The sequence below is a fragment of the Candidatus Krumholzibacteriia bacterium genome (genome assembly GCA_029865265.1).
GTDB lineage: Bacteria > Krumholzibacteriota > Krumholzibacteriia > WVZY01 > JAKEHA01 > JAKEHA01.
In genome coordinates this window covers 57,672-163,357 of the sequence record JAOUHG010000004.1, presented here as the reverse complement: position 1 = coordinate 163,357, position 105,686 = coordinate 57,672, and the positions used below count along the sequence as shown (strand labels likewise).

At 66.7% G+C, this 105,686-nt stretch carries 71 protein-coding genes (1 of these 71 only partly in view); 5 read left to right on the top strand and 66 right to left on the bottom strand.

Going from position 1 to position 105,686, the window contains the following annotated elements; translation table 11 throughout:
• The 8 genes from OEX18_03620 to uvrA all read right to left on the bottom strand — a co-directional run.
• Positions 1 to 450 (bottom strand): hypothetical protein (locus OEX18_03620; protein MDH4336349.1); only part of this gene is annotated, 450 nt, incomplete at its 3' end.
• Between the two features lie 118 nt (positions 451 to 568).
• Positions 569 to 3,328, bottom strand: a complete 2,760-nt coding sequence (locus tag OEX18_03615; protein ID MDH4336348.1) for a cytochrome c3 family protein — start codon at positions 3,326 to 3,328, stop codon at positions 569 to 571.
• Positions 3,329 to 3,362: 34 nt separating this feature from the next.
• A complete protein-coding gene (locus OEX18_03610) occupies positions 3,363 to 4,871 on the bottom strand; it encodes a NapC/NirT family cytochrome c (GenBank protein MDH4336347.1) in 1,509 nt (502 codons plus the stop codon).
• A 191-nt stretch (positions 4,872 to 5,062) separates the two neighbouring features.
• The gene (locus tag OEX18_03605; GenBank protein MDH4336346.1) at positions 5,063 to 5,461 is read right to left on the bottom strand and encodes a response regulator; all 399 of its coding nucleotides are present in this window, start codon (positions 5,459 to 5,461) and stop codon (positions 5,063 to 5,065) included.
• A gap of 2 nt (positions 5,462 to 5,463) precedes the next feature.
• Positions 5,464 to 7,023 carry a PAS domain-containing sensor histidine kinase gene (locus OEX18_03600; GenBank protein MDH4336345.1) on the bottom strand — a complete coding sequence of 520 codons (1,560 nt, stop codon included), beginning with the start codon at positions 7,021 to 7,023 and terminating at the stop codon, positions 5,464 to 5,466.
• A gap of 163 nt (positions 7,024 to 7,186) precedes the next feature.
• Complete coding sequence (locus tag OEX18_03595) at positions 7,187 to 9,058, bottom strand: GAF domain-containing protein (GenBank protein MDH4336344.1); 1,872 nt, start codon at positions 9,056 to 9,058, stop codon at positions 7,187 to 7,189.
• Between the two features lie 67 nt (positions 9,059 to 9,125).
• The gene (galE, locus tag OEX18_03590; protein ID MDH4336343.1) at positions 9,126 to 10,103 is read right to left on the bottom strand and encodes a UDP-glucose 4-epimerase GalE; all 978 of its coding nucleotides are present in this window, start codon (positions 10,101 to 10,103) and stop codon (positions 9,126 to 9,128) included.
• Positions 10,100 to 12,856, bottom strand: coding sequence for an excinuclease ABC subunit UvrA (gene uvrA / locus OEX18_03585; GenBank protein MDH4336342.1), 2,757 nt, complete (start codon positions 12,854 to 12,856; stop codon positions 10,100 to 10,102). The genes galE and uvrA overlap by 4 nt, the downstream gene beginning before the upstream one ends.
• A gap of 123 nt (positions 12,857 to 12,979) precedes the next feature.
• On the opposite strand from uvrA, the gene mazG reads away from it, so the two are divergent.
• Positions 12,980 to 13,765 carry a nucleoside triphosphate pyrophosphohydrolase gene (gene mazG, locus OEX18_03580; GenBank protein ID MDH4336341.1) on the top strand — a complete coding sequence of 262 codons (786 nt, stop codon included), beginning with the start codon at positions 12,980 to 12,982 and terminating at the stop codon, positions 13,763 to 13,765.
• A gap of 126 nt (positions 13,766 to 13,891) precedes the next feature.
• Here mazG and OEX18_03575 read toward each other — a convergent pair whose 3' ends face one another.
• The 4 genes from OEX18_03575 to OEX18_03560 all read right to left on the bottom strand — a co-directional run bounded on the left by OEX18_03575 (position 13,892) and on the right by OEX18_03560 (position 17,378).
• A complete protein-coding gene (locus OEX18_03575; protein ID MDH4336340.1) occupies positions 13,892 to 15,769 on the bottom strand; it encodes an OmpA family protein in 1,878 nt (625 codons plus the stop codon).
• A gap of 83 nt (positions 15,770 to 15,852) precedes the next feature.
• The gene (locus OEX18_03570; protein MDH4336339.1) at positions 15,853 to 16,161 is read right to left on the bottom strand and encodes a DUF1844 domain-containing protein; all 309 of its coding nucleotides are present in this window, start codon (positions 16,159 to 16,161) and stop codon (positions 15,853 to 15,855) included.
• A 90-nt stretch (positions 16,162 to 16,251) separates the two neighbouring features.
• A complete protein-coding gene (locus OEX18_03565; protein ID MDH4336338.1) occupies positions 16,252 to 16,860 on the bottom strand; it encodes a cupin domain-containing protein in 609 nt (202 codons plus the stop codon).
• Positions 16,836 to 17,378 (bottom strand): XRE family transcriptional regulator, encoded by a 543-nt coding sequence (locus tag OEX18_03560; protein ID MDH4336337.1) that lies wholly within the window; start codon positions 17,376 to 17,378, stop codon positions 16,836 to 16,838. Before OEX18_03560 ends, OEX18_03565 begins: the two co-directional genes overlap by 25 nt.
• A gap of 140 nt (positions 17,379 to 17,518) precedes the next feature.
• Between OEX18_03560 and OEX18_03555 the strand changes: the two genes are divergently transcribed.
• The 3 genes from OEX18_03555 to OEX18_03545 are packed head-to-tail and all read left to right on the top strand — an operon-like array spanning position 17,519 to position 20,712.
• Positions 17,519 to 18,526 (top strand): glycosyltransferase family 9 protein, encoded by a 1,008-nt coding sequence (locus OEX18_03555; GenBank protein MDH4336336.1) that lies wholly within the window; start codon positions 17,519 to 17,521, stop codon positions 18,524 to 18,526.
• Positions 18,527 to 18,537: 11 nt separating this feature from the next.
• Positions 18,538 to 19,815 (top strand): hypothetical protein, encoded by a 1,278-nt coding sequence (locus OEX18_03550; protein MDH4336335.1) that lies wholly within the window; start codon positions 18,538 to 18,540, stop codon positions 19,813 to 19,815.
• 33 nt (positions 19,816 to 19,848) lie between these two features.
• Complete coding sequence (locus OEX18_03545) at positions 19,849 to 20,712, top strand: radical SAM protein (protein ID MDH4336334.1); 864 nt, start codon at positions 19,849 to 19,851, stop codon at positions 20,710 to 20,712.
• Here the strand turns inward: OEX18_03545 and OEX18_03540 are convergent.
• From OEX18_03540 to OEX18_03295, 50 genes are all read right to left on the bottom strand, one after another.
• Entirely contained in the window at positions 20,673 to 21,296 is a 624-nt protein-coding gene (locus tag OEX18_03540) for an L-threonylcarbamoyladenylate synthase (protein MDH4336333.1), read from the bottom strand. The two genes, OEX18_03545 and OEX18_03540, sit on opposite strands and share 40 nt — an antisense overlap.
• Positions 21,297 to 21,299: 3 nt before the next feature.
• On the bottom strand, positions 21,300 to 21,767 hold the full coding sequence (gene purE, locus OEX18_03535; GenBank protein MDH4336332.1) for a 5-(carboxyamino)imidazole ribonucleotide mutase: 468 nt from the start codon (positions 21,765 to 21,767) through the stop codon (positions 21,300 to 21,302).
• 16 nt (positions 21,768 to 21,783) lie between these two features.
• Entirely contained in the window at positions 21,784 to 23,061 is a 1,278-nt protein-coding gene (gene purD / locus OEX18_03530; protein MDH4336331.1) for a phosphoribosylamine--glycine ligase, read from the bottom strand.
• 12 nt (positions 23,062 to 23,073) lie between these two features.
• Entirely contained in the window at positions 23,074 to 24,228 is a 1,155-nt protein-coding gene (locus tag OEX18_03525) for a pyridoxal phosphate-dependent aminotransferase (protein ID MDH4336330.1), read from the bottom strand.
• A 137-nt stretch (positions 24,229 to 24,365) separates the two neighbouring features.
• The gene (locus tag OEX18_03520) at positions 24,366 to 25,802 is read right to left on the bottom strand and encodes a hypothetical protein (protein ID MDH4336329.1); all 1,437 of its coding nucleotides are present in this window, start codon (positions 25,800 to 25,802) and stop codon (positions 24,366 to 24,368) included.
• Entirely contained in the window at positions 25,799 to 26,560 is a 762-nt protein-coding gene (locus OEX18_03515) for a hypothetical protein (protein MDH4336328.1), read from the bottom strand. Before OEX18_03515 ends, OEX18_03520 begins: the two co-directional genes overlap by 4 nt.
• On the bottom strand, positions 26,541 to 28,241 hold the full coding sequence (locus OEX18_03510) for a lamin tail domain-containing protein (protein ID MDH4336327.1): 1,701 nt from the start codon (positions 28,239 to 28,241) through the stop codon (positions 26,541 to 26,543). The genes OEX18_03515 and OEX18_03510 overlap by 20 nt, the downstream gene beginning before the upstream one ends.
• Before the next feature lie 72 nt (positions 28,242 to 28,313).
• Entirely contained in the window at positions 28,314 to 30,497 is a 2,184-nt protein-coding gene (locus OEX18_03505; GenBank protein ID MDH4336326.1) for a hypothetical protein, read from the bottom strand.
• 155 nt (positions 30,498 to 30,652) lie between these two features.
• Positions 30,653 to 31,681: a hypothetical protein gene (locus tag OEX18_03500; GenBank protein ID MDH4336325.1), complete on the bottom strand. Its 1,029-nt coding sequence runs from the start codon at positions 31,679 to 31,681 to the stop codon at positions 30,653 to 30,655.
• Positions 31,682 to 31,864: 183 nt separating this feature from the next.
• Positions 31,865 to 32,239 carry an STAS domain-containing protein gene (locus tag OEX18_03495; protein MDH4336324.1) on the bottom strand — a complete coding sequence of 125 codons (375 nt, stop codon included), beginning with the start codon at positions 32,237 to 32,239 and terminating at the stop codon, positions 31,865 to 31,867.
• A gap of 35 nt (positions 32,240 to 32,274) precedes the next feature.
• On the bottom strand, positions 32,275 to 32,673 hold the full coding sequence (locus OEX18_03490; GenBank protein ID MDH4336323.1) for an STAS domain-containing protein: 399 nt from the start codon (positions 32,671 to 32,673) through the stop codon (positions 32,275 to 32,277).
• Between the two features lie 31 nt (positions 32,674 to 32,704).
• Complete coding sequence (locus OEX18_03485) at positions 32,705 to 33,841, bottom strand: tetratricopeptide repeat protein (protein MDH4336322.1); 1,137 nt, start codon at positions 33,839 to 33,841, stop codon at positions 32,705 to 32,707.
• Positions 33,842 to 33,884: 43 nt separating this feature from the next.
• Entirely contained in the window at positions 33,885 to 34,157 is a 273-nt protein-coding gene (locus OEX18_03480) for a hypothetical protein (protein MDH4336321.1), read from the bottom strand.
• Entirely contained in the window at positions 34,150 to 34,887 is a 738-nt protein-coding gene (locus OEX18_03475) for a ParA family protein (protein MDH4336320.1), read from the bottom strand. The genes OEX18_03480 and OEX18_03475 overlap by 8 nt, the downstream gene beginning before the upstream one ends.
• Complete coding sequence (locus OEX18_03470; protein MDH4336319.1) at positions 34,884 to 39,107, bottom strand: anti-sigma factor antagonist; 4,224 nt, start codon at positions 39,105 to 39,107, stop codon at positions 34,884 to 34,886. Before OEX18_03470 ends, OEX18_03475 begins: the two co-directional genes overlap by 4 nt.
• A 1-nt stretch (position 39,108) precedes the next feature.
• A complete protein-coding gene (locus OEX18_03465; protein MDH4336318.1) occupies positions 39,109 to 40,983 on the bottom strand; it encodes a hypothetical protein in 1,875 nt (624 codons plus the stop codon).
• An 8-nt stretch (positions 40,984 to 40,991) separates the two neighbouring features.
• Positions 40,992 to 55,415, bottom strand: coding sequence for an Ig-like domain-containing protein (locus tag OEX18_03460; GenBank protein ID MDH4336317.1), 14,424 nt, complete (start codon positions 55,413 to 55,415; stop codon positions 40,992 to 40,994).
• 272 nt (positions 55,416 to 55,687) lie between these two features.
• The gene (locus tag OEX18_03455; GenBank protein MDH4336316.1) at positions 55,688 to 56,059 is read right to left on the bottom strand and encodes an isoamylase early set domain-containing protein; all 372 of its coding nucleotides are present in this window, start codon (positions 56,057 to 56,059) and stop codon (positions 55,688 to 55,690) included.
• Entirely contained in the window at positions 56,056 to 56,475 is a 420-nt protein-coding gene (locus tag OEX18_03450; protein MDH4336315.1) for a hypothetical protein, read from the bottom strand. Before OEX18_03450 ends, OEX18_03455 begins: the two co-directional genes overlap by 4 nt.
• A 10-nt stretch (positions 56,476 to 56,485) precedes the next feature.
• Positions 56,486 to 58,471, bottom strand: coding sequence for a glycogen-binding domain-containing protein (locus tag OEX18_03445; protein ID MDH4336314.1), 1,986 nt, complete (start codon positions 58,469 to 58,471; stop codon positions 56,486 to 56,488).
• Positions 58,471 to 59,946 carry a hypothetical protein gene (locus OEX18_03440; protein MDH4336313.1) on the bottom strand — a complete coding sequence of 492 codons (1,476 nt, stop codon included), beginning with the start codon at positions 59,944 to 59,946 and terminating at the stop codon, positions 58,471 to 58,473. Before OEX18_03440 ends, OEX18_03445 begins: the two co-directional genes overlap by 1 nt.
• Entirely contained in the window at positions 59,933 to 60,814 is an 882-nt protein-coding gene (locus OEX18_03435) for a hypothetical protein (GenBank protein ID MDH4336312.1), read from the bottom strand. The genes OEX18_03440 and OEX18_03435 overlap by 14 nt, the downstream gene beginning before the upstream one ends.
• Positions 60,815 to 60,816: 2 nt before the next feature.
• Complete coding sequence (locus OEX18_03430; GenBank protein MDH4336311.1) at positions 60,817 to 61,920, bottom strand: hypothetical protein; 1,104 nt, start codon at positions 61,918 to 61,920, stop codon at positions 60,817 to 60,819.
• On the bottom strand, positions 61,917 to 62,402 hold the full coding sequence (locus OEX18_03425) for a DUF4388 domain-containing protein (protein MDH4336310.1): 486 nt from the start codon (positions 62,400 to 62,402) through the stop codon (positions 61,917 to 61,919). The genes OEX18_03430 and OEX18_03425 overlap by 4 nt, the downstream gene beginning before the upstream one ends.
• Complete coding sequence (locus OEX18_03420; protein MDH4336309.1) at positions 62,386 to 63,171, bottom strand: CDP-alcohol phosphatidyltransferase family protein; 786 nt, start codon at positions 63,169 to 63,171, stop codon at positions 62,386 to 62,388. Before OEX18_03420 ends, OEX18_03425 begins: the two co-directional genes overlap by 17 nt.
• Positions 63,172 to 65,883 (bottom strand): pyruvate, phosphate dikinase, encoded by a 2,712-nt coding sequence (ppdK, locus tag OEX18_03415; GenBank protein ID MDH4336308.1) that lies wholly within the window; start codon positions 65,881 to 65,883, stop codon positions 63,172 to 63,174.
• The gene (locus OEX18_03410; protein ID MDH4336307.1) at positions 65,825 to 67,321 is read right to left on the bottom strand and encodes an aldehyde dehydrogenase family protein; all 1,497 of its coding nucleotides are present in this window, start codon (positions 67,319 to 67,321) and stop codon (positions 65,825 to 65,827) included. Before OEX18_03410 ends, ppdK begins: the two co-directional genes overlap by 59 nt.
• A 244-nt stretch (positions 67,322 to 67,565) precedes the next feature.
• Positions 67,566 to 68,867, bottom strand: a complete 1,302-nt coding sequence (locus tag OEX18_03405) for a hypothetical protein (protein ID MDH4336306.1) — start codon at positions 68,865 to 68,867, stop codon at positions 67,566 to 67,568.
• 27 nt (positions 68,868 to 68,894) lie between these two features.
• On the bottom strand, positions 68,895 to 71,198 hold the full coding sequence (locus tag OEX18_03400; protein ID MDH4336305.1) for a hypothetical protein: 2,304 nt from the start codon (positions 71,196 to 71,198) through the stop codon (positions 68,895 to 68,897).
• A gap of 15 nt (positions 71,199 to 71,213) precedes the next feature.
• The gene (locus OEX18_03395) at positions 71,214 to 73,043 is read right to left on the bottom strand and encodes a hypothetical protein (GenBank protein ID MDH4336304.1); all 1,830 of its coding nucleotides are present in this window, start codon (positions 73,041 to 73,043) and stop codon (positions 71,214 to 71,216) included.
• A gap of 361 nt (positions 73,044 to 73,404) precedes the next feature.
• A complete protein-coding gene (locus tag OEX18_03390; protein MDH4336303.1) occupies positions 73,405 to 76,503 on the bottom strand; it encodes a T9SS type A sorting domain-containing protein in 3,099 nt (1,032 codons plus the stop codon).
• Between the two features lie 428 nt (positions 76,504 to 76,931).
• Complete coding sequence (glyS, locus tag OEX18_03385; GenBank protein MDH4336302.1) at positions 76,932 to 79,100, bottom strand: glycine--tRNA ligase subunit beta; 2,169 nt, start codon at positions 79,098 to 79,100, stop codon at positions 76,932 to 76,934.
• Positions 79,097 to 80,047: a glycine--tRNA ligase subunit alpha gene (gene glyQ, locus OEX18_03380; protein ID MDH4336301.1), complete on the bottom strand. Its 951-nt coding sequence runs from the start codon at positions 80,045 to 80,047 to the stop codon at positions 79,097 to 79,099. Before glyQ ends, glyS begins: the two co-directional genes overlap by 4 nt.
• A 52-nt stretch (positions 80,048 to 80,099) precedes the next feature.
• Positions 80,100 to 80,834, bottom strand: a complete 735-nt coding sequence (recO, locus tag OEX18_03375; GenBank protein ID MDH4336300.1) for a DNA repair protein RecO — start codon at positions 80,832 to 80,834, stop codon at positions 80,100 to 80,102.
• Between the two features lie 31 nt (positions 80,835 to 80,865).
• The gene (mgtE, locus tag OEX18_03370) at positions 80,866 to 82,215 is read right to left on the bottom strand and encodes a magnesium transporter (GenBank protein MDH4336299.1); all 1,350 of its coding nucleotides are present in this window, start codon (positions 82,213 to 82,215) and stop codon (positions 80,866 to 80,868) included.
• A gap of 69 nt (positions 82,216 to 82,284) precedes the next feature.
• Positions 82,285 to 83,529: a hemolysin family protein gene (locus tag OEX18_03365; GenBank protein MDH4336298.1), complete on the bottom strand. Its 1,245-nt coding sequence runs from the start codon at positions 83,527 to 83,529 to the stop codon at positions 82,285 to 82,287.
• Between the two features lie 20 nt (positions 83,530 to 83,549).
• Positions 83,550 to 84,008 carry an rRNA maturation RNase YbeY gene (ybeY, locus tag OEX18_03360; protein MDH4336297.1) on the bottom strand — a complete coding sequence of 153 codons (459 nt, stop codon included), beginning with the start codon at positions 84,006 to 84,008 and terminating at the stop codon, positions 83,550 to 83,552.
• Positions 83,983 to 86,253, bottom strand: a complete 2,271-nt coding sequence (locus OEX18_03355; protein ID MDH4336296.1) for an HDIG domain-containing protein — start codon at positions 86,251 to 86,253, stop codon at positions 83,983 to 83,985. The genes ybeY and OEX18_03355 overlap by 26 nt, the downstream gene beginning before the upstream one ends.
• Positions 86,250 to 87,248 (bottom strand): PhoH family protein, encoded by a 999-nt coding sequence (locus OEX18_03350; protein ID MDH4336295.1) that lies wholly within the window; start codon positions 87,246 to 87,248, stop codon positions 86,250 to 86,252. Before OEX18_03350 ends, OEX18_03355 begins: the two co-directional genes overlap by 4 nt.
• A 197-nt stretch (positions 87,249 to 87,445) precedes the next feature.
• Positions 87,446 to 88,132 (bottom strand): LysM peptidoglycan-binding domain-containing protein, encoded by a 687-nt coding sequence (locus OEX18_03345; GenBank protein MDH4336294.1) that lies wholly within the window; start codon positions 88,130 to 88,132, stop codon positions 87,446 to 87,448.
• Positions 88,132 to 88,491: a hypothetical protein gene (locus OEX18_03340; protein MDH4336293.1), complete on the bottom strand. Its 360-nt coding sequence runs from the start codon at positions 88,489 to 88,491 to the stop codon at positions 88,132 to 88,134. The genes OEX18_03345 and OEX18_03340 overlap by 1 nt, the downstream gene beginning before the upstream one ends.
• Before the next feature lie 225 nt (positions 88,492 to 88,716).
• Positions 88,717 to 90,510 (bottom strand): aspartate--tRNA ligase, encoded by a 1,794-nt coding sequence (aspS, locus tag OEX18_03335; GenBank protein MDH4336292.1) that lies wholly within the window; start codon positions 90,508 to 90,510, stop codon positions 88,717 to 88,719.
• Positions 90,507 to 91,778, bottom strand: a complete 1,272-nt coding sequence (gene hisS / locus OEX18_03330; protein ID MDH4336291.1) for a histidine--tRNA ligase — start codon at positions 91,776 to 91,778, stop codon at positions 90,507 to 90,509. Before hisS ends, aspS begins: the two co-directional genes overlap by 4 nt.
• A complete protein-coding gene (locus tag OEX18_03325; protein ID MDH4336290.1) occupies positions 91,775 to 92,203 on the bottom strand; it encodes a VanZ family protein in 429 nt (142 codons plus the stop codon). The genes hisS and OEX18_03325 overlap by 4 nt, the downstream gene beginning before the upstream one ends.
• A complete protein-coding gene (locus tag OEX18_03320; protein MDH4336289.1) occupies positions 92,200 to 92,658 on the bottom strand; it encodes a PTS sugar transporter subunit IIA in 459 nt (152 codons plus the stop codon). The genes OEX18_03325 and OEX18_03320 overlap by 4 nt, the downstream gene beginning before the upstream one ends.
• A gap of 95 nt (positions 92,659 to 92,753) precedes the next feature.
• Entirely contained in the window at positions 92,754 to 93,701 is a 948-nt protein-coding gene (locus OEX18_03315) for a CdaR family protein (protein ID MDH4336288.1), read from the bottom strand.
• A gap of 27 nt (positions 93,702 to 93,728) precedes the next feature.
• Complete coding sequence (locus OEX18_03310; GenBank protein ID MDH4336287.1) at positions 93,729 to 95,036, bottom strand: N-acetylmuramoyl-L-alanine amidase; 1,308 nt, start codon at positions 95,034 to 95,036, stop codon at positions 93,729 to 93,731.
• A 104-nt stretch (positions 95,037 to 95,140) separates the two neighbouring features.
• On the bottom strand, positions 95,141 to 96,064 hold the full coding sequence (locus OEX18_03305) for a peptidoglycan DD-metalloendopeptidase family protein (GenBank protein MDH4336286.1): 924 nt from the start codon (positions 96,062 to 96,064) through the stop codon (positions 95,141 to 95,143).
• Between the two features lie 184 nt (positions 96,065 to 96,248).
• Positions 96,249 to 97,142, bottom strand: a complete 894-nt coding sequence (locus OEX18_03300; GenBank protein ID MDH4336285.1) for an RNA polymerase sigma factor RpoD/SigA — start codon at positions 97,140 to 97,142, stop codon at positions 96,249 to 96,251.
• A 31-nt stretch (positions 97,143 to 97,173) separates the two neighbouring features.
• Positions 97,174 to 98,646 (bottom strand): Do family serine endopeptidase, encoded by a 1,473-nt coding sequence (locus OEX18_03295; GenBank protein MDH4336284.1) that lies wholly within the window; start codon positions 98,644 to 98,646, stop codon positions 97,174 to 97,176.
• Between the two features lie 465 nt (positions 98,647 to 99,111).
• Between OEX18_03295 and OEX18_03290 the strand changes: the two genes are divergently transcribed.
• The gene (locus tag OEX18_03290; GenBank protein MDH4336283.1) at positions 99,112 to 99,873 is read left to right on the top strand and encodes a UDP-2,3-diacylglucosamine diphosphatase; all 762 of its coding nucleotides are present in this window, start codon (positions 99,112 to 99,114) and stop codon (positions 99,871 to 99,873) included.
• On the opposite strand, the gene OEX18_03285 is transcribed toward OEX18_03290, so the two are convergent.
• From OEX18_03285 to OEX18_03270, 4 genes are all read right to left on the bottom strand, one after another.
• Positions 99,863 to 100,774 (bottom strand): PorV/PorQ family protein, encoded by a 912-nt coding sequence (locus tag OEX18_03285; protein ID MDH4336282.1) that lies wholly within the window; start codon positions 100,772 to 100,774, stop codon positions 99,863 to 99,865. The genes OEX18_03290 and OEX18_03285 overlap by 11 nt on opposite strands.
• 32 nt (positions 100,775 to 100,806) lie before the next feature.
• Positions 100,807 to 104,160 (bottom strand): T9SS type A sorting domain-containing protein, encoded by a 3,354-nt coding sequence (locus tag OEX18_03280; GenBank protein MDH4336281.1) that lies wholly within the window; start codon positions 104,158 to 104,160, stop codon positions 100,807 to 100,809.
• Positions 104,161 to 104,381: 221 nt separating this feature from the next.
• Positions 104,382 to 105,419, bottom strand: coding sequence for a DUF4384 domain-containing protein (locus OEX18_03275; protein MDH4336280.1), 1,038 nt, complete (start codon positions 105,417 to 105,419; stop codon positions 104,382 to 104,384).
• Positions 105,416 to 105,686, bottom strand: partial view of a hypothetical protein gene (locus tag OEX18_03270; protein ID MDH4336279.1) — the 3' portion only. It continues 575 nt past the right edge of the window; only the last 271 of its 846 coding nucleotides appear in the window; the start codon falls outside the window, past its right edge — the gene reads right to left on this strand; the stop codon is at positions 105,416 to 105,418. The genes OEX18_03275 and OEX18_03270 overlap by 4 nt, the downstream gene beginning before the upstream one ends.

The following is a 105,686-nucleotide window of genomic DNA, read 5'->3' as shown; positions in this document are numbered from 1 at the left end:
CGTCATCCGCCCCTTGCGCCTCAGCGGACTGTCGGTGTGGTAGAGGAAGTACCCCGATGCAACATCGACCGCCACATTGTGGTGAAACGGAAAGTACTGGCTCCACTCGAAGGTTTCGAAGCCATCGATCGCGATCTCGCGGAGATGCTCGATGCGCGTGAGCTCGGTGGCCTGCAGCAGCATGCAATGGCGCCCCAGGCGGGCAATGTGGTGGGCAACGGTCGCGGGACTGACACCCAGCGCGCGGGCGATCTGTCGGTTGCCCATGCAGCCGACCACCATCATGACGATGCGGGCAGTGAGATCGGGACGCTTCTGCCAGTAGGTGGTCGAGAAGGTCTGGGTACTGAAATGACGCTTGCAGTAGAGACATGTAAACCGCTGGATACGGTGGGGGCACCTCTGACGCAGGTAGAAGCCCTTGCGCTTGAAGGGCCAGTCATCCGTCAAGGTGTTGAAGTATGTGCAGTTGGGGTTGGGGCAATGGGGAGGAACCCATCCCGACGATCCCGGTCCCATGTCTCGGCACAGGCACACCCCGTGCCAGGGACATTTTCGTGGCCACAACCTACTTGTAGCCGAACAGCATCGAATAGATGATCAGCGTGATCAGTATCAGGCCCACGCCGAGGAATACCCCACCCATCACGCGCACGCCAATCTCATAGCGTCGCGTGAGCGTCTTCTTGACCAGGCGCTTGCGCAGCTCTCCCGACTGCTTCATCTCGTCGTATTCCCTGGGCCGGTCGCGCATGAAGTGTTCCAGTGGCACCAGACCGGTGAATACCACCGTGTCCATCGGAAACGCTTCGGGCCGCAGATGCGTGTTGAAGAAGTGGATGGTGAAAATGAAGCCGACCGCGAGAAGCGCCTCGTCACTGTGAATGATGGTGGCAACATTGATAACGGCACCGGGCAGCAGTTTGGTGAACAACACCGGCAGCCACAGCATCAATCCGGACAGACCGATGATGGCCACGCCCCAGAACACCGCCAGGTAGTCGAACTTCTCCCAGTAGGTCCAGCGCCCGTAGCGCGGACGCGGCCCGGCGTTGAAGAACCACTTGATCGTTCCCCAGAAGTCCGACAGGTCCTTGCGGTTGAACATCAGCGAGTCCGCGCCGAAGATCAACTGCGTCAGTTTCAGCCGGCGGCTGCGCTTGTAGCGCACCAGCGCGATGATGTGGAACGCGAAGTAGCCGAAGGTGGTGACCGCGGCGATGCGATGCAGCACGCCCGCGCCCTTCACCCCACCCAGCATGTTGGCGATGAAAGCCGCCCACGGCATAGACGAGAACTTGAGCATCATGCCGGTGAGCGCGAGCAGCAGGAAGCTCGATACGACGAACAGGTGGGTGATGCGCTGGGGCCGCGTAAAGCGCCGGATGTAATAGCGCGGCTCACCCCACACCGCCTCCTTGCGGTGCGCCAGCATGTGGCGGAACGACCGCGGCAACCACAGCAACGTGTGAACACCGAAGAAGCTGAACACACCAATGAGCAGGAATGTCATGGCCCAGTACGAGTAGTAGAGGAACGGGTACTTGTCCGGGTCGTGGTGCGTCGCATGCGTAAGATAGCCGGTGAAACGCTGGTTGGCGTCGGCATGGCACTGCTGACATGTGGCCACGATGTTGCGATGTCCAACAGCCGAGGCCGGGTCGTTCACGGCCAGGATATGGTGAGCGCCGTGACAGTCGGAGCACTTGGCGGCGTCCAGGTAGCCAAGCCGGTAGGCCTTACCGTGCATCGTGTCCAGATAGGTCTCGGCCAGCTCGTCGTGGCACGAGCCGCACTGGTGCGTTACCTCCTGGACGAACGCGTCTCCGCTGACCTCGCCGATGGTGTGCGAGGAGTGACAGGTGGCGCAGGTGGGAAGCTTGTCCGCGTCCTTGCTGTCGGACGCGTAGTGCACGCTCTTGATGTAGTCCTTGTAGATGCCACGGTGGCAGGTGGCGCAGGTGGCCGGCAGGTTATCGTGCGACACCGTGGAGCGCGCGTCCGTGTGCTTGAGCACCATGTGCGACGAGTGACAGTCGATGCATATGGCACTGGGCAGCAGCCCCTTCTCCACCAGACCGCGTCCGTGCACGCTGTGCGAGTAGTCGGCGAGCGCGTCGGACTGTGATAGTTCCGTCACGCCCAGCGCCTTGCCCTCCGCTCGGTGGCAATCGCCGCACAGGGCCGGCACCGACGCGCGGTAGGTGGGCGAATCCTCGCTGCGGTGCGTCAACGCGCCGTGACCCCCGTGGCAGGTGGTGCAGTACGGGGCCTGCTCGATGCCCTCCTCGTGCGCCTGGCCGTGCCCGCTCACCACGTACTCCTCCGCGATCTTCGCGTGGCAGCTCGAACAATCCACCAGCCCCGACGGCTCACACGGCCGCTTGCGGCGGGGATCGACGTCCACGTGACATTTCACGCAGGGAATATTGGTGTGCGCCGATCCCTTCAGCAGTTCCCTGTCCACCGTCATCGAAAGCGTGTCGCCTTCCGCAACCTTGAACACGTCGTGCCGCTCGTGACACTTCATGCAATCGCGGTCGGAAATGTTCAGCGAAACCGACTCGCGGCGCGCGCGGTGCGGCACGTGACAGTCCGTACACGCGGGAATGGCGCCGGGTGCCTTCTCCCACAGCTCTCCCCGGATGACCTTGACGTGCACCTGCTCGATGCGCGCATGGCATTTGACACAGGTGGCAGTGATGTTGCGCGGCGAGATCGACGCCCGCGGTTCGGTGTGCGGCAGGATCATGTGCGCCCGGTGGCAGTCCGTGCACGCCGCGGTCACCAACAGGCCCTTCTTGAACAACCCCTCACCGTGGATGCTCTGGCTGTAGTTCTCCAGGATGTTGTGTTCCGAGATCTTGTAGGTGTTGGCCACCGGTGCGCCTTCACGGTGGCATTGCCCGCACAGATACGGAACGTTCATCTTGAAGGTCCGGGAGCTCTCGTCGGCGGGCGACAGGATGTCGTGCATCCCGTGGCATTCCGTGCAGGTGGGTGCGTACGGTTGTTTGCGGTTCAGCGCCTGGCCGTGGATGCTGGCGTCGAAGTCGAGTTGTTGGTCGTCGTGGCAGTCTCCGCAGTACACGGACTCCAGCTGCTCGTCGTGGGGCAGGTCGTCTGGATCCACGTCGTCGTGGCAGTCGGTGCAGGCAAGATCCCGGTGCACCGACCGGCCGAACACACGGCCGTCAACAAAGGGAAGGTCCGGGTCGCTGTCGTCTGAGTGGCAGTCGAAACAGGTATCGTTGGCGGGATCGGCGGCACGCGGCGCGCCGGTGAGACTCAGGATAAGGACAGGCGCAAGTGCGAATATGCGGGCCATCCCCAGGATTCGGTTGCGATGCCGGCCTCCGCGCTCAAGGTTGCGTTCCGGTGTGGCACTCATAACAACCGGTGTCCCGCCAGTCATCTCCTCCGTCGGGGTGCCTGAACTCAAGTCCATCCTCGGTGGTCGCCATCTGCATATTGTCGTCCGCGCCCTGACGCAGAATCGCGTGGCACGCGGTGCAATCACGCGTGATGGTCCATCCATCGTCGCTGACCTTGTTGCCGTCGTGACAGCGCATGCAACCCGGGAAGATGAAGTGCCCGATGTTGTCCGGGTACCCTTCCCAGCGCACCTTCATCTCCGGAAACACGTTCTGGGAGTACTGATACTGCGTGGCCAGGATCGCCGCATCGATGGCAACCCGCTTCTCCTTGAGAACCTCCGGGTAGTTGTCGCGGTAGAAGTCCGCCATCCGGGCCGCGATTCCGCGGTTGGCCTCGTCCTTGGTCTCGAACACGCTCTGCATCGCCTCCACCGCCACCCGCTTGATCTCGGGGAGCGTCGGGTCGATGGTGCCGGTGAGAATGGCACGATCGATGGCATTGTCCGGCGAGTTGAACTTGTGGCTGGGCCGGTTGTGGCAGTCGATGCAGTCCATGCGCCGGACGGTCGCCGTGGCCAGCTCCTCTTCGGAGAGCGGACTGTCCTGGTCCTGGTAGGTGGTGACGCGCTTGGTCAGGTTGTCGGTGATGCGAATCCAGGGGATGTCCTGCCGACGCTCGTCGCGCGCCACATACTCGATCGCCACACCGATGTTCATGTGCCAGTGGATACCCGCAGTCTGGCCGGTCTTGGGGTCCCCGCCACCCGTCTTGATGAGCAGGTTGATGGGCCAGTGCGTGTTGGCCTCATCGTACATGTAGTGGTTGTACTGACGCTGCTGGGCGCCGAAAAACTTCTCCGGCCAGTGGCACTGCTCGCACGTCTCCTGCGCCGGGCGCAGATTCTTGATGGGCGTGGGAATGGGCCGCGGGTACTTGTTGGATGCGGCCGCGTACACCTGGTACGCGCCGGAAAGCTTGGACTTGGCGTACCACCCCGCACCCGCGCCCACATGGCACTCCGCACAGGAAACCCGCGCGTGGGGCGAGTTGGCATACGCGGTATGCTCGGGCTCCATCACCGTGTGGCAGGTGGTGCCGCAGAACTCCACGGACTCGGTGTAGTGATAGGCCTGGTAGCCCCCCACCACGCTGACCAGGGTCAGAATCCCCATGCCGGACAGGAGGACGATGAACGCGTTGCGGTGCGCGGTGCGATTGAGGTCCACCACCGGCCACTGCACGGTGGGGGTGTCCAGATGCTTCTTGATGCGGTGGCGCCGGCGCAGCGCTCCGATGGGAATGAGAATGACACCCAGCGCCAGGATCGGGGGCAGAACCAGGTAGACGAAGACGCCGATGTACGGGTTGGCCTCACCGATGGTGGCGATCAGGACCAGAAAGAAGGCCAGCGTCACACCGGAAACGACCGCAATGGCCCCACCGGCGATGCTGAGCGAATTGTTGAGCGACCTGGGAAGCTGAATGCGTTTCATGAATGCGGCCCGGGGGTTACGCCGGTTGGCTCCGGACCATTCATTTATCCCAAGCGGGCACTGGGTGTGTCAAGAAGAATTCCGGAATGCAATGTCCGAAAAGGATCCCGCGGCGGGGACGGCGGGGTCGCCTGGCCGACGTCTGCCGGGAGGCGGCCCCACAGCCCCGCGAAAAGGGCCTCGATGCAGGTCTAGCGGGTGGGTGCTGCGAGCAGCCCGGTGAGCCGCTCGAGCAGGCCCTCGAGGTCGAAAGGTTTGTAGAGGCAGGCGTCCGCTTTGGACCACGTGGACACGAAGTCCTCCCGCACGGCGTTGTCCAGCTTGCGCGCGGTGATGAGGAGGATCTTGAGCGGCGGCACTTCCCCGCGCCCGATCTCGTCCTTCAATTGACGGGATACCTCGTAGCCGTTCTTGCCGGGCAGCATGACGTCGAGCACCATGACGGCGTAGCCCCCGGAGCGCGCCATCGTGAGCGCGGTGTTGCCATCGTAGGCGACGTCCACCTGGAAACCACGCATCTCGAGGCTGTACTTGACCGTTTCGACGATATCGTGCTCGTCATCGACGAGCAGCACACGCAGACCTTCCATGGCTATCCTCTTTCACCGTCCGGGGCCGGTTCGACCGTCCCGGGCGCGTTCACGGCGGCAGTGACCGCCTCTTCACCGCCGGCGGCTTCGTGCCGCGCGCGGATCATCTTCGTCGCGGCCCGATGAAAGGCCTGCGCGAAGCTGGGTTCCCGTTCTCCACACCAACCCGCGATGAATCCGTCCATCTCCCACGCACCGTCTTCCACCACGTGTACCGCGTCGCCAAGCGTTTCCGAAGGCTCTCCCGACGCGGCCAGCGGAACCAGCGCGACCGCCAGGTCGGCCGACAGGGCCCATACCGCGCACTCGCGCGGCGACACCGGCTCCTGCGGCTGGAGCTTCACCGTACGCGGCAACCGCGAGACCAGCTGCGACCACGAAGCGCCACCGGTGCGCTGCAGCACCGCGATGGCGGTGGACCGGTGCACGGCCCTGCGCCGCGCGATCTCGCGCTCCGCCAGGCGCACGCCGGACAGCAACGTGGCCGAGGCGGCATCCTCGGGTACGAACATGCTCACCGTGGTGCCCTCCCCCAGCCGGCTGTCTACCGATACCCAACCGTCGTGCGCATCCACCAGCGCGCGCGTGATGGACAGGCCCAGGTGGGCACCGTCGGTGCTGTTGCCGGCCGCGTGATGCCGGTCGAAGATGTGTTCCAGCGTGTCGGGCGTCATGCCCAGGCCGGTGTCTTCGACGTCGATCCGAACCAGCTGCGGATGCCCGATCACGTCCCACGGAACCAGGCGCAGGGCGTCCTCCATGGACTCCACGCCGGCGGCGGCAACGCGTACCGTCACCGTCTGGGTGCGGGGCGTGAAGCGCACCGCGTTCGACAGGAGATTCCACAGGGATTGCTCCGCGCGGTCCTCGTCTACATAGATGGTCATCCCGGGTTCGATGGGCCCCACCGTGAGGCGGTCACCGGTAGCGGGATGGAGAACGCGGAAGTCCGCCACGATGCGCTGCACGAAATCGGCGACGGACAACGGCGACCGCTGCAGATGCAGCGCGCCGGTTCGCACCCGCGACAGATCCAGCAGACCGTCCACCAGCCTCGCCAGCCGGCGCGTGCTGCGCTCGAAGGCGCCGCGCGCCATGCTGCCTCCACCGCCCACCCTCGTTCCGGCGGGTTCAGGAGCGGACAACGCACCGAGCGCGTTGAGCATGGCCGTGATCGGGTTGCGAATCTCATGGGCCACAGTGGCCACTGCGCTGTCGGACCAGAACTCGCGCTCCAGCGCATCGGCGGCGCGGATGCGCAGCATCCAGCAGCGCTGAGCGCCGGGGTCACAACCGGGCAACGCTTCGACGTCGATCACCTGGGACGCATCACCCGGGACCGGCACCGCATCCACGCGCACGCGCTCGGCGCGGCGCACCAGATCCATGATGGCGGCGCCGTCGAGCGCCGCGTGACCGTTGCCGCCGCCGTCGGCGCGCGCCAGCTCCAGCACGCGCATGGCGGCGGGGTTGGCAAGCAGCACTTCGCCACTCCCGTCGACCACCATGACGGGGTCGCGGAGCGCGTCGAGAACCAGGGCATGCAGGTTGATATCGTCCATAAACCTTCCAGGGCCCCCGGCCAGGTGGGCTCCCGCGGGCCGGAGCGCAAGCCACGTGCCACGCGGCGCCGGACCGTCTAACTTGTTATATTATAGTATGTTGCGATCTAGGCCCGGCAATCGAGGTGCCGAACGGGGATGGACGGATTCTGTTCGGACCGGATCAGCCACGCCGCTCCGGCCGGCGGCGGCGATCGCTGCGCTTGCCACGCCGTTCCGAGTTGGCCGCAATCGGAAACGACAGGGCGAGGATGGTCTTCCACGACGGAGACGACTTGACGGTAATCTCGCCCGCGTGCCGCTGCAGGATATCCCCCGCAACCGAGAGCGCCGATTCCGGGTCGCCGACGCCGGATGGGGCGAAGGGCATGAAGAGGCGCGAGAGCAGGGTCCCATCCACCTTGCCCGCCGTATCCGCCACCAGGATCACGGCACGGCCGTCGGAGGCCGAACACTCGACGAGGACACGATCGCCCTTGCCCACGTGGGGTCCCAGCACGCCGAGGATGTTGTTGAGAGCCAGCGTCACACTGCCGCGGTCCATCAGCAGCACCGGACCACGCGCGGGGATGCGCGCGGTCACCTCGACGCCGTTGAGCCGCACCGCCGGGGCCCAGGCTTCCGCCACCTCGCGCACCAGCGCAAAGAGATCCACGATCTGCAACGACGCCTTCATGGTGGCGACTTCGTCCTGGAAAGAGGCGGCCTGCTCCCCCAGCGCCGCGAGTGTCTCCCGCGCACGCGTAATCCGCTTTTCGAAGGTCTGGTGTCCGGCCACGATGCCTTCCAGTTCGCGCATCGCGTTCACCATCGTGTCGTACTGCTCCTGGGTTCGCGCGCCGACGCGTGAGCTGGCACGCTCGCGGGCGAGGTTCGACTGGACCTCTTCCAGCATCCGCTCACAGCGCTGCGCCTGCTCCGTCTTGTAGAGCGAGTCCAGGCGTTCTGCCAGCATGCCGGCGCACAGTTCCAGGAAGAGCCGGTCCCGCGCGGGAAACTCCGTCCGTTCCTCACCGCCGGGGCGGGACTCCGCGTAGACGGCAACCGCGCCCAGGCATTCACCCCCGGCCGCCAGCGGCAGCGCGAGGAAGTAGCGAACGGACTGGATCGCTTCGTCATTGAGCAGCGGGTGGCCGGCGTCGCCGCGCAACGACCGGCCCGCACCGGCAACACGGTCGAGGATGTCGTCAAAACAATTGGTGAGTGCGATGTCGCTTTCGCGGGTGTCGCGCTCCAGGTCGTCCACCGATTTGACATGTGTGGTCCGGTTGCGCACCAGGTCCTTGAGCAACACGCCGTGTCCGCCGGCGGCGCGGGACACCATGGAGAGCATGGCCGAGAGCGAATCTCCGAAACGGCGCGAATCCTCGGCGGCGGCGAGGATGTCCTGAAGCTTGCGCAGCACCCTGAACTTGCGCGCGTTGTCGCTGGTCTCATGCAGGCGTTCGATGGCGGTGGCGGCCTGCTGCGCCATGCTGTATACGAGCGAAATGTCTTCGACCGCGATGGACTGCGAAGAAGCGCCATGGTCGGCGGCGAGCACCGCGGCCACCTTGCCGCGCACGCGCAGCGGGATGGCGATGTAGGCACCGGTGTCGAAGAAGTCGAAGAACGGGTCGCTGCCGAACTCGCTCATGCGCCGGTCCGCCAGCAGCGGCACGCCGGTGACGGATGCCTTGGCGACACCGCAGCGCTGCCAGTCGAGCGGAACCGTGAAGGTGCGCGTCTTGAGGGTGAGATCACTGGTGTCGGCGTTCTGCGTGCTCTCCACCACGCGCCGGGCCAGCGCCTCGAAGGACGACGCGGCCGGCTCATCGCCGGCTGGTGTCTGCTCGGCGGCCAGGTGCCCGCGCACCATGTGGGCGGGTTCGTCCACCAGCATCAGGAAGGCGCGGCGCACGCCGATGGTCCGCCATGCCGTGCAGAAGGCCAGCAACATGCGGTGGATGCGGCCGACATTGTCGGCCTCCGGAATGACCTGGATCATGCGGAGCAGCGAGGAGAGTTCCGCGACGGTGAGCTGCGTTTTTTCCATGGCGATAGCGTTCGGCGGGGTACACCGGCCATCGCGGAGATCGCAAGCTTCGTGCCACGCAGCCCGATCAGCGCGCGTAGCCCTGCGGGTGGCCTGTGCGCCAGGCGTGGGCGCTGGCGATGATCTCGTCCAGCGCGCTGGCACGCGCCTTCCAGCCCAGCACCTCTGAGGCACGGCGCGAGGATGCCACCAGGGCGGGGGGATCGCCCGCCCGCCGCGGCCCCTTTTGCTGCGCAACCGGGCGGCCGGTGACCCGCTCGCAGGCGGCAATCACTTCCAACACCGTGAAGCCGGTCTCGCTGCCGAGATTGAGCGCGCCGCTGAATCCATGGGCCATCGCTTCGAGCGCACGCGCGTGGGCGTCCGCCAGGTCGACCACGTGGATATAGTCGCGCAGGCAGGTTCCATCGCGGGTCGGGTAGTCGCCGCCGAACACCGTGACCCCCTTGCGCGCACCGGTTGCGGCCTCGAGCACGATGGGAATGAGGTGGGATTCCGGGCGGTGATCTTCGCCCAGCGCCGCGCTTGCGCCGGCAGCGTTGAAGTAGCGCAACGCCACGTACTGCAGCCCGGCGGAGACGCGCGCGGCTTCCAGCACCTTCTCGACCGCCAGCTTGGACCAGCCGTAGGGATTCTCGGGCACGCACGGTGCGGCCTCCTCGATGGGCAACGACGCGGGCGATCCATACACGGCCGCCGTGGACGAGAATACAATCCTGCCCACGCCCGCCTTTTCCATCGCGCGCAGAATCGACACCGTCCCGCCCACGTTGTTGTCGAAGTAGTCCAGCGGCCGCTGTACGGACTCCGCCACCACGCTCAGCGCCGCAAAGTGCAGCACCGCATCGGTGGATGCGCCCAGGGCGCGCGCCATTACGCGCGCATCGCGCACGTCGCCCTCGACCAAGTCGCACCCCGCCGGCACTGCGTCGCGGTGCCCGGTGGAGAGGTTGTCCACCACCGTCACGCGGTGGCCGTCGGCCAGCAACCGCTCCGCGACCACCGATCCGACATAGCCCGCGCCTCCGGTCACGCAAAGATTCACGACGCCCTCCGTCTGGTTCCGCGCAGGAAGCGTTTCAGGAACATGCCCGTGTGCGATCCGGTCGCGGCGGCAACTTCCGCCGGCGTTCCGGCCGCCACCACCCTGCCACCGCCGTCCCCTCCCTCGGGGCCCAGGTCGACCACCCAATCCGACTGCGCGATCACCTGCATGTTGTGTTCCACCACGATCACCGTGTTGCCCCGGGCGATCAACTCGCGCAACACATCGATGAGCGTCTCCACATCGTCCACGTGGAGTCCGGTGGTGGGCTCGTCGAGTATGTAGACGAATCCGCCTTCGGTATTGTCGGACAGTTCGCGCGCGATCTTGATGCGCTGCGATTCGCCCCCCGACAGCGTCGTCGAAGGCTGCCCCAGCCGCAGGTAACCCAGCCCCACCTTGTGCAGCACACGCAGGCGTCCCACCAGAGCGGGGTAATCCGAGAAGTGCTCGATGGCCTCGTCCACCGTCAGATCCAGGACGTCGGCCAGGTCGAGGCCCTTGTAGTGTATCTCGAGCGTCTCCTGGTTGAAGCGCTTTCCGTCGCACTCGCTGCAACGCACGAACATGTCCGCCATGAAGTGCATCTCCACACGCTCCCAGCCCATGCCCTGGCAGCGCGCGCAGCGGCCCCCGGCCACGTTGAAGCTGAAGCGCCCGGACTTGTAGCCGCGCTTGAGCGCTTTCTTCTGCGCCGCGAACACCTCGCGGATGTCGGCGAAGGCCTTGACGTACGTCACCGGGTTGGAGCGCGGGGTCTTGCCGATGGGGGCCTGGTCCACCATGAGCACGCCGCGCACCGGCCCGGTGCCTTCGACCGAGCGCCACGCGCGCGCGCCGGCGTCACCGCGCCCGCGCAGCGCGTCGTGCAGCACGTCGCAAACCAGGGTGCTCTTGCCCGATCCGGAGACGCCGGTAACGGCCGTGAACGCCCCCAGCGGAAACGACACGTCCACGCCGCGCAGGTTGTGCTCACGCACGCCGCGCAGGGTGAGGAAGTTCTCCGGTTTCGAACCGTCCCCGTTGGCGATGCGCAGCGGCGGGCCCTCCTTGAGGTACTTGAGGGTGCGCGACGTCCCGCCCGCCAGCGCCGGCCCCTGGTAGACGATGCTCCCGCCGGCCTCGCCCGCACCGGGCCCGAGGTCGATCACGTGGTCGGCGCTGCGAATGATGTCGAGGTCGTGTTCCACCACCACCACCGTGTTGCCGCGCGAGCGCAGGTCCACCAGCACGGCCACCAGCTGGTCCGTGTCGCGCGGGTGCAGGCCGATGCTGGGCTCGTCGAGCACGTACAGGACGTCGAGCAGGTTCGACCCGAGCGAGTTGGCGAGCGAAATGCGCTGCGACTCGCCGCCTGAGAGCGTGCGCGCCAGACGGTCGAGGGTGAGGTAGTGCAACCCCACCGCCAGCAGGAAGCCCAGGCGCGACTCGAGCTCGATGAGCACGTCGCGAACCACGGTGCGCCCGCGCTCCGAGAACTCCAGCCCGCGCACGAATTTCAGCGCGTCGCCCGGCGTCATCGACGCGACCTCGCGGATGGTGCGCCCGTCCAGCAGGACGAAGTAAGCCTCCGGGCGCAGGCGCCCGCCGTTGCACATGCGGCACTCGCGGTAGGCGAGATAACGGCGCGTGAAGAAGCGCGCGTACTTCTTGTACGTCTTCTCGCGCATGTTCTCCAGGAACGGCAACACGCCGGTGTATTCGCCCGAGCCCTGCATGACCGCTCGCCGCGACGCCTCGGGAAGTTTATCCCACGGCTTGTCCATGGGGATCTTCTTGCGGCGGCAGAAACGCACCAGCTGGTCGTAGAAGTATTCGAACTTCTCGCTTCCCCACGGCTCGATGGCGTGCTGCCGCAGCGTGCGCGACCCGTCGGGCACGATGAGGTTCTCGTCGAATTCCATGCGGTTGCCAAACCCGCGGCACTGGGGGCACGCGCCAAACGGGGTGTTGAACGAGAACAGGATGGGGCGCGGCTCCTCGAACTCGCGTCGGCACGCGGTGCACACCAGGTGACTGGTGAACTCCACCTTTTCGCCCGAATCCGCGTCGTCGAAGCGCACGTGACCGTCGCTCATCCGGTACGCGGTCTCCACCGCCTCCAGCAGGCGCGCGCGCCGCTCCTCGCCGACGGTCACCCGGTCCAGCACCAGGTCCAGCGCCGTTGCGCGCCCGATGCCCTTCGGGGGTGCCTCGAGCTTCACCACGTCCCCGCGGATGAGGAAGCGCGTGAAGCCCTCGCGCACCAGTTCCTCCACGTGCTTCGCGGCCCCGCCCTTCTCCACCTTGCGGGTGGCGATGACGTTGAAGGTACGCCCCGCGTGCCCGTCCAGCAACGCCTGCACCACCTCGTCCGCTGTGTGACGGCGCACCTCGACGCCGTCGGTGGGGCAGTGGGTGCGCCCCGCGCGCGCGAACAGCAGGCGCAGGTAGTCGTAGATCTCGGTGGCGGTACCCACGGTGGAACGCGAGCTGCGGGTCGTGTTGCGCTGCTCGATGGCGATAGCGGGGCTCAAGCCGGTGACATCGTCCACGTCGGGGCGGCCGATACGCTCCAGGAACTGCTTGGCGTAGGTGGACAGCGACTCGATGTAGCGGCGCTGCCCCTCCGCGTACAGGGTGTCGAAGGCGAGGGAAGACTTGCCGGATCCGGAGACGCCGGTGATGACGGTGAGACTCCCGCGCGGGATCTCGACGTCGAGGTTCTTGAGGTTGTGCTGCCGCGCGCCGCGCACGGTGATCATATCGGTCATCTTGCCGGGCCGCGCTCCAGCGCGGCGAAGAAGGAGAATCTTGGAGTTTAGCCGTGCGGGACGCTTCCGGCAAGAACCAACTTGGGCTTGAAGAGAGGCCGGGAACATCCCTATGCTCGCCCAATGAGCAACGACGACGCCGGGTCCATGCAACAACTCTTCGCCCTGATCACGCGCCTGCGCGGCGAGAACGGCTGTCCGTGGGACCGCGAGCAGAAGCTCGACGACGTCCTGTCAGACCTGATCGAGGAAGCCTACGAGCTGGAGTGGGCCGGCACCCACCACGGGCCCGGCGAGTTGCTGGACGAGATGGGAGACGTGTTGTTCCTGTTGTGCTTCGCGCTGTCCATCCGCCGGGAGACCGATCCCGAGTTCACGCTGGCCCGTGTGGCCACACACGCGCACGACAAGATCAAGGGCCGCCATCCGCACGTCTTCGGCCGTGAGACGGCGTCGACTCCGGAGGAGAGCATCGTCCACTGGGAGAAGAGCAAGGCCGCGGAGCGGGCGAAGCGTGGCGAGGGCGCGCTGGAGGGCGTGGCCGGCAACCTGCCGCCGCTGCGCCACGCGGTGAAGATACTGGACCGCGCGGGCTCGACCGGATTCGACTGGGATGAGATTCCGCCCGTGATCGAGAAGCTTCGCGAGGAGATCGCCGAACTCGAACACGCACTCGCCTCCGGCGAGCGCGCGGCCATCGAAGACGAAACCGGCGACGTGTTGTTCGCGGCCGCCAACGTGGCGCGCTTTCTCAAGATCGACGCCGACGAGGCGCTGCAGCGTTCCACCTCCAAGTTCATCCGTCGCTTCGAGCTCATGGAGGGGATGATCCGCGCCGACGGCCGGCGCTTCGAAGACATGACGCTCGACGAGATGGACGTCTACTGGGAGCGCGCCAAGTCGTCCTAGCGGCGCGCAGCGCGCGCCGTCCGCCATTCGAAGACTCACTCCACCGGGTCTTCCGGGAAGGAGAAAGAAAAGGGTCCGTCGAATGACGGACCCATTCCCTTTTCAACCGGCGAACGTAAGCCGTGCCTAGTTCAAGCGGCGGAACTCGATGCGCCGGTTCTGCGAACGCCCGTCGGGCGTGGCGTTGGACGCAATCGGCTCTTCCTCGCCCACGCCCACCGAGGTGAGGCGAGACGGATCGACGCCGCCCTTGATGAGATACTGCCGCACCGATTCGGCGCGACGCTGCGAAAGCTCCAGGTTGAAGTTGGCCGGGCCCTGGCTGTCGGTGTGCCCGCGGATCTCGAGGCGCGCCTCGGGGTACGCGTTCATCGACGCGATCACCTGGTCGAGCACCGTGTACGAGTCCGGCGTGAGCGCGGCGCTGCCGCTCTCGAAGCCGATGCCGCGCAGCACGAACTGCTTGCCGATCTCCTTGGCATCCGGGCATCCGTCCTCGTCGTCGACGCCGTTGAACGTCTCCGGCTGCGTCGGACACTTGTCGACGTTGTCGGGAATACCGTCGAGGTCGTTGTCCAGGTCGGGACAGCCGTCGTCGTCCTGGTACCCGTCGAAGTCCTCCGCCTGCAGCGGGCAGCGGTCGAGATCGTCGGGGACGCCGTCGTTGTCGCTGTCCTTGACGAGGTCCGGGCAGCCGTCGTCGTCCGCCTCGCCATCGAGGTCCTCGGCCTCATCCGGACACTTGTCGCTGGCGTCGGGAATGCCGTCCTGGTCGTTGTCCAGGTCGGGACAGCCGTCGCCGTCCTGGAAGCTGTCGTAGTCCTCGGCCAGATCCGGGCACATGTCGTCCTTGTCATTCAGACCATCGCCGTCGTTGTCGAGGTCCGGGCAGCCGTCCGCGTCCTGGTACCCGTCGAAGTCCTCGGGTTGATCCGGACAACCGTCGTTGGGATCGGCGATCCCGTCTTTGTCGCTGTCGCGCGGGATGACCTCGGCAACATAGTTGAACGCCATCCACAGGCCCCAGTCGGGCGCGTTGATGACCGACGGCCTGTCCCCGGAGTTCAGGTTGATGTCGGCCCCGAGTTCGAACGACGAACCGCTGCCGCCCTTGAACTCGACACCCGGCGTCAGCGTGTAGGTGTTGGCACTGACGGACGCCCCGTCCGGGATCTCCATGTTCAGGAGATTCTGCCAGTCGAACTCGACAAAGAATGTCACCTGCGGCGCCGGGAATTCGAGCGCCGCGTTGAACAGGAAGTTGTCGTTGTACGAGTCGTTCTCGCCCGCCGGCGTCGCCGGATATCCCGGCGGGTTGAAGCCGGAGGAATCCGGAAAATCCGGGTCGAAGATGCCGTAGCCGAGAAGCTCGTTCTTGTTGAACCGGTAGCCCGCGTTCACGTGCACGCGTGTGGGAACGAAGGTATCCATGTCGGTGAGGTCGAGCGTGGCCAGACCGAGCACGGTGATGTCGTTGGAATCGGTGGTGAAGCGGCGGTCCTTGTCGCCGGTCTTGAAGTTCACGTCACCGTAGGCACCCAGCTTGAACTTGTCGCCCGGGAGCGGTATCGACAGCTTGGCGGAAACGTCGGTGTCACCCAGGCCACCGCGCGTGAAGGTCTCGAGGTCGTTATGACCATTGTCCTCCTGCACGGTACGAATCCAGCTGCGAACATCCAGGTTTCCCGCCACCTCGAAGAAATCACTCAGGGCGTAGGTTATCGACACCCGCGGGATGAACAGGTGGTAGTCGACGACCGCGGAGGTATCGCCCGGCGGGTAATACCCGCCCGGCGAGAGCAGCTGGTTGTCCAGCTTCCCGTACTGGGCCGAGAGCTGAAAACTGAGCGTACCCTTGCGGTAGGTGTCCGCGGAGCGGGTGCGCAGGAGACCCCGCGTCCCGTTGTATGCCGAGCTCGCTGCGGCCGTCAGCGGGAACCACATGGAACACGCGGCGGCGACCAGCAACGTACCGGCGCAAAGCGCACGAAAACGACCGTGCATGATCGAACCGTCTCCTTCCTGGCGTATCGCCGGGGGTAAACCGTTGCTAGGTAGCAAGAACGACTCCAAACCGGTAACCCGGACTAATTTTCCGGGTTGCCCTCGCCGGACGCCTTCTCCTCCCCCTCACCCCGGCGGGTTTCGTCGACGTAGTTCATCTGCAGCTCGAAGAGCACCTTGTCGAGAAATTCCGACTCGCGGGCGGACCGGTGGCCCTCCGTCTTGCGCTGCAGCATCTGCACGATGTCAATGGAGGTCCTGGCCTGCTCGAGGTCGCGCTCGATCTCGCCGCTCACCGGATTCGCGATCTTCCCCATCTGTTGCATGGCGGCGAACTGAAAGGTCGCCACCAGTTGCACGAACAGGATTTCGTCGCGGGAAGCATCCGGCATGGTACGTCTCACCCCTTGGGCCGCGCTGAATTGCGGGCAGGGGCGAGCATAGGAGGGCGCGGGAAAACGTGTCAAAACAAAACGGCAGGGTCAGTCGACGTCGCGGCGCGTCGCCAGCCACAGGACGACCGCCGTGGCGTCCGGCGATTCGTTGACGTACGCATGGGGACGGGCCGCATCGTAGTAGACCGCGTCGCCGGGCGCAAGGACGTGACCGCCACCGTCCACCGTCACCCTGAGGCGTCCCGACAGCACCAGGATGGCCTCGCCACCCGGGTGCGCGTGGGCAGCGGCACGGCGTCCGCTGCCCGGCGCCAGCGTTATCTGGATTGCCTGCACGCGGCCGCCGGGGATGCCCGCGGTGAGCCGCTCCAGGGTGACGCCCGTGCCGGCCGACTCGCGCACACGATCCGCGCGCGTCACCACCGACACCTCGCCCATCTCGCTCTCCTCCAGGAAGTAACCCGGGCGCTTGCCCAGCGCGCGCGCGATGCGCAGCAGCGCACCCACCGTGGGTGAAGCGGCGGCGCGTTCGATCTCGGAGACGTGCGTCGCCGACACCCCGCACGACGCCTCCACCGCCTTGAGCGTGAGTCCTCGCTCCTGGCGCGCGGTCTTGATGCGTCTGCCGATTTCCTTGTTGTCCAGGGTGACCTCTCCCTGCCCGCGGGGGGCTACAGGGTCGCAGCCGGCGAACACGCCCACAGCAGGCGCGCGCCCGTCTCGCCGCGGTTGCGCACACCGCGGCAATCCTCGGCCATGCAGTGCACGGCGTCCCCCTCACGCAGCGCCCGCGACGACGCGGGCAGCAGTATCTCCACCGCACCTTCCAGAACCAGGACGAACTGTTCGCCGGCCCCGGCCAGCCGCGGCATCGCCGCACCGGGCGGCAGCGCAACCGTCACCACCGTGAGTTCGCCCCCGCTGCTGGCCGCGGTGAGCGCCTGCACCGTGGCATCGTTCTCGGTCCATTCCCGCCGTTCACCCGCACGCGCCACCGCCACCCCGGGTGGTTGCACGTCGTCGACCAGCCGCGAGGCCTCCTCGCCCAGTGCCGCGGCGATGCGCATGAGCGCGCCCACCGTCGGCGACGTCCTTCCGCGCTCGATTTCGGAGAGGTGCGTGGCGGAAACACCCGCGCGGGCGCCAACCTCCCTGAGCGTGAGGTTACCGGCGAGCCGCAGCCGCCTGATTCTGTCACCGAGCTGGTTGGACACGACCGCGGAGCTCCTCCCTGAAACGGAGCAGATGGCAAAACAAGCGTCTGCCGGGACGCTTTTGCGCTATAGTCCGGGTCAGTGTCCCCGCGAAATTCGCGCAGTGTCAAGCGCGAAGGCGCAGGACCGGAACGGGAGCCGTGAGACTCGTCTTCATTCGATTCAGTTCGCTCGGCGATTGCGTGCTGCTCTGCCCGCTGCTGGCCCACGCGCGCCGATCCGGCGCCGAAGAGGTGGTCGTGCTGACCAAGCGCGCCTACGCGGAGTTGTTCGCCGCCGCGGAGGGCGTGGACCGCGTCATCGCCATCGAACGCGGCGCCTCGGCGGGGCAGCTGCTGGGAATTGCCAGCGCGCTGCGCGCGACGGGGCACGTGGTGGTGGACGCACACGCGAGCTGGCGCAGCCGCGTGGTGGCATGGCGCGCGGGCGGCGCGGCGGCGCGTATCGAGAAGCACACGCTGGCCCGGCTCGGGCTCATCGTGTTCAAGCGCCCCGCACCGCTGCCCACCATGCTCGAGCGCTATGCGGCTCTCGCCGGGCCCGCCGGGTTGCCGGCGGCGACGCTGCGTCCCGGCGGCATCGTCCTGCCCGCGACGGCGGCCGCCGCCGCGGATCGGGCCCTCGGCGCGCGCGACGCCATCGCGGTCGCACCCGGCAGCCGCTGGGAGGGAAAACGCTGGGCGGGTTTCGGTGAGCTGTGCGCGGCGCTCGCAGCACGCGGGCACGTCATCGTGCTGGTGGGCGACGAGCAGGACCGCGTTGTCACCGCACCCATCGCCGCCACCCTGGGAGATCGTGCGCTCGACCTGGCGGGCTCCGCCCCGCTCCTGCACACCGCGGCGCACATTGCGCGTTGCCGCCTCTTCGTCGGCAACGACTCCGGCCTCATGCACCTGGCCGAGGCGGTGGGCGTGCCGGTGGTGGCGATGTTCGGACCCACCGTGGAGAGCTTCGGCTACTTCCCCTCGCTGGACGGGAGCCGTGTGGTCGAACGCGCGCTTGCCTGCCGGCCCTGCTCGCGCAACGGCGCCGTGCCCTGCCCGCGCGGAACCGGCGAGTGCCTTGCGGCCATTCCCCACCAGCGCGTCCTGGAAGTGGTGCTGGATGCGCTGGCCGGCGCCGGGACCGCGCGCGTGGTGCTCCCCTGAAGAGCGGACGCATGAACGGCGCACGCATCGCATACAACGCGCTCGCCCCGCTGGGGGCGGCCGGCGCGCGCGCTTCGGCGCTGTTTCTCCCCAAGATGCGCGAGGCGGTGAACGGGCGGCGCGGATGGCGCGGCCGCTGGGATGCGCTGCGCGCGCTGGACGAACGGCCGGTGTGGTTCCACGTGGCCAGCGTGGGCGAGTTCGAGCAGGCGCGACCGGTGATCTCTTCTCTGGAGCGCGCGCGTCCCGAACTGCCGGTAATGATCACCTTCTCGTCGCCGTCCGGGTATCACTTTGCGCGCCGGCGGGAAACCGTGGGCGAGGGCTCCATCCGCTTCATCGACTACCTCCCCTTCGACCTGCCCGGCGCCATGCGCCACTGCGTGGCCGTGGCCCGCCCGCGCGTGCTGGTCGCGGTGAAGTTCGACCTGTGGCCCAACCACATCTGGGAGACAAACGCGCGTGACATTCCCATTGTGCTCATCGACGCCACCCTCAGCGCCGGTTCCGGACGGCTGCGCCCACCCGCCAGCTGGATCTACCGCGACGTCTACGCGCGCATCGCGCGCATCCTGGCCATAAGCGAGGCCGACGCGGCGCGCTTCGCACACGCGGCCCCGGGTCACACCGGCATCAGCGTCGCCGGCGACACCCGCTTCGACCGCGTCATGGAGCGCTGGAACCAGCGTTCCTCCACTCATATCGAGCTCCCGGACGACGGTTGTCCCACGCTCATCGCGGGCAGCACCTGGCCGGCCGACGAGTTCTACCTGCTGCCTGCGCTGGGGGTCGTGTTGCGCGAGCTGCCCGACGTGCGCGTGGTGCTGGTTCCGCACGAACCGGTGCCGTCCCATGTCACACCATTGCGCGAGTGGGCGGCGGGAACCGGGTTCTCCTGGCGCGTGATGAGCGAGCGTGGGGGGGATCGCTCCGCGCGCATCGTGATTCTCGATGCGGTGGGCGTGCTGGCGGAAGCCTACCGCCACGCGCACGTGGCTTACGTGGGCGGCGCCTTCTCCACCGGCGTGCACAGCGTCATCGAGCCCGCCATCGCCGGCATTCCAGTCGTCTTCGGCCCGCGTCACGACAACTCGTTCGAGGCGCAGCAACTGCTTGCGCGCGGCGCGGCGGGCACCGTGTCCAGCACCCCCGAGATCGTCCATGCACTGCTCCGCTACCTCACCGACAGGAATCGGCGCCTCGCGGCGGGGGACGCGGCGCGCGCGTACGTGGAATCGCAGCTCGGCGCCACCGAGAAATGCATGGCGGCGCTGCTCCCCTGGCTGTAATATTCGGGGGTCCGCGCCAGCCGCGGCCGCACCATGATCCAGCCCGCCCATCCCAGCTTCGTGCAGATCGAGACCACGCTCGCGTGCAACGCGGAGTGCCCCTTCTGCTCGCATGCCACCCTGACGCGGCGCCCGCGCCGCATGGAGGACTGGCTGTGGAAGAAGATCATCGACGAGACGCGCGGCATGGGCATCACCTACCGGCCCTTTCTCATCAACGAGCCGCTCGCCGACCACCGGCTGGGCGAGATCATGCGCTACATCCGCAAGGATGACACGGCGCAGATCGAGATCAATACCAACGGCGAGTTGATGCGCGAGGAGAAGGCGCTGGAGATCCTGGACGCGGGCATCGACATCATCCGCTTCTCCATCGACGGCTTCAGCGAAGAAACATTTTCGAGGTCCCGCGTGGGCCTCGACTACAACCTCACCGTGGAACGCACGCGCCGCTTCGTGGAGCTGGCGCGCGAGCGCGGAAACGCCGGCCATGTGGAGGTGCGCATGATCGCGATGGACTACAACACGCACGAACAGGAGGCGTTCGTCGACTTCTGGACGAATGCCGGCGCGGTCGCGGTGGTGACCGACCTCTACCTGTGGCCGTGGGAGCCCGGGGTGAAGCCGGTGCAGTTGCCGTGCAAGAAGGTGCTCAAGGAGATGTTCTTCTACGTGAACGGGAAGGCCACGCTGTGCTGCTGGGATTCACACGAGCGCGGTGTGGTGGGCGACGCCACCCACGAGCACGTCATGGACATCTGGAACGGGGAGTTGAACCGGCGCTACCGCGCCCTGCTGGCCGAGGGCCGCCGCCGGGACATTCTGCTGTGTTCAAACTGCGAGGCCTACAAGAACCACTACTTCGAAGGCTTCCCGTCCCCAGCCGCCCAGGCGTAGCTCCCGCGCCGTACCACGCGCGGCGCCTTCCCCGACAAATCCACGATGGTCGACGCGGTGCGTCCATCCATGAGTCCGCTGACGATGAGATCCACCTCACCCCCCATTTCGTGGCGTATTTCGTGCGCATCGTCAAGCGGTTCCGAGCCCGCGCGGTTGACGCTGGTGGACACGATGGGCTCGCCGACACGTTCGATCAGCGCGCGCAACGGCGCCAGCGCCGGCACGCGGATGGCCACCGTCGGCCCCACCCACGCCGGGCACGCCGGTCCCGCGGGCACGATCACCGAAAGCGGCGCGGGCCACGCCGCGGCGAGCACCTCGCGGCTGCCGCAGCCGTAGGAGCGCACGATCCCGTCCACCATGTCGATGGATGACGCCAGCAGGATGTAGCGCCGGTCGTTGGGTGCGCGCTTGATCGCCGAGATCCGGCGGACCGCATCCTCCGCCGACAGACGCGCACTCAGGCCGTACAGCGTGTCGGTGGGAAGCACCACCACACCCCCGCGCACCAGCGCGTCGCAGGCCAGCTCGGCGCTGCGGGGGTCGTCGATGGCGCCGACGATGGGTGCCCTGCCCGCCACCGGTTATCCGTTCCGCAGTTCGTCGCGGTAGGCCGCGAGCTTGTGCGCCACCGCGTCGTTGGAGAGCGCGAGAATCTGAGCGGCCAGAATGGCCGCGTTCTTGGCACCGTTGGAACCCACGCCCACCGTCGCCACCGGGATCCCGCCGGGCATCTGCACCATGGACAGCAGCGCGTCGATACCGTTGAGCGCACCGCCCGGGATGGGAAGTCCGATCACCGGACGCGAAGAGATGGAACCGATGACACCGGGCAGCGCCGCGCTCAGACCCGCCGCGGCGATGAAGAGTTTCGTGCCGCCCTTGTCCGCCGCGCGCACGTATTCGTGCAACGCCTCCGGCTGACGGTGCGCGGAGATCACGCGCAGTTCCCAGTCGATACCGAATCGGTCGAGCAGGTCGGTGGTGGGTCGAAGGTTGGTCTCGTCGTTCTTGCTCCCGAGCAGAATCGCAACGGTGGGTGACTTTGCCATCGGTGATCCTTTCCGTTCAGGTCTTGTCTGCGGCCACGTGCCGGCGCCCAATATCCGAACGCCAGAACGCGCCGTCAAATTGTACGCGCGCGACGCCGTCGTAGGCGACGCGCAGCGCCCCGCGCAGGTCGCCCGCCCATCCCGTCACCGCCAGCACCCTGCCGCCGGCGGTGACAACGGTGCCATCCGGCGCGCGCCGGGTGCCGGCATGAAACACCGCGCAATCATCCCCGCCGATCGCGTCGAGTCCCCCGATGGGCAGCCCCTTGCGGTAGTTCTCCGGGTACCCGCGCGACGCCACCACCACGGTGGCCGCGGCACCCGGCCGCGTGGGCACCTCGTCCGGCAACCGTCCCGAGGCGGCGGCGAGGAACAACGCCGCCACATCCCCGGCCAGCAACGGCATCAGCACCTCGGTTTCCGGATCGCCGAAGCGCGTGTTGAACTCCAGCACCTTCGGCCCGTCCGCCGTCCACATCAGGCCCGCGTAGAGCGTGCCCGTGAACGGCGTCCCTGCCGCGATCATGCCCTCGAGCACCGGCTCAATCACCGTACGGCGCACGAGCGCCAAGTGCTCCGGCGTCATCCACGGCACCGGTGCGATGGCACCCATGCCGCCGGTGTTGGGTCCGGCATCGCCGTCGAAGGCGCGCTTGTGGTCCTGGGAACTCGGCAGCAACACCGCGCGCGCGCCATCGCACATGGCGTGTACGGACACTTCCTCGCCCGCCAGGAATTCCTCCACCACCACACGCCCGCCCGACGCGCCGAACTGCTTCTCCACCATCATGCCGTCGATCGCACGGTCCGCTTCTTCGTGGTCCTGCGCGATGATCACGCCCTTGCCCGCGGCGAGCCCGTCCGCCTTGATGACGAGCGGCGCCGCGAGTGACCGCGCAAAGGACTTTGCGGCGGCGGGGTCGTCGAACACGGCGAAGGCGGCGGTGGGGATGCCGTGGCGGAGCATGAACTCCTTGGCGAAGGCCTTGCTTCCCTCCAGGCGCGCACCGGCGGCGGTGGGCCCGTAGCACACCAGGCCACCGGCGCGAAAGCGGTCGACGATGCCCGCGTTGAGCGGCGCCTCCGGTCCCACCACGGTGAGATCGATGCGGTGCTCGCGCGCAAACCCGTACAGCGCGTCGACGTCGGTGGCGGCGATGTCGAGATTGTGCGCGATGCCCGCCGTGCCCGCGTTACCCGGCGCGACGTACAGGGCCTCGACCGCGCCGGAACGCGCGATGGCCCACGCGAGCGCATGCTCGCGTCCGCCCGAACCGACCACCAGTACTTTCAACCAGAGACCTCACTAGAGCGATTGCTTGATGCACGCGATGGCCTTCTTGATGTTGGCCTGCGAGTTCGCGTAGGAAAGACGGATGTAGCCCTCGCCGTACTGCCCGAACGCGGTTCCCGCGAGCACGGCCACGCCCGCCTTGTTCATCAGATGGTCCTCCATCTGCTTGGAGGTCTTGCCGGTGCCCTTGATGTTGGGAAACACGTAGAACGCACCCGAGGGTTTGTGACAGCTGAACCCGGGGATGCCGTTGAGCCCGTCCACAATGAGGTCGCGCCGGGCACGGAACTCCGCCACCATGGTGTCCACACTGTCCTGGGGTCCGCGCAGCGCTTCCACACCGGCCATCTGGGTGAAGCTGCACGTGCAGCTGTTGGAGTTGGTCTGCAGCTTGGCCACCTTGACCGCCATTTCTTTGGGGAAGACGCCGTAACCGAGCCGCCAGCCGGTCATGGCGTAGGTCTTGGAGTGACCGTCAAGGATGATGGTGCGCTCCGGCATGCCCGGATACGAATATGGCGTCACGTGTTCGCCATCGTAGATCATGCGCGAGTAGATTTCGTCGGAGAGCACGTAGAAGTCGTGCTTCACCGCCAGCTCGCACAGGCGCGCAATGGTCTCGCGCGGCAGGACGCCGCCGGTGGGATTTTGCGGAGAGTTGATCACCACCAGGCGCGTCTTCTTTGTGATGAGCGACTCGATCTGGTCGGGATCGAACGCGAACTTGTTCTTCTCCAGCAGCGGAATGGGAACTCCCCGCGCGCCGATGTAGTCGATCATGCTCTCGTAGATCGGGAAGCCGGGGTTGGGATAGATGACTTCGTCGCCGGGATCGAGCAGCGCCAGCGCCGAAAAGAAGATGACGGGTTTTCCGCCCGGCGTCACCACGACCTGCGCCGGGTCCACCGCGACACCGCGGTGCCGCGAGATGTAGGCGGCGATCTCCTCGCGCAGTTCCGGCAGCCCCGCGGAGGGTCCGTAGTGCGTGTAGCCCCCGCGCAACGCCTTGACGGCCGCTTCCTTGATATTGTCGGGGGTATCGAAGTCCGGTTCGCCGATCTCCAGGTGCACGATCTCGCGCCCCTGCGCCTCGAGGGCGCGGGCGCGGGCCAGCACTTCGAACGCGGTCTCCGTCCCGAGGTGCGACATTCGTTCCGCGAATTTCATGATGTGCATCTCCATCCTGCGGTGGCTCGCGGCATCCGGGCCGCTGGGGCCCGGTTAAGCCACCAGTGATATTCCTGTAAGCCCTTGAAATAATGACACTAGCAGCCTCGCCCGCGGCTGTCAATTGAATCGTGCCGTCAGCGTGTCAGCGCGGCCTGCAGCACGAGGCGCGCGTCGCCCGCGGCGGTGCGGATCCCCTGCACACCGATGCCGGCGCCCAGCGGCAGCCGCAGGCTCAGGCTGGCCGACAGGTCGACGCCGCTGCGGGACAGTGTCGTAAACGTGGCCGCGCCGGGCAGGACCGCGCGGCCGGTGTACGCCAGTTGTCCGGGGGCAAGATCGAACGCGGAGGCGTGCACACGGCCGTCCATCGCGCGCCAGCGGACGCGCCCCGTCCAAGCCAGCACCCGCCCCGCCGGACCGGTACCCGACACAATGACGTCCACCCGGAACGACTGTTCCACACGCAACCCGTCGCCCGCGTCTTCGTGGGCACGCAGCAAGCAGCGCAGGCGCAGTTCGTCGTGCGACGTGAACGGCGCGGCGCCTTCGAGCAGGTCGGGTGCAAACGCTTCGCTCTCGCGCGTGGCACGAACGCCAACCTCCAGGCGCGCGCCCGGGGCCGCCAGCGACCCGGCGCATTCGGCGCGCTGCCGCCGCTGCACGCCGGACCCGTCGCGCCGGGTGCGCGACGACAGCATGGCGCGCCCGGACACGCCGCCCGCGTCGAAGCGCCGCTCCAGCGCACCTCCCCAGCGCGATGCCGGGGTTGCCGGGGCGGGGTCGGCGGCCGCCGACGGCGCTCCGGCGGCGAAGAGCGCGCGCCACGCGCCCCCCTCGCCCACGATGACGCGCAACACGCCGCGTGCGCCGTCCGCCGCGGCGCCCATCTCGCCCGACACGAATGCCGACCTCGACACGTGCGCCACGCACAGCGAGCCGGCTCCCGCCCCCGCGCGCGAGCGTCCCACCGCCGCGTACACGGAGGCGCGCGGTTGCACCACGCCGGCGGAGACGAACGCGCGCGCGTCGTCGGACGCGTCCCAGTCCCGCCACGCACCGGCGGCGAGGCGCACCTGCGCCAGGGTGACGCGCACACCGGCGCCGGGCGACGAACCCCAGGTGGACGACGACGGGGCAAGGCGCAGGCCGTCCGCCGATCGCGCGCCGCGCGGCTGCACGGCCGCGGCATCGCGGGCGTCGGCCAGCAGGGCGCCCTCCCCCAGTGACGCGCGCACCGCGCCCACCACCACACCCAGCCGGCGCGTGTTGAACGCCATCGCCCCCGCCCTGCCGGATGTGGAGTCGCGATAGCGCGCCGCCACCGGGCCGGCCGCGGCGGTCGCGCGCACCACCCGCCCCTCCCCCGACGCGAGTGCGTCGGCGGCAAACGCGGTGCGCGCGGCGTGAAAATCCGCATCGGTCAGGTCGGTGTCGGCCAGGAGCCCCTCGTACTCGTCGCCCCAGGTGGCCGGCGTGTCCTCGACCGTGCCCCCCAGCGGCGGGCGCGCGGCGGAACACCCCGCGAGCCACACGCACGCGAGCAGCGCGCCCCGGCGCAGCCGGCCCGTCACCACGCCACCGACAGGGACACGCCCTGCGACATCCCCAGCACCGCGTGACGGAAGGCGCCGGTGGACACCACCCAGCGCCGGGCGGTCACGGTGGCGCCGACGCGGGCGGTCTCGCTGCCGTCGTCGTAGCCCGCCAGCAGCGCCAGGGCGCGGTGGACCGGAACCACGGCCGCGACACCCGCCGCCAGCGCGCCGGGTCCGTCGTAGCGCATGCACGCGAGCACCCGCGCCCGTCCCCCGACCGGTCCGGCGAGCGCCATCGTCATGAAGACATCGCGCCCCGTGCCTCCCGCGAGGGATTCCATGTCGGCGGTGATCGTCACCCCGCCCAGCGCGACACCCGACACCAGCGCGGTAACCACTGCGGACTCCCCCGCCGCGCCGGTCAGCGCCAGCGACTCAACGCCGGCGCGGACCGCGATCCGCCAGCGCGCGGACGCCACGCCGACGCGCAGCGTCGCGCGTGTCTGCGAGCCCACCGGTGCGCCGATCCGGCACACCTCCACCCCCACCGGCAGTCCGCCCACACGCGTGCCGGCGCGCATCCCCGACAGGCGCAACCCGGCGATGCCGAACAGTTCCATATCGCCAAATTCGACACAGGTACCACCGGGTGCGGGTGCAAGCAGCGCGGATGATTCGCGAACAGCGGTGATGCGGTCGAGCACGGACGGAAACGGAACCTGCGCACGCGCACACAACGGCATCAACACGCCGGCCACCACGGCGAGCAGCGCGCTACCGTGCCGCGCCCGCACACCCCACCACCACCTTCTGCACCGTCCCCCGCGTGCCGTCGGCCAGGAGTTCTTCGCACGCCACCACGTACAGACCGGGACGAACCGTGTGTCCGCTGCGGTCGCGCCCGTCCCACAGGAACACGGCCGGCAGCGCGAACGCGCTGCCGACGTCGGCCACACGGCGCCCCGTCATATCGAATACCGAAACCACCACCCGCGCCACACCGGCCCCGGCCGCCACGGCGATGCGCAGCACGTCGCCGCGCGCGGGCGCGAACGGATTGGGTTCGACGTCGAGTTCGCCTTCCACCGGCGGGTCGTAGAGCGACGCGCCGTTGGGACGCCCGGGCGAGCAACCCTGCGCGGCGGGTGAGAGGCGCCACACCGGGGCGCGCGCGCCCGGGTAGAGGTCGACGCGCTCGATGCTCACGCCGCTGATGCCGGTGGGAAGCGGCGGATACGCGACCGCCTCCACCGGGATCCCGTGCCGGTCGGACACGACGACGCTGTCCGCAACCCCGCTGCCCGAGCGGTTGAACGACGGCCACGATCCGTCCACCCCCACCACCGAACCCGGCGGCGTCTGCGGGACGCACGCGATGAGTGCCGCCGGGCTCGCGGATACGGCGAGGAAGCCGCGCGGTGCGATGACCAGCGAGTCCGCCGCAATGGGAACCGGTTGCGCGCGCATGTCCCGCAACCGCCAACCGCCCACGTCCACCGGCGCGTCGCCGGCGTTGAATACCTCCACGAACTGCGGGCACTGCGGCGCCGGCGCGCTCCACACCTCGCTCACCAGAACCGGGACCCGCCCGACGCGCCGCAGCAACACCACGGTGTCATTGAAGCCGCGTTCGTCGGCAGGATAGCCCGCGGTGGCGGCGAGCCGGTGGAACCCGAGCGAAAGCGCCACCCGCAGCTCCACACGCTCCGCACCACCGGGTGGAATGACGGCCGCGTTGACCACCACGGCGGCTTCGACACTCCCCGCCTCCGTGGAGTCGGCAATGGCCACGCGCACCTGCCCCGCGTCGACGGCCAGCACGCCGGTGTTCACCACCTCGAGCGCAATGCGCTCCTCGCCCGGCGCGTCGCGACCCAGCAGCGCGGGCGTGGGCGGCGCGAGCGCCAGTGCGACATCGCGGCGCGGGACGTTGAAACGGCCCGGGCTGGGTGCCGCGGCCGCGAAGTCGGATGCGTTGTCGCCCGTGTCGTTGGCGTCCGGCACGCGCGCAATCGACATGCCCGCCGCGACCACCGCGGCACCGCGCGTCTCCGTGTATGCGGCATCGTCCAGTCCGCCGTAACCGACCACGTCGAGCACCGCGCCACTCGCGTCCACGATGCGCAGGGCATCCGGTCCGTTCTGCAGCGACAACGTGGTGAGAACGTCCGGGGCAGGCGACACCATCGCGTCACCCAGCAGGAACGGCTCGCCCGCACGTATCGTCACGCCGGGTTCCGCGCGCCACAACACCACCCAACCGGTTCCGGTTCCATTGTGGAACTCGAGCGTCAGACCGCCGATGTCCGCCGCAGCGCCATCGGTGTCGATCAGCTCGACAAACTCGTAGCCGGCGTCGGCGCCGGGATGATCGTAATAGACCTCGTTGATGACGACACGCGCGAACGCGCGACCGGCACCGAAACATGCACAGAGAAGAAAGAAAGGGAGGAAGAAACGAAGAACCCCGCCCATACCACACCACCACCTCGCATGGCAGTGTAGCGCGCGCGGCTCCCCGGCGCAACCGTAAAACAGCCGGGGCGGTTAGATCATCCCGCTGCGTTTGCGCAGCAGCCATTCGGCGGAGAGCAGTGCGAGCAGGATCAAGAACAGCGGCGCCTCCGCGCGCAACACCGATTCGGACACGGTGGGGACGGTGCGCGGCTCGAGGTTCATGCGCGGCGCCAGCTGTTGCGCCGTGGCCGGCGTGGCGTATCCACCCCCGCTGCGCCCGGCGATGCGCGCCAGCGCCTCGCGATCCTGCGGCGTGCGCTGGAACTCGACCGACGAGGTCGACACGCGCAGTTCCAGCGGCCGCGATTCGATGGTGCGGTCCGCGAGTTCGGCGCTGCCACGCACCACGTAGCGCCCCGACGGCATCGCGTCCAGGGTGACGGACATGCGCGAGGCGTCGGGGGATTCGCGCCGCATGGCCGCCTGGGCAAGGGGCGTCTCCACGTCCGCGGAATCGAGACGCGCAATCTCCACGTGCACCGGCGCGCCGGTGACCGGCTGCAGACGCTCGTTGAGGATCTCCGCGTACAGCACCGGCGACTCGCCCGCCTCGAACACGTTCTTGTCGGCAACCAGCACGAACCGCCCCGACTCCTCGCCGCGCGTGAGCACGTCGATCAGGCGCGCCATCAGTTCGTCGTAGACGCTGTTGCTCTCGGCAACGAACTTCCAGCGCCACAGCGGCCCCGCCGCAATGACGGCCACCCGGCCCTTGCCCGAGTTGGCGAAGGTGAGCGCCGGCACCGCGCGGCCGCGAACGCCGATGAGCACCTCCCCCGCCGCCGTCGGCGCCAGCCCGCCGTAGAATCCCAGCAGCGGCGCGCGCTCCTGCCAGTCGGTCTGCGAGAGCAGCGGCACCAGCGGCGCGGTGATGGGACTGGCCGCCGCGCGCACCCCGGGACCCACCGCCGTGTACTGCAGCGTGAAGGAAAACGGCGGGTCGCCGCGCAACGGGATCACGTCCGCCAGTGCGCGCCATACGGCGGCGTTCTCGAACGCGGAGCCCGGCCCGGGCAACACCAGCAGCCCGCCGCCGTGGTCGGTGACGAAACGCCGCAACGCGTCCGCCACCGCCGGCGTGACGAAGGTTTCGTCGACGGATGCGAGCACCACCGCGTCGGCCCCCACCAGCGCCGGCATGAACTCGGCGGGGCGCTTGAGGCGACCGTCCGGGGTCGATGGCCAGCGGCCGGACACGAACACCTCGCACTCGTAGGCCGGATCGCGCGCGATCAGCGAGGTCAGGAACGCCAGTTCCCAGGTGGGCGCAAGATCGACCACCAGCACGCGCGTCCTGGCCTTCTCCACTTCGATGACGACATCGCGGCGGTTGTTTTCCTTCTCCGTGTCCACGCCGTCACTCGAAACGGTCAGCACGAACTCACGCCGCCCCGGCTCGGTCACCCGCACCGCCACCGGCACCACAGCCTCGGCCGGGCCCGCGGCGAGGGACGTGTCCGCTTCGAACACCACGCGGCCGTTCTCGCTCAGTTGCAGGTGAACGCGCCGCACCGTCGTGCCGGTGGATGCGACGCGCGCGCGAATGGTGGCACGCGAGGGTGCGCGCACCACCGGGCTGTACTCGACGCCGGCCAGGCGCACATCCGCGGCCGCCAGCGTGTCGCCGACCCCCACCGTCCATACAGGAACATCCGGCAGCGCCGGGCGCACCAGTGCGGCGTCCGTTTCCACCCCATCGCTCACCACCACCACCGCCGCGAGGTTCTCGCCCTCGAAACGGCGCGTCACGCTCTCCAGCGCCCGGGCGATATCGGTGCCCTGCCGGTCCGGACGGGCGTCCTGCCCGCCACGGTCGTCGAGGTCGCTCGAAAAGAAGAGCGTCTCGGCCTTCGCGCCACGGCCGGAAACCGCGTCCGACATCCCCGCCGCCACGCGGCGGGCCGCATCGAACCGGCTCTCGCCCCCCTGCCAGCCTTCCGCGGGTAGCGACATGCTCGCGGAACGATCCACCAGCACCACCACGCGTGCGTCCTCCACCCGGTTTCCGCGCCAGATGGAACGGGGGTCGAAGAGCAGCAGTGCGAGCACCAGGAACGCCGCAATGCGCAGCACCGTCAGCACGAAACGCGGACGACCGGAGACATCAGGCGACGTGCGCCAGTACGCGTACAGGGCGAGCGCCACCAGCACCGCAGCCAGCGGAACGACCCAGGCGTGAAAGGAAAGACCCAGTGTGGATGAAGCGACGACCATAGGATGAACGGCGCGGCGTCCGCGCGTACCGACACTATATACGTTCACCCCTGCCGGTGATGCCCTAAAAAGGGGCGGGGCCGAAACAAATGGTTGTGACCGGGAGATTGTCCCTGCGCGGAGCGTAGTCGCGCCATCCTGCCCCGGAGCGGTCGTTAGAAGGCGTAGGTCAGTTCGTGGGCCCGGTTGACCCGCAGCGCCCGGGTTTCCACACGCCGACGATAGTACTGTTGCCAGCGTTCTGAGAGCCTCGTATTCTCAAAGAACAGCCGCTCCCTCAGCAGATCCCGAAGCCGCCACGGCCGGCTTGCCAGCCCAAGAAGCATCGCCGAGGTCACCCGGTTCCCCTTCTCCCGTCGCCGCTTCACGTAGTTGCGCCACACCTGGAAGATCGCGAGCTTCTCGATCGACGCCTGCCGCCGCTTCGCCCACGCAATCGTCTCCCGCTTGTGCGCCGCCGTGCTGTGACGGATCAAGAGGTCGAGCACGTTGATCTCAAACAATGGATTGCGCTCATCCCGCCGCTGCTTCGAGGATGTGGTCTGATGGGTCACCTCGCCACCAACGGATACGATCGCCCGCGGATAGGCCGGATGCTCGTCGCTGCGGATGGTTACCGCCTTCCCCCGGGGCAGGAGGGTTTGCAGCAACTCCCGCATGCCCGCCTCCACTGCCCGGGGATCCGCCCGCCCCAGCTCGGCCTCGAGAGCCGCGCGGCGCGCCCGCTGGTGCGCGGTCATGCGCCCCTTGCGGCGCAGCACGCTGTCGATGTGGCAGAGGAAGTAGCCCGAGGCAACGTCCACCGCCACATTGTGATGAAACGGAAAGTACTGGCTCCACTCGAACGTCTCGAAGCCGTCGATCGCAATCTCGTCAAGATCCTCAATCCGCGCAAGCTCGCTTGCCTGGAGCAGGAGACAATGCCGCCCCAGGCGGGCGACGTGGTGGGCGATGCTGGCGTGGCTGACACCCAGTGCGCGGGCCATCTGTCGGTTGCCCATGCAGCCGACCACCATCATGAAGCAACGGACGCTGAGATCGGGGCGCTTCTGCCAGTAGGAGGTCGAGAAGGTCTGGGTACTGAAGTGACGCTTGCAGGCCAGACATGTAAACCGCTGGATACGGTGGGGGTACCTCTGGCGCAGGTAGAAGCCCTTGCGCTTGAAGGGCCAGTCATCCGTCAAGGTGTTGAAGTATGTGCAGTTGGGATTGGGGCAATGGGGAGGAACCCATCCCGACGATCCCGGTCCCATGTCCCGGTACAGGCACACCCCGTGCCAGGGACAATTTCGTGGCCACAACCGAAACAAATCGGGGCCGCGCGGTCGGCGCGGCCCCGAAGGGAGCACAGATTCACAGCGCCCGGCTCAGCCGGCGCTCTTCGACTTGAATGCGTCAATCGCCTCGGCGGTGGTCCCGAAAGCCTCCAGGATGGAGTGGAATTCGAGCAGTTGGAACACCTCGTGGACGTCGCCCACCATGCCCGCCAGCTTGAGGTCGCCACCGTGGTTGCGGATGCGCTTGATCTCACCGATGAAGATGCCCCAGCCAGCGGAGCTGATGTAGTTGACGCCGGAGAGGTCCACCACGATACGGTACGACTCGCGATCGAGCAGGCCGTAAAGCGCCGTCTCGAGTTCGCTCGCGGTCGTCGTGTCCAGGTAGCCACTCACCTTGAGCACGGAGACGCCCGCGCCGTTACTGCCGGTTGTGACGCTGACTACGATTCCATCAACAGCCATGGTCTTGATCCCCCGCAATGAGACCGCCGCGCGCGCTATCGGCGACCGGCCGGTCCGCCTTGTGTTCCCGAGTCGGTCGCAACTTCGAAGTCACGAATCGCCTCAGACGTCTTCATGAACGGTTTCAGTATGTTGCCAAACTCGAGCAGATCGAATACCTCGCGCACCTCGGGCATCATGCCGGCAAGCTTGATGTCGCCGCCGTTGCGCCGGATGCGCTTGATCTCGCTGATGAAGATGCCCCACCCGGCCGAGCTGATGTAGCTGACACTGCCCAGATCGACGACGATGCGGTAGCAGCTCTCGTTGACGATCCGCTCCAGCGTCTCCTCGAGTCCCGAGGCATTGGTCGTCTCGATGGTACCGCGCAGGGTAAGCACGGAAACCGGGTTGGCAGCGTTGGTACGCTCTTCGGAGATAATCAGTTTTTCCATGAGTTTGCCTCAACCCCGGCATAAGCAAGAGCTAGTCCAATAGCGCCTTCAGCAGGAAGTGTATGCCCTGCCTATCGTTAGCTGCCAGCCGGAGGTTCTTTTCCGCCTTCTTGAAGTTGGGATTTCGCGCCAGCGCCTGTCGGAATGCCTCGTGGGCCTGGTCCACGAGGATCTTGCATTTTGCAGCATACAGGACGCCCAGATCGTTGTGGATGTCGGCGAAGCCCGGGTTTGCCTCCAGTTCCGCATTGAGACGCTCGATCAGCCCGTCGATGTCACCCTCCGTCAGCTCGTCGGCCCGGAACTTCAGGATGAGGTAGATTTCCAGGGACAGATCGTTGGCCGCGGTCGTGTCCAGCTCTTCCTTGATCTTGGCCAGGCGTTCGAACACGGTGTCATAGCGCTCGACATCGAGCGCCTTCACCGCCTCCCGGAAGTCCTCGCCCTCGAGTTGCGGCCGGAGCTGGATATTCAGGTCCAGAATTCGCCGCAGGCGTGCGCGCAGGTCACGCGACAGGTCGTAGTCCTGCTTGAGGACCACGTTACGGGCGAGCGCCAGCGCCAGGTTCATCAGCGCCTTCTGGTAATAGCGATTGATCTCGAGGGCGCGTTCGAAACACGCCGCCGCGTCGCGGCAGCGATCGGCCTTGAGGTAGGCCACGCCCAGGTCGTTGTGCAGGTCTGCGTAGGCCGGGGCCAGTTCCAGCCCCTTCTGGAAGGCGCGCACCGCCTTCTCGCTGTCGCCGACCGACAACAGGCAGTTTCCGAGGATGGAATAGCCAACCGCGTCCTCCAGCCCCAGCTTGATGGAGCGGATGACCTCCGCCATGGCCTCGCGAAACAGACGCTCCCCGTACAGGGCCTCGCCCAGCTTGAGGTGGGCGCGGCCATCCACGTCCTTCTTGAGACGGTCGCGCAGATCGAGCAGCGAGGTCAGGCGCAGCCGGTAGGTGTCGTGCGCACGGCGCACCAGGCCGCGCATGGCGTCCGGGGTCAGTTCTCCCTCGTAGCGCTCGGTGTGCCGGGAGAGCAGCGCACCCTCGAGAAACAGCGACGTCACCACGGCACGCTGCGCCGGCACCAGACTCGACTGAATCAGGTAGCGCGTTCCGCTGGACTGGATTTCGCTACGATGGTCGTAGCTCTCCATTGCCGTAACCCCTCTCATGACTCCCCTACTATACGACTTGCGCCATCCGTCCACAACATGACTAGACGACGTCCTCCGCCGACAGCAGCGAAATGGCGATTCGAATCAGTTCGTCGCGCGAAATCTTGCGTCCCCGCGCTGCGAGCTGCGCCGCCACCCGGTCGATGTGCTTCAGCGTTGCCGGTGTTAGCCGTACCACGACCTCGACCTGGCGCGCGTCGGGCGCAAGCGGCGACTTGCCCCGGATGAGCTTCTTCACCGTCTCGGTCTCGTGCGATTCCTTGCTATCTTCGAAAGGATCGCGCCCCAGGGACTTGCGCCGTCGTTCAGACACGGGTCAGCACTTCCTCGGTCAACTGATAGTAGTCGAACGCACCGCGCGACATGGGCGAGTACTCGAAAATGGTCTGGTTAAAACTCGGCGCCTCGCGCAACGACGTATTGGTGCGAATCACGCTCTTGAACACCTTCTCCTCGAAACGCTCCCGCAACGAACCGAGCACGTCGGCCGAGAGCCGTGTGCGCGAGTCGTAGAAAGTGGGCAGGATGCCCATGATCGACGTCTTGCGCACCGAGTGCTCGTTAATCTCATCGATAATCTGCATAGTTTGACGGGCTCCCGCCTGCGCCAGATAATCCATGCTCACGGGAATGATCACCTCGTCGGCGAAGACGATGGCGTTGATGTTGATCAGATTCACCGTGGGCGAACAGTCACATATGACGACGTCGCACCCGCGCAAATTCTTGAGCGCCAGATCCAGCCGGCGGTCGCGGCTCGACTGCGAGGCCAGCAGCATCTCGATCTCGGCCAGCTCGCGCCCACCCGAATCGATCACGTAGAGGTTCTTGCGCACCTCGATTACTTCCACCTCGCCGTGTTGCAGCAGGTTGCACAGGGTCTTGCCCGCCCGCACGTCAAAGGCGATGGCCACGTTGCGCTGCGGATCGCAATCGACGATCAGCACTTTTTTGCCGCACAGCGCAAGACCGTGCCCCAGATTGATGGCGGTGGTGGTCTTGCCGGTCCCGCCCTTGGAGGTGATGATCGCCAGCTTCCTCATGCGTCGCCGCCCCCGTCGGGCTCCCCGCCATCGTCCCCACCGCCGCCGTCCCCGGAACGCTTGCGCAGCCGCTCACCATAGGAGTCCCAGCCCATGGAACGCAATTTTCGGTCCTGATCCACGCGTTCGTCCGGCCGGGAGGCGTTTACGTCCAGGTCGGCCGGGGGCTTGACCACCCCATCCCACGAGCGGTGGCGCCATTCCGGCTCCTCCTCGGGGTCCGCGGGCGCCGGGGCCGGGTAGGCCTCGCCGTCGAACGGGTCCGGTGCGGGTACCCGCGACGCGGTGTCCCCCTCCAGGACGTCGTCGATCCCGTCCATGTGCGTGTCGCGCCGCACCGCCTCGGGCGCCTGCGCAGACGGAGCCCCGGGCGCCGGTGCCGGCGGGGTGGTGCCGCCGGCCAGCCCCACAATGGCCTCCGCGTCTGTGGCGTAGGCGCGAATGAAGGCCCGGAACTCGAGACACTCGTAGACCTCGTACAGGTCCGGATCCAGCCCCACCAGCGCCACCGCACCCACTCCCTCGTAGGCATGCGCAAACTGGCCCCAGCCGGCGCTGGAAACGTACTCGACGCGGCTCAGGTCGAAGATGATCGCCTCCGGTGCGGACACGACCTCGCGGGCGATCTCGTCGGCCAGCAGCGAGACCGCCGTGGTCTCGATGATGCCCGAGAGGCGCGCGATGCGGATGCCACCGGGCCCGTCCTCCCATACGATGTCCATGCCGGGGACGCTGGCCTCGACGCGTCCCCGCCCCTCGTAGTCCGTCGTATCCGCAACCGGAACCGGCGCGATATCGACGCCATCATGCTCCATGGCCGGCGCGGGCCGCTGGAAGTCCTCGATGGCGTCGACGAGGATGTCGAACGACGACAGGACGATGTTGAAACCGAGCATGGTGAACACGTAGTAGACGTCGGGGTCCATGCCGAAGAGCTTCACGTCGCCGCCCGCGCGGCGCACCTCGCGCAGGCGCTCGGTAAAGACACCCCAGCCACCGCTGGACACGTACTCGACCTGCGACATGTCCACCACGATCTTGTTGCGGCCGTTGGAGATGATCTGGTCGACGGACGCGCGCAACTTCTCCGCGCTGACCGTGTCGATGATGCCGTCGAGCGACAGAACCGCGATCTCTCCCTTTTCGCCCACCGTGGTGGCTTCCACGTGCAGGCTCTGCCATTCGCGCGGCGTGTCATCGACGTCCGTGGGCTCGACGCTGAGGCCGTGTGCCACCGCCACCTCATCGGGCGAGAGACCCGGACCCGGTGCCGGGCGCTGATCGGCGGGAAGCGACAGATACTCGCGCGCCTCCGCAATGGACTTGAATGCGCGCAACACGTCGGCGAAGCCGAGCAGTTCGTAGACATCGTAGACCTCGGGCGTCATGCCGGAGAGCACGATGTCTCCGCCACGACTGCGCAGGCCGTGCACCTCACCCACGAAGATCCCCCAGCCACCGCTGGACACGTACGACACGTCGCTCAGGTCCACCAGGATGCGGGTGGCGCCGGCGGCGATCATGTCGCGCAGGCGTTTCTCGAGACCGGCCGAGGAGGCGGAATCGAGGTGTCCGTTGAGGCGAATCTCGGTGATGCCGGCCGAGGACGACGCGGCCACCCCCATGGCATCGGGGCGGGTCCGCGCGGCATCCGCCGTCTCGGGCGCGGGCTTCGCCGCTGCTTCGCCGGCGTCCCGGGACAGCGAAACGCCGGGGATGTCGCGCAGCAGTTCGTCGATCGCCTCTGACGGGCGCCCCGCCGCCTCGGGTTCGCGCGCACCCGGCGGCAGCGGTTTGCCTTCCTCGTCGATGAGCCGGTTGCGGCGCAGGTAGTCGAGGCGCAGGTCGCGCGTGTTGAGGTTCAGGCGCTTGAGTTCCTCGTAGACCATGCGCTCGGTGATTTGCTGGTTCTCGTCGCGGCCATCGTTGTACTCGTTGGTGATGCGCTTGGCGCCGAACTCCGGATTGGCCACGATGATGCGGATGATCCGCTTGCGCGCTTCCAGGCTCACGCGCTTGAGGCTCATGTCGTCGCGCAACTGGTCGTTGCGCAGGCCACGCTCGCCCATCAGGTCCAGGCGCCGCTTGTAGCGGTAGTAGGTGGCCGGCGACACGCGCATCTGCTGGCATGCCTCCTTGACGCTCATGCCCTGCACGTCCACCAGGTCGAGGAGCTTGCGGCGGATGCCGAACAGGACGTCGTCCGCAGTCATCTTTTCCTTCACCGCCACCACGGTGATGTCGTCGCTCTGCGGGTAGTCGCCGGTGAAGCGGCGGATGTCCTCGTCCAGACGCGCAATGAACTGCTCGGGCGACATGTGTCCGTAGCTGCGCACCATGTCCACCAGGCGGTCCTCGCCGTACTGGTCGCGCCGCATGTTCATGGCCTCGGTGACGCCGTCGGTGTAGATCACCAGCATGTCGTCCTTCTTGAGGCGTATCTTCTCCAGACTGATGGAACGGCGGAACAGGGATTCGTCGGGGAGGCTGATGCCCACCGGGAATCCGCGCGGGTTGAGGAAGAAGGTCTCCTTGGTCTCGTGGCGATAGAGGATCATCGGATTGTGTCCGGCGCTGGCGTAGCTGATCACCCGATTCTTGGAGTCGAGGATGACGTAGAACATGGTGACGAACATGCCCTTCTTCATGTCGTCGGTCACGAAGGCGTTCATCTTGGCCATCACGTCGGACGCATTGCGGTTGCCGCGCGCCTCCATGCGCAGCGCGGTGCGGATCATGGTCATGACCAGCGACCCGGGAACGCCCTTGCCCGACACGTCGGCCACCACCACGCCGATGGTGTCGTCGTCCACCTGCACGAAGTCGTAGTAGTCGCCGCCCACCTCGGCCGCGGCCTGGTATAGCGGCGCAATGTCATAGCCGGAGATCTCCGGGCGATTGCGCGGCAGGAGCGACTGCTGGATCTGCTTGGCCACCTCGATTTCCTTCTGCATCTTTTCCTGCTCGAGGATCGAGGTCTGCGCCTTCTTGAACTTCTCGGTGATCTCGTTGAACACGCCGGCGATGGCACCGATCTCGGCCGGGCCGCGCACGTCGAGCTTGCCCTCGAGATTGCCGTCGCCGATGGCGCGCACGCCGTCGGTGAGAATCTGGATGGGGCGCACGAACACCTGCACCAGTCCCAGGATGAGCAGCACGCCCACGCCAAACAGCGCCACCAGCAGGAGCATGGTCTGCAGGCGCGTGTCTTCGATGGCGCCCACGACGCCGTCTTCGAATACGCCCAGGTGCAGCACGCCGATGTCGAAGGCCGCGCCACCCGGGTTCTGAACCGACACGCTCACCGCAATGTCGCGCACGCCGCGCCCGTCCATCTCCAGGCGACTCCACGTCACTCGGCCGTCGTCCAGCAGCAGCTGCGCCTGCGGGGCGCGGTAGGGCTGGAACACCTCGTCCACGGTGGCGGAGGCACGGATGTTCCCGAGGGCGTCCACGACGCGCGCGTAGGCAATCTCGTCGTTGGCCGCCACCATCTTGCTCAGTTCGGATGTGAGGTTGGTTTGCTCCAGCGAGTACTCGTTGGGGTCCATCAGGGCCGACACGCTGCGCCGCGCCAGGCTCTCGGTGAGGCGGCTCTTCTCAATCCACTGCGTGGCCTGCTGCGCCTTGATGTCCTGCGTCTGGCGCACGAACATGACCACGCCGATCACCGTGACCAGCGCCAGCAGGCCACTGCTGGCGCGCACCATGAACTTGAAGCGCAGCGTGCCGCGCGCCGGGAGTCTCCCGGGGAGCACCGAGGCCGAGAACGTCGCCTGGCTGCGCTTGGTGAGGACCAGTTCGTTGCCGGTGTCGGTGGCGTGGTACTCCACGCCGTCCATGAGGCGATTGATGAGGAACACGCCGAAGCCGCCCTTGCGGCCAGTTTCGACGTACTGGTCGAGGTCGGGATCCTTGACACCCGAAAAGTCAAAGTGCTTGCCGCGATCCTGCAGCCGGAACTTGACCTTGCCGGAGTCGATCTCGGCGATAACGGTGATGCTGCCCGGCTCCCCGGAACCGTCGTAGGCGTGCTTGATGATGTTGGTGCACGCCTCGTCGACTGCCAGCTTGGTGTTGGAAACCTCTCGCGGGCTGAATCCGGCCCCCTCGCACACTTCCACCACAAAATCCCGCACCCGCCCCAGCTGGGAGTCTTCCGCGACTACGGTGAGATCGCGAGACAACTTCTTCTCGACAGCAGCGGACGGCCGGGACACGTTACTTCCGTTCCTGGACTTTGCGCAGACGCTCGCGGGCCTCGTCGATACTGCGCTGAACGCTCTCGTTGGTGGGATCAATCTCCAGGATCTTCTGCCACTCGGTGATGGCCTGGGCGTACTCGTCCCGTGAGAAGTGCTGCATGCCGGCCAGGTAGAGTTCGCGCACGCGCGACTTCTCCTGGTCGGTCAACGGCGTGATGCGGCGCTTGGTGAGCGCCTGCAGTTTCTTCGCGTCCTCGTGGTTGGGTTGCAGGAGCAGGAGTTCGTTGAGCTTGGTCATGGCCACCTGGTAATTCCCCGCGTTGTAATCCTGCAGGGCGTCGTTGTACAGCGTCACGATGCGCAGCCGGCGCTGCGAGGTGGCGTAGTCCTGGCTGACCGACTCGATGCGCGTGCGGATGCGCGCGATGGCGGCACTCGCCTCGGCGTTCTGCGGGTCGTACTGCTGCACGTTGTTCCACTCCGCGATGGCCTCGGTGAGGCGGTTCTGCGACTCGAGCGCGTGTGCGTTGGCGATGTGTGAACCAACCGCCACGTTGATCTTGGTATTGGTCTGCGCCAGGTAGTCCTGCGCGCCCTGGTTGCCCGGGTCGATCTGCAGGACGGCGAGCCACTCGCCGCGCGCGCCCAGCAGATCGTCCTGGTTGAACAGGTCCAGCCCGCGCGCGAAGCGGGTGCGAATGGCGGCCTGCGTCTCGACGTCGCGCACCGCGGCCGCCTGTTGCGCCACCACCTGGGCTCGAGCCGCATCCGCCGCCTCGATGGCATCCTGGTCGTCGGGGACGTACTCCAGCACGATGCGCCATTCGCCCAGCGCCCCGGACCAGTCCCCCTGCGCCTCCAGCTCGCGCGCCGTCTTCTTGTGCGCCGCCACCCGCGCCTCGAAGGTGCGCCGGATGAGTTCGCTCTCCTCCCGGGCCTGTTGCTCGGCGATTTCCGCGCGCTGCTCTGCAAGCGACTTGCCAAGACGGGCGGTGAAGGTGACGCCCTGGTTGGAGCCGGCCTCGTCGCGCGAGTAGAACGAGTAGTCCAGCCCGTAGTTGAACGCGCCCACACCCAGGCCGAAGGTGACCACGTCCTTGTCGTAACCGGCGCGCAACGCGATGAATTTGGAGAACGCGTACTCCGCGCCCGCGTGGAAGCGCGCATCGGCCACCTCGGGCATGTCGTACTGCAACATCAGGCGCAGCGCGGACCCGTTGTCGAAGTTCCGGGTCCAGCCCGCGCCCATGAGGATGGTGCGGTAGACCGTGTCCTCGTTGAGATCCAGCTTGTACTGCGCGCCCACCACGTCCTGCAGGTTCACACCGATGGAGAGCGACTTGGCCGCGTCGGGAATCCAGCGCAAGCCCACGTCGACGCCGGGCGCGGTGCTCGAGTACGGATCCACGATCTGGCGGTTGATCTTGAAGCTCGCGCCCATGGCCAGCGAGCCCAGGAACCAGCCCGAGTGGCGCTCGAAGGCGTAGGAGAACAGCAGCTGGCTCTCCGAGTAGTTGCCCTCACCCAGCGGGCGGCTCTGCTCGTCGTAGGAATCGAAGGTGGTTCCCACGCGCGTGTAGCCCACGCCGAAGGCGCCCGCCGACAGCGTCGGGTAGACGAAGCCAAAGTACGTGTAGTCGGCGCCGGTGAAGTCGCCGTAGAGCGGCATGTACATGGCCATGAACTGCATGGAGCCGGCGTTCTTGAGCGCGGCGGGGTTCCAGTACACCGCGCTGGCGTCGTCGGCGAGCGAGACGAACGCGTTGCCCAGCCCGATGCCGCGCGAGCCGGCGCCGAGCGAGAAGATGCTCTGGGTGCCGGCGTCCTGGGCACGTGCCGTCCCCGGGATGCACAGGCAGGCCATTGTCACCACACAGAGTATGCGCGTCACGGGTTTCATCACTTGGCCACCGCGATTCTGAACTTCGCCGACCTGGATCCGGCGTTGAGCACGCACACGTAGACACCGTTGCGCACGACTTCCCCGCTGCCGTTGCGGCCGTCCCACTCGGCCTCCTGCGCGCCGGCTTGTCCGCCCGGATCGCTGCGAGAGATGCTCTCCTCCCACACCAGCTCGCCGGTCATCGAGTAGACCTTGATGGTCACGTCGCTGGGCTGGTCGAGTAGGTAGGTGATCCTGGTCGACTGTGTCCCGGCCCGGAACGGGTTGGGATAGTTGTGCACGTACTCCTCGAAGCTCGAGGAGAGCACGATCAAGGGATCCGACGTAATCTGCCCGTCGAGCGCATTGCCGTTGCCATCGGTGATGCTGAGGTTCTGGCCCGAGCCGGTGTCGCGCACGGTGACGCCGCCGTTGCGGATGCCCACGCTGAACTCGGTTACCTTCGGCGACGCATCGAGGTCGACGCCGACCACGGCGGTGACGAAACTGTCCGGCAATATGATGCGGTCGATGCCGCCGCCGGTGAGATCCACCATGACGGGGTTCGCGGACGGATCGACGACCTCGTAGGTTTGCGCGCCAAGGTCGACGGTGAGACGTTTGAGGGTCTGCGCGAGGGTGCTGTTGCCCAGAGGCTGGCCGTTCTTGTCCAACACGGTAACGGCGATGTTGTCGATGGCCGCGTCGGGCGCGTTGGCGTCGGAGGCGTTGTACGCCATGCGCAGGCCGAGCAGGCTGATGCCGGCGGTTCCCCCGGGCACGGGCCCGTCGTTGAGGCCAAGGCCGCTTGAGACCTCGGTGACGGCCACGGTGGCGCCTTCGGTGAGAATGGCGATGGATGCCGTGCGCGCGGTCACCTGCGCGGTCTGGCCGCTGTTCTCGTCCACCGGGATGGTCTCGATGCGGAACTGGATCTGACCGGGCGTCGGCGTGCGTATCGCTGGCGAGCGCAAGGTCCACTGCACGGGCACACCGACGGTGAAGTTTTCGATGGCGCTTCCCGCGTCGAGGGTGTAGCCGGCGGGCGGCGTGATGCTGATGGTCGCGAGTCCGCTGACGCCGGCGGTACCCGCAAGGCTGTCCACCGTCGCTTCGACCACGAATGGCGTCGACACCCCCACGCTTCCATCGGTGGCCTCGGGCGGGCCGGTGATGCCCGCGCTGACGGAGAGCGACGCAACCGGCACCACGGTCACCCGGAGGGTGTCAACCGCGGACACCGGATCGCCCGAGTTTGCGTCCGTGCCAACGAAGGTGACATAGATATCCGCGCCGCCGGGTACTGCCGGCGCGGTGACGGTGTACTTGGGGTTGATGGAAACCGCGGCGCCGGTTCCGTTGCCCATGGCGCGGTCCGGGCTGCCCGACACGGAGAAGCCCGGTGGGTACGCAATCGTCGCCACGATATTCTCCGTGTCCAGCGTCGCAACCACCGACGCGTCCACGGTGAATGTTTGCCCGGCGCTGATGGTGCCATCGATTGCCCCGGTGGGGCCGATGATGCTCACCGTCGGCGACGTCATGCCGCCGCCGCTGCCGACGGTCACCAGGAGAACAGAGCTCGGGACGGACGCGGACGCCACCTGCCCCGTATTCACATCGATCGGCCGCGTCGTGATCGCGCACAGGAACGTGTCGGCCGGCTGTTCCGCACCGGGTGCCGTGATGCTCCACACCACCGGCTGGTTGGCGACAAACGGGCGTGTCGTGTTGTCGGTCGTCGTGAACCCGGTCGGGAGCGTCAACTCGACTTCGGCGGCGCCGCCGACCAGCGCCTGGCCGGTGTTGTTGACCCGCGCCGTCACCTGGAACTGCTGGCCGGGGCTCACGGTACCGCCAACGGCCGTCGGCGGCGACGTGATGGCCAGGGTCGTCACCAGGTTCGCCGGCCGCTGCGCCACCACCACCTGTGTCGCATCGATGGGCGGCTGGGGCGTCACCGGCTGGCCGGAGTTGCGCGATACCACACCCGCTGCGATGGTGGCGGTGAAGGTCTCGAGCGGCGTCGACACACTCGGCGAGGTGACATTAAACACGAACGTCTTCAGCGAATCGGCGTCGATCTGCTGACGGATGGAACTCGCCGCCTGGATATCCGACATATTCAACGCCAGGTCGGTGCTCAGGTTGACCAGCACGCTGTCCACCGCCTCGCCCAGATTCTGCACGGTCACGTGAATCTCGTATGCAAAGTTCGTGTTGACCGTGTCGCGGTTGGCGGTCGCGTGGTTGACGGTCCCCACGGTCGCGGTCGAGAGGATCGACAGCCCGGCCGCGGGCTGCACCGTCACCTGCGCGGTACCGCTCGCGGCCGGTTTGTTGGCGGGCTGGTTGCGGTCCGTCCCCGCCACCGGAGCGGTGATGTCGACCAGGCCAACCTGCGCGCCGGTCGACACGACCTCATAGACGAGCGAGTCCCTCGCGCCGCCGGCGAGGCGCCAGGCCGGGTTGCCGGAGGCGAATGCCGTCGGCGGGACCACCGAGTAGTCGTTCTGAATCGCGCCACGGCGGAAAACCAGGTCGTCATTGGTGGGCGCCGTGAGATCGAGGTCCGCGCCGCCGCCGTTCTCCACGGTGACGATCACATTCCACGGGTTCGACTGGCCCTGCGTAACCGAGGCCTGCGACGTGCTCACAAGGACGACGGTGAGCTGCGCCGGTGTCTGCACATTGACCGCCTCGGTGGTATCACCATCGATCACGACGGGTGCCGCTTCGCCCGAGTTGTCATCCAGCGCCGAAACGATCCGTGCGGTCAGGAGATCCAGGCCGGCAGTATCCGCCGTGGCCGGTATCGGCACCAGCACCGTCTGGCCGGCCCCGCCCACCAGTGGGATGGGCGCCACACCGGTGATGGTGCTCCAGCCGTTGCCCGACTCCACTTCGAGCTGCACGTCGCGCGCTGCCGCACCGCCGCTGTTTTCCACGTTCACCGCCACACTGTAGCCCTGCCCGACATTCACGTTGGGCGCGTTGGGTGCGAGGAGGTTGGTGGTAAGGATGTGCAACGACGGCGGCGTCTCGACAACCACGGGCTGGTAGCCCCCGGAAAGGAGCGTGTCCGCCTGCTGCGTGTTCACCTCTATGTATGGAATCTCCACGCCGACCGCCGGCGTACCTGCGGGGCCGGTGACTTCCACCGTGAACACCAGGCTGTCCACCGAACCACCCGCAAGCGTAGAGCCGCCTGAGAGGAGTGCGGTCGGCGGGGTCACGCCCCAGCCCGCGGTGGGAGGATCGGCGCCATCGAAGGTAATGGCCAGCCCCGGGAAGTCCAGGTCCACGGCGGAACTACCGGAGTTGGCAAGGATCACGCGGATGCCCCAGACCGCCGACTGCCCGGCGGTCACCCGGGGCTGGGTGGCGCGAATGGCGGTGATCGCCGCCGCCGCGGCGCTCTGCACGTTGACATTCCCGCGGCCGCCGTCGAACGTGTCGTCGAGGACTTCGGTGACGCCGCCCACCAGCCCGCGCACGCGTCCGTTGATGGTCACCGGCCCGGTGAGACTGCCGGTCTGGTCGATGGTGAACAGCAGGACGTCCGTGAGGCCGGCGCCAAGCACCACGCCGCCGGCGTTCTGGAGTCCCGGCGGGGGGATAACCAGATAGCCACCATCCACCTGCGCGCCCGGTGCAACAAATGTGAGGTACGTGGCCGCCGGCGCGAGATCGAGCGTTATCGGCTGCGTGCCGCTGTTGCGGAGCGTCATGGTGACGGTCCAGTCCGCCTGCTGCCCGGCCGTCACCGTTGTCCGCGAGGCCTCGATCTGGTCGATGGAAAGCGTTGGTGCCGCCTGCACGCTGAGCGTATCCAGCAGTGAGGGTGCAAACGTGACCGGAACCCCGTTGGCGCTGTAAGCCAGGTTGGCGTTGAAGTCGTACTTGCCCAGCGGGATGGACGAGACCACGGTCTTGTCTTCGAAGACGAGGGTGGTGTCTTCCCCGCCGGGTATGGCCACCGGGCTGTTCAGGTCGAGGAACGCGCTGTAGGCCCCCGCGGCGAAATGGACGCGCGTGTTGCCGCGGTCGAACGTAACCGTGGCGGCGTCCGCATCCGGGTTGGAAACACGCACATTGAAGCGGGCGTTGGCCCCGCTTGTCACCGTGAACGGGTCGAACCCGGCCAGTTGCAGGACCGGTGCCTTCTGCACCAGGATGCTCGCCGAGTTACTGGCGGCGTTGAGCGGGTCGCCGCTGTTGGTGTCGGAACCGTTCACATCGATGGTGATGATCTTGGCGCCGTAGCTGGTGAACGCGCCGTTCGCCGTGGCCTGGAAGACAAGCCTGCCCGTTTGTCCCGGCGCGAGCGAGCTGCCACCGCCCTGCAGGGTGACCACGGGCGCAAAGGAAACTGCCCCGTCCTGCACGCTGGCCGAGACACCGCCGGGCAGGTTGAGCTGTGCGATCGCGCCGCCGGTATTCCGAACATCCACGTCGATCGTCCACGGCACGCCGGTGTTTTCGGTGATGCTCGCCCGCGACCCCGCAACATTAATGATGCTGAGCGCGGCCGCACCCTGCAGCGTGATGCTCCCGGTGCCGCCGGACGTGGTGTCAGCGAACTTCGGTGCGGCCGTGTTCGTCTCCTCGCCGGCAACGACACCACTGATCGTGACCACCCCGGCCGGCCCGCCGGTGGTATCAACCGTGAATGTCACCGTATCGACCTCTCCACCGGAGAGCGTCACGCCGCCACCGGCGAGATTCCCATCCAGTGTCGTGAGCCACCCGGAGTTGCTGAAGCCGAGGTCCGTGTTCGGCTTGGTCAAATCGAGATCGATCGCCGCGCCACCCGTATTCTCCACCGCCATGCGGATCCGGTAGGTCGACGTCTGCCCCACTGTCGCCGTGGTCCTGGCGGGCGTGATGCTGCGGATTGCCAGCTCACCCCGCGCCTGCAGTTCGAAGCTGCCCGTACCGCCGGCGTCGGTGTTACCCATGACCACTGTCGAGTTCTCGTGCCCGGTGACCAGCCCGGAGATGATCACGATTCCCTCGGTGAGGCCCGCCTGCTGAACGGTGAACCGCAGCGTGTCGGTGAGGCTCGGGCCGAGCAGCGTGCCTCCCGCGGATTCGAGCTTGGTGGGCTGGGCGATGGTGTACTCGTCGGAGACATCCAGCCCTCCCTGCAGGAGATTCATGACCAGGTAGGTGGAGTCCGCGGCCAGATCGATGTCCACCGGGAGCCCGCCCAGGTTGCGCACCACCATGTCGACGGTCCACGTGGGGGATGTCTGGCCGGCGGTTACGGTGGCACGGCTCGCAATCAGGCTCACGATGCCCAGTTCGGGCGCCTCCTGAACCTCGATGTCGCCGTCGGTGATCTCGACCGTGTTGGAACCGGAGCGTCCGTTCTCCGTCCAATTCAAGATCAGCTCGGCGTCGTCCTGCGACACCGACTGGATGCCGCCCGGCACCACCGTGCTGTTGAACAGCAGCGTCTTCTGCTCGAGCGCCGCCAGCGTCACCGGCCCTCCCGCCAGCCCCGCGTCGAAGGCGCCACCCGCAAACTGCAGACGGGTGGTGACAGGGTCGAGCGTGAGTGTGGCGCCGTTCGCAACCGGATTACGAACGGTGACAGCGAATGGCACCGAAACACCCTTGGCGACCGGCGACGGCGTGAGCGATATGTACGCGACGTCCGGCGCGGCCTGCACGATGACCGACGCCGCATCACTATCAAACTTGTCGACAGTCGAGTTGAGTTCGGTCCCGGTGACGAGCACCTGCATGTTCTGCGGCCCGAGCGTTCCATAGACACCCGCCACCGGCACGCCGATCACAAACTGATCGGTCTCGCCCCCCGAAAGCAGCGTTCCGCCACCCGCCAGCACCGGGGGAACCGACGGAACCGGCGGGGTTGTGGCGTCGCCGAAGCTCACCAGAACCGCGGCGCCGAGATCGAGATTGACGTCCGCCCCGCCCGTGTTCTGTACCGTCACCGAGAGCGTCCAGGGAACGCTGGCGCCGCTGGTAATGGTCGCCCGTGACGACACGACGCTGACCACGATGTTCCCCGCCGTCTGCACCACAATCGAGCCCGCACCGGACGACGCGTTGCTGAACGTGCGGGCGCTGTTGCTCTCGGTGCCACCCACGGTGGCATCAATGCCGACCATACCGGTCACGCTGCCGCTGGTGGTCACGTCGAAGATGAGCGTGTCGACCTCGCCGCCCTGCAGCAGGTTGCTGCCGCTGCCGAGCGTCGCGCGGGGTGTCCTCACCCAGCCACCCGGCGGGGTGAACTGCAGGGTTGCCGCGGCGGCGTTGACATTCACGTCGCTCTGGCCGCCATTGCGGATCAGCGCGCGAATGGTGAAATCCCGGTCCATTCCCGCGGTCACCGTGGGCAACGAGGGCGTGACCGCTAGGATGTTGATCGTGGCCGGTGTCTGCACGCTGAGCGCGCCCTTGCCGCCGTTGCTGGTGTTGGTGGTGATCGGCTGGCTGGTGGCGGTGTCCTCCACGTTCAGCAGCCCCTCGATGGTCAGCGGGCCGGCCGACATGGGGCCGGCGACGTCGGTCACCTGGAACAGCAGTGTGTCCACCGACGCGGGCGCCAGGTTGCCACCACCCTGGAAGGCGGAGGGGGGCGCGATACCGAACTGCGCGGTGCGCTCAACCGCACCGCTGAACATGCGGATCGAAGCCGACGTGAATGAGACCGTCGCACCACCACTGTTCTGCACCACCATGCGCACCTGGATGCGCCGCGCCTGATCGGTGGTGATGGTGGTCTGCGAGGGCAGGATGGCCGCAATCAGGATGTCGGGTGCCGCCTGGACATTCACGCTGCTGGGAGACGCGAACGACGCACCGTAGTCGAGCCCGTTCTCGGTGCCGTCCACGTCGATCTGCGGGAAGTAATTCCCCGGAGGCGTGCTGCCCGCGCTGACCGGAGTGCCGATGAAGCGCAACGTCGTGTTTCCCAGCGGCCCGATTGAGGTCGGTCCGGTCGGGTCGAGGCTGGCGTTGAATCCCGTGAAGGACAGCGTCGTCGTCGCCGGGAACAGGTCCACCGTCGCCCCGCCCGTGTTGTTGACCGCAACCTGGAAAGTGGCCGTGGCACCCTGTGTCGTGAGCACCGGCGACAACGTTCCCGCAACGGCACTGAGCACCGCCGGTGTCACGATGTTCAACTGGTCGCCGGAGCCCGCTGTCGAGACCAACTGGGTGAAGGGGGCGCCATTGTCCGTGCCCTGCGCGTCGAGAACCACGTCGACGGGCCCGGCGGCGAATCCGCCGGGTATCGCCGTGTCGACGAAAGTCAGCACCTGGGTCGCGCCCCCGGGGATGGCGTAAGCCTGCACGGGCGCTGCTGAGAAATTGAGCGAGCCATCGGTGAAGGTAAGCCGGGTAAGGGCGGGGCTCAACGAGACAACGCCGCTGCCCGTGTTTTGAATCGCCATCTGGAACCCGTAGGACTTGCCGCGCGACGCCGCCGGCGGCGTGAGCGACCCCGGCGCATACACGAGGCTGGCCTGCGCAACGATCTGCCAGGATCCCAACGGATGCGGATCCGCCGAATCGTCGGTGACGGGTTGTCCGCCCACCGTGGCCTCGGCAAACGCGTCGATCTGATCGGTGCCGAGGCCCGAGGCGGTTTCAATGGTGACCGGAATGACAACCGTCGCGGTATTCCCCGCCGCGATCTGGACGGGAAGCGCCGGGGAAGGCGTTCCCGGCGTGTACACGCCCACACCGGGCGAGAACGACAGGGTCAGGTTGTTGAGACTTGCCGGCGTGGCGCCGTTGTTGCGTACGCTCACGCTCACGTTGCGGGTTTGGCCGCGGCTCACCGGGGAAGGCGCGCTGATAAGCGTGATCTCGATGCTTGTAACCTGCACGGCATTGAGCGGCAGCGGGCTCGAGACGTTGAACGCCGAACCGTACTGGTCGTTTCCGATCAGCGTGACGACCGGGGTGTAGGCGCCCGACGCAAACGCCGCGTCCAGCGTGGTATTGTTGAACACCAGCGTCGCGGTATCGGCGGCGGCGACCGTCTTCGGCGCCGCCAGGAACGCAGTGAAGGTGTGAACGCCGTCGGCAAACGCAAACCGGGTGGCCGTCGTGAGGTTGGCGGCCGTGCTCGAGGTGTTGGCGACGACGACGCGGAAGCGCAGATTGTCCCCGGGCTTCACGATGGACGGCACCGGCCCCTGACTGGTGTTGAACGCCACCGGTTGCGCAAACTGGATGACCTTCTGCCCGAACGCGGTTCCGGCCACGCTGGTCATTGAAACCGTCACCGGACCGGGCGTGGTCGACGAGCGCAGGTCGAAGGAGACGCGTCCGTTGGCGCCGATGATCTTGGGCTGTGTGCCCAGAATCACGCCACCGCTCGTCGTCACGGTAACCCCGCCGCCGGCCGGCACCTGGTTGAGGAACGCATCCCTTATGACGCTGCTGGTGAGTGTCGTTACTGAGCTCCCGTTGGCGGTGATGACGTCCGCGGTCGCCGTGGCGGTTATGACGCCCGCGGGCGCGGCCGGCGACACGACCACGGAAGCACCCTGGCCGGACACCGCGGGCTGCAGCACCGAACTCGCTTTAATGGCGTACGTTTGCACGAGGCTGGCCGTCACCGTGGTCGATGCCGTGCCGCCACTCAGCGTAAGCGGGTTTGCCGCGAAAATCAGCCCGGCGCCGGGATTCCCCGCCAGATCGACCTGCGTCCCGTTGTCGGCCACCGGGTTGTCGTTCGCATCGAGGGCCTGAACACTCACCGAAACCGCGGTTCCCGCCGTGGCGCTGGTTGCGCCCATCGTCACCTGGTACTTCGCGATTCCACCTGCCACGGTGTTGACGTCGTACGTCACGCGTTCGAGCCCCGACGGGCTCCCATCGAGAATGGTGGCCGACACGCGGTTCAAACCGGCCGTGTTGGCCGGTCCCAGTAGAGCCGTCGCCCGCCCATTGGCCGCCGTCGTGGTAATGCCGTCGGTGGTGTCGCCCACCGCGTCACGCAGATAGGCACTTGGATCGGGCGCCTGAACTATCAGATGGGTGACGCTGACACCCGCGCCGACGGCGTTGTTCCACTCATCGCGCACCTCGGACACAAGAGGCTGCTGCAATCCGACCGGCAGTCCATTCACCGGATCGGCCGTGACTTTGACGATACGGTACGGCGGGCCAGGCGACACCGTGAAGGGGTTGCTGGTTCCCGAATCGAGGCCCGTTTCAGCCGTCACGGTGAACGTCTCCGCCACATCGTCGCGGACCGTGGTGGTAAACGCGCCGTTCACCAGGGTTCCCCCCGCGGAACCCAGTACGGCGCTCCCGGTGGCTGTCAGGCCCACAACGGTGGTATTGTCCTGGATGCGGTAGTTGTTGTACTGGTCGCGCGCGCGGGCGATCACACTGGTGGTTTCGTTGGCGACGAGATTGATCTTGAGCGGATCGACCGGTACCACTTCGTAGTTGTCGAGCGCCCCCGCCTTGGTGCTCACGGTGAAGTCCGTCGTCTCCACGCCGATGGGATTCCCGTCCAGAATCGACGCGCGGGCCACGTTGATGCCAACGACATTCCCGGTATTGAAGCCCTTGACCACCGTGCCGTTGATATCGCTTTGAGCCGTAGTGCCACCGGCGAAGTCACCACCACCCGACACGGCGGTGAACGACACGGTCTGGTTCTGCACGGGATTGTTATAACTGTCGACCACTCTGCCTGTCAGGGTTCGAGTGGTGCCCGCCACGATGTCGATGCCGTCGCCCGAGACATTGACCACCTGGTAGGCAATCGCCGCACCGATCTGCACCGTCCCGCTGAAGCCCTCCTTGCTGCCCGCGTCGCGCACGCGCACGCGGATTCCCTGCGCACGTGTGTAGAACTCGTTGACGACCACCGAGCCGCCCGTCAGGGTTGCCTGTCCCACCGACAGCGAGGAGCTGGCGAGACTGGTGCTGTCCGACGCGAGCACCGCGGCGAGGTTCACCAGGTTGCTGGCGCCCGTCACCTTGTTGTCGTACACGTCCCGCGCTTCGACAAGAACGTTCCAGGTGGCACCCGCCACGGCGTTGGACGGCGCCGTGACCACGTAGTGGTCCACCACGCCGGCGTCGTTGACGGTAATGCCCTTGGTATCGCTCGCGAGGCCACCCGGACCGTCATCCACGGTGATGTTCCAGGAGCCGGTCTTCGTCCCCTGCACATAGATCGTGCGCGTGCCACCCACCAGATTGAACTGGGTGAGACCCCCGGCGAAATCAGACAGGCTGAAGTCGAGGTTGCTCCCGGTCTGCGGCGTCAGCGTGATCAGACTGGTGTTCGAGGTGTCCAGGTTCTGACCGGCATCAAGTGCCTCCACCTTGAACGACGACGTCTGCCCGGCCGCCACCGTCGTGGGACCGAGGAAGGTGATGCGCAGCGTCGTAGCCGAATTGGGACTCGTGTCCACGGTGAACGGCACGAGGTGGTCGGGCGGCAGCCCGTCCAGAATGCGCGCATTGACCTGGTTCGTGCCGGAAACAGCCGAGGTGTTCAACGTGGCCTGCGCGAGACCGGCGGCATTTGTGGTGGTGATGCCGTCGTTGGGATCGCCCACCGCGTCGGTGATGGTGGCGCCCCCCGGCGAGCTGGCCACGGCGAACGTCACCGGCTGACCCGGCACCGGGTTGGTATACGCGTCGCGCACGCGCACCTGCAGCACCTGCTGCGAGCCGGCGGCAACACCGCTCGCGTTACCACTCACATAAACGACTGCAAAAGCCGGGGCATGCCCCACGGTAACCGGCGCGCTTGTCCCAGTTGGCACTCCGCCACCGAAGAGCTCCGCCGTCACCGTGTACTGCTCCGCGATGTTGTCCGTTACCGTCGTCGAGAAGACCCCGGCCGCCAGCGTGCCCGTGGCCACGCCGAACTGGACGGTTCCACTTCCCGACGAGAGTTGAATCTGGGTGGTGTTGTCGTCCGAGACAACGTTGTCCTCGGCATCAAACGCGGTCACGGTGAGATTGACAGCCTCGCCCGCAATCGGATTGAACTTGGCGGGCACCACCGTGAAGTACGCAACCCCGCCCGGCACGGTCTCCACCAGATAGTCGACGCGCTCCAGGCTGGCCGGGTTCTCATCGAGAATCGTCGCCTTGACCAGGTTGTTGCCCGGCGTGCTCCCCGTCGTAAGTGTGGTCTGGGCGGTGCCGGCCGCACCAGTGCTGGGTGCTCCCGGCAACACGCTGCCCCCACCACCGATCACCACGAAGGTCACCGACTGGCCGGCCACCGGGTTGTCGAACGCGTCCAGCACCTGCGCTTCGAGCAACTGCGGGGCACTAACAGCGACGCCTGTATTGTCGCCCGAGATCTTCGCGATGCGGTAGGCCGGCGCAGCCGCCACATTGACAACGCCGCTGATTCCCTCTTTGCCGGAAGCGCTCGCACGCACCCGCATCAACTCAGCCCTGGTGTAAGTCTCCGCCTGGGTGGCGAGGCCACCGGACAGCGTGGTCTGGGCGACTAGCAGCGTTGAGAGCGCAGGGTTGGTGGTAACATCGTCGATGGCTACGAGGTTCACGACGTTGTTGGCACCGACCACGAGGTTGTCGTAGACGTCCCGCGCCTGCACGGATACGTCGAAGGTGACACCCGCCACCACCGACGGCACCGTGGTCACGACGTAGTGGTCGATGGCACCCGTGTCGGTAATCGACACCTGTTTGGTATCGGGTCCCAGGCCGCTGCCATCGACGGTGATGTTCCAATCCCCCGCCATCGTCGCCCGCGCATAAATGGTGCGCGCGCCGCTCTGCAGATTGAACTGCGTGGTCTCAAATGTGAGGTCGTCGAGGCTGAAGGCGAGCGTACTGCCAACCTGGGGCGTCAGATTGACCTGCGACGTGTTGGTGACATCGACGTTCTGGTTTCCATCGATTGCCTCCACCAGAAACTCGATGGAGGTGCCCGCGGCGGCCGTCGACGCCCCCTGGAACGTGATGCGTAGGTTGGTGGCACCGCTGGCGGACGATGTGTACACCACATCGGCGACACTCCCCTGGCCGATAACAGATGTCGATGCATCGACAGTATTGGGAAGGCCCGCGGTTGACGGCGCGCGGAAGCGAACCGTCGTGACGCCTGCCGCGTCGGTGTTGCCCCAGCGTGCCGTCGGACTGAGCTGGGTCGTCGTGTGCCCTGGATCCGCCTCGAGCGTGCCCCCGTTGGCGGCGGTGATCGCGATGTCGACGCGCGTGTTGGGCTTTGGATTGCCGAACGCGTCGGTAAGCGTTGCCGTGACAACCTGGAATGCCCCCACCGTGACGCTCTGGCTGGGGGGAGAAAGGCTGAGCGTGTTCTCGGCTCCGGCCGTGCCCGTGGCGTTGAAGGTGAAACCTGGTACGCTGCCCGACGAAATGAGCGCACGCAGGCGGTTGTTCCCGGCGTTGATCCCCATTCGCCAGACATCGCAGTCAACATAGCCACCTGCATCCGTCGTCCCCGTCGAATCCACCCCGCCGCCCGCCGTCACATCGACGCTCCCGACGCCGGTAACGGTTGTGATCACGCGGAACGTCACCGTCGCTCCCGCCACCGGGTTGTTGTAGAAGTCGGTCACCAGGACCCGCGGGGGGGTTCCTACCGACGTGTTCACCGTGGCGCTCTGGTTGTTACCCGCATCGAACACCACCTTGTCCGCTGTGGCCGCGCCAACGAGGATCGACGCGGACGTGCCGGTGGGAACGCCATCCGTCGCGGTCAACTGGATCGACTCCGCGCGCGTATCGGTAACGCTGAGTTGCAGGGTCCCGTTGTCACCCGGAGCGAAGGTGTACGTTGCGGTGTTGTTCCCGGCGGGTACGGTTGAGTTGATGCCCAGCGACGCCCAGGCAACGGTTCCCGAACCCGCACTGGACGCCGTCAGTGTCACCGTTCCGGTGTAACCGGTGACCGTGTTCCCGAGCGCGTCCTTCGCCGTGAGCCGCACCGTTTCCGCAACCCCCGCCACCGCATTTCCGTCCACTTCGGTCCACTGGAAGCTCGCCAGCGGCCCCGAGTTGAAATTGACGACGGCGTTGTCAATCAGCGGTGTCACACCAATCACCGCCGTGATCGTGCGCGGCCCCGGCACCGTGCTGGTGAGCGTTCCCGTCACCTGGCCCAGCCCGTTGGTGACGCCGCCCGGCTGCGTCAGCACCGCGTTGGCGGTGGGCAGGAGGGCCAGCGTCACGACCTGACCGGAAACCGGGTTCCCCTGCGCATCGCGTGCAGTCACCGTGATCGTACTCGTCGCCACCCCGTTGGCAACCACCGGCGTGGTGGCGTCCACCGTGCTGGTGACCCCGCTCACACCTCCGGCGACGAAGTCGATTGGTGCGGTCGCCGCGATGAGTTGTGCGTTGATGAAGGCCGACACCGTGACCGTCTCGGCCGTTTCGTCCGTCACCACACCCGACGTTTTGCCGTTACCATCGGTCGTGGGGCCCGGGTCGGTCGGATCCGCGTTGCCGTCGACGCCCAGCGTCACCGTATCCCCCTGTCGCGGGTTGCCGAAGGCGTCGCGCGAGGTCACCTCCACCGAACTCTGCGATATCCCGTCGGCAACCACCGGTGTGGTCGCCGAGATCAGCGAGTTGCCCGTGCTCAGCGGCCCCGCCACCACGGAGACATCGGCCGAGCCGCCCAGCTGCGGCGATCCGGTCAGGGTCAGCGCCCCCAGCTGGTGCGGGGTGCCGGTGGTGGCAAGCGTCGCGCGATAGTGAACCTCGACCGAGCTCTGCGCCGCGGGAATCACCACGCTGCCGATCGGCGTTGCGTCATCGGTGAGATAGAACTGCCCGTGGGTCGGGAAGAAGTTGACGGTGCGACTGGAGGGAAGCGGCGATCGATTGCCGAAGGTGTCGAAGACGAAGAGCCGGTAGTGTGCGAAGTCACCCGCCGTCACCGTGGTGTCGTCGGGCGCAACGGTCAAATAGGCCGGCGCGGCAGGGTTCACCTGCACGGTGGGCGAAGTCGCAATCAGCGCCGTCGCCGTGCCCGCCGGGTCCGACGCGATTTCGAATGTATAGGTACTGTCGTTGGTGGCGGCCTGTGCGAGGCCGGTTGGACCCACACCGTAGGTGATCGTGATCGTGTTGGCCGCCGTCAGCGTGTCGACCGTTACCGTTATGAGGGAGCCGCCGAGGGCCAAACTCGGGTTCCCGGTTGGCTCGTTGGTGGAGACGGACACGTAGCCGGGACTGACGGGGGACCCATTCTGCGGGGCCGTCCATCCGGCCGGGATCGTGAGCCGCACCGTGCCGTCCTTGAAGGGCTCAGTCGCGGTATAGGTGATCGTCCACGTCCCGCTCGAACCCGCGGCAATCGTGGTGGGAGATATAATCGCCGTGCCGCTGCCCGGTGCGGCCGCGGGCACGCCCGCCCACGCCAGTGACAGCGTGGCCGCAAGCGTGATGACGCGCGGGAGGCGGGGGAGGTTCATTGCGTCAAAATTCCTGTTCACGGACGGGAGCATCTGCAAATACCGGGGTGGGGGCGGAACGTTCCTAAGGGCAAACGTGCAACTCCCATGCCCCGCGCGTGCAGGCCCGGCACCTGGGCAACCATGGCGGGCAAACTCACACCGCGGCGGCCCCTTGGAGCTGTGGGTTGATTAACTACTATGCTACCAGCACCCGCCGCCGCGCGCAATACCCCACGAGGAATCAGCGGAAACCCCACACCCCGACGCGGAATCCGGGGGAATTACCCCGATCAGGGGGTCAGCTCGGGGATGACCAGCACCGAGTTCCAGCCGTCGAAGCCGTCCGCCTCCGTCTCCGGGTTGGTGGGGTCGGCAATCCAGGAGCGGCCATCGACCACGAACTTGTAGGCGTAGCGGCCCGGCCCCAGGGGGTAGAAAAGGGTCCATTCCCCGTCACCGTTCTCGTCGGTCATGGGGTCGGTGGAGGGGGCCCAGTCGTTGAAGTCCCCAACGAGGTAAACCTTTTTGGCATCAGAGTTTCGGTAGCGGAACAGCGCCCCGCCGCCCACCAGTTCCGGCCCGCCGGTACGCGGCGGCGGCTTGGGACCGGCGCAACCAGCCAACACCAGGACGAACATCGCAAACACCACCCCGGATTTCATCGGATCTCCATTTCGGCGCCTCGCGCCACCAGAACAACCTCAGAGGCCCGCCCCGCCGGTCCGGCCTCCACCTGTACGGGGTTGCCCGGGTCGAGCGCCCAGGTGGCCTCGTCCACCCAGAACAGGTACTGGTGCCGGCCCTCCGGCAGCGGCACCGTGATCTCCCACATCCCGTCGCCATCGTCGTCGGCCATCAGGCCGATGTTGGCCTCCCCCACCGACCCGTCCCCACGGGCCCAGTTGTTCTCGGGCCAGCTGCCGGCCAGCTGCACGCGGTGCGCCGTGGGCGCGAAGTACACGAAGCGCACCCCGTCGCCTTCCGACACCGGCCCGGCGATGCGCGAGCGCGGCGCGAGCGACGCGCAGCCCGCGGCGACGAGCGCCGCCACCACCAGCCAGCCCGGGCGCACGGTCATACCGCGTTTCTTACGGCAGATGGACAATGATTTCAACCTTGATCGCACGCGTATCCTCCATGAAGCGCTCGCTGGCGCGCACGCCGGATGTGATTTCGGAAGCGCGGCTGCGCGCAAAGCCGCCGTTCAGCGCGTCGCGCAACTGCCGCTCGCGCGCGGTGTTCGCGTAGTCGTTGATCACCGGGTCGAAGGCCGACGGGTCGAACCCGAAGCCGATGCTGGCGTCGAGGCGGTGCGTCCGGTAGCCGGCCTCGATGTACACCGCACCGTACCAGCGGTCGCCCTGGTACCACGCGGCGCGTCCGTCGGCCTGCGCGCGCCAGGGTCCGGCGATGCGCCACTCCACCTCGGCGTGCGCGGTGGCCTGCGCGAGCGCCCCCACCAGATCCGACGCCACCGCGGTGGCGTCGACGCCGCCGCCCAGGGTTCCGCCTTCCAGCGTTGCGCCGCCCCGGTACACGCTGTAGTTGTCCAGGCTCAGGGCCGCGAGCCGTTCGCCGCTGAAGTCATCCCACAACGAAAGCCACACGTTCTGTTCGGGCCAGTCGATGTGCATCGCATCGGGCGTGTCACCGTAGTCCGCGCGGGTGACCTGCGCCGAACCGGTGAGCGACCAGCCCCTCCACGCGCCATGTCCGGCGAGCGTTGTGCGATGCACGTCGGCGCGCGCATCCCCCACCACACCGTCGAACTCGAAGCGCGTGTAATCCCATCGCAGCGAGCCGCCGGCACCATCGCCCCGCGCCGCGAGCGTCGCCACCACGCGGTCGGTCTCACCCAGCGGAAACGCGGTGTCCACCGGCTGCCCCGCGCCCGGGAACACGGGTGACGGCACCGCACTCGAATCGGCGGCGACCGCAAACGCGCGCGCCTTCATGCCGCCCCACCCGTAGGCGCCGGTCAATCGCAGCTTCTTGCCAACATCATACGCCAGCCACAGGGACGACGCGTTGCGGTCCTCGCGCGTCGCGTAGTTGTCCGTTTCGAAACCGGCACCATCGCGCTCAACCTCCACCACCCGGCCCGGGTTGACGCCCCGTTCTGAACGGTAGCTGTAGCCCGCGGCACCGCCGGCGAACGACAGGGTCGCCTCGAGCGCCGCGGCATCGGACCCGTCGAAGGTGGGCACGTAGGCGTAGACACTCGTATCTGCGGCGGTGCCGGCCACGAAGTCACCGAACACGGGTTGCGCCTCCCGGCCGTCGGGGGTGCGATGCGTCTCGTCGGCGTAGAATCCGCGCAGGGCGCCCTTGGAGGCAGTGGCCACCGCCGACGCGCCGTGGCGGCGGAAGCCAGCGTTATAGCCGAACACGCCGGCGTCACCCAGAATGTGCATGGGATCCGACGACGCCCAGGTGGAGTCGTTTTCAAAGCCGCGGATGCAAAGTTTGCCGGCGTCGACTTCCACGAAGCCACGGTCGAAATACACGTCGGCGTTGGCGGGCGACCACGACCACGACGAGTCGCGCGACGCCACCACACCGCGCGCGTGCAACCGGCTCAGCGTCGCCGCGACAAACCCGTCCACGCGCTGTGCGTTGTCCGAGTCACCGTCCTCGCGCGTGAAGCGTCCGATGTAGCGCACGCCGAACTCCGCGCGCGCCGGCGGCGCGGCGTCGTCGGGCAGCTCCGTGCTCAGGATCAGCCCGCCACTGCGCTCCACCAGCGACAGCGGCGACCCCTTGTCGGGCGATCGGCCGGGGTTGTCCGGATCGGTGATGGTCTCGCCGTCCACCACGAACTTGTAGCGGTAGTTTCCCGCCACCAGGAACAGACCGACCTCGAAGCGGTCACCGTCGCGGTCCATCGGTTCCACCGTGGGGTTCCACTGGTTGAAGTCGCCCACCAGATACACATCCTTCGCCCCCGGCGCCTGGAGCGTGAAGATCACCTCGTCCTGGTCGACGCGCACCGCGGCGTCGGGTGCTGCGGGCAACGCGGCAAGTGCCAGCGCCACCAGCGCGGTCAGGCGGTACGCACACGCGCGGCCGCGCATCAGAAATCCCCCCGCACGGTGACGGTGACCACGTCGCGGGTGTCGGCGGCGGGGATGGCGTCGCGGTCATCCAGCATGTCGGGCGCGTCTCCCACACTTCCCCACCCGTACGCCACCGTCACCCAGGTGCGGCCGGTGGGGCGGAACTCCAGCCGCGCGTAGATGGCGCTGGCGCGCTCGCTCTCGTCCGCAACGATCCAGCGCGCGTACAGGGCGCTGGTCGCACTCCAGTTGAGGCGCGCCTCCACGCCCGCGCGCGGCGCGATGTCTTCGCCGATGCCGGCCAGCATGGCCTGCACCCCGCCCATGAAGCGCTGCAGTTCGCGGCGATAGCCGCCCTGCACCAGCCCGGCATTGGATTCCTCGCGGCCCTGGAACTCGCGCCGCTGCACGCCCGCGCGCAGCAGCAACTGCGAGTTGTCGCGCAGGAACGCGCGCGCGCTGGCTTCCAGCGAACGCACGCGCGCCTCTTCAATTTCGAAACGCGTTTCGTCCTTCCAGAACAGCCGCCCCTCCACCGCATAGAGCCGGTGCGTGGCGTAGAGGCCGGCACTGTTGGATTCGCTGCCCGGCCGCGTGGTGGAGAGTTCATTGACGTAGGCCACACCGGTGGCCTGGTACTGGTAGATGGCGTCCAGGCGGATGTCGTCGATGGCCAGGCGGCGCACACGCGCCTCGAGGGAGGTCGCCGAGTTCTCCGGCGCCGCGGCCACATAGCCGTTTCCGTCCGCATCGAACGATCCCGACGGATAGAAGAACCCGCTGCCCGGTCCGGATTGCGCAAACGAGACGATGCCGGTCAGCCGTCGGTAGTACGCCGCCGCCTCCGCCTGAACCACCGCCCGATCCTCGCCCTGTTCGGGATTGGTGTGCTGGTAGGCAACGCCCACGTGCGCAAACGTGGATGACATGCGCAGCGCGCCACGCTGCAGCACCTGCGTTTCAAGCCCGCTGTCCAGTGAAGACGCCAGGTAGTCCGCGCCCAGGGAACCGCGCGTGGCGTTCACGCGGATACCGAAGCGATGCTCGAACGCCTGCACCACGTCGTCCTGCATGAGCACCGTGCCCAGTTCCCCGGTGAAGTAGCGCCGCTCGTCGTCGAACAGGCGCGCCGACAGAACGCCGCCGCCGAGCGCGTGCCGGTACAGGTAGTCGCCCTGCTCGAGGGTGAAGGCAACGCGGCCCTGCGCGTCGTCCGCATCGTCCCAGTTGGCGGCACCCTTGAGGTAGAGCACGCCCATCCCGCCATCGCCCGCGGTGAGGTCGGCCATGAAGCGCGACATGTCCAGCGGCGAGCGCGACTGCGCATCCCAGCTCCACGGCGCGGTGCCCTCGGCGGCCACCAGATTCAAATCGAGGCGCGCGCGCGCGGCAACCGGAACCAGCGGGCCGTCGCCCCCGGCGGCGGCCACGGGCGATGCCGCCGCGAGGACGGCCAGCGCCACCACGACGAGCGCTGCGTCACGGCGCGACACGCGACACCTCCCCGGAAGCGAGCGAGTAGCGCAGCGATACCACGTAGCTCGCACCGAGCGTCTCGTGCGAGCGCATGGCCGCGTCGAACACAACCCGCTTCCACGCCACGCCGAACCCGGCCGTGGCGCGGGAATCGTCGAGGCCGGCGCGCAGGGCGAGGTGGCGGCTCGCGTCGAGCTCGATGCCACCGCGTCCGCGCCAGATCCCATCGGCGCCCTCGTGTGTCTCCACCGTCACCGTGAGCCGCTGGTCCCAGTAGTAGGACAGACCCGCCGCCTGCGTACGGCGCAACGGTGTCGAGGTGCCACCCGCAACCAGGTCGAGCTGGGGCTGGTTGACGGATTGCAGCGAGTAGCCCATTCCGATGAATGCGAAGGGACGCAGCAGCACGGACGCGCCCAGACCGAACGCGGTGGCCGACTCGTCGATTCCGGCCCGGGCGGAAACGCGCGCCAGCTCAACGCTCAAACCGATGGAGAGCGATGCATCCTCCGCGGTGCGCTTGAGATCGCGGGCCACCGACAGCGTGAGCATGTCCTCGGAAAGCGCCCCGTCCAGGCCGCGATGAAACCACGCGGCACCCAGCGCCACCGGGCCCGCGGGCAGCGCGGCGGACGCGAACCCCTCGTCGAGGCCGTCGACCCCGTATGGATTCTGCCAGGTGAACATGAAGGACGGTACGGTGATACCGGTGAGTCCGGCCGCGTTGTCGATGACCGTGGAGGGATCGTCCGCGATGGCGACGAACGCACCGCCGAGCGAGGCGGTGCGCGCGGACAGGAGTGCGTTCTCAAAGTAGGCCTGAGCCGGGGCGGGCACCGCCGCGGCCATGAGCAACGCGGCCAGCAAGCGCGTCACGCGCCGCACGGCTATCTCACCACCGCAACGCCGCTGCGCTTGCGGGCCTGCTGGCGTGTCCCGTCCACGGTGAACTCCAGGTCGAAGGCTGCCAGGTAGATGCCGGCGTCGCACGCGCCGCCGCCGTCGTCGCGTCCGTCCCACGACGCTTTCATGTTTGCCACCGGCCCCGCCGCCGACAGCGGGAAGGTGCGGATGCGGCGGCCGTCCATGGCGAATATGATGCAGCTTCCGGACACGTCCTGCATGGGGCCAGCGGGACAGTATGCCGTGAACACGGCGCTCTCGCCACGGTCGGGCGCGAACGCGCCCGGGTCGACATAGATGTCGATGCCCGCGTCACCGCGCTCGGCAACCGGCGCGGTGCCCGGCTGCACGCTCGCCGCCGCGCGCGGGGCCACGCCGGCGTCGGCACCGCCGTCGCCGTCGGCATCGGGTGTCAGCGTGATCCAGCGGTCGAGGGAGGCGCGTGCGTAACGGTCCTGGGAGAGCGCGACGCGGGAGTCCGGCGCCGCATCCCCCGCCCCGCTTGCGGCGTCTCCGGTGATGACCACCACGACGCGCAGCGGGCGCGACACGTCCAGCAGCGTCCACGGGATCCACGCCTCGAACCCCGCGGCACCCGCCGACGACGACACGACGGCAGGGAGCGTGGCGCGGTCCACCAACCCGAACGCGTGGGTGGCGTCGGCGCGCGCCGCCAGCGGATCGGACGTGGGCGTCGCGAGCAGCAGAAGGTTGGGTGCGAAGGGAAGGTCGATGGCGCGGCGAAAATCCCCGGTGGCATCGAGCGACGCGATGCCCCCCGGTCCGCTGCCGATCATCACCATCACGCCCGTGGCCGCGGCGGTGAAATCGACCGCCAGGTAGAGACGCGCGTCGTCCCAGGTGATTGCCACGCGCGACACGTCGTTGTCATTGCCCCATCGCGAGTCGTCGTCGTGCTCGGGGAACGCACTGGTGGCATCGAGTATCCACTCGTCCGCGGCGTAATCGTCGAGGCGTCCGTCCAGGTGGATGCGGCCGGAAAGCGAGGCCGCCGTGGTGGCGAGGGCAGTGGCGGGGTGGAGGACGATCAGCGCGACGAGGCCGGGAGCCAGTCGTCGAAAGTTCACCGCCGCACTCCCTCTTCGTCGAGGCGTTTGAGTCCCTCGAGGATGAGGTGGTCGAGCGGAATGTCGATGAAGACGTCCTGCGACTTGGGCTTGCGCCCGCTGGTGAAACGGAAACGCCCGCCACGCCAGCGGACCACTTCGTATACCACCTCTTTGATCTGTTCCTCGATGGCGCGGGTGAGTGCGGTGGCGTCGATGGCGCCCATCTCCACCAGCACAGCACCGAGGCGGCGGCGCAACCCCTGCGCGTCGAGGCCCCGGTCCAGCGCCTCGCGCGTAATCAGCCCCTGCGCGAGCAGGTACTCGCCCAGCTTCATCTTGCGGTCGGCAATTTCTGCGTAGGTAACACTGCCCCGCTCGAAGTAGATGCGAGCGGTATTGCCGTGGCTCTCGAACGTGAGCTCCCCGCTGGATTGCTCCAGATTGATGAGCTGCAGGACCGAAATAGGCCCGAAAATGGCGAGATTACCGCGAAGATCCACCTTGAACTGTCCTTCCGCGTGTCGTTTTGCGGATGTGACGCCAGCCGATGTAGCCCTGGGACACGATAACAGAAGCAAATCCGAGGCCGAGAACGGCAAATACCGCCCGGGCCAGACCCGGTTGCAGTCCCCCCGCGCCCCAGATGATCAGGCCCGCACCGACACCCTGCACCACGCCGACGATCTTGCCGGCGACCGTTGCGCGGTAGGCAATGGGACCCGCCAGCGCGGTCAGGATGGCCGATCCGGCCAGCAGCATGGCGTAACGCGCCGCCAGCAAGAGGTATAGCCACAAGGGCACGAGATTGTCGACCACAAAGACACTGAACACGGCGAACGTCGATATCACGTCGGCCACGGGATCCGCGACGACGCCGAACACGCTGACTTCACGGCGTGCCCGCGCCACGATCCCGTCCACGATGTCGGTCGCGAGGAGCAGGGCGTAGAGGGCCAGGGCGGTTCCGTATGCCCCACCGGCCAGGAGCACCGCCACCGGGGCGGTCCAGACCAGGCGGGTGAGGGTGAGGGCATTGGCGAGGCCCGGGGACGCGAGGGAGGTGCCGTCGGGGCGTCGAAACAGGCGCGGGAACGCCAGGGCCAGGAGCGCCGTCGCCGTCCCGCCGGCCAGGGTCCAGCCGGCGACGGACAGCCCGGAAACGGGGGTCCAGCGCCCGGCGATGGCCGCGAGGGCCGTCGCGGAGGCGAGGGCGATCGCCATCGCGATCCCCGCCGCGGCGAGGGCGGGGCGGCGCGCCAGTGCCTCCAATCAGCCCGCCTGCATGGCGGCCTGGGCAGCCGCCAGGCGGGCCACCGGCACCCGGAACGGAGAACAACTCACGTAATCGAGCCCGATGTCGTGCATGAAACGCACCGAGGCCGGGTCGCCGCCGTGTTCGCCACATACCCCCACCTTGAGGCCGGGGCGGGCGGCACGGCCCTCCTCGGTGGCCAGGCGGACCAGCCGGCCCACACCGTGCATGTCGATGGTTTCGAACGGGTCGCGGGTCAGGACCCCCGCGGCGATGTACGCGGCCAGGAACTTGGGCGAATCGTCCCGGCTGAACCCGAACGTCATCTGGGTGAGGTCGTTGGTGCCAAAGCTGAAGAAGTCGGACACCGACGCGATCTCGCCCGCGGTGAGCGCCGCACGCGGCACCTCGATCATGGTGCCCACCAGGTAGGGCAGCTTCACGCCGTTGGCGGCGATGATTTTATCCGCCACCCGTACCACCATCTCCCGCAACAGCGCGAGTTCCGTGCGCAGACCGACCAGTGGAATCATGATCTCGGGGTGCACCACCACGCCGTCGCGCTGCACCGCGCATGCGGCCTCCACGATGGCGCGCACCTGCATCTCGTAGATCTCCGGGAAGGTGATCCCCAGACGGCAGCCGCGGTGCCCCAGCATGGGGTTGAATTCATGCAGGGAACGAATCTTCGTTGCCAGATGATCGGCGTCGACACCGATTCGCTTCGCCAGCGCCTCGATCTCGTGCCGCTCGCCGGGCACGAACTCGTGCAGCGGCGGATCCAGCAGGCGCACCGTGACCGGCAGTCCGTCCATGGCCCGGAACACACCCACGAAGTCCTCCCGCTGCATCGGCAACAGGTGCTCCAGGGCATCGCGCCGCTGGGCCTCCGACTCGGCGACGATCATGCGGCGCACCCAGTCGATCCGCGCTTCGTCAAAGAACATGTGTTCGGTCCGGCACAACCCGATCCCCTCCGCACCGAAGCGCCGCGCATGGCGGGCATCGTCCGGGGTGTCGGCGTTGGCGCGCACGCGCAGGCGGCGCACGGCGTCGGCCCACTCCATGAACTGGTCGAAGGTCTCGTCCAACTCGGCCTGGGTGGTGGGAATCTCGCCCAGGTACACGTTCCCGGTGCTCCCTTCCACGGTGATGGAATCGCCTTCCTTGACCGTACACCCGTTCACCGAGAACGTGCCGGCGGCGTGGTCGATGTCCAGACCGGTGCAACCGACCACACAACACTTGCCCATGCCGCGTGCCACCACCGCGGCGTGCGACGTCATCCCCCCGGTGCTGGTGAGGATGGCGCGCGCGACACGCATGCCATCGATGTCTTCCGGCGACGTCTCGGAGCGAACCAGGATGACTTGCTCGCCCGCCTCCGCCATCGTCACCGCGCGATCCACCGCGAACACCACGCGTCCCGACGCCGCACCCGGAGAGGCGGGCAACCCGTGCGCGATGGGGGCCGGCGCCGACGTCGCATCGATGGCCGGGTGCAGGAGCTGCTCGAGCTGGGCGGGTGCCACACGCGACACGGCGGTGCGACGGTCGATCAGCCCCTCGCCCACCATGTCCACCGCGATCTTCACCGCGGCGCGTCCGGTGCGCTTTCCGTTTCGCGTCTGCAACATCCACAGGCGGCCGGTCTCGATGGTGAATTCGATGTCCTGCATGTCCTTGTAGTGCTGCTCGAGCCGACGGTAGATCTCCACCAGCTCGGCGTACAGGGCGGGCATGCGGGCTTCCAGGCTCTCGGAGGCGCCGTCGATGGGCAGCGGGGTGCGGATGCCCGCCACCACGTCTTCGCCCTGTGCGTTCACCAGATACTCGCCAAAGAAGCGCCGCTCTCCGGTGGAGGGATCGCGGGTAAAGGCGACACCGGTGGCGCAGTCCTCCCCCATGTTGCCGAACACCATGGCCTGCACGTTCACCGCGGTGCCCCAGTGGTCGGGATAACCGCTCATCTTCCGATAGGAAATGGCGCGCGGGGAATCCCACGAGGAGAACACCGCCCCGATTGCTCCCCACAGTTGCTCGTCGGCATCTTGCGGAAAATCGCGGCCGGCACTGGCACGCACGATCTCCTTGAAGCGCACGATGAGCGACTGCAGCGTCTCGGGTGGCAGCATGGAGTCGTCGCCGACACCGTGGGCGTTGCGGCTCTCGGTCAGGACATGTTCGAACTGCGCGCCATCCACCCCCATGACGACGTCTCCGTACATCTGGATCAGACGGCGGTAGGAGTCGAGAGCAAAGCGGGGATTGCCGGCCTTGCGGGCCAGCGCGTGCACGGTGTCGTCGTTGAGACCGAGGTTGAGCACTGTGTCCATCATGCCGGGCATGGAGACACGTGCCCCGGAGCGTACCGACAACAGCAGCGGGTTCTCGCCACCGCCAAAGGTCTTGCCGGTTTCCTTCTCCACCCGGCGCAGATGCTGGTCTACTTCCGCTCTCAGCTCCGGGGGGTAGTTGCCCCCGTTTTCCATGAAGTAGGTGCACACCTCGGTGGTGATGGTGAACCCCGGGGGCACGGGAATGCCGAGGTTTGTCATCTCGGCGATATTCGCACCCTTGCCGCCCAGCAGCTCTTTGGCGTGCGAACCGCTCTCCGCCCCGCCGTCGCCAAAGTGATAGACGCGCTTGGCCTCTCCGGCGCGCGCCACGCTACTCCGCCGCTTCCGTGTCGATTTGTGCTCTCTGGAGCCGCCCACTGTAGTCGACATATACCGATTTCCATTCCGTGAAAATGTCCAGCACCGTGTGCGACGCCTCGCGGTGCCCGTTGCCCGTATCCTTGACGCCGCCGAACGGCAACTGCACTTCCGCACCGATGGTCGGGCCGTTGACATAGGTAATGCCGGCCTCGATATCCCGTATGGCGCGGAATGCGCTGTTGACATCCTGGGTGTAGATGGAAGACGACAGCCCGTAATCGGTGTCGTTGAGGGTTTCGATGGCGTCGTCCAGGTCGTTCGCCTCCAGCACCGACAGCACCGGACCGAAGATCTCCTCGCGTGCGATGCGCATGGAACGCGTCACGCCGTCGAAAATGGTAGGCGCGTAGAACCAGCCCTTCTCGCACTCGCCCCGGGTGTAGAACTCACCGCCGCACACCAGGCGGGCACGGTCCTCCTTCTTGCCGATCTCCACGTAGTGGTGCACGCTCTCGCGCTGCGACTTGCTCACCGTGGGCCCGATCTGAACCGATTCGTCGAGCCCGTTGCCGAGCTTCAGCGTCTTTACGCGCGCCTCGAGCATCTCCACGAAGCGTTTGTGGATGGACTTGTGAAGAATCAGCCGGCTGGTGGCGGTGCAGCGCTGTCCGGTGGTCCCGAATGCGCCCCACAGCACCCCTTCCAGGGCGAGCTCCAGGTTGGCGTCATCCATGACGATCTGCGCGTTCTTGCCTCCCAGTTCGAGCGAGACGCGCTTGAGCGAGCGCCCGCACACCTCACCCAGACGCCGCCCCACGTCCGACGAGCCGGTAAAGGAGATGACGCGGACATCCGGGTGTTCCACGATCCGGTTGCCGACACTGCGGCCGTCCCCGGTTACCAGATTGACCACACCGGGGGGAATGCCCGCTTCCTCGCATGCCTTGACCAGGTTCCACACCGACAGAGGCGTGTCACTGGCGGGCTTGATGACCGCCGTGTTCCCACACACCAGCGCCGGAAACAGCTTCCAGGTGGGGATGGCCATGGGGAAGTTCCACGGCGTGATGAGTCCGCACACACCGATCGGATGACGCTCCGACCAACCCGCCTTGTTGGGCAGCTCGCAGGGTACCGCGTCTCCAAACAGGCGCCGCCCCTCGCCACCGGAGAGATACGCGGTGTCGATGCCCTCCTGGACGTCGCCACGCGTCTCCGCCAGCACCTTGCCCATCTCCCGCGTCATGTCGCTCGCGTACTGCTCCTTGTGAGCGCTGAGAATCGCGCCCAGCTTGAACAGGTATTCGGCCCGCCGCGGCGCCGGGACCAGGCGCCAGGAACGGTAGGCCTTCTTTGCCGCCGCGACCGCCGCGTCGACATCCTCCGCCGAAGAGGCCTGGTACGTGCACACCACCTCGTCGTGGTCGGCGGGATTGCGGTTCTCCTCGGTTCGTCCGGTGCGCGAACGAACCCATTTACCATCGATGTAGTTCAACATTTCGTGCATGTCTTCTCGTGTCCTTTCGCCGGAAGCGGTGAAACGGATCGGGGATCGCGATTCGGATTTGCGGCGGAAACGGCCGGGGCGTGTTGCGGCTTGGCTACCCGGTGCGGCGCTCACGCGATGTTTTGGCGCCCCTCGCGCCACTCTAACAGAGGCGGGCGGGGGGCGTCAATTCCACGCCACAACGCACCGCGGCCGCCTCCGGGGGCGGCCGTGTGCACAAAAAGGAGCGGGCGCTAAACCCGGCTCAGCGAATCACGGCGATGCGTCCGTAGACATAGGCCCCGTTGGGTTTGTCCACGCGGTACAGGTAGACGCCCGAAGAGACATCCTGCGAGTTCTGGTTGGTCACGTCCCATTCGACGTTCCCGGTGGACGCGTCGTGGGTCGTCTCCCACACCAGGTCTCCGGCGACGGTGTAGACCCGGATGGTACAACTGGGCGGAACGTTGACGAACCGTATGACGTCGTCCGGGAAGTCGTGATAGTTCTCCGCGGTGAGCCGGCTGCTGCCGGATCGAAACGGATTTGGAACCGCGTACACGTCGTAGAGGTCGTTCTGCGCGTCCACCTGGATATCCAGCGGCACGAGCTCGTCCCTGCAGGGATAGGGCATACCTTCCGTGACCGGACAGTGGTCGGTCTTGACCAGCCCCTGCGTACTCGACCCGATGTTGTATCCGCGGTCGAACGAGGTGACCGCATACTGGTAGGTGAATCCGTTGGTGGCGTTGCAATCGAACCAGAACAACTGGTCCGGGTCGAGATCCTGGTCGATGCGCGTGCCCAGACAATCGACCGCGCCGAAGGGCGAGAACCAGGGCATCTGCTGACGCAGCACGGGGAGAATCATGTAGAAATACACCGAGTCGACGATGCTCCCGCCGGGAGAGAAGCCGTAGAACGCCTCTTCCTTGGATAACTCGCCGATGATCACCATGTCGCTGCCGTCGGGCTCGATACCGCGCCAGACGTGGAAGCCCTCGAAGTCCTCGACTCCCAGGGAGAAGCTCCCCTGCAGGTCGGCGCTGCCGGAGCCAAACGCCAGTTGGATGCCGAAGTCGACGGTCTGGCCGTCGTTCTGGTTCCGAAACGGGACGGGAAGGTAGGTACCGGGCACGTACGACGGGGTCAGCGTCAACGTACCGGACAGGAATTCTTCACGCCGGATCTCGTAGGAGATGCGCACCGAATCCACGCCCACCACACCCGCACGCGTGCAGCGGAACAGGATTGTTCGGTCCGTGTCGCCGCTATACGCTCCGGCCGCCACCGGCTGGGTGAGCTGGGCGGGCGGTGTGGTCACCGACCACCCGGAGACATCCGGCTGGTGAATAACCGCGGCGATGCTGTCGGGGCTCTCGCGCCAGGTCACCCACACCACGAAGTCCCGCGAGCCACGATCATATACGCTCCGCGCCACCACGTCGGTTGGAACCTGGAGAACAAGCGAGTCAGGCGCACTCGTCTGGGCGCGCACAGCCGTGACCGATCCAAGGGCGGCGATCGCAGCGATCACCGCCCGGACCGCGGAGCGGGATGGGGTCAAAGAACTTCCTCCTAGCATGGGAAGCGCCTAATTGGAAGCGGTAGTGGCCTTCCGGGGCAGCTTCCACTCATTGAACAAGATGTACTCGATTGCTGGCCTTACCTGGTCCGGGTTGAACATGACCGGCGAAAATCCAAACACCGCGCTGCGGGCGCCAATGGCGCCGGGCACGTCCGCCACCTTGTTCGCGTACGTGGACGTAAAGAACGCCACCGGCTGGTTGTAGGTGGGTTCGTTCACGTCGTTGCACCCGAGACCATAGATGGGCTGGAAGCAGCTCCGCGGCGAGGTGGGCACATACCTGCAGAAAGTCGCGAAGTACTGCGGGTTGTAGACCTCCACATCCAGGCCGCGCACGGCCGGATCGTGCCACTTTCCGGGGGCGGCGGTCTCCGGCCGCAGCTGCAGCAGCGGGAAGTTGGGATCAATGGGACGCGCCTCGCGCATGGTGTCGTCGCGCAGCGACCCGAACTGCGAGCGAATGGTAGATACCACGCGGCAGTAGTTATCCGCCTTGTTGCGCAGGCGCTGGTTGGTCATGTATGCCAGGTCGAGCGTCTCCAGGCACAGCTCCCGGTACGAGAAGTCGGTGCTGCCAGACGGATCGTCGATATCTGGCGTGCCCGTTTGCGGGTCCTCCAGCTCATACAGAAAGATGAACGGGAAACGCGGTGTGTTCTGCGAGCGCGGAATGACGTTCTGTACCGGCTGCTGACCCGCGATGAGAATGTGCCCACCCGCGGCCATGGTGAGCGCGATCAGGTTGGGCGTCACCTTTCCACTCGCGGTGGATGCGCCGCTGGACGAGCGATGCAGGATGTAGCGGTACAACTCCGGCAACTTGGTCGCCTCGCGCGTGGCCACGTCACCATACACGCTCCAGATGATCGACTTGTAATTCGCCAGCTTGGTGAGCGGGATGTTGCTGCCCAGCTGGGTGGCAACCATGTCGAGGGTCGGATCGAAGCCCAACACGTTGTCCATCATGCTAAGCCAGAACGCGTCGTGCTCGGCGTCGCTGGGAAGGATTCCCCTGCCCAGCGGGTTGGTCCAGCCCGCCTGCAGCACCTCGTTGTCGGCGGAGAAATCGTCCACCACCAGCACGTTGCGCTCCAGTGAAAACTGCACGATGTTGACCTTCACCTCGACGCGCGAGCAGTAGCCCGAGTTGTCGATGACCTCGGCCGTGAATACGTGCGTTCCAAAGAAGAACGAGCGCGCGGGTGTCTTCGCGGTAACCCGTCCCAGATCGTCGGTGATCACGAACGGCGTAAAATCCACTTCCCACTGCTCGGGATCGTCGAGATCGGTGATGTCCCAGCCGTAGCGGTACCCGGAAACCAGACCGCCGTAGGAATCGGCGGTGGCGGTGAGGCGGAAATCGAGCCCGACGCCAGCGGGAATGTCAAGAATCGTGGCAGGGGTGTTGCACACCGTGGTCGATACCGAACCCATGTAGATATTGGAACAGTAGAACAGGGGGCCCGTAGTGCGCGTGGACACGCGAACGCGCCGCGCGTTGTAACGCTCGTCCAGCACCGGCGTGATGGCACCGGCCTCATCCTTGGCCCGCACGGCGAGCATGTAGGTCCCGAAGTCCTGCGGTGACGTGGTCCATGACTTGCCGCTGTCGCCGGGGAGCTTGTAGTAGATCCAGTCCGACCAGTCGACCCTGGACGCCGGAGAGCGCAGGTAATCGAGCGTGGCAATGAAGTTCCCTCCGAATGGCGCCGTGCTCTTGAGCACGTACTGCACCGACTCCGGATCCTGCTTGCTGTTCAAATCGTCCACGTAGTCGGTGGCCCGCCAGCGAAAGGTCGCAATCGGCGGCACGTCGGCGGCGCTGCCGCCGCTGGCCTTGGGCACGTCGATGATCACTTCCGGCGACAGGGTGCGCGAGGTGAACGAGCGGTACGCATACTCTGACTTGAGTCCGCGCTCGTCGACGGCACGGATGAAGAAGGTGTGCGATCGCACGAACTCCGCGCTGAGCTTGGTCGTATTGGGGTTGACCAGGCTGTCGGCGGTAAAGGTGAAGGTGGAGTCGTTGGCGACGACCGTCAGCCACTCCCCGTTCTCGAGGTCCATCGGGTCGAACACACCCGTCTTGTTATCCGTTACCAGATACTGGTAGTAGCGAATTTCGCCGTCCGGATCCCAGCCACCCCAGTACAGCTTCACGGTGTACTTGCTGACCGAGCCCTCCGGAGGCGCCGCGGACAACCAGACCTGCGGGGGCTGGTTTTCGTAGGCTTCACCACCGCCGCTTTCGCTGCAGGCGGCAATCGCCACCACGGAAAGAAGCATGCAAAGAACGACGAGTTGCTTCATAGGTTCCAATCCCCCTCAACGCTCGAACTTCAGATAGAACTGGATCACCTTGCGGGGCGTCCATCGGCCGAGCGAGCTCGTATTGAACGAGTTGACGAGATTCTTGGTGCTGACGCCGGATCCAGCCGGCTGATCTGTGGGGACTTCATCCCAGAACACAAACTGCGCAAAATCGCCCGCGTTCGTCGCGAGGTCGCGCCCGTAGAGAACAATAGTAACCGTGTTGTTGAAATACCCGGGCTGGTTGGCGAACACGTCGTCGCCCTGCGGATCGTCGTAACGAACCGTGAGCTGGAAGACGTCGTTCATCACGTTGATCGCCGGACCCGGGAACCACGAGTTCCCCGCGCGCCCCAGCGGCCAGAAAGTGCCGGTGTTGGTTGCCGGATTGTAGTCGGTGTACACGTAGTATCGCCATGCGTTGACCGCCGAGCCCGGTGGATCCTTGGGGCTGTCGTGCCCGGTGCCGGACAGGGTCCAGCCCCAGCGTTTGACGTACTTCTGTGTGCCGGGATCGAACGTGTCGGCCTGCGCGTTGTAGGGCCAGCCGATTCCCTTGTAGAAATTCCAGGTAAGTGTGTCGACGGTGGCAATGTTCACCGGGTTGCCGAAATGGTCCACCAGGCCAGACGAGTCCAGCGTGGGGTCGAAGTTGCCGATAATACTGAAATAGGGCGGCGTCCCGTCGCCGCTTCCGTTCTCATCGATGGCGCGCGCGTACCACTGGTACTCGAGCGACCCGATGGCGACGCTGTTCGAGTCGGTGGCCGAGTTGGCGTCCGAATCGTGCTTCCCGTTTCGCGGCAACCACCCGCTGTCTTCGAAAGCGCCGGGGACACGGTCCGAGTTGCGGACGTACTTCACCTGAAAATCGATGCACTGGTCCGGGTCCGTCACCGAGCACACCTTGACATCCCGGCGGTCGTCCCAGGCGTTGTAACGATAGTTGACCCAGCTCCTGAACGGGACCGTATCCGGCTGGCCGTCGGTGAAGTTGATGGGCACCGTGGTGGGGACACCATTACGGAACCAGGTATTGAACACCTCGGTGATGCGGGTGTCGGGATCGAAGTTGACCACGACCTGGCAAACACCGCGGCGGAACTGGCCCGCGTCCACCTGAGACTCCGCATTGGCATCGTCGATACAGCGCGCCGCAAAACGGAAAACACCAGCCGGCAGCGCATCGACACCCGTGTTGGGGAAGGACCGCAAGGTATCGGAGAGATCCTCCGTCCATTCATTGGCGCCCGGCAGGATCACGTTGGAGTTGAGCGGAAAGAACTCGTACCCGCGCACGACGCCGTTCCCCGTTATGCCGTGGTAGCTGATCTGGAACGGCCGAAACATGCCCACGGTGTCCACCGGCGGTGACGCACTGGAATTGTAGTTGCGCGCGACGCCATCCACGTAGGTCACAAACCTCATCTCGGGCAGCCGGTCGATGGTTGCGATGAACTCGACCGCCGCCGGGAACGGGTCGATGACGCCGTTGTCGTCGATGGCCGCCACGTAGAATGCCTGGCGGTTCTTCCGCACGCCCACCCCGGCCACGTCCTTGTAGGCGGTGAATGAGTACACCGAGTCCGTGCGCAAGGTGACGTGGCCTTCCTGGTAGTCACGCAGGCGCGTGGCCGGATTCCAGCGCGTGGCGTCCGTGGCCAGGGTATCCCGGACCGTCCAGATGTACTGCTGGGTGACGCCGTCATTGTCGCGGCCACGCCAGTAGAGGTGCACGATGTACTCGTAGTCGGTGGAATCCGGCGGGGCGTACCACAACTCCGTGTCCGGTGGCTGGTTGGTATCCACCAGCGAGGGCTGGTTGCGGCGGCAGGATGCCGTCACGGCAACCACACAGAGCAGCAGTAAGACTAGACCCTGGACGTATGTCCTCATTCGAAGAACGGCTCCTTCGTGCGTGGGGCTATCTGGGTTGGGGACTTGGCGCTGAAGCGGTTGAAATATAATGGAATCCGCGAAATCGTGTCAAACCAAATCTCCGGCGGGAGACCACCCGCCCTGCCCCCGATACCCGTAGATGGAGTCGGACGGGGGGCCGGGATTACCCGATGTCGGACCCCCACCTGCCCCCTCTCCTCCCCCTCCGGGGGCGGACGGCGTCGGGAGGGGCAAAAAACACGGGGGCCGCATCTTTCGATGCGACCCCCGTGCGTAATTCCCACGAACTCGGGTTCGAAGAAACTCCTTACTTCAGAAGAACCATCTTCTTCGTCTGCGTGAAGTTGTTCGACACGAGCTTGTAGAAGTAGACACCGCTCGACACCGGCTGGCCGGCATCGTTGCGACCGTCCCACACCTTCGTGTGCGAACCCGCGGTGAACTGCTCGTCAGCAATCGTCCGCACCAGCTCGCCCGCGACGTTGTAGACCTTGAGGGTCACGAGACCGCGATCCTTGATGGAGAACGCGATCGTCGTCTGCGGGTTGAACGGGTTGGGATAGTTCTGCTGCAGGCTGTTCACCTTACCCGAGGCAACCGGGGTCGGCGCACTCGGCGTGTTCTGCAGGAAGGTGATGACGTCGTACATGAAGTCCGCGCGGTCCATGCGTCCATTGTTATCGTTGTCACGAATGTAAATGAAGCTGAATCCGCCGAAGACCACACGCGAGCTACCGACGATGTTGCTCACAACCGCGCCGTTGGTCGACGCGGGCGTGCCCGCACCGTAGGTCATCTGGTTGACGGTGGTACCCTGGGGCTCAATGACGTCGAAGTCATTGATCAGCGGGCAGCCGCCATAGAGGACCATGGTAGCGTCGCTCACGAACATACCGCCAGCGACCGCCGTGCCGATCGGGGAAATCCCGAAGCTCGGACGGTGGTTAGCCGACGTCAGGTTGAACGGCAGGTAGGTCGACTTGAATGCAATCGCGTCGACGCCGTTCGGATGAACGCTGGACTGGTACGTATCCAGCACCTGAGGAACATCGTCACCCGCGATGTACACGCCGCCGCTGGGCGACAGGTTCGCGAGGAACGAGTTGACGAGCTTGTAGTCGTTCGTCTTCTCGGGGGTCGTCGAGCCGTTGCCCAGACCCGTATCGAGGTCGCCGGTATCCCAGATGATCTTGCGATAGGTGGGAACCAGCTGCGCGATGTCCTTCACGCGTCCCGCGGGACGGTTGGAGACACCGGACGAAGGACCACGGACGTCGTAGCGGTCAATCTTCTCGAAGAGACCGAGAGACTGGAACGCGGTGTCAAAGTACGGCTGCGCACCGCGGCCGTCCATGCCATCCACGTACAGGATGTCGCCGCCATTGGCAACGCCACCCGCCGGCAGAACCGTGAACTCGGACGGCGCCGCTGCGGCCGCTTCGCGGTCGGAGGTCTGCGCACCGAGTGCGGATCCGTAGGCGTACGTCTCGAGAGCCGCACTGTTCACCGCTCCGTAGAAGAACGAAATGGTGTCGCCGGCCTCAAAAATGTTGTCGTTCAGATCGACACAGTAGATGTCGGGCTGAGCCACGTTGTTGACGATCGACGAGTCGAGCTGGACGATGTCCCAAACGTTGCCGCCGGCGTCCGTCCACGTGCCCCGGTAGGGGTAGCGGACCGGATCCGTCGTCAGGTTGGAACCCGTCTTCGCCGCCTGGCCGGTCGGCTGGACGTGCGCGTAGAGGTACACGGCTGCACGGCTGTTGTTCACGTCGAGGCCAAGACCGGCGACAGGGTCGGCGACCTTGACGACCGACGAGTCGCCAGGAACGTTGCTGTCATAGTTCGCGCCCGGGGTGATGTCGTTCGCCATGTCGGCGCCCGCCTTACCTATGGTGCGAACCTCGCCCGTGCCCTTGCGGGGGCCCGTGACGATCTCTTCGAACGTGTCGTTGAACTGATCGATGTCACGGATGGCCCACTGCGCACCCTGTGCGTCCACGCGGTACACCTTGAAGTTGTCGATCAGAGGAGCGTGGCTGTGGCATGCGCCCGAACCGACCGTACCGCACCACACGCCGCACATGTCCATGACACCCAGACGGATGTTCATCGACACGCCGGTCGTGAGGTTCAGGAGGTCGCCAACCGCCTGCAGGTTCTGCAACCAGTCCTTCTGACCACCATAGTACACGTAGTTCCGATCCTTCCAGCCGCTCGCGCAGCCGGTGTTGTCGGTGGTACGAACACCCCAGGTGTAGAAGATCAGGTTGTCCAGAGCCATGTCACGGTAGACCGCGAACTCGAGGTTCACGACCGAACCGGAACCGCCGAGGGCGATGTCCGGCGACCAGATGTCGTTGTTCAGATACTGGCCGTCGGCATTACCGAACGGAACTGCCTGCTGGAGCGGGAAGCCGCCGCAGCTGTAGTCATACACCGGCGCGCCCGGGTTGGACGCGTAGTCGATGGCTGCCCACAGGCAGAGGAGGTCCTTCGCGCACGGATCCTGCTGGAGCATCGACGCACCCGGGAACAGGGCCATGTACTGTCCGTAGCCCGCCGGGTTGCAGGTGATCCAGTCATTGGACTGGGTGGCGTTGACGGCTTCGCCTTCGAAGTCCTCAACCGCCAGACCCTCGGCACCCAGGTTGTCAACGACGACGGCGCCGTTGGTGTTCCAGAGGCCGTCCTCATCCGACCAGGCGCCGTCTGCCTCGAAGTGCAGACGAACCTTGACCGGACCGGTGGTCCCAATGTTGTAGGCACCGCCGAACGCGCCAGCCGCGATCAGGCCGTCCCACACGCCCGTGCCGCCGTCGATCACAGTCCAGCCGCTGGCGCCCGTGCAGTCGAGTGTGTACTCGAGCTCGGTCGCGTCGTAGCTGGGCTCCGAATCGAAGCGTGCAAGGAAGTTCACGTCGAGGATGCCGTCGCCGGAAACGGCGATGCATGCCTTGGTGCAAAAGGCCTGGTTCCAGGAGTTACCGTAACCCGGAAGGGCTGCGTAACCGCACAGGGGGCCCGTTGCAGCCGGACGCGCGCCGCACCAAAGCGACTTCGTGCCGGCCAGCGCCGAGTAGTTCACCGGGTTCATCCCGTTGAAGTCGTCGACGTGCCAGAAGTTGGCGCTCTGCGCGGTGGCGTCGACCTTGGTCCAGCCACCCTGGGTGCAGCTCGCGCCCACTTCGAAACGCTGCGAATAGAGCAGCGTGGTGTTCGCCGATGCGGACGTATTCAGACCATTCGGACCACTCATCGAGTTGTCCCAGGTCGGCGAAGTCGTCGACATCGTCGGCTCATAACTGTAGAGGGCCCCGGTGCCCGTACGCTTGGCGAACGCCGCCGACGCGACAAGCGTCACGCCCAGTGCGAGCACGAGAGTCCTACAGAAAACTTTCTTCATACGTATTCCCCCGTCGTTGCTGAGAAGGAATGTGAATACGCGAAACCCAATTTAAATGGTACTGCACGCTTCGCCGGGGCGCGGCGTCGCGGAACTCGGGGCGAGGGATTCACCGGTACTGAAACGACTCCCGCCTCACCTCTTTCGTCCGTCCAGGAACAGGTCTGTACTACCGTCGGTCGGTCAGGTGTCGGGTACTACACCAACGGCGGTCGGCGAACCTGGGCACCCGAAAAGGCGCGCCCGAAGAGATGAAGCCATGCAAGGGGTCGGGCGGTTTCCCACCCCGATATAACCCTATGCCCCTAGTCCACCGAAGAGGCTACCACACAGGACGATCTACTGTCAACGTGTATGTCGGGATTGGGTTTGTGGCCATTCGCGTGTATGGGTACCGGGCCCCGGGAGGGGACCCCCACCGGCACCGGTCACGCGGGGCTTCCCTGCTCCACGATGGCCTGGAAGTCGGCATAGCGTCCGAAGAGACTGTAGGTGACCGCCAGGAAGCCCAGGCGGGCCTCCCGGAGCGCGGGGTCGGGTGCATTCACGAGCACCTTGTCGAAGTAGCGGTCGATGGGATCTGCCAGTCCCGACAACGACTTGAGAACACTGGCCACGTCGCCGCGCTTCTCGGCCGGCTCCATGCGGTCCAGCGCCGCACGGACCGCGTCCAGGAGATCCGTCTCGGCCGGGTCCTCGAAGCGGGCGGCGTCGAACGCCCGCCCGCCTTCACCGGCAAGGTCCCGGCGGACGTCGTCCCACCCGGCGCCCAGCCGGCGGCGCTCTCTAGGGAGAATGTTGCCAACCCGCTTGACGCCGGTGACCAGCCGCTCGAACGCCGGATCACCGCGCAGCGCCGAGATGGCCCGCGCACGCTCGAGCGCCACCCCGGGCCGGGTCCATGACACCGGCAGCACGGCGGCGGCAACGTCGTAGGCCATCCCGTTGTCCTTCAGGAATGCCTCCACGCGACCGCGCACGAATTCCTGCAGCTCCGCGCCGGCGCGCTTGTCCTTCCAGCGTGCCTCCACCTCCTGGCGCGTCATGGTGGATGCGTATCCCGCGGCGGCGCGTTCGATGATCGTGTCCAGGCGGACACCGGGCATCTCCGCCGCCAGCCGCACCAGGCCGTTGCCGTTGCGGCGTAACCCGTAGGGATCCTGCGATCCGCTGGGTTTGAATCCGGCGAGAAAACATCCGATGAGCGTGTCGGCCCGGTCCGCGGCGGCGAGCAGGCGGCCCAGCGTACTCGCCGGCAACGCATCGCCGGCGGCCCGCGGCTGGTAGTGTTCGCGAATGCCGGCCGCAACCACGGCCGGCTCGCCGCAGGCGGTGGCGTAGTGCGCGCCGATCACACCCTGCAGCGCCGTGAATTCCTTGCCGTCGCGGATCATGGTACTGGCGAGGTCCGCCTTGGCGAGGCGCGCGCCCCGCGCGAGCACGTCTTCCGCCACGCGCTGCTTCGCTTCCAGCGTCGCGTTCATGACGCCGGCCACGTCCAGCAGGCGACGCCACTTCTCGCCCACCGTGCCCAGGCCCTCGATGAACACGATACGGTCGAGCTCGTCCGCCAGCGCTTCGATACCGCGCTTGAGGTCGTCCTGCCAGTAGAATCGCGCGTCGGCCAGACGCGCGCGCAGCACGCGCTCGTTGCCGAGCACAACGTCCTTCGGACCCTTCACCACACCGTCGGTGAATGTGATGAAGTTCGGCGACAGGGCGCCACGCCGGTCGGTCAGGGCGATGTAACGCTGGTGCGCGCGCATCGCGGTCACCACCACTTCCGCGGGCAGTTCGAGGAACGCGCGGTCGAACGAACCCACGAGCACGCGCGGGTCCTCCACCATGAAGGTGAGCTCGGTGAGAAGGTTCTCGTCCGGCACGATGCGCAGTCCCTTGCGCACCGCGGCCGCTTCCGCCAGCGCCGTGAGCCGCGCACGGCGCGTCTGCGGATCGAGGATCACCCCAAGCGACTTGAGGCGCGCGCCGTGGGCTTTCGCGTCCGCCAGCGAGCGGTGTTCGCCGCGCATCCATGGGCGCCCCCAGGTGACACGCCCGGAGCGCACGCCGGCGAAGGCCACCGGGACGACGGTACGTCCCAGGATCGCAACGATCCAGCGCACGGGGCGTGCGAAGCGCGCGCCGCTGGCCTCCCACTTCATGGCCTTGGGGAACCTGAGCCCCGCGATCAGCGCCGGCAACTCGCCGGCCAGCACCGCGGACGCCTTGCGCTGCGCGAGCTTCTTGCGAACGCCGAGATACTCGCCCTTCGGCGTCTCGATGCGCTCCAGCCGTTGCACGGGAACCCCCTGCGCGCGCGCGAAACCCTCCGCGGCCGGCGTGGGGGTTCCGTCGGGCAGGAACGCGCGCGCCACCGGCGGACCGGTGAGCACATCCTCGCCCGCGTCCTGGCGCGCGGCCAGGCCCCGCACCGTCAGCACCAGGCGGCGGGGCGTGGCCGCGGTGTAAATCTCCGTGTACGCAAGCCGGTTGCCCGCCAGCATCGCGCGCGCGTCGTCGGCGAGCTGCTGCGCGGCCGGCGGCAGATAGGACGCCGGGATGTTCTCCACACCGATCTCGAGCAGGAAGTCGTTCACGCGCGCCTCCGCTTCAGCGCGCGCTGCCCCGTCTGTTTGAGCAGCGGGAATCCCAGCGCCTCGCGCTTTTCGATGTACGCCAGTGCTGCACGGCGCGCCAGCGTGCGGATGCGGCCGATGTAGCCGGTGCGTTCGGTGACACTGATGGCGCCACGCGAATCCAGCAGATTGAATACGTGCGAGAGCTTCACCACATAGTCGTACGCGGGCAACACCAGCCCCGCCGCCAGCATGGCGGCAGCTTCGCGCTCGTACTCCTGGAAGATGCGGAAGTACATGTCGGTGTTGGCGTGTTCGAAATGGAAGGCCGAGAACTCCTGTTCCGCCTGCAGGTTCATCTCACCCCACGACACCCCCGGCGCCCACTCCACGTCGAGCACCGAGTCCACCTTCTGCAGGTAGAGACACAGCCGCAGCAGTCCGTAGGTGATCTCCGCGGTGATGGGCTCCAGCTCCAGCGAGCCCGCCTGCTGGAAATAGGTGAACTGCGTGATCTCCATCCCGTCCAGCCACACCTCCCAGCCCAGACCGGATGCGCCCAGCGTGGGCGCCTCCCAGTCGTCCTCCACCAGGCGGATGTCGTGGTGCGCCGGATCGATGCCGATGTAGCGCAGGCTCTCTATATAGAGCGTCAGCACGTTGTCCGGGGGCGGCTTGAGTACCACCTGGTACTGCAGGAACTGCTGCACGCGATTGGGATTCTCTCCATAGCGCCCGTCGCGCGGACGCTTGGAGGGTTCCACGTAACCCGCGCGCCAGGGTTCGGGCCCGAGCACGCGCAGAAACGTGGCCGGGTTGAGCGTGCCCGCGCCCACCTCGGAGTTGTAGGGCTGTACCAGGACGCACCCCTGGCGCGCCCAGAATTCATGAAGCCGCGTGATGATCTCCTGCTTGGTGGGAGCGGACGTTCGCCGCGGCGTCGCGCGTGATGCTGTGCGCGTGGTCAACGATGATCCTTTCGGGACTGCGGACGAGGGCGCCTCGCGCGCCGGTTCTCCGTCATATGAGGTTCAACGATCGAGGCAGGTGATATCCCTGAACGTGGTAAGTATAGGTCCAGTGTACCAACCGCCCCAACTCCTTTCTGGCGGCGCGCGAAACCTCGCGCGCGGCGATATCCGGGAACGGTTCCGACACGCAACCGGCCGCCACCGCAACCACCTCCGGCGTCAGTCTGACCGCATCCGGAAAGGCGCCACGGTGCTCCGCGCAGAAGCTCACCCCGTCGCGCGGACTGTAGCTCCCCTCCCCCGGGTCCGCCCCGCAGCGCACGCAGTTCATGGTGTCGGGCGAGACCCCCAGCGCGTCCAACAGCTTGATCTCGAAGGCTAGGAAGAGGAGCAGCGGGTCGCCGGAGCGCGGTACGGACAGAAACGCCGCCGCCGTGTCAACGATGGCCGCATCCAGGCTCGCGCCCGGCACGCACACCTGGTCGAGCAGTTCCAGCGCGGCGAGCCCGGCCGCCAGGTGCGGCAGCGACTCGCGCCCCGCACACGGCGACACGATCAGCGACACTTCCTTGAGGTAACGCGTCGCGAAGCCCTCGCGCTGGTAGAACAGCACTTCGATTTCGTTGCCGGGTTCGATGGCACCACGCGTGGGATGCCGCGGACCAATGGCGCCCTTGGCCAGGATGCGAATCTTGCCGCTTTCGCGTCCCAGGAACACGAACGACAGGCTGGTTTCCCCGCTGCGCGAGGTCGACAGAACGAGTCCACTGTCTTTTATGAGCATGGCCGCAGCCCGGGCTGGAATGAAAACCCGGTCAGTGGGTCCTAAGGTACGCGGTGGCGAGGGTCAGGTAAATCGCCATTCCGACGATGTCGTTGGAAACGGTGACAAAGGGGCCGGAGGCCAGCGCGGGGTCCACCCGCAACCGGTTCAGGAAGAGCGGGATGGCCGAGCCCATCACCGCCGCCACGAAAATCACCAGCAGCAGCGTCACCCACAGCAGGGCACCCAGGGCGGCGTCCTGGCGCCAGGCGTACACCAGGCCGAACAGAAGCGCCCCCAGCACCATCCCGTTCAAGAAGGCCACCTGGATCTCCTTGAACACGCGCTGCCCGGTCCGCTTGAGGTCGATCTGCCCCAGCGCGATCTCGCGCACCACCACCACCGCCGCCTGCACACCGATGTTGCCGGCGGTGGCGACGATGAGTGGAATGAAGAACACCAGCACCACGAAGGTGGCCAGCGAGGCTTCGTAGCGGCTCATCAGCACCGCGCCGATGACCTCGCCGAAGAACCCGATCAAGAGCCACGGCAGCCGGCTTCGCGAGACGAGCACGATGGAGGTCTCCCCCATTTCCTCGTCGGTGGTACCGGCGATGGCGGTGATGTCCTCGGTCGCCTCCTCCTCCATGACGTCGATGATGTCGTCCATGGTGATGCGGCCCACCAGCCGCCCCTCGACATCCACCACCGGCATGGTGAACTCGTCATACTTGGAGAAGAGCGCGGCCACCTGCTCCTGGTCCATGTCGACCGGCACGCTGGGCACGTTGCGCTCCATCACGTCGCGCACGCGCACCGAGGGCTCCCGCAGAACCAGGTCCATGATGGAGAGCACACCCACCAGTTCATCGCTCTCGCTCACCACGTAGACGCGCTGCGGGCTCTCCACCTCGTCGGCCACCCGGCGCACGAAGTCGATCGCGTCCTGGATGTTCGCGTCCTCGCGAACCCACACGCGCTCCACCTGCATGAGGCCACCGGCGGTCTCGGGGCCGAACTCGAGCAGCTCGTGGATCTCGTCGCGATCCTCGCTGGGCAGCAGCGCCTCCACGCGTTCGGTCTTCTCCGGGGGAAGCGTGGAGATGAGGTCCGCGGCATCGTCCGAGGGGAGTTCTCCCAGCAGTGCCACGACCTCGTGGTCGGTGAGGAGGTGGAGCAGGGCCTGGCCGGACTTGGAATCGAGCTCGGTGAGGACTTCCGCGGCTCGCTCGTTGTCCAGGCGCTTGAGGACGACGATCTGCTGGCCGACCTCGAGTTCATCGAGGATTTCGGCGATGTCAGCGGAATGCAGCGGATCGAGGAACTCGTCCAGTTCCTGCAGGCGGCCCGCTTCGATCAGGGCGCGGGCGTATTCGATATCCTGGATGCGATCCGGCTCCATGCTGCGGCATCCTAGGCGAGCACGTGCGCGGATGGCAAGCAGAGATCAGGCGGGGGGAGCGCGGAAGGATCAGTCGCCCTCCGCGGCGAGGCGCTCGTTCGACGACAACCCGCGCACCAGCACGCGCACGACCCGCTGGCGCTCCACCGACTGCACCTCGAACTCCACCTTGTCGTGCACCCAGCTGTCCCCTACGCGCGGTACCCGTCCGATCACGTGATAGAGCAACCCGCCCAGGGTGTCGGCCACGTCGTCCTGCAGGGAGAGATTGAGGATGTCGTTGAGTTCCTCGATGTGGATGCGCGCGCTCACCAACGCGCTGTCCCGGTCGAGCCGGCGGACGAGATCCTCCTCCGAGTCGAATTCGTCACGAATGTCGCCCACCAGCTCCTCAATGACGTCCTCGAGGGTCACGATGCCGGCGGTGCCGCCGTACTCGTCGACGACGATGGCGAGGTGCTGGCGGCGCACCTTGAACTCCGCGAGCAGTTCGGTGATGAGCTTGCTCTCCGGGACGAAGAAGGCATCGCGTGCCAGCACGCGGATGGAGAAATCCTCACCGGCCAGGACCTTGACCAGCAGGTCCTGGGTATGCAACGTGCCGATGACATGGTCGATGGAACGCTCGTACACCGGTATGCGCGAGTGCCCCGCCTCCATGATGGCGGCGAGCGCCTCCTCGCGATCCATGGCCACGTCGACCGCGATGATGTCGATGCGCGGCACCATCACGTCACGCGCGCGTGTTTCGCCGAAGTCGGCGATGCTGGACATGATGCGGCGCTCTTCCTCCTCTGCGGGACCTCCCTCACCGTCACCGATCAGGTCGATCTTGTCGGCCAGCGGAATCACGTCGAAGGCGAACAGCCGGGGCAGGGCGGGAGAAGCACGCGACAGCAGGCGGCACGCCATCAGCGCCGCGGGACGCAGGGTGTAGACGGTGGGGACCGCAACCGGGCGCACGATGCTCAGCAGGGTCATGGCGCCTTCCAGGGCCAGCGCGCGGGCCGCAAAGGCGGGCAGCAGGACGGACGCCGCCGCGAACACGCCCGAACCCACCGGGCCGGCTTCGTGCACCAGGGCGATCGCTGAAATCACCACGAAGAGGATGGACAACGATCGCGCCAACCCCAGGGCCACCCCGGTGGTCACCGGGTCATCGGTGGCCCGCGCCACCAGCCAGTCGGGCTTGCTGTCCTCCGCGCTCTCCACCCCGTGCAGCGAGAGCACCCCCAGCGCCGTCAGCGCGGCACTGTACGCCGCCAGCAGCCCCAGGGACAGGACGTAAACAACGACTGCAATGCCACTGCTCATCGGTGACGAATCGCTTCCAATCAGAAGAGTTCGCGGACGGTGTCCGCCGGAAGGAGACGCTTGAGGATGGTTCGCTCGCGGCGCTCCATGCGCGCGGCATCGGCGTCCGACTCGTGGTCATAGCCAATCACGTGCAACATACCATGCACCACCAGGCGCAGGGCCAGGTCGGGCACGGCCACACCGAGGCGCTTCGCGTCGCGCGCCAGCGTCTCGTGCGAGAAGAACACGTCACCCACGGTGGCATCGGCCGTATCAACACCGTCGTCGAGGTAGGAGAACGAGAGCACGTCGGTTGGCTTGTCCTTTCCGCGATAACGCCGGTTGAGGCGGCGGATTTCACGGTCGTCCACCATGACGATGTTGACCGCTCCCTGCGCTGGCTTGAGCAACGCGGCCGCCGTGGCCACGCGCTCCGACCACGCGCCGTCGAACCAGCGCGGGCGCGCCCGGCTAGCCCGATTCAGCGACGCTTTCACCGGCCGCCTTCCAGTCCTCGGGCGCGAGCGTCTTGTCCTGCCCCGGATACGCGATGCGCTTGTTGTAGATGGTGGTGAGCATGGCCACCAGCTTCTCCTTGATCACGTTGAGTTCGTGCAGGGTGATGCCGCTCTCATCCAGTTCACCCTCCTGCGCGCGCGCGTCCACCAGCCGCGTCACCATGGCACGAATCTGTGTCGGGGTGGGATCGTCGAGAGAACGCACCGCCGCTTCCACCGTGTCCGCGCACATCAGGATGGCCGCCTCGCGCGTACGCGGGCGCGGCCCCGGATAGCGGAAGTCGTCACGGTTGACGCTCGCGTGCGAGTCGGTTTCCAGCGCCTTCTGGTAGAAGAAGGCCATCACCGTCGTGCCGTGGTGCTCGCGGATGCCGTCCACGATGGTTTCGGGGAGCTTCTCCTGCCGGGCCAGCTCCACGCCGTCCTTGACGTGCGAAACCAGGATGATGGCGCTCATCTGCGGCGTGATCTTCTCGTGCTTGTTGAAACCAGATTCCTGATTCTCCGCAAAATACTCCGGCTTGAAAACCTTGCCGATGTCGTGGTAGTACGCCATCACCCGCGCGCGCAACGGGTCGGCACCGATGGCGCTCGCAATGGTATCGACCAGGTTGCCCAGCAGCATGGAGTGGTGGTACGTGCCCGCCGCTTCGATGCTGAGTCGCTTCAGGATGGGCTTGTTGAGATCGGTGAGTTCCAGCAGCGTGAATCGCGACGTTCGATTGAACGCCTGCTCGAACACCGGCAGCAGGAACACGGTGGCCGCCCCGGTCACGAAGCCATTGACGCCGCCCCACATCACGTGTGTTCCCACGGCGCGAAGGCTGGAAGCATTGCCCAGATCGACGGCCACGATGCCCACCAGGTAGGCGGCCGCCACCAACCCGAACACCGAGTAGCCGCGGCTGCGCGCTCGCATTCGCTCGATGCCCGCAACACCGGCGACGCCGGCCAGCCAGGAAACGAAGGTCGGGCCCACCTCGATGGGTGCAGCCAGGGGCAGGAACGCCGCCGCGAACGCTCCCGCAATGAGGCCGAGCCGGTAGTCGAACAGTGCTGCAAGCATCACCGAGACGAATGCCACCGGCGCCAGGTAGATGCTCCAGCCCAGCCGAACCACCAGTCCCACCACCACGGCGTGGATCAGCATCACCACGAACACCGCGGAGAGGCTGCTCAGATCCTCCCACACGTGCCGCTGAAACACGAGCAGGTACACGCCCAGCATCCCGCAGAACAGCATCAGGCGCAGCGCCACCCCGGCGTAGGCGCGTGCCACACGCCACGGCGTGTGGTCGGCGCTCTGCGCCAGCCTCGCCTCCTCCAGCGCGCGCAGCGCGGTTTCCTGCTCATTGCTGACGCGCTCGTTGCGCGACACGAGGCGCTCACCCTTGACCACATCGAAATGATCCTTCACCGCCGCGGATGCGGCTTCGCGCCGGCGGGTGGTTTCGTCGGCATCGAAGGACAGGCTGGGCAGCGCATGCCCGCGAACCAGGTCGTGGAAGAGTTGCGCGCGGGCGCGATCGTCTCCGAATCGCGCCGTCGCCTCGGCGCGCACCACCTCGTCGACCCGGGTGGGATCGACCAGCGAAGACACGGGGCGTTTCTGTTCACCGCCGTCGTCGACGACCACAATCTCCTTGTAGGTGTTGCGCCGCAACACCGCGGCGTTGTCGATCAGGCCGCGCGCGGTGAGTTCCCGGTGATAATCGCGCGCCGCGGCTCGCAGGGCCGGGAAACGATCCGGCCGCAGTGCGTCGCGCAAGACCTCGCGCGATACGCCGGGCAGCCACTGCGAGGCGCGCGATATGCGCTCGTCCTCGGAGACGTCCCGGTCGCCGACAATGGCGGCGACGGAATCCAGCAGCGCGCCCAGATCGCGCGACAGGTCGCGCTCCACCTGCCGGTCGCGCCGAAACACCGGCGATACGGAAATCGACGCGCGCGCCCGCGCCACGCGCATCTCGTCGCCGGAGAGGGGCACGCGGAACGAATACGGGGCCACGATCTCGTGCGTCGCCACCTCGCCGGCGCGATACGCGGGATCAACGCGCTCGCGGACCGGCGGCAGCAACGCAATGACCACCACCGTGAACACGACGCCCAGCGCAATGCGCGGGGCCGCACGCCTCAGGGACGGCCGCGTTCGGCCGCGGCGCTCGGCGCGCGCGGGGTGTCTGCCGCTGCGTGGCAGCAGGCCGTTGAGACCGGGTCGCTTCATCGTTGGGGCTCCTCGCCGCCCTCCTGCCGCTCGTGTGCGTCGAAGGCGTTGATGATGCGCTGCACGAGCCGGTGACGGACCACGTCGTCCTGGGTCAGGTGCACGAACGCAATCCCGTCCACGTCCTTGAGGATGCGCTGGGCGGCCAGCAGGCCGGAACGCGATGGCGGATCCAGGTCAATCTGGGTGATGTCACCGTTGACCACCGCCTTGGCGTTTCGGCCCAGCCGGGTCAGGAACATCTTCATCTGCATCTCGGTGGTATTCTGCGCTTCGTCGAGGATGACGTAGGCATCGTTGAGCGTGCGCCCGCGCATGTAGGCGAGCGGCGCAATCTCGATGGTCCCGTTCTCCATCAGTTTCCCCGTGCGGTCGTGCCCCAGCATTTCACCCAGGGCGTCGACCACCGGCCGCACGTAGGGGTCCAGTTTGGCCTGGAAGTCGCCCGGAAGGAATCCGAGGCTCTCGCCGGCTTCGACCACGGGGCGCACCAGGAATACGCGTTCGATGGCGCCGACGCGAAGCGCGGCCACCGCCGCAGCCACGGCGAGATAGGTCTTGCCGGTGCCGGCGGGTCCAATTCCGAACACGACGTCGTAGCCGCGAATGGCATCGAGATAGCGCTTCTGTCCCGGCGTGCGCGGGGTAATGGTTGCGCCGCGCCGGGTCGACACCACCACGTCGCGATCCAGCCCGTTGAATTCCGCAACCGGAGACGCTTCCGCACCGCCACCCCCGTTGCCACGGGTCAGAATATAGTTGAAGTCCTGCTCGGAGAGGGCACGCCCGCCGCGGGCGATGTCGATGATCTCACGGAAGAACGCGGTGAGCCGGTCTATCTGATCCCCGGTGCCATTGAGGATGATATCGTCGCCGCGAACGACGACGCTGCCCGGGTAGTGGCGATCGACGATTGATAGATGGGTGTCTGCGGCTCCGAAAAGCTTGAGAGGGTCGACGCCGCTGAACGACAGCACCCTCTTTTTGGTCTTCAACCTGAACGCACCTCCCTGTGGACCCGCGGCGAACCTACGACATCCGGCGGTGGGGCCGAAACCAAAACCGTCGGCGCCGTCGCCCGGGTCCCGGCCCCACACGCACCCCTGCGGGTGCGGTCAGCTTCGGTCCATGGCTCCCGCTCGGAGAACGTGTATCTCAAAATATAGGCCAGCCGGGAGGGTGGAGCCAAGGACTAGCGGGGGATCACGAGGAGGATATCAGGCTCTAACTCGTTGGGATCACGCACCTTATCCTTATTTGCCTCGAAAAGGCGGACCCATTCCGCCGGATCGCCATAGACCTCCCAGTAACCCGCTATGATTTCGAGGGTTTCGTAGGGTGCCACGCGGTGTTGCGTGGGCAGATCCCGCGGGATGGCGAGGGTCGTATCGGGGTAGATCCAGACCGGGTCCTCGATCTTGTCCAGGTTGGCCCGGTAGATTCGTGGCCACTTGGTCCAGTCCGCGTAGACCTCGTCCTTCTCGGCGATGATGGACAGGCAGTCGCCGGCAACCACCTTGTACTGGCGGGGCAGCGCCTCGTACTGCGCGACCTGCGCGGAGAGCGTGCGGATGTCGGACTCGACGCGCAGGATTTCCTTCTCCACCGGCGTGATCTGGTTGCGCAGCGAGTCGATGCGCTTCTTGGTGGCGGCGAGATCCTCCTGCTTGTCATCGAGCGACGCCTGCATCTGGTTGCGCTTCGTTTCGAGCGCGTCACAGTACGCCGCCTTCTCCTTGTTGGAGAGCGCGGCGAACTCGTCCTCGCCGTAATACTCGCCCTGATCGATATCGATGGTCCGGCCCTTGGTGCGGCTGCAGCCCACGGAACCCGCGGCGATAATCACTCCGAAGAGAACTACCAGAACGTTGCGTACCACTACGACGACTCCTTCTTGCCGCCGGTTGCATCCCCGGACGTCGGCGCCGGCTTGCTGGTGTCGGCCTTCTTCTTCTCGATGCGGCCACTGCCGCGCTTGAGCAGTTCCAGCCGGGCGCGCAGCTCGGCGGGTTTGTCCTTCTTGGAGTTCAGGTCTGCCTGCTTGGCGGCCAGATCGTCGGCGAGCTGTTGCTCACGCTCGTGCACACCGTCGAGGTCCTTGTCGATGACCCCGATGTCCTCACGGAGTTCCTCGATCTCGATCGGGGACACGCTGCACGTCTCCACCTTGGAGCAACCTGTCGACACAACCGCGGCGCACGCAGCCCCTGCGAGCCACGCGCGAATAGCCTTTCGCACGACCTGACTCCTTTCAAATGTGGGGGTTAGAAGAAAATGACCCCGATACCCTAACAACCGCGCAGGGCACTGTCAAGAGTCCAACTGCGTGGTGCTACTCGGTGGCGGGCACGGGGCGGGTTTCGCGGACACGGGGTCTCGGGCGCCCCACCGGGCGCCTCGCCCCCCGGCGCGCGGCCTCCGCGACGGTCCGCAAGCCCACCGCTTGCCCCGCCCGGGTTCCGGTCACTCCTTCGGGGGGACGACGCGGATGTGGAGGTCGCGCAGCTGGTCCGGTTCCACCGGCGAGGGCGCGTCGTCCATCAGCGACGTTGCCTTTTGCGTCTTCGGGAACGCGATGACGTCGCGGATCGAGGGAGCACCCACCATGGTCATGATCAGCCGGTCCACGCCCGGCGCGATACCACCGTGCGGGGGCGCGCCGTACTCGAGCGCGTCGAGCAGGAACCCGAAGCGCCGCGCGGCGTCCTCCTTCGTGATTCCCGTCACCGCCATCACGCGTTCCTGCAGGTCACGGTTGTGGATGCGGATGCTGCCCGAGGCCAGTTCCATGCCGTTGCATACCAGGTCGTAGAGATGCGCGCGCACGCGCAGTGGATCCGATTCCAGATACTGAATGTCTTCCTCGAACGGCATCGAGAACAGGTGGTGACACGGGACATAGCCGCCGGTCTCCTCGTTACGCTCGAAGAGCGGAAACTCGTTGACCCAGACAAACTCGTAGCCCTCGCGCGCGTCCAGCCCCAACCGGCGCCCGACGTCGATGCGCAGCTTACCGAGAATGACATTGATGTCGGGCGTCTTCCCCACCAGTGCGAGCAGCAGGTCGCCGTCCGCCATGCCACACCCATCGATGATGCGCGTTTCGATGGCCTCCCCCAGGAACCTGGCCGCGACACCCGCGAGTCGCGCGCCGTTGCGGCGCAGACTCAAGAGCCCGCCCGCACCCGCCGCCTTCGCGATTGCTTCCAGTTCGTCGACGTCGCGCTTGACCAGGCGCGTACCGTCCTTGACCACGAAGCCGCGCACCTCGCCGCCCCCCTCCAGCGCCGAGCGGATGACGCGGAACTCCGTGCCCGCGAAGAAATCGCCCAGCGCGCGGATCTCCATACCCAGCCGCAGGTCGGGCTTGTCGATGCCGTAGGTCGCGATTGCGTCGCGGTACGGCATCACGCGAAACGGCGTCGCAATCTCCGCACCCACACCCGCGCGGAACACCTCCGCCATGAGGGGTTCGACGAGTTCGAAGACGTCCTTCTCTTCGACGAAGCTCATCTCCATGTCGATCTGGGTGTGCTCGGGCTGGCGATCCGCGCGCAAATCCTCGTCGCGCAGGCAGCGTGCAATCTGGAAGTAGCGGTCGAAGCCCGCCACCATCAGGATCTGCTTGTAGAGCTGCGGGCTCTGCGGCAGCGCGTAGAAACTCCCCGGGTGCAGGCGGCTGGGAACGAGGTAGTCGCGCGCACCCTCCGGGGTGGCGCGCACCAGCATGGGGGTTTCGATCTCCAGAAATTCGCGCTTGGAGAGAAAATTGCGAATGGCGAGCAGCACGCGATGGCGCGTCTCGATGTTTTCCTTGAGCGGGCGGCGGCGCAGATCGAGGTAGCGATACTTGAGGCGCAGTTCCTCGCTGGCCTTGACCTCATCGGCGATGTTGAACGGAATCACTTCCGAGCGGTTCAGCACCACCAATCGCGACAATGCCACCTCGATGGCTCCCGCCGGCGAGTCATCGCGCACCATCTCCCGGGGACGCGCGCGCACCGTCCCCTCCACCGCGATCACGTCCTCCATGCGCAGCCCCGCGCTGATCCCGGCCAGATCGCCCGCGCCGGCGTCGTCCACCACCAGCTGCACGCGTCCATAGCGGTCGCGCAGGTCGATGAAGCGCAGCCCGCCCAGGTCGCGCACGCGCGCCACCCATCCCATGAGTCGCACGCCGCTACCGGTCAGCGACGCATTCACATCGCCGCAACGGTGTGAACGTGCGAACGGAAGCCAGTAACCCGTGGTACTCACCCTTGTTCTCCTTCGGCCACGCCCGCGCGCCTCGCAAACGCCGCCAGTTCCTTCTCGTCCACCATGGTTTCCGTCTTGTGCCTGAAGTCGTGCCACCCGATCTGGCCGGGCTGGGACGCATCCACCACCGCCGCGACGCGCGCGCCGCTCTTCATCGCCGCCTCGATCTGCTTCTTGCGCGAGCGGCCGGAGAGATCCACCTGCGCGCCGCCCAGCGCGCGCAGCACCCGCGCCACCGCGAGACCACGCGCGCCCGCATCCTCACCCACGCACACGACGTAGAAACCAACCCGGGCCCCGGCATCCGCCGCCTGGGCCTTCGCCTCCGGCAGCGCAGCCACCACGCGCTCCAGGCCCACGCTGAAGCCGGTGGCGGGGGTGTCCGGTCCGCCGCAGTCACGGATGAGGTTGTCGTAGCGGCCACCGCCGCACAGCGCGCTCTGCGCACCGTGCACGCCGTGGTAGACCTCGAACACGGTGCGCGTGTAATAGTCGAGGCCGCGCACCAGGTACGCGTCGGCCTGGAACGGGACCGCCACCGCGTTCAGTGCCTCGCGCACGCGCGCAAAGTGCGCCGCGTCTTCTTCGACCAGGTATTCGGAGATCAGCGGCAGGCGCCGTTTGAGCTTCTCTCCGTATTCCTTCGAGTCGAAAATGCGCAACGGATTGGCGCCGTAACGTTCCAGCGACTCGGGGTCGATCTCATTGGAGAGTGAACGAATGGCATCGAGCAGCACGTCGCGGTAACGTGTGCGCGACTTCTCCGTTCCAACCGAGTTGACGCGAACATCCAGGCCGTCGAAACCGAGTTCACCCAGCACTTCGAACACCAGCTGGATGATCTCCGCGTCCAGTGCGGGACTGTCGCTGCCGATGGCCTCCGCGCCCACCTGGTGAAACTGGCGGTAGCGCCCCGCCTGGGGACGATCGTAGCGAAACATGGGTCCCGCGTACCACAGCCGCTGCACCCCGCCCCAGCGGTGCATGCCGTTCTCCAGATAGGCACGGATCACCGAGGCCGTGTTCTCCGGGCGCAGCGTCAGGCTGCGGCCGCCACGATCGGTGAAGGTGTACATCTCCTTGGTGACGATGTCGGACTGCTCTCCGACCGCGCGCACGAACAGATCCGTGCTCTCGAAGATCGGCGTGCGGATGCCGCGGTAGCCGAAACGGTCGAACGCACGTTCGAACGCGGACTCAACCGCCCGCCAGCGCCCGAACTCGAGCGGCGTAATATCGTGCGTGCCCCGCGGGCGCGTGTACTTCATGCCGCTTCACCCTCCGTCCGGCTGCCGCGGCGGTGCAGCGCAAGCATGGTAGCCGCACCCACCGTCAGGCCGCAGACATCCGCGATCCAGTCGACGGGGTCACGCTGCCGCCCCGGCACCGTGCCCTGAAACATCTCATCGGCGGCGGCAATGCTGGCGCCGATCGCCACCACCAGCAACAGCGCTATCACCAGCGGCCGCAGCCCGCGACCCGCGACCAGGCGGGCAAGCAGCACACCCAGGATCGCGTACTCGGCGCCGTGCGCCAGCTTGTCCTTCATGTCGAATTCGGGGCCCGGCGCGTGCAGATACGGCCGCGAGGAGACAAAGAAGATGAGTCCCACGTACGCCGCCGCCAGCGCGGCCCACACCCGGGAGGCCAGGCGCAGCTCTGCCGGGGCCGGGTCACGGCGCTCGCCGTTCACCGGTCACCAAAACGCCTGAAAACGTTGAGCACGTCGCCCGCAGCCGCCGCGCGACGCAGTTCGTCGCGAAAGTCCGCGTTGCCAAGCAGCCGGGATATGCGGGCCAGGATGCGAATGTGTTCGCGGCGCCTTTCGCGCGGGCCGAGAACGACAAAGATGAGATCGACCACCAGACCATCGGTCGCTCCAAAATCGACACCGGGCCGGGTCCGGTAGAATCCCGCCACCAGGCGGTCGACGCCGGCGGTGTACGCGTGCGGTATCGCCACCCCGTGCCCCACACCGGTGGTCATCACCTGCTCGCGCGCAATCACATCGTGCAGAGCCGTTTGCGCGTCGGCCAGGAAGCCCTTTGCGTCCAGATCGGCCACGATGGCGGTGAGCGCCGCGTCCCGGTCCGTGGCGGGCAGGTCGGTGACGACGGTTTCGGGCACGAATAACTCGGTAAGTCGCATGATGACAGGGGGCCGCCGGTTGCTGGGGTCGGGGATCAGGCGCCCTACGATACGGGGGGCGCTCGCCGGGTGTCAAGCGCGGACGGCGGGCGCGATCATGGCTCGACGGGGACCACGGGAACCACGCGCACCTCGAAGCTGTCCGCACTGATCGCGGCAAGCCGCACGCCCGGCGGCAGGATGACCTCCGCCGCGATGCGATGGATGGCGGGCGCGCCCCCCGCCACGGTAAGGAGCACGGACACGTCACCCGACGACAGCGTGTCGAGCACCGCCATCGGCCCCTGCAGGGTCAGCGAAACCATGCTCGGGTCCACCGCTGCCTCCACGTCGTCCGAATCGAGCAACACGGTGGGCGGCACGTTGGGTAGCACGCGCTCGCCACGCGGACTCACCCGGAACGACACCGTGACCCGGTCCGGATCGCACACCAGCCGTGCGTCGGCGCAGTCCAGATTCACGTCGCGCGTTCCCGAGTCGCGCACCCGCGACAGGTCCACCGGCTCGGTGGTCACGTGCTGAATGCGATCCACCCGCGACGACGGACCGCGCACGGTGATCCAGGCCGGTTCGATTACCACCCCACCCTCCAGCAATACGAGGTTGGCCGGGAGTGCGCCGACGGTGGCCAGCGAGACCTGCAGCCGGCGGCTCGCAACCGGTTCGAGATCGACCTCGAGCACCGAGGGTGCGATTACCTGTACGCGGCCGGGATCGATCCCGCCGATTCCGCCCACGTCGTTCCCCGTCAGCGGCACCCGTTGGCGGCCCGGTCCGAGCCCCGACAGGTCCACGCCCACCACCAGCCGCTGAAAACCCAGCGCAACCATCTGTCTTCGGGTGGCGGAAATGCGCACATTGGCCGACGCGGGAACACTCGACGACAGCGCCAGCGAGTCGGAGACACCGTCCACCACCAGCGACGCGCTGCGCACGCTGATCACCTCTTCCTGGCCGCTGGCGTTGAACCAGACCAGTATGGCGACGACCAGCGCGAGAACTTTCGCGCCGAGGTTGTGTGTGATTATGCGCGCGACGTTCATGGTTGCCGCGTGGTCCGGAGACCGGCCTCAGCGGCCGGGCTGGACGACGATCTCCTGACCCACGCGCAGACCGTCGGAGCGGCGCAGGCCGTTGAGTTCCCGCAGCCGGGCGACGGTGGTCTGATAACGGCGCGACAGTTCCCACAGCGTGTCGCCACGCTGCACGCGGTGCACGACCGCACGTCCCGCGTCATCCCCGGTGCGCTGCGGCGGGTGGGCGCGGTGGAACGCCTGGATTCCGTCCGCGATGGCACGGGCGATCTTCTCGCGGCCGGCCGGATCGCGCAGCAGTTTGGCATCCGCGCTGTTGGTGAGGAAGCCCGCCTCCACCAGCACCGACGGCATGGAGATGGTGCGAAGAACCGAGAAGGACTTCTGCTTGACGGATCGCGTCGGCAGCAGCCGGCGGTCGCGCACGGATTCGAGGATCGATTCCGCCAGCTGTTCGCTTCGCGCCATCACCGACTGCTGGTTGACGTCGAGTAGAATGTGCACCAGGTCGTCGTTGCCGGACTGGTCCAGACCGAAGTCGTGGGCGGCCTCGCCGGATTTCAGCGCCTTGCTGGCGGCGTGCTCGGCGCCGGCCGGGGCGACGAAGAAGATCTCGGCGCCGCGCGCGGAACTGTTGGCCGCGGAGTTGAGATGGATGCTCACGAACACGTCCGCGTCCTTCTTCTCCGCCCGTTCGTTGCGCTCCGGAAGCGTGAGGTAAGTGTCTCCCTCACGCGTCAGCACGGCCTGCACGTTGCCGCCGCCCCGGTTCAGGATCTCCGCCGTGCGGCGCGCGATGTCCAGGGTGAGCTTCTTCTCCACCAGGCCGTAGCGACCGGTTGCGCCGGCGTCGCGGCCCCCGTGACCGGCGTCGATGGCGACGACGAGCGCGCGCTCCGCGCCCGAGCGTCGCACCACCGGTGCCGGGTCCTGCTCCGTCGAAGCTGGCGGCTCGGCGGCATCCGTGGCCGGCGTCAGGTCGATGACGATGCGGAAGGGGTGGCCCGCGGAGGCGGGCAGTACGAAGTCCTTCCAGGACATGGGCCGGGCGAGATCGATGATCACGTCGACACCGCCGGCGCGGTCGAAGGCGTTCACCGAGCGCACGCCGCCGTCGTCGACCGCGCACGCACCCACCGCATCGGTGCGAGCTGCGCCTTCCACGCGCACCAGGATCCCCGCCGCGTCAGGCAGATAGTCGATGGTGTAGTCGCAGCCGCGGGACAGGTCCACCACGACTCGCGTGCGGGCATCGGTGCTGGAGTGGCGCAGTCCGGTGACGGCAACGCCGGCGGCGTTCGCCAGCGCCGGCGTCACCAGCAGCACGAGCGCCGCGAGGTACATCCTCAAATGGCGCGGGCAACCCGTTTGGCCTGTGGGAGATATGAACAGCACCCGCCCACGTTAGCGACGGGACCGCCTGGCTGGCAAGGGGAAATCGGAGGGGATCAGTCGGCCAGGACGAAACGCGTGGGGTCGACCCGCTCCCCGTCCTTCTCGATCTCATAGTGGAGGTGCGAGAAGGTGGAGCGGCCGGTGGAACCGACGCGGCCGATGACGTCGCCGCGGGTCACCCGTTGGCCCTTCTGGACCAGCCGGCGCTGCATGTGGGCAAAGCGGGTCACGAAGCCGCCGCCGTGCGAAATCTCGACGACGTTGCCATAGGTGCGCCAAACCCCGGAGAAGGTCACCACACCGTCGGCGGTGGCATAGACAGGGGTCCCCAGCCGCGCCGAGAAGTCCAGGCCCCGGTGCATGGTGCGGCGCCCGCTCATGGGGTCCATTCGCCAGCCGAACCGGCTGGAGACGAAGCCGACGTTGACGGGCCGCAGCGACGGGGTGGTACGCAGCTTCTCGTTTGCCCCTTCCAGTTCACCGAGGATGGATTCGTAGTCGGTCTTCTGCAACCTGGCCTGGCGCAGCAGCTTGTCGATGTCGCGCCGCGCCTCCGCCAGGCGCGCGCGCTCCTCGGGGCCCACCGAGGTCAGCAACTGGGCGCTGGAGAAACCGGTTCCGCCTACACCCACCTGAGCCACGTCCTCGTCCAGTTCGTCCATATTGGCGAGGATCCGGGCCTTCTTCTGGAAATCGAAGTTCTGCGCAACCTGCCGGCGCAGGGTCTCGACCTCCGTGCCCAGCGCGGCCAGCTCGCTCTTGAGCTCGCTGTTCTGGGTCTCGAGCGCTTCCACGGTGTAGGCGTCCATGAGGCGGCTCGAGTAGTGAAGGACCACCCAGCCGGATACCCCCAGTGAAATGGTCACGACGGCCGCCAGCGCGGCCAGCGCGTTGCGCCGCACACGGAACGTGCGCGGTTCGTTGCTGCCCTCGGGCAGGTAGAGGAAGGTCAGGATGCGGTCGGGAATTCGAATCAACTGCAGTTTTCTCCTGGTCGGTACCCTCGGGGGAGCGGCTCGCGTTGCAGGCTACGCATGATCGCGGAGTCCCGTCAAGCCGGAATCCCCCCCTGAGGGGGCAAGGTTCGTACCAATCCACCAAAGATCAGGGCCGGGTCCCTGCGGTCCCGGCCCTGTACGACACGCACAACGGTCTCTCGGTTCAATTCTCCATATAGCCCTGCAGGAACTTCGCGCGGGTGGAATGACGCAGCCGCTGGATCGCCTTCTCCTTGATCTGGCGGATGCGCTCCCGCGTGAGCGACAGGCGCTTACCAATGTCCTCGAGCGTCATGGGCTCGTCGCCGCCCAGACCGAAGTAGAGCGACAGGATCAGCCGCTCCCGTTCGCTGAGCGTGCCGAGGGCCCGCTCCAGGTCGTCACTCAGTGCCGATACATACGTATCCTCGTCCGGCGCGGCCTGGGCGTCGTCGGTAAGGTAATCCACCAGCGCGGTGTCGTCCTTGTCGGCCGAGTAAGGGTCGTCCAGGGACACGTGGGTGTTTGCGATCACCATGGTGTCCTCGACTTCCTCGATGGAAATGTTGAGCCGCGCGGCGATCTCTTCCGCGCTCGGTGCTCGCCCCAGTTCCTGGTCGAGCTGGCGTGACACCTTGCCGATACGGTACAGCGTGCCCGCACGGTTGAGCGGCAGCCGCACGATGCGCGAGTGCTCGGCGAGAGACTGCAGCATCGCCTGGCGAATCCACCACACCGCGTAGGAGATGAACTTGAAGCCGCGTTCCTCATCGAAACGATGCGCGGCCTTGATCAGGCCGAGGTTACCCTCGTTGATCAGGTCCTCGAGTGAGAGCCCCTGGTTCGCGTACTGCTTCGCGATCGACACCACGAAGCGCAGGTTCGCCTTCACCAGACCGTCCAGAGCTTTCTTGTCGCCGGCGTGAATCCGGCGCGCCAGATCCCGTTCCTGCTCACGGGTCAGAAGCGGGGTCTTGTTGATCTCGTGGAGGTACAGATCGAGACTCCGGATTCCACCCGCGGGCTGCGCTGCGCGACGGGTCTTTTCCTTGCGCTCGTCCACTTCGCGTTCCGTCATGGCATTTCCCCTCCTGGCTCGAGTCATTCGCTTACCTTCGCTCCGGCAGAACCGTCACAAACGTCGTGTTCCTGCCTCTCTTCACCAGGAAAGCGATGGGGTCTTTCCGCTGCTTGAGCTTCTCCGAAACGGACACGTAATCCTCCATGCTCTTGACTTCGTGTGAATACACTTCCGTAATCACGTCCCCGGGCATGATCTCCGCCTCTTCCGCGGGACTGCCCTCCTCGACGTCCACCACCACCACACCGGTCTGACCACGATCCAGGCGGAATTCCCGCCGCACTTCTCCCCGCGTTGCGTCTTCCACGTGGAGGCCCAGCCAGGCGTCACTGGCGGGTTCGGGCGCCGAAGCCACCGGCTGGTCATCCGGCTTCTCGCCCAGGGTCACGTTGATCACCCGCTCCTTCCCATCCCTGTAAACCACCACCGGGACCGATTTGCCCACCGGGGTGGAAGCGACCATGAGACGGAACTTGCCGTCGTCCCTTACATCGTCCCCGTCGAACCGGACGATGACGTCCCCGGTCCTCAGGCCGGCCGAGGCCGCCGCCGTGCCAGGCTGTACCTCACGGACCACGATGCCGTGCTTGACGTCCAGGCCCATGCCCGAGGCCAGCTCCTCGTCCAGCTCCTGGAGGACGATGCCCAGGTACCCGTACCTGACGTGCCCGCTCGCGATCAGTTCGGCCATGATGTTCTTGGCCATGTTGATGGGGATCGCGAAGCCGATGCCCTGCCCGGACGGGTTGATGGCGGTGTTGATGCCGATCGCCTCGCCGTCGAGGTTCACCAGCGGGCCGCCGCTGTTGCCGAAGTTGATGGACGCGTCGGTCTGGATGTAATTCTGGTACGTCGCGTCGCCGCCGACGATGTTCAGATCGCTGCGCCCCTTGGCGCTCACGATACCCACCGTCACCGTTCCCTGCAGCTGGCCGAACGGCGTTCCGATGGCCATCACCCAGTCACCCACGCGCATCGCGTCGGAGTCGCCCAGCTTGACCTTAGGCAGGTGTTTAGGCCCGTCGACCTGGATGATCGCGATGTCGGTGTGGCGGTCGAAGCCAACCACGCGCGCCTCGTACTCCTCGCCCACGCTGTCGTCGTCATCGTTGTGATCGAGCATGACCGTGATCTTGTCGGCATCGCGGATCACGTGGTAGTTGGTCAGGATCCGTCCCTCGTCGTCAAATACGAAACCGGACCCGCCGCCCGGCACGCGCCGGTTGCGCTGGCGTTGCTCACCGTCCGGGAAGAACTCGCGGAAGAAGTCGAAGGGGGCTTCGTTCTGCTGCCCGCGCTCGGACCGGAAGGCGCGTTCGGTTCTGATGAATACCACCGCCGGGCGAACCTTTTCAGCCACGTCCGCGAACACCGAAGAACCGTCAGCGCGCACCGTCGCGCTGCGATCGGCCGGCGCCGCCGCCACCGGCGTCGCGCCCGCCGCGACCGCCACCATGCCCACAGAAAGGCCCACTACACGTGCGAAGGAGTTGAGATTCATCGTTCTTGTCGTCTCCCGTGGTTTGCGGCGCAGCCACCCGGCGCGCCGTCCCGCCGCACGCGGTTCCCCGCGGCGCGGACATTCGTTGTTCGCGGACGATGTCGGTCGTCCAACCCGGAGCTGTGGCAGGGGGTCTTGGCTGAAGAGCAGATTCTCGAAGGTTTGATGCACTCTCGACCAGTGCACCCAAAGTCTACCCCGGAATCGGCGCCGTGTCAACCTCTTACTTTCCCCGTCCCCACTCCGCCGGCGCGGGCAACCAGCTTACTTTGTAACAAGTTTCGGGCCACGCGGCCCGGACACCCGCCTCTTGGTCACCCCCTTTGTACGCGGTGGAGGGGTGCGGAGTTCCTCTGTGCAAACGGCTATGATCAAAGAGGTTGTCAGCCCGCCCGCGTTGGGTCATCATGTCCGCCTGTCCGCCGCGATCCCCGGGGCCGGCCCGGAGCGCGCCGGCAAGCTGCTATGCGCAACGGCCCCATCGATTTCCGGCCCGTCGCCGCCACCGATATCAGGGTGGTGGCGGATACGCATTTCCGCGACCGGGACCTCCCCGGGGAGGCCGAACGGCGCGATCGCTTCCTGCGCTTCCTCGACTCGCTCGCCCCGGGGACCTTTCTGGTTCTGCTGGGCGACATCTTCGACTTCTACTTCGAGTACCGTTCGGTGGTGAGCCGCCGCTACCTGGACATCTACGAGGCCCTGGACCGCTGCCGGGGGCGCAGGGTCGACGTGCACTTCCTGGGCGGCAACCACGACCACTGGGTGGGCAGCTTCTTCACGCACGACCTCGGCATCACCGTCCACCACGAGGAGATCCGCATCGCGGCGCAGGGCCGCAAGCTGGTGCTGGCCCACGGCGACCTGGTGATGCCCCGCGACTACGGCTACAAGATGCTCAAGAGCGTCATCCGCAACCGCGCGGTGATCGGCGCGTCGCGCTGGATTCACCCCGACCTGTTGGACGCGATTGCGCGCGGCGTCGCCCACGGCAGCCGCCAGTATTTCAGTGTTCCCCAGGAGAAGCGCGCGCGCGCGGTGGAGGGGCATGCCTGGCAGAGTTTCTTTGCGCGCGGGAATGATGCCTTCGTGATGGGACACGTGCACTACCCCATGCACGTGACGCGCGACGGCCACGAGTTCATGATCGTGGGAGACTGGCTGGAGCACTTCACGTACGGAAGGCTCAGCAACGGAAGGCTGCGGCTCGAGACGACTAGAAGTTGAACCCGAGCCCGAAGCGGTGGTTGTCGCCGAGGTCGTTGCCGATGGGCAGGAACGCGTAGTCCAGCGACAGCTCGCGATAGTTGACGCCGAAGCCGAACGTAGCCCCCTGCGAATCGTAGCCCGCCTTGTAGCCCGCGCGCAGCGCCAGCAGCCTGCGATACGAATACTCGGCGCCGATGTGCTGGCGCCAGTCGTCGTCGTTGGGGAACATGGCGTCGAAGGTGAACAGCACCCGCCCCTCGATACTCGCCACTTCACGCTCGTAGCTGGCCCCCACCTTGACGTAGCGCGGCAGCGCGTACTCCTCGGTATCGAAGTTCATCGGCGTGCCCAGGTTGCCGGCCACCGCCGCCAGCTTGACACCGCGGATCTTGGAGGTGTGGTAGATGCCCGCGTCCACCGCGAAGCCGGTGGCGGACAGCTCGTCGATGCGCTGGTAGACAGACTTGAGCGAGACCCCGATTGACGTATTGGGTACGATGTAACGCGCGTACGCCACCGCAAACGACATGTCGTAGGCGCCGAAGGTGCCCAGCGGCACCGCACTGGGGTCGACGTCATAACGGTCCATGTCGTCCATGAACATGCCGGTGAACAGAAAACCCAGCGTGCCGAACTCGGTTTCGTGGGTCACCGCAGCCTGCTCCAGACGGATGGTCTGGAAATACTCCACGTGCGCCAGCGTGACCTTCGTCCCCAGCACCGGCGCCATTGCGCCCGGGTTCCAGAACACGGAGGACGCGTCTTCCGCCACCGCGGTGTAGGCCTCACCCATGGCCGACGCGCGCGCGCCCACGCCGATGCGCAGAAACAGCGCCCCCGCCGAACCAGGGTCGGCCGCGCGCCCCGCCGCGGGCATGGCCACAATGAGGGCGGATATCAGAATGTGTTGCCAGCGCATGTTCATGACTCCTTGACTCGTCCGCACTCGCTTCAACGCCGGATCGCGAACGTCTTGACCAGCGATCCACTACCGCTGTCGCCGTCGATCTTGAGGCGAAGCAGGTAGACACCGCTCTTGAGCGCGGCCACGTTGATCACTTCGTCGAAGGGCGTGTCCGGCAGACCGTTCGGATTGACCTCGAACGACCTCGTGAGCGCCTCCTGGCCTTCCACCGTGTAGACGGACAACTGCACCGTGGCACGGGTGTTGGTCGCTACCCGGGCGTGCACCTCGTCGCCGGTGACCGGGTTGGGGTAGATGATAAACGATCCGGCATCGTAGGGGGCGCTCGACGTGGCCGGTGCGGATCCACCCGAGGAGCGCCCGGTGCGCGCCAGATCCCCGCGCGAAACCGGCCAGGCCGCGGCGGCCACCGAACCGTCCAGCGACTGGATGGACAACGCCGTCTCGTCATCGGTCGTCACCTCATCGTTGATGGCGTCCAGCCCGGCAAAGAGCGCGTTGGAACCCAGCGACACCAGACTCCACACGCCGCTTGACACCTGGGCCAGCGACGGCGCCGTGCCCATGTCCGACGGTCCCACGCGCGGAAAGGATCGCACCTTCGCGCCCGAGACCCCGACCGCCACCAGGGTGCCGTCGTCGAGCGGGAAGAGCACGTCAACGGCGCCGTTGCCGTCGATGTCCGCCACGAGCGCGCTCTCCATCTGACGGTCCGGATCGATGACCGGCGCTTCCCCGTCGGCCTCGGGACGGATCACCACCGGCCACTCGATCATCGTGCGCGCGTTCGACTTGAGGATATACATGTACTCGGAATCCCACAGCGCGATCTCGAGCGCGCCGTCGCCGTCCACGTCGCCCAGCACGGGGTCCGACGGAGCAGCTGCGCGCAACTGTCCTGTCTGGCGGCTCGACAGGGCGTCACTCATCGCGCCTAGCGGGTCGAGTACGAACACGCGCCCGTCGGCGAGTGCCACCACGATCTCGTCGTCGTTGTCACCGTCCACGTCGCCCGCCGCGGGCGCTGAGGGCACGACGTCAGCCGGCTTGCCGCCATTCACCAGCGTGCTGCTCCACGCCACCGGTGGCGCCGCGAGCGCCGCCCCGGCGCGCGCCGCCGGCGTCCACGCAACGAAGGTGCGCAACGCGATGGTGTCGGTGCAGGCGGCCACCACACCGAACGTCTCGGTTCCGCTGTCGGTCACGCGCGAGAGCGCGAGCGCCTTCACGCGCTGAGCGGGCAATGAGAGCGGCCACAGCGGTGCGATGTCGGCCGCAGCCGGCGCGACCACCGCTCCGGTGGCGTCCACAAAGCTCATGCGCGCCCCGCCGCCGACGCGCTCGGTGATGACCACTTCCGGCCGCCCGTCACCGGTGACGTCCACCAGCATGGGCGGCGTCAGCATCGGCTGGCCCTGGTAGAGAACCCCCTGCGTGCCGGGATCGCCGTCCCCATCCACCAGTTCGGAACCGGTGTACGTCCACGCGTACACACGCCCGCCGAGCGCGGTCGCAACAATTTCGTCGCCGGGATTGCCGTCGAGGTCCGCGAACGCGGGCGGCCCCGCCCACGACACACCCGGCGCGGCGATGTAGGGGTCGACGGTGGCGGGGTTGGCGTCGCCGTCCACCCACTCGCTTCCGTCCGGCTTGAACACGAACACGCCCACGTCGTCGGAGAGCACCACGATCTCGGCGTCACCCGCGCCATCCAGGTCCACAACGCTGGCCGGCTGCGACGGTGAGCTCGCGTCCCAGCGCGCGCGCACCTCCGTGTACGAAATCTCGCGCTGCACGTTCACTCGCATGAAGCTTCCGGCCGGAGAGAGTGTTTCGATGGCGATGCCCGTCGCCACCCCGGAGTTGGACACCGAGGCGGGCTGGGTGGAGGAACCGAGCACGGTTTCGTTGCCCTCGCCGGTACGGTACGAATCGAAGTAACTGCCCAGCGAAAAGGCGGCCGAGCCGAGACGGTCGAGGTCCTGCACGCCGTCCGCTTCCTCGAGGTCGATCCCCTTGCGCGCAACGTAGTCGTCGGGCAGGAAGCCGCTCGTGACGGCATCGCTCACCACGCGCTCATCCACGTGCCAGATGTAGATGCCGCTCCCGGTGTGGCGCAGCAGCACGTCGAACCCGTAGGCGGGGCTGTAGCGGTACAGGTAGGGGTTGGTGAGGTCGGTGAGAAAGAAATCGAACTCCGCGCCTTCCAGCGAGTCGGTGTTGTTGGGAATGAGGTTGCTGTCCGCATCGCCGAAGGTGAACAGGCTGTCGAAGTTGGCGTCGTGCACGCGGTTGACCACCAGGTAGTACTCGCCCTCGGTGATGGGCACGCGGATGCAGAGCGTGTCGGTCTCGGCGCCGGTATTGATGTCCGCGAGGCGCACGGTGGCGGCGGCGGGGTCGGCATCGATCACCACCGGATCCAGCCAGCCCGCGATCACGCGGTTGAACGCGCACGGAAAGCCGGGAACGAAGCCATTCACGTTGAACAGCCCGTAGCCCATCAGGCAGAAGGCTCCCACCCCCTGCGAATCCGGAACACCACCCGGGGTGGAATCGAAGGTCGGCACCAGCCCCACCCGGCTGCCAATCTGGAAGGACCAGATTCCCAGTGTCCCCACGGTGGCGAAGTCCTGTGATGCGTGCGACGGCACGATGGCGAAGTTGTCCACGAAGAACGGGTCGCCCGCCACCTGGTCGCCGGTGGCAAGGCCCGGCGAGGCGGGGTCGTCCTGTGCGCTGCGGATGTCTCCAATGTCGTAGAAGCTCGACCAGATCTGGATGGGCGAGTCGCCGCCGATGTCGGTTTCCTGCCCCGCGCCCGCGTGAATGATGAACACGTGATCGTAGGCCGCGAAGTTGTTGCGCGCGTCCGCCTGGTCGATCACCGTCTGCGCCAGCTCGACCACGCGCTGGTCTTCGAAGGTGTCCGAGCCGTAGTAGCTCATCTTCTGCGGCAGCGTGTAGAGCGAGTCGTCGATGGTCCACGCCACCTGCAGGTGCCCGCGCGATGCCCCGCGGAAATACTGCGCCATGTGTTCGAGTTCGTTGGAGAACCAGGTGGTGTCCCGCAGCGGACGGTTGCTGCCGGGCTGGCCGCCCATGAGGGTGTCCTGGAACTGGACCTGGAAGGCGAGGACCCGCAGCGTGTCATCCCGTACGGCAGCGGCGGGCGTCACCAGCGAGCGCAGGCGGTCGCGTTGATAAACGTTGAGTGCGCCGTTTGATGTGACCGGTGCCACGGGCCGAATCTGCCCGGGGCGATCGGGGCTCCGGTACGCGGGAACCTGCCGCCCGCCCGATGACGGCGACGCGGCCAGCGCCGACACGATCAGGCACAGGCCTGCGAGGCGCGGAAGACGACGGGTGCTGAAGCTCAAGACGTAAGGACTTCTCTTCGTGTGGTGAACGACCTGCAATTGCGGGGGGACTCGGAACGCAACCCACTGTAGCCATAATACTTGGCCGGGTCAACGGTAAAGGGGGAGTTGTCGCCCGTAATTCGCCGCCCCTGATCGACGCTTACTCCGGCGCAACTCCCCCTTACCTGGTCGGCTTCCTAACCAGCCTACTCGACGCTACCAGCCAACCAAACCCTGTCTTAGCGAGCCTGGCGAACCCGTTTCGCGGCTCCCTTCTTCTGTCCAGAAGCGGTGCTGGACTTGGCCTTCGTGACGGTTTTCGTCGTCTTGACGGCTGTCGTCCCGCGCGCGCTGCGCGCGTTGTCGGCGCCCGGCTTCGCGGACGTACCCTTGACCTTGCGTTCACTGATCTTCACCGGGGTGCGCTCGGCCGCGCGCGACCCGCTGGTCGACACGACCTTCACCCGCTCGACACTCTTCACCGGCCGCGGCTCGACGGTGCGCTGCACCGACCTGGCCCGCGCTTCGGTAACACGGCCGCTCGGGGCCGGTCCGCGGCTCGTCGTGTACACGCTCTTGAACTTCGCGGGCGCCGGCCGCAGCGCCTGGTACGGATCCGCCACGTTGCAGCGGTACGAGTCGTACACGCCGGCACACTGGCGGCAGTTGTCACCGATGCGCACGTGCACGCCACCGTAGGCCGAGCACAGGTACGCCGGGTAGCGCACCCACTGGCGCACGTAGAAGCGCGCGCAACCCACGGTCACGAAGTCCCAGCGGCACGATGCCGGCAGCAGCGACACGTAGAAGTCGCGGCAGGCCACATACGGATCCCCGTAGACGCGGAATCCAAACCCGCCCACGAACACCGACGCGCCATAGTAGGAGTAGTCGAACGGCACCGGGCTTCCGACCGCATACAGGTGCGCAATACCCACGCCGTCCAGCCGGTCGAGACCCACGTCGCACGCGTTGTAGCGATAGGTGCGGCCACCGCGCAGCCACACGCGATCGTACGGCGACGAGGGGTAGAGCACGTGCAGATAGCCGTCCGTGTCCACCAGCAGCAGGGTCGCGTAGCAGTCGCGGTCCGCCCGCAGGTAGATGGAGACGTCGTTGTACGCCGGGAAGATATCCCCGCCGTCCACCCACACCCGCACGCCGGCCTGTCCGGATACCACGATGCCCGGGGGGTCGGCCTGCGCCGTCGGCGCGGCCAGCGCGATCGCGGCCAGCGCGATCGCGGCAATCATCATATTCAGGGTCGTGCGTTTCATGGCATGGCACCTCCTATGGGAGCGAGCTCCTGGTTGTTTTCAACCGCCTGATACGCCCAGTCCAGCGTGACCGAAGTCGTCGAGACCTCCGTCACCTGGATTTTCGCCATGTTGTAATCACCCTGACTGTCCCGAATGCGAACGATGTAACTGTGGCCAATGATCGCCTCGGCCGAGTGGGATGGCGCCCAGCCCACGAGCGGCGCCCAGTCCACGTAGACGAGATCGATCAGACCGTAATCCTGGATATCTACATCGAGGTCCGCG

Excerpts from the sequence above, each read along its gene's own strand:
- hisS (MDH4336291.1), bottom strand. The coding sequence starts at position 91,778 with ATGAAGTACACGCGCCCGCGGGGCACGCACGATATTACGCCGCTCGAG.
- mgtE (MDH4336299.1), bottom strand. The coding sequence starts at position 82,215 with ATGGAGCCGGATCGCATCCAGGATATCGAATACGCCCGCGCCCTGATC.
- OEX18_03460 (MDH4336317.1), bottom strand. The coding sequence starts at position 55,415 with ATGAACCTCCCCCGCCTCCCGCGCGTCATCACGCTTGCGGCCACGCTG.
- OEX18_03525 (MDH4336330.1), bottom strand. The coding sequence starts at position 24,228 with ATGAAATTCGCGGAACGAATGTCGCACCTCGGGACGGAGACCGCGTTC.
- OEX18_03300 (MDH4336285.1), bottom strand. The coding sequence starts at position 97,142 with ATGACGGAACGCGAAGTGGACGAGCGCAAGGAAAAGACCCGTCGCGCA.
- OEX18_03595 (MDH4336344.1), bottom strand. The coding sequence starts at position 9,058 with ATGGAAAAAACGCAGCTCACCGTCGCGGAACTCTCCTCGCTGCTCCGC.
- OEX18_03545 (MDH4336334.1), top strand. The coding sequence starts at position 19,849 with ATGATCCAGCCCGCCCATCCCAGCTTCGTGCAGATCGAGACCACGCTC.
- OEX18_03510 (MDH4336327.1), bottom strand. The coding sequence starts at position 28,241 with ATGGGCGGGGTTCTTCGTTTCTTCCTCCCTTTCTTTCTTCTCTGTGCA.
- OEX18_03315 (MDH4336288.1), bottom strand. The coding sequence starts at position 93,701 with ATGAACGTCGCGCGCATAATCACACACAACCTCGGCGCGAAAGTTCTC.
- OEX18_03570 (MDH4336339.1), bottom strand. The coding sequence starts at position 16,161 with ATGCCGGATGCTTCCCGCGACGAAATCCTGTTCGTGCAACTGGTGGCG.
- OEX18_03400 (MDH4336305.1), bottom strand. The coding sequence starts at position 71,198 with ATGAAGCAACTCGTCGTTCTTTGCATGCTTCTTTCCGTGGTGGCGATT.
- OEX18_03275 (MDH4336280.1), bottom strand. The coding sequence starts at position 105,419 with ATGAAACGCACGACCCTGAATATGATGATTGCCGCGATCGCGCTGGCC.
- OEX18_03495 (MDH4336324.1), bottom strand. The coding sequence starts at position 32,239 with ATGGCTGTTGATGGAATCGTAGTCAGCGTCACAACCGGCAGTAACGGC.
- OEX18_03320 (MDH4336289.1), bottom strand. The coding sequence starts at position 92,658 with ATGCGACTTACCGAGTTATTCGTGCCCGAAACCGTCGTCACCGACCTG.
- OEX18_03390 (MDH4336303.1), bottom strand. The coding sequence starts at position 76,503 with ATGAAGAAAGTTTTCTGTAGGACTCTCGTGCTCGCACTGGGCGTGACG.
- OEX18_03600 (MDH4336345.1), bottom strand. The coding sequence starts at position 7,023 with ATGGACGATATCAACCTGCATGCCCTGGTTCTCGACGCGCTCCGCGAC.
- OEX18_03365 (MDH4336298.1), bottom strand. The coding sequence starts at position 83,529 with ATGAGCAGTGGCATTGCAGTCGTTGTTTACGTCCTGTCCCTGGGGCTG.
- OEX18_03455 (MDH4336316.1), bottom strand. The coding sequence starts at position 56,059 with ATGAAATCCGGGGTGGTGTTTGCGATGTTCGTCCTGGTGTTGGCTGGT.
- OEX18_03550 (MDH4336335.1), top strand. The coding sequence starts at position 18,538 with ATGAACGGCGCACGCATCGCATACAACGCGCTCGCCCCGCTGGGGGCG.
- OEX18_03615 (MDH4336348.1), bottom strand. The coding sequence starts at position 3,328 with ATGGCCCGCATATTCGCACTTGCGCCTGTCCTTATCCTGAGTCTCACC.
- OEX18_03505 (MDH4336326.1), bottom strand. The coding sequence starts at position 30,497 with ATGGTCGTCGCTTCATCCACACTGGGTCTTTCCTTTCACGCCTGGGTC.
- OEX18_03445 (MDH4336314.1), bottom strand. The coding sequence starts at position 58,471 with ATGCGCGGCCGCGCGTGTGCGTACCGCCTGACCGCGCTGGTGGCGCTG.
- mazG (MDH4336341.1), top strand. The coding sequence starts at position 12,980 with ATGAGCAACGACGACGCCGGGTCCATGCAACAACTCTTCGCCCTGATC.
- OEX18_03490 (MDH4336323.1), bottom strand. The coding sequence starts at position 32,673 with ATGGAAAAACTGATTATCTCCGAAGAGCGTACCAACGCTGCCAACCCG.
- OEX18_03355 (MDH4336296.1), bottom strand. The coding sequence starts at position 86,253 with ATGAAGCGACCCGGTCTCAACGGCCTGCTGCCACGCAGCGGCAGACAC.
- OEX18_03410 (MDH4336307.1), bottom strand. The coding sequence starts at position 67,321 with ATGCACGAAATGTTGAACTACATCGATGGTAAATGGGTTCGTTCGCGC.
- OEX18_03575 (MDH4336340.1), bottom strand. The coding sequence starts at position 15,769 with ATGCACGGTCGTTTTCGTGCGCTTTGCGCCGGTACGTTGCTGGTCGCC.
- OEX18_03285 (MDH4336282.1), bottom strand. The coding sequence starts at position 100,774 with ATGCGCTGGCAACACATTCTGATATCCGCCCTCATTGTGGCCATGCCC.
- uvrA (MDH4336342.1), bottom strand. The coding sequence starts at position 12,856 with ATGACCGATATGATCACCGTGCGCGGCGCGCGGCAGCACAACCTCAAG.
- OEX18_03475 (MDH4336320.1), bottom strand. The coding sequence starts at position 34,887 with ATGAGGAAGCTGGCGATCATCACCTCCAAGGGCGGGACCGGCAAGACC.
- OEX18_03485 (MDH4336322.1), bottom strand. The coding sequence starts at position 33,841 with ATGAGAGGGGTTACGGCAATGGAGAGCTACGACCATCGTAGCGAAATC.
- OEX18_03295 (MDH4336284.1), bottom strand. The coding sequence starts at position 98,646 with ATGAATCTCAACTCCTTCGCACGTGTAGTGGGCCTTTCTGTGGGCATG.
- OEX18_03610 (MDH4336347.1), bottom strand. The coding sequence starts at position 4,871 with ATGAAACGCATTCAGCTTCCCAGGTCGCTCAACAATTCGCTCAGCATC.
- recO (MDH4336300.1), bottom strand. The coding sequence starts at position 80,834 with ATGCTCATAAAAGACAGTGGACTCGTTCTGTCGACCTCGCGCAGCGGG.
- purE (MDH4336332.1), bottom strand. The coding sequence starts at position 21,767 with ATGGCAAAGTCACCCACCGTTGCGATTCTGCTCGGGAGCAAGAACGAC.
- OEX18_03290 (MDH4336283.1), top strand. The coding sequence starts at position 99,112 with ATGCGCAACGGCCCCATCGATTTCCGGCCCGTCGCCGCCACCGATATC.
- OEX18_03310 (MDH4336287.1), bottom strand. The coding sequence starts at position 95,036 with ATGTACCTCGCGGCGCTCGTGCTGCTGGTGACGCCGGCGCTGGCGAAC.
- OEX18_03450 (MDH4336315.1), bottom strand. The coding sequence starts at position 56,475 with ATGACCGTGCGCCCGGGCTGGCTGGTGGTGGCGGCGCTCGTCGCCGCG.
- OEX18_03605 (MDH4336346.1), bottom strand. The coding sequence starts at position 5,461 with ATGGAAGGTCTGCGTGTGCTGCTCGTCGATGACGAGCACGATATCGTC.
- ppdK (MDH4336308.1), bottom strand. The coding sequence starts at position 65,883 with ATGTCGACTACAGTGGGCGGCTCCAGAGAGCACAAATCGACACGGAAG.